This window comes from Bradyrhizobium sp. USDA 3315 (genome assembly GCF_054056795.1).
This window is the reverse complement of the sequence record NZ_JBSRYP010000001.1, coordinates 7,074,803-7,188,735: the sequence shown is the minus strand read 5'-3', so window position 1 is coordinate 7,188,735 and position 113,933 is coordinate 7,074,803. Positions and strand designations below refer to the sequence as shown.

Annotated in this window: 101 protein-coding genes, 2 tRNA genes and 2 pseudogenes (2 of these 105 running past the window's edge); 63 read left to right on the top strand and 42 right to left on the bottom strand. The window is 64.7% G+C overall.

The annotated features are described in order from the left end of the window. The 4 genes from ACVIYL_RS33740 to ACVIYL_RS33725 form a co-directional block, all read left to right on the top strand. Positions 1–2,118: the 3' portion of a penicillin-binding protein 1A gene (locus tag ACVIYL_RS33740; RefSeq protein ID WP_253608809.1), read on the top strand. Its footprint begins 384 nt before the window's first position; 2,118 of the gene's 2,502 nt are visible here — the last part of the coding sequence; its start codon lies beyond the left edge, outside the window; its stop codon occupies positions 2,116–2,118. A 106-nt stretch (positions 2,119–2,224) separates the two neighbouring features. Beyond that, positions 2,225–3,356, top strand: a protein-coding gene (prfB, locus tag ACVIYL_RS33735) for a peptide chain release factor 2 (protein WP_141342568.1) whose coding sequence is annotated in 2 segments (ribosomal slippage) — positions 2,225–2,293 and positions 2,295–3,356 — 1,131 coding nt in all. Because the reading frame shifts where the segments join, the coding sequence is not laid out codon by codon here. 3 nt (positions 3,357–3,359) lie between these two features. Beyond that, the gene (locus ACVIYL_RS33730; RefSeq protein ID WP_253608807.1) at positions 3,360–4,229 is read left to right on the top strand and encodes an NAD(P)-dependent oxidoreductase; all 870 of its coding nucleotides are present in this window, start codon (positions 3,360–3,362) and stop codon (positions 4,227–4,229) included. 83 nt (positions 4,230–4,312) lie between these two features. After that, complete coding sequence (locus ACVIYL_RS33725; protein ID WP_253608806.1) at positions 4,313–5,248, top strand: DMT family transporter; 936 nt, start codon at positions 4,313–4,315, stop codon at positions 5,246–5,248. Here ACVIYL_RS33725 and ACVIYL_RS33720 read toward each other — a convergent pair. Then, complete coding sequence (locus ACVIYL_RS33720; protein WP_456780631.1) at positions 5,208–7,361, bottom strand: carbamoyltransferase C-terminal domain-containing protein; 2,154 nt, start codon at positions 7,359–7,361, stop codon at positions 5,208–5,210. The genes ACVIYL_RS33725 and ACVIYL_RS33720 overlap by 41 nt on opposite strands. Positions 7,362–7,521: 160 nt before the next feature. Here ACVIYL_RS33720 and ACVIYL_RS33715 point away from each other — a divergent pair, with 160 nt between their 5' ends. Then, a complete protein-coding gene (locus ACVIYL_RS33715; RefSeq protein ID WP_456780630.1) occupies positions 7,522–8,757 on the top strand; it encodes an ABC transporter substrate-binding protein in 1,236 nt (411 codons plus the stop codon). A 199-nt stretch (positions 8,758–8,956) separates the two neighbouring features. On the opposite strand, the gene ACVIYL_RS33710 is transcribed toward ACVIYL_RS33715, so the two are convergent. From ACVIYL_RS33710 to ACVIYL_RS33685, 6 genes are all read right to left on the bottom strand, one after another. Next, a complete protein-coding gene (locus tag ACVIYL_RS33710) occupies positions 8,957–10,243 on the bottom strand; it encodes an O-antigen ligase family protein (protein WP_456780629.1) in 1,287 nt (428 codons plus the stop codon). A gap of 6 nt (positions 10,244–10,249) precedes the next feature. Continuing rightward, on the bottom strand, positions 10,250–11,677 hold the full coding sequence (locus ACVIYL_RS33705) for a glycosyltransferase family 4 protein (RefSeq protein ID WP_456780628.1): 1,428 nt from the start codon (positions 11,675–11,677) through the stop codon (positions 10,250–10,252). Continuing rightward, positions 11,674–12,414, bottom strand: coding sequence for an ABC transporter ATP-binding protein (locus ACVIYL_RS33700; protein WP_253608796.1), 741 nt, complete (start codon positions 12,412–12,414; stop codon positions 11,674–11,676). The genes ACVIYL_RS33705 and ACVIYL_RS33700 overlap by 4 nt, the downstream gene beginning before the upstream one ends. 3 nt (positions 12,415–12,417) lie before the next feature. Next, the gene (locus ACVIYL_RS33695) at positions 12,418–14,358 is read right to left on the bottom strand and encodes a glycosyltransferase (RefSeq protein ID WP_456780627.1); all 1,941 of its coding nucleotides are present in this window, start codon (positions 14,356–14,358) and stop codon (positions 12,418–12,420) included. Positions 14,359–14,375: 17 nt separating this feature from the next. Further along, complete coding sequence (locus ACVIYL_RS33690; protein WP_253608793.1) at positions 14,376–14,588, bottom strand: hypothetical protein; 213 nt, start codon at positions 14,586–14,588, stop codon at positions 14,376–14,378. 294 nt (positions 14,589–14,882) lie between these two features. Then, positions 14,883–15,314, bottom strand: a complete 432-nt coding sequence (locus tag ACVIYL_RS33685; RefSeq protein WP_456780626.1) for a hypothetical protein — start codon at positions 15,312–15,314, stop codon at positions 14,883–14,885. Positions 15,315–15,476: 162 nt separating this feature from the next. Here ACVIYL_RS33685 and ACVIYL_RS33680 point away from each other — a divergent pair, with 162 nt between their 5' ends. Both ACVIYL_RS33680 and ACVIYL_RS33675 read left to right on the top strand, forming a co-directional pair. Continuing rightward, a complete protein-coding gene (locus tag ACVIYL_RS33680) occupies positions 15,477–16,352 on the top strand; it encodes a DUF6502 family protein (RefSeq protein WP_253608790.1) in 876 nt (291 codons plus the stop codon). Next, on the top strand, positions 16,349–17,578 hold the full coding sequence (locus ACVIYL_RS33675; protein ID WP_456780625.1) for a DUF5666 domain-containing protein: 1,230 nt from the start codon (positions 16,349–16,351) through the stop codon (positions 17,576–17,578). The genes ACVIYL_RS33680 and ACVIYL_RS33675 overlap by 4 nt, the downstream gene beginning before the upstream one ends. A 70-nt stretch (positions 17,579–17,648) precedes the next feature. Here the strand turns inward: ACVIYL_RS33675 and ACVIYL_RS33670 are convergent, their stop codons facing one another. Together ACVIYL_RS33670 and ACVIYL_RS33665 are read right to left on the bottom strand one after the other, a co-directional pair. Further along, positions 17,649–19,004: a peptidoglycan DD-metalloendopeptidase family protein gene (locus ACVIYL_RS33670; RefSeq protein WP_456780624.1), complete on the bottom strand. Its 1,356-nt coding sequence runs from the start codon at positions 19,002–19,004 to the stop codon at positions 17,649–17,651. 100 nt (positions 19,005–19,104) lie between these two features. Further along, positions 19,105–19,830 (bottom strand): peroxiredoxin, encoded by a 726-nt coding sequence (locus ACVIYL_RS33665; protein WP_456780623.1) that lies wholly within the window; start codon positions 19,828–19,830, stop codon positions 19,105–19,107. A gap of 227 nt (positions 19,831–20,057) precedes the next feature. On the opposite strand from ACVIYL_RS33665, the gene ACVIYL_RS33660 reads away from it, so the two are divergent. Next, entirely contained in the window at positions 20,058–23,759 is a 3,702-nt protein-coding gene (locus ACVIYL_RS33660; protein ID WP_456780622.1) for a hypothetical protein, read from the top strand. 677 nt (positions 23,760–24,436) lie between these two features. On the opposite strand, the gene ACVIYL_RS33655 is transcribed toward ACVIYL_RS33660, so the two are convergent. Beyond that, complete coding sequence (locus tag ACVIYL_RS33655) at positions 24,437–25,684, bottom strand: MFS transporter (protein ID WP_253608781.1); 1,248 nt, start codon at positions 25,682–25,684, stop codon at positions 24,437–24,439. A 56-nt stretch (positions 25,685–25,740) separates the two neighbouring features. Then, a pseudogene (gene tyrS / locus ACVIYL_RS33650) lies at positions 25,741–26,995 on the bottom strand (tyrosine--tRNA ligase). A 152-nt stretch (positions 26,996–27,147) separates the two neighbouring features. Between tyrS and ACVIYL_RS33645 the strand changes: the two are divergent. The 3 genes from ACVIYL_RS33645 (at position 27,148) to ACVIYL_RS33635 (ending at position 29,344) form a co-directional block, all read left to right on the top strand. After that, positions 27,148–28,251, top strand: coding sequence for an anhydro-N-acetylmuramic acid kinase (locus ACVIYL_RS33645; protein WP_253608777.1), 1,104 nt, complete (start codon positions 27,148–27,150; stop codon positions 28,249–28,251). Between the two features lie 82 nt (positions 28,252–28,333). Further along, a complete protein-coding gene (locus tag ACVIYL_RS33640) occupies positions 28,334–29,011 on the top strand; it encodes a glutathione S-transferase family protein (protein WP_253608775.1) in 678 nt (225 codons plus the stop codon). 3 nt (positions 29,012–29,014) lie between these two features. Continuing rightward, positions 29,015–29,344 carry a DMT family transporter gene (locus ACVIYL_RS33635; protein ID WP_028332217.1) on the top strand — a complete coding sequence of 110 codons (330 nt, stop codon included), beginning with the start codon at positions 29,015–29,017 and terminating at the stop codon, positions 29,342–29,344. Positions 29,345–29,537: 193 nt separating this feature from the next. Here the strand turns inward: ACVIYL_RS33635 and ACVIYL_RS33630 are convergent, their stop codons facing one another. Continuing rightward, positions 29,538–30,185 (bottom strand): alpha/beta hydrolase, encoded by a 648-nt coding sequence (locus tag ACVIYL_RS33630; RefSeq protein WP_016843213.1) that lies wholly within the window; start codon positions 30,183–30,185, stop codon positions 29,538–29,540. A gap of 459 nt (positions 30,186–30,644) precedes the next feature. Here ACVIYL_RS33630 and ACVIYL_RS33625 point away from each other — a divergent pair, with 459 nt between their 5' ends. From ACVIYL_RS33625 to ACVIYL_RS33590, 8 genes are all read left to right on the top strand, one after another. Then, a complete protein-coding gene (locus ACVIYL_RS33625) occupies positions 30,645–31,802 on the top strand; it encodes a cysteine desulfurase family protein (protein WP_253610020.1) in 1,158 nt (385 codons plus the stop codon). A 94-nt stretch (positions 31,803–31,896) separates the two neighbouring features. Then, positions 31,897–33,393, top strand: a complete 1,497-nt coding sequence (gene sufB, locus ACVIYL_RS33620) for a Fe-S cluster assembly protein SufB (RefSeq protein WP_038380064.1) — start codon at positions 31,897–31,899, stop codon at positions 33,391–33,393. A 57-nt stretch (positions 33,394–33,450) separates the two neighbouring features. Beyond that, positions 33,451–34,203 (top strand): Fe-S cluster assembly ATPase SufC, encoded by a 753-nt coding sequence (sufC, locus tag ACVIYL_RS33615; RefSeq protein WP_028342146.1) that lies wholly within the window; start codon positions 33,451–33,453, stop codon positions 34,201–34,203. 17 nt (positions 34,204–34,220) lie between these two features. Beyond that, on the top strand, positions 34,221–35,543 hold the full coding sequence (sufD, locus tag ACVIYL_RS33610; protein ID WP_253608771.1) for a Fe-S cluster assembly protein SufD: 1,323 nt from the start codon (positions 34,221–34,223) through the stop codon (positions 35,541–35,543). Next, on the top strand, positions 35,540–36,787 hold the full coding sequence (locus tag ACVIYL_RS33605; protein WP_253608770.1) for a cysteine desulfurase: 1,248 nt from the start codon (positions 35,540–35,542) through the stop codon (positions 36,785–36,787). The genes sufD and ACVIYL_RS33605 overlap by 4 nt, the downstream gene beginning before the upstream one ends. Continuing rightward, positions 36,784–37,155: an SUF system Fe-S cluster assembly protein gene (locus tag ACVIYL_RS33600; RefSeq protein WP_016845787.1), complete on the top strand. Its 372-nt coding sequence runs from the start codon at positions 36,784–36,786 to the stop codon at positions 37,153–37,155. The genes ACVIYL_RS33605 and ACVIYL_RS33600 overlap by 4 nt, the downstream gene beginning before the upstream one ends. Positions 37,156–37,313: 158 nt before the next feature. After that, complete coding sequence (locus ACVIYL_RS33595) at positions 37,314–37,703, top strand: HesB/IscA family protein (RefSeq protein ID WP_146984699.1); 390 nt, start codon at positions 37,314–37,316, stop codon at positions 37,701–37,703. 176 nt (positions 37,704–37,879) lie between these two features. Then, a complete protein-coding gene (locus tag ACVIYL_RS33590) occupies positions 37,880–38,347 on the top strand; it encodes a TfoX/Sxy family protein (RefSeq protein ID WP_253608769.1) in 468 nt (155 codons plus the stop codon). 115 nt (positions 38,348–38,462) lie between these two features. Here the strand turns inward: ACVIYL_RS33590 and ACVIYL_RS33585 are convergent, their stop codons facing one another. The 4 genes from ACVIYL_RS33585 to ACVIYL_RS33570 form a co-directional block, all read right to left on the bottom strand. Further along, positions 38,463–39,530 (bottom strand): GGDEF domain-containing protein, encoded by a 1,068-nt coding sequence (locus ACVIYL_RS33585; RefSeq protein WP_253608768.1) that lies wholly within the window; start codon positions 39,528–39,530, stop codon positions 38,463–38,465. Between the two features lie 417 nt (positions 39,531–39,947). Continuing rightward, positions 39,948–41,441, bottom strand: coding sequence for a DEAD/DEAH box helicase (locus tag ACVIYL_RS33580; protein ID WP_057018600.1), 1,494 nt, complete (start codon positions 41,439–41,441; stop codon positions 39,948–39,950). 251 nt (positions 41,442–41,692) lie between these two features. Beyond that, positions 41,693–42,385 (bottom strand): helix-turn-helix transcriptional regulator, encoded by a 693-nt coding sequence (locus ACVIYL_RS33575; RefSeq protein ID WP_456780621.1) that lies wholly within the window; start codon positions 42,383–42,385, stop codon positions 41,693–41,695. A gap of 252 nt (positions 42,386–42,637) precedes the next feature. Beyond that, positions 42,638–43,591, bottom strand: a complete 954-nt coding sequence (locus tag ACVIYL_RS33570) for a helix-turn-helix transcriptional regulator (protein WP_253608765.1) — start codon at positions 43,589–43,591, stop codon at positions 42,638–42,640. A gap of 230 nt (positions 43,592–43,821) precedes the next feature. On the opposite strand from ACVIYL_RS33570, the gene ACVIYL_RS33565 reads away from it, so the two are divergent. Continuing rightward, the gene (locus ACVIYL_RS33565) at positions 43,822–45,318 is read left to right on the top strand and encodes a caspase family protein (RefSeq protein WP_253608764.1); all 1,497 of its coding nucleotides are present in this window, start codon (positions 43,822–43,824) and stop codon (positions 45,316–45,318) included. 72 nt (positions 45,319–45,390) lie between these two features. Continuing rightward, positions 45,391–46,635, top strand: coding sequence for an FAD-dependent oxidoreductase (locus ACVIYL_RS33560; RefSeq protein WP_253608763.1), 1,245 nt, complete (start codon positions 45,391–45,393; stop codon positions 46,633–46,635). A gap of 36 nt (positions 46,636–46,671) precedes the next feature. Here ACVIYL_RS33560 and ACVIYL_RS33555 read toward each other — a convergent pair whose 3' ends face one another. From ACVIYL_RS33555 to ACVIYL_RS33540, 4 genes are all read right to left on the bottom strand, one after another. Continuing rightward, entirely contained in the window at positions 46,672–47,442 is a 771-nt protein-coding gene (locus ACVIYL_RS33555) for an SDR family NAD(P)-dependent oxidoreductase (RefSeq protein WP_253608761.1), read from the bottom strand. A gap of 197 nt (positions 47,443–47,639) precedes the next feature. Beyond that, a complete protein-coding gene (locus ACVIYL_RS33550; protein ID WP_076828706.1) occupies positions 47,640–48,431 on the bottom strand; it encodes an outer membrane protein in 792 nt (263 codons plus the stop codon). 226 nt (positions 48,432–48,657) lie between these two features. Beyond that, positions 48,658–50,718 carry a DNA topoisomerase IV subunit B gene (parE, locus tag ACVIYL_RS33545; RefSeq protein WP_253608760.1) on the bottom strand — a complete coding sequence of 687 codons (2,061 nt, stop codon included), beginning with the start codon at positions 50,716–50,718 and terminating at the stop codon, positions 48,658–48,660. 126 nt (positions 50,719–50,844) lie between these two features. Further along, on the bottom strand, positions 50,845–51,213 hold the full coding sequence (locus ACVIYL_RS33540; RefSeq protein ID WP_253608758.1) for a hypothetical protein: 369 nt from the start codon (positions 51,211–51,213) through the stop codon (positions 50,845–50,847). Positions 51,214–51,398: 185 nt separating this feature from the next. Here ACVIYL_RS33540 and ACVIYL_RS33535 point away from each other — a divergent pair, with 185 nt between their 5' ends. From ACVIYL_RS33535 to ACVIYL_RS33505, 7 genes are all read left to right on the top strand, one after another. Then, positions 51,399–51,929, top strand: a complete 531-nt coding sequence (locus ACVIYL_RS33535; RefSeq protein ID WP_028332199.1) for a DedA family protein — start codon at positions 51,399–51,401, stop codon at positions 51,927–51,929. A gap of 141 nt (positions 51,930–52,070) precedes the next feature. Beyond that, on the top strand, positions 52,071–54,722 hold the full coding sequence (locus tag ACVIYL_RS33530) for a DUF3857 domain-containing protein (protein WP_456780620.1): 2,652 nt from the start codon (positions 52,071–52,073) through the stop codon (positions 54,720–54,722). Positions 54,723–54,939: 217 nt separating this feature from the next. Next, positions 54,940–55,929, top strand: coding sequence for an MBL fold metallo-hydrolase (locus ACVIYL_RS33525; protein ID WP_456780619.1), 990 nt, complete (start codon positions 54,940–54,942; stop codon positions 55,927–55,929). Positions 55,930–56,266: 337 nt separating this feature from the next. Continuing rightward, positions 56,267–56,941, top strand: coding sequence for an FMN-binding negative transcriptional regulator (locus tag ACVIYL_RS33520; protein WP_253608754.1), 675 nt, complete (start codon positions 56,267–56,269; stop codon positions 56,939–56,941). Further along, positions 56,938–57,984 (top strand): N-acetyl-gamma-glutamyl-phosphate reductase, encoded by a 1,047-nt coding sequence (gene argC / locus ACVIYL_RS33515; RefSeq protein ID WP_456780618.1) that lies wholly within the window; start codon positions 56,938–56,940, stop codon positions 57,982–57,984. Before ACVIYL_RS33520 ends, argC (ACVIYL_RS33515) begins: the two co-directional genes overlap by 4 nt. Positions 57,985–58,104: 120 nt before the next feature. Then, the gene (gene argC, locus ACVIYL_RS33510) at positions 58,105–59,085 is read left to right on the top strand and encodes an N-acetyl-gamma-glutamyl-phosphate reductase (protein ID WP_253608752.1); all 981 of its coding nucleotides are present in this window, start codon (positions 58,105–58,107) and stop codon (positions 59,083–59,085) included. 14 nt (positions 59,086–59,099) lie between these two features. Next, a complete protein-coding gene (locus ACVIYL_RS33505; protein ID WP_456780617.1) occupies positions 59,100–59,690 on the top strand; it encodes a class I SAM-dependent methyltransferase in 591 nt (196 codons plus the stop codon). 50 nt (positions 59,691–59,740) lie between these two features. Here the strand turns inward: ACVIYL_RS33505 and ACVIYL_RS33500 are convergent, their stop codons facing one another. After that, positions 59,741–60,139: an MAPEG family protein gene (locus ACVIYL_RS33500; protein WP_253608747.1), complete on the bottom strand. Its 399-nt coding sequence runs from the start codon at positions 60,137–60,139 to the stop codon at positions 59,741–59,743. Positions 60,140–60,212: 73 nt separating this feature from the next. Continuing rightward, complete coding sequence (locus tag ACVIYL_RS33495) at positions 60,213–62,021, bottom strand: PHA/PHB synthase family protein (RefSeq protein ID WP_253608746.1); 1,809 nt, start codon at positions 62,019–62,021, stop codon at positions 60,213–60,215. A 291-nt stretch (positions 62,022–62,312) separates the two neighbouring features. Between ACVIYL_RS33495 and ACVIYL_RS33490 the strand changes: the two genes are divergently transcribed. The 7 genes from ACVIYL_RS33490 to ACVIYL_RS33460 all read left to right on the top strand — a co-directional run bounded on the left by ACVIYL_RS33490 (position 62,313) and on the right by ACVIYL_RS33460 (position 70,034). Then, positions 62,313–62,588 (top strand): hypothetical protein, encoded by a 276-nt coding sequence (locus ACVIYL_RS33490; RefSeq protein ID WP_456780616.1) that lies wholly within the window; start codon positions 62,313–62,315, stop codon positions 62,586–62,588. Between the two features lie 218 nt (positions 62,589–62,806). Next, positions 62,807–64,027, top strand: coding sequence for an LL-diaminopimelate aminotransferase (locus ACVIYL_RS33485; protein ID WP_016842955.1), 1,221 nt, complete (start codon positions 62,807–62,809; stop codon positions 64,025–64,027). Positions 64,028–64,065: 38 nt separating this feature from the next. After that, the gene (locus tag ACVIYL_RS33480) at positions 64,066–65,385 is read left to right on the top strand and encodes a homoserine dehydrogenase (protein ID WP_028342125.1); all 1,320 of its coding nucleotides are present in this window, start codon (positions 64,066–64,068) and stop codon (positions 65,383–65,385) included. Between the two features lie 79 nt (positions 65,386–65,464). Then, positions 65,465–66,463, top strand: a complete 999-nt coding sequence (gene glpX / locus ACVIYL_RS33475; protein WP_050420275.1) for a class II fructose-bisphosphatase — start codon at positions 65,465–65,467, stop codon at positions 66,461–66,463. Between the two features lie 120 nt (positions 66,464–66,583). After that, positions 66,584–67,303, top strand: coding sequence for a haloacid dehalogenase type II (locus tag ACVIYL_RS33470; protein WP_253608742.1), 720 nt, complete (start codon positions 66,584–66,586; stop codon positions 67,301–67,303). A 55-nt stretch (positions 67,304–67,358) separates the two neighbouring features. Continuing rightward, positions 67,359–69,200, top strand: a complete 1,842-nt coding sequence (recJ, locus tag ACVIYL_RS33465; protein ID WP_253608741.1) for a single-stranded-DNA-specific exonuclease RecJ — start codon at positions 67,359–67,361, stop codon at positions 69,198–69,200. Between the two features lie 18 nt (positions 69,201–69,218). Then, positions 69,219–70,034 carry an SDR family NAD(P)-dependent oxidoreductase gene (locus ACVIYL_RS33460; protein WP_253608740.1) on the top strand — a complete coding sequence of 272 codons (816 nt, stop codon included), beginning with the start codon at positions 69,219–69,221 and terminating at the stop codon, positions 70,032–70,034. Between the two features lie 223 nt (positions 70,035–70,257). On the opposite strand, the gene ACVIYL_RS33455 is transcribed toward ACVIYL_RS33460, so the two are convergent. Together ACVIYL_RS33455 and ACVIYL_RS33450 are read right to left on the bottom strand one after the other, a co-directional pair. Beyond that, the gene (locus ACVIYL_RS33455) at positions 70,258–71,493 is read right to left on the bottom strand and encodes a lytic murein transglycosylase (protein WP_253608739.1); all 1,236 of its coding nucleotides are present in this window, start codon (positions 71,491–71,493) and stop codon (positions 70,258–70,260) included. Positions 71,494–71,606: 113 nt separating this feature from the next. After that, the gene (locus tag ACVIYL_RS33450; RefSeq protein WP_456780615.1) at positions 71,607–72,182 is read right to left on the bottom strand and encodes a MarR family winged helix-turn-helix transcriptional regulator; all 576 of its coding nucleotides are present in this window, start codon (positions 72,180–72,182) and stop codon (positions 71,607–71,609) included. A 95-nt stretch (positions 72,183–72,277) separates the two neighbouring features. On the opposite strand from ACVIYL_RS33450, the gene ACVIYL_RS33445 reads away from it, so the two are divergent. From ACVIYL_RS33445 to ACVIYL_RS33435, 3 genes and pseudogenes are all read left to right on the top strand, one after another. Further along, on the top strand, positions 72,278–72,757 hold the full coding sequence (locus tag ACVIYL_RS33445) for a carboxymuconolactone decarboxylase family protein (protein WP_253608737.1): 480 nt from the start codon (positions 72,278–72,280) through the stop codon (positions 72,755–72,757). A gap of 41 nt (positions 72,758–72,798) precedes the next feature. Then, positions 72,799–73,307: pseudogene (locus tag ACVIYL_RS33440) on the top strand (cupin domain-containing protein). 146 nt (positions 73,308–73,453) lie between these two features. Continuing rightward, complete coding sequence (locus ACVIYL_RS33435) at positions 73,454–74,347, top strand: dihydrodipicolinate synthase family protein (protein WP_253608735.1); 894 nt, start codon at positions 73,454–73,456, stop codon at positions 74,345–74,347. A gap of 21 nt (positions 74,348–74,368) precedes the next feature. On the opposite strand, the gene ACVIYL_RS33430 is transcribed toward ACVIYL_RS33435, so the two are convergent. The 3 genes from ACVIYL_RS33430 to efp form a co-directional block, all read right to left on the bottom strand. Beyond that, positions 74,369–74,791, bottom strand: a complete 423-nt coding sequence (locus ACVIYL_RS33430) for a DUF805 domain-containing protein (RefSeq protein WP_253608734.1) — start codon at positions 74,789–74,791, stop codon at positions 74,369–74,371. Between the two features lie 329 nt (positions 74,792–75,120). After that, positions 75,121–76,725, bottom strand: coding sequence for a M23 family metallopeptidase (locus ACVIYL_RS33425; protein ID WP_253608733.1), 1,605 nt, complete (start codon positions 76,723–76,725; stop codon positions 75,121–75,123). A gap of 128 nt (positions 76,726–76,853) precedes the next feature. After that, a complete protein-coding gene (gene efp / locus ACVIYL_RS33420) occupies positions 76,854–77,420 on the bottom strand; it encodes an elongation factor P (protein ID WP_016844580.1) in 567 nt (188 codons plus the stop codon). A 416-nt stretch (positions 77,421–77,836) separates the two neighbouring features. Here efp and epmA point away from each other — a divergent pair, with 416 nt between their 5' ends. From epmA to ACVIYL_RS33400, 4 genes are read left to right on the top strand one after another with little or no spacing between them, the layout of a single operon-like run. After that, positions 77,837–78,889 (top strand): EF-P lysine aminoacylase EpmA, encoded by a 1,053-nt coding sequence (epmA, locus tag ACVIYL_RS33415; RefSeq protein WP_253608732.1) that lies wholly within the window; start codon positions 77,837–77,839, stop codon positions 78,887–78,889. Then, a complete protein-coding gene (locus tag ACVIYL_RS33410; protein WP_456780614.1) occupies positions 78,886–79,977 on the top strand; it encodes a lysine-2,3-aminomutase-like protein in 1,092 nt (363 codons plus the stop codon). The genes epmA and ACVIYL_RS33410 overlap by 4 nt, the downstream gene beginning before the upstream one ends. Next, entirely contained in the window at positions 79,946–80,197 is a 252-nt protein-coding gene (locus ACVIYL_RS33405) for a hypothetical protein (protein WP_225644190.1), read from the top strand. Before ACVIYL_RS33410 ends, ACVIYL_RS33405 begins: the two co-directional genes overlap by 32 nt. Positions 80,198–80,240: 43 nt before the next feature. Further along, entirely contained in the window at positions 80,241–80,486 is a 246-nt protein-coding gene (locus ACVIYL_RS33400) for a hypothetical protein (protein WP_225644401.1), read from the top strand. Between the two features lie 66 nt (positions 80,487–80,552). Here ACVIYL_RS33400 and ACVIYL_RS33395 read toward each other — a convergent pair whose 3' ends face one another. From ACVIYL_RS33395 to ACVIYL_RS33380, 4 genes are all read right to left on the bottom strand, one after another. After that, positions 80,553–81,638 carry a 3-deoxy-7-phosphoheptulonate synthase gene (locus ACVIYL_RS33395; protein WP_057018573.1) on the bottom strand — a complete coding sequence of 362 codons (1,086 nt, stop codon included), beginning with the start codon at positions 81,636–81,638 and terminating at the stop codon, positions 80,553–80,555. Between the two features lie 236 nt (positions 81,639–81,874). Then, positions 81,875–82,447: an HdeD family acid-resistance protein gene (locus ACVIYL_RS33390; RefSeq protein WP_253608730.1), complete on the bottom strand. Its 573-nt coding sequence runs from the start codon at positions 82,445–82,447 to the stop codon at positions 81,875–81,877. An 88-nt stretch (positions 82,448–82,535) separates the two neighbouring features. Beyond that, positions 82,536–84,395: an acyltransferase family protein gene (locus ACVIYL_RS33385; protein ID WP_456780613.1), complete on the bottom strand. Its 1,860-nt coding sequence runs from the start codon at positions 84,393–84,395 to the stop codon at positions 82,536–82,538. Positions 84,396–84,474: 79 nt separating this feature from the next. Next, positions 84,475–85,512, bottom strand: coding sequence for a PrsW family glutamic-type intramembrane protease (locus tag ACVIYL_RS33380; protein ID WP_028342108.1), 1,038 nt, complete (start codon positions 85,510–85,512; stop codon positions 84,475–84,477). Between the two features lie 345 nt (positions 85,513–85,857). On the opposite strand from ACVIYL_RS33380, the gene ACVIYL_RS33375 reads away from it, so the two are divergent. Beyond that, positions 85,858–86,763, top strand: coding sequence for a sulfite exporter TauE/SafE family protein (locus ACVIYL_RS33375; protein WP_092083434.1), 906 nt, complete (start codon positions 85,858–85,860; stop codon positions 86,761–86,763). Between the two features lie 7 nt (positions 86,764–86,770). Here ACVIYL_RS33375 and ACVIYL_RS33370 read toward each other — a convergent pair whose 3' ends face one another. Then, a complete protein-coding gene (locus tag ACVIYL_RS33370) occupies positions 86,771–88,003 on the bottom strand; it encodes a Zn-dependent hydrolase (RefSeq protein WP_253608727.1) in 1,233 nt (410 codons plus the stop codon). A gap of 166 nt (positions 88,004–88,169) precedes the next feature. Between ACVIYL_RS33370 and ACVIYL_RS33365 the strand changes: the two genes are divergently transcribed. From ACVIYL_RS33365 to ACVIYL_RS33345, 5 genes are all read left to right on the top strand, one after another. Next, a complete protein-coding gene (locus tag ACVIYL_RS33365) occupies positions 88,170–88,514 on the top strand; it encodes a hypothetical protein (protein WP_253608726.1) in 345 nt (114 codons plus the stop codon). 84 nt (positions 88,515–88,598) lie between these two features. Next, complete coding sequence (locus ACVIYL_RS33360) at positions 88,599–88,748, top strand: hypothetical protein (RefSeq protein WP_016844593.1); 150 nt, start codon at positions 88,599–88,601, stop codon at positions 88,746–88,748. Positions 88,749–88,902: 154 nt separating this feature from the next. Beyond that, positions 88,903–88,977, top strand: a tRNA-Glu gene (locus ACVIYL_RS33355). 168 nt (positions 88,978–89,145) lie between these two features. Continuing rightward, the gene (locus tag ACVIYL_RS33350; RefSeq protein ID WP_092083431.1) at positions 89,146–89,403 is read left to right on the top strand and encodes a PilZ domain-containing protein; all 258 of its coding nucleotides are present in this window, start codon (positions 89,146–89,148) and stop codon (positions 89,401–89,403) included. Positions 89,404–89,533: 130 nt separating this feature from the next. Then, positions 89,534–89,782, top strand: a complete 249-nt coding sequence (locus ACVIYL_RS33345; RefSeq protein ID WP_456780612.1) for a hypothetical protein — start codon at positions 89,534–89,536, stop codon at positions 89,780–89,782. Between the two features lie 18 nt (positions 89,783–89,800). Here the strand turns inward: ACVIYL_RS33345 and ACVIYL_RS33340 are convergent, their stop codons facing one another. From ACVIYL_RS33340 to ACVIYL_RS33320, 5 genes are all read right to left on the bottom strand, one after another. After that, positions 89,801–90,442, bottom strand: coding sequence for a glutathione S-transferase family protein (locus ACVIYL_RS33340; protein ID WP_253610018.1), 642 nt, complete (start codon positions 90,440–90,442; stop codon positions 89,801–89,803). Positions 90,443–90,788: 346 nt separating this feature from the next. Beyond that, positions 90,789–91,241, bottom strand: a complete 453-nt coding sequence (locus ACVIYL_RS33335) for a VOC family protein (protein WP_016844600.1) — start codon at positions 91,239–91,241, stop codon at positions 90,789–90,791. A gap of 831 nt (positions 91,242–92,072) precedes the next feature. Further along, positions 92,073–92,279, bottom strand: a complete 207-nt coding sequence (locus ACVIYL_RS33330) for a hypothetical protein (RefSeq protein ID WP_253608725.1) — start codon at positions 92,277–92,279, stop codon at positions 92,073–92,075. Positions 92,280–92,493: 214 nt separating this feature from the next. Beyond that, entirely contained in the window at positions 92,494–92,718 is a 225-nt protein-coding gene (locus tag ACVIYL_RS33325) for a hypothetical protein (protein ID WP_456780611.1), read from the bottom strand. A gap of 68 nt (positions 92,719–92,786) precedes the next feature. Then, the gene (locus tag ACVIYL_RS33320) at positions 92,787–92,960 is read right to left on the bottom strand and encodes a hypothetical protein (protein ID WP_018271496.1); all 174 of its coding nucleotides are present in this window, start codon (positions 92,958–92,960) and stop codon (positions 92,787–92,789) included. 75 nt (positions 92,961–93,035) lie between these two features. Between ACVIYL_RS33320 and ACVIYL_RS33315 the strand changes: the two genes are divergently transcribed. Beyond that, on the top strand, positions 93,036–93,479 hold the full coding sequence (locus tag ACVIYL_RS33315; protein WP_253608724.1) for a GrlR family regulatory protein: 444 nt from the start codon (positions 93,036–93,038) through the stop codon (positions 93,477–93,479). Between the two features lie 254 nt (positions 93,480–93,733). Then, the gene (locus ACVIYL_RS33310; RefSeq protein WP_057018561.1) at positions 93,734–93,919 is read left to right on the top strand and encodes a hypothetical protein; all 186 of its coding nucleotides are present in this window, start codon (positions 93,734–93,736) and stop codon (positions 93,917–93,919) included. 434 nt (positions 93,920–94,353) lie between these two features. On the opposite strand, the gene ACVIYL_RS33305 is transcribed toward ACVIYL_RS33310, so the two are convergent. Beyond that, a complete protein-coding gene (locus tag ACVIYL_RS33305; protein ID WP_229189477.1) occupies positions 94,354–94,515 on the bottom strand; it encodes a hypothetical protein in 162 nt (53 codons plus the stop codon). Between the two features lie 252 nt (positions 94,516–94,767). Between ACVIYL_RS33305 and ACVIYL_RS33300 the strand changes: the two genes are divergently transcribed. From ACVIYL_RS33300 to ACVIYL_RS33270, 7 genes are all read left to right on the top strand, one after another. Continuing rightward, a complete protein-coding gene (locus ACVIYL_RS33300; protein WP_225160997.1) occupies positions 94,768–95,529 on the top strand; it encodes an SIR2 family NAD-dependent protein deacylase in 762 nt (253 codons plus the stop codon). Positions 95,530–95,738: 209 nt separating this feature from the next. Continuing rightward, positions 95,739–96,401 carry a cold-shock protein gene (locus ACVIYL_RS33295; protein ID WP_057018559.1) on the top strand — a complete coding sequence of 221 codons (663 nt, stop codon included), beginning with the start codon at positions 95,739–95,741 and terminating at the stop codon, positions 96,399–96,401. 122 nt (positions 96,402–96,523) lie between these two features. After that, on the top strand, positions 96,524–97,003 hold the full coding sequence (locus ACVIYL_RS33290) for a DUF192 domain-containing protein (protein WP_057018558.1): 480 nt from the start codon (positions 96,524–96,526) through the stop codon (positions 97,001–97,003). A 120-nt stretch (positions 97,004–97,123) separates the two neighbouring features. Then, positions 97,124–97,200, top strand: a tRNA-Pro gene (locus ACVIYL_RS33285). An 800-nt stretch (positions 97,201–98,000) separates the two neighbouring features. Then, positions 98,001–98,777 carry a cyclase family protein gene (locus tag ACVIYL_RS33280; RefSeq protein ID WP_253608721.1) on the top strand — a complete coding sequence of 259 codons (777 nt, stop codon included), beginning with the start codon at positions 98,001–98,003 and terminating at the stop codon, positions 98,775–98,777. A gap of 994 nt (positions 98,778–99,771) precedes the next feature. Beyond that, positions 99,772–101,589, top strand: coding sequence for a carbamoyltransferase family protein (locus ACVIYL_RS33275; protein ID WP_253608719.1), 1,818 nt, complete (start codon positions 99,772–99,774; stop codon positions 101,587–101,589). 180 nt (positions 101,590–101,769) lie between these two features. Further along, positions 101,770–102,852 carry an IS630 family transposase gene (locus ACVIYL_RS33270; protein ID WP_253604297.1) on the top strand — a complete coding sequence of 361 codons (1,083 nt, stop codon included), beginning with the start codon at positions 101,770–101,772 and terminating at the stop codon, positions 102,850–102,852. 113 nt (positions 102,853–102,965) lie between these two features. Here ACVIYL_RS33270 and ACVIYL_RS33265 read toward each other — a convergent pair whose 3' ends face one another. After that, the gene (locus ACVIYL_RS33265; RefSeq protein WP_050384313.1) at positions 102,966–104,129 is read right to left on the bottom strand and encodes an OpgC domain-containing protein; all 1,164 of its coding nucleotides are present in this window, start codon (positions 104,127–104,129) and stop codon (positions 102,966–102,968) included. Between the two features lie 243 nt (positions 104,130–104,372). Here ACVIYL_RS33265 and ACVIYL_RS33260 point away from each other — a divergent pair, with 243 nt between their 5' ends. Then, positions 104,373–104,678 carry an ETC complex I subunit gene (locus ACVIYL_RS33260; RefSeq protein ID WP_016846428.1) on the top strand — a complete coding sequence of 102 codons (306 nt, stop codon included), beginning with the start codon at positions 104,373–104,375 and terminating at the stop codon, positions 104,676–104,678. Positions 104,679–104,712: 34 nt separating this feature from the next. On the opposite strand, the gene ACVIYL_RS33255 is transcribed toward ACVIYL_RS33260, so the two are convergent. Together ACVIYL_RS33255 and ACVIYL_RS33250 are read right to left on the bottom strand one after the other, a co-directional pair. Then, positions 104,713–105,207, bottom strand: a complete 495-nt coding sequence (locus ACVIYL_RS33255; protein ID WP_028332152.1) for an Lrp/AsnC family transcriptional regulator — start codon at positions 105,205–105,207, stop codon at positions 104,713–104,715. 2 nt (positions 105,208–105,209) lie between these two features. Further along, positions 105,210–105,863, bottom strand: coding sequence for a TetR/AcrR family transcriptional regulator (locus ACVIYL_RS33250; RefSeq protein WP_253608716.1), 654 nt, complete (start codon positions 105,861–105,863; stop codon positions 105,210–105,212). A gap of 192 nt (positions 105,864–106,055) precedes the next feature. Between ACVIYL_RS33250 and ACVIYL_RS33245 the strand changes: the two genes are divergently transcribed. From ACVIYL_RS33245 to ACVIYL_RS33230, 4 genes are all read left to right on the top strand, one after another. After that, a complete protein-coding gene (locus ACVIYL_RS33245) occupies positions 106,056–107,228 on the top strand; it encodes an isovaleryl-CoA dehydrogenase (RefSeq protein ID WP_456780610.1) in 1,173 nt (390 codons plus the stop codon). Positions 107,229–107,357: 129 nt separating this feature from the next. Next, positions 107,358–108,962, top strand: coding sequence for a carboxyl transferase domain-containing protein (locus tag ACVIYL_RS33240; RefSeq protein ID WP_253608714.1), 1,605 nt, complete (start codon positions 107,358–107,360; stop codon positions 108,960–108,962). A gap of 14 nt (positions 108,963–108,976) precedes the next feature. After that, positions 108,977–110,986 carry an acetyl/propionyl/methylcrotonyl-CoA carboxylase subunit alpha gene (locus tag ACVIYL_RS33235; protein WP_253608713.1) on the top strand — a complete coding sequence of 670 codons (2,010 nt, stop codon included), beginning with the start codon at positions 108,977–108,979 and terminating at the stop codon, positions 110,984–110,986. Beyond that, a complete protein-coding gene (locus tag ACVIYL_RS33230; protein WP_456780609.1) occupies positions 110,983–111,897 on the top strand; it encodes a hydroxymethylglutaryl-CoA lyase in 915 nt (304 codons plus the stop codon). Before ACVIYL_RS33235 ends, ACVIYL_RS33230 begins: the two co-directional genes overlap by 4 nt. Positions 111,898–112,149: 252 nt before the next feature. On the opposite strand, the gene ACVIYL_RS33225 is transcribed toward ACVIYL_RS33230, so the two are convergent. Then, positions 112,150–112,332 (bottom strand): hypothetical protein, encoded by a 183-nt coding sequence (locus tag ACVIYL_RS33225; protein WP_092083416.1) that lies wholly within the window; start codon positions 112,330–112,332, stop codon positions 112,150–112,152. Between the two features lie 488 nt (positions 112,333–112,820). Here ACVIYL_RS33225 and ACVIYL_RS33220 point away from each other — a divergent pair, with 488 nt between their 5' ends. Then, positions 112,821–113,933 carry the 5' portion of a diguanylate cyclase gene (locus ACVIYL_RS33220; RefSeq protein ID WP_456780608.1) on the top strand. The gene runs 504 nt beyond the window's last position, so 1,113 of the gene's 1,617 nt are visible here — the first part of the coding sequence; its start codon is at positions 112,821–112,823; its stop codon lies off the right edge, out of view.

Sequence of the window (113,933 nt, the reverse complement as noted above, 5' to 3'; positions counted from 1 at the left end):
ACCCAGCAGGTCGCGAAGAACTTCCTGCTCACCAACGAGGTCTCGTTCAGCCGTAAGATCAAGGAAGCCTTGCTGGCGATGCGCATCGAGCGCGCCTATTCCAAGGACCGCATCCTCGAGCTCTATCTGAACGAGATCTATCTCGGCCTCGGTGCCTACGGCATCGCGGCGGCGTCGCTGGTCTATTTCGACAAGTCGGTCAACGAGCTGACGATCGCGGAGGCATCCTATCTCGCTGCGCTGCCGAAAGCGCCGGCGGCGCTGCATCCGGTGCGCAACCGTGACCGCGCGATCGAGCGCCGCAACTATGTGATCGATCGTCTGCTGGAGAACGGCTGGATCAAGCAGGCCGACGCCGACAAGGCGCGCAAGGACCCGCTCAACGTCACCAGCCGCTCGAACGGCGCGCACATCTTCGCCGGCGAATATTTCGCCGAGGAAGTCCGCCGCGACATCTTCGAGCGCTACGGCGAAAAGAAGCTCTACGAGGGCGGCCTGTCGGTGCGCACCACGCTCGATCCCAAGATCCAGGTGATGGCGCGCAAGACCATGGTGGCGGGGCTCGTCAATTACGACGAGGCGCAGGGTTGGCGCGGGGCGCTGCACAAGCTCGACATTTCCGGTGACTGGGGCGTCAAGCTCGCCGACGTGAAGTCGCTGTCCGACATCTCGCCGTGGCGGATGGCTGTCGTGCTCGAGACCAGCGATCAGTCGGCGCGGATCGGCTTCCAGCCGGGTCGCGAGCTCGGCGGCGCGGTCAGCAAGGAGCGGCAGACCGGCATCATCACGATGGACGGCGTGCGCTGGGCCAAGACCAAGGGCAAGGCGCCGACCGCCGTTTCGCAGGTGCTGCAGCCCGGCGACGTGATCTACGCCGATCCGCTGGTGACCAAGGACGGCAACGCGGTCGAAGGCCAGTATCGCCTGCGGCAATTGCCTGAAGTGTCCGGCGCCATGGTGGCGATGGATCCGTGGACCGGCCGCGTGCTCGCGATGGTCGGCGGCTTCTCGTTCGACCAGAGCCAGTTCAACCGCGCGACGCAAGCCTACCGGCAGCCGGGTTCGTCGTTCAAGCCGATCGTGTACTCGTCGGCGCTGGACAATGGCTATACGCCGTCGACCACCGTGATCGACGCGCCGATCGAGATCGATCAGGGGCAGGGCGCCGGCGTGTGGCGTCCGGAAAACTATTCGACCGGCAAATATTACGGCCCGACCACGCTGCGCAACGCGTTGCAGCGCTCGCTCAACACCGTGACGGTGCGGCTCGCGCAGGACATCGGCATGCCGCTGGTCGGCGAATACGCCAAGCGCTTTGGCGTCTATGACGAATTGCCGAACTATCTGTCGTATGCGCTGGGTGCCGGCGAAACGACCGTGATGCGCATGGTCACGGCCTATTCGATGTTCGCCAATGGCGGCCGCCGGGTGAAGCCGACGCTGATCGATCGCATCCAGGATCGCTACGGGCATACCATTTTCAAGCACGACACCCGCGAATGCCGCGGCTGCGACGCGCCCGGGGGCTGGAAGAGCCAGCCGGAGCCGCAGCTCGTCGACCGCCGCGAACAGGTGCTCGATCCGATGACCGCCTACCAGATCACCGAGATGATGGAAGGCGTGGTCCAGCGTGGCACCGCGACCGTCGTGAAGGAGGTCGGCAAGCCGATCGCCGGCAAGACCGGCACCACCAACGACGAGAAGGACGTCTGGTTCGTCGGCTTCTCGCCCGATCTCGCAGTCGGCGTCTACATGGGCTACGACAAGCCGCGCAATCTCGGCCGCGCCGCCACCGGTGGCCACGTCGCCGCGCCGATCGCCCGCGATTTCCTCAAGCTTGCGCTCGCCGACAAGCCGCCGACGCCGTTCAAGGTTCCGGCCGGCATCAAGCTGATCCGCGTCGACGCCAAGACCGGCATGCGCGCCGGTCCCGGCGACGGCGGCAACACCATCCTCGAAGCCTTCAAGCCGGGCACCGCGCCGCCGGAGAACTATTCGGTCATCGGCGTCGCCGATGCCGATGGGCGCGGCCCTGCGCCTGGCCCGCAGCCGTCGCAGAATGGGGCGCAGCCGGATGGCGGCTTCTTCATGCGTCCGGGAACCGGGGGGCTTTACTAGCGGTCGATCCGGCCAAATCGCCGGGATAGTGCGGCCAAGTCGATTGCGCTTTGCCGCGCCGGTCGCTACATCCCCCGGAACCTTTTTAGCCAACACCTGAAAGACCATGCGCGCGGAAATCGAACGCCTTGTTGAAGAGATCAAGCAGTCAGTCGGGCTGCTGAGGAGGCATCTTTGACGTCGAACAATCGACGGCACGCCTCGCTGAGCTGAACAAGCTCGCAGAAGACCCCAATCTCTGGAACGATCCCCAGAAGGCCCAGCGGCTGATGCAGGAGCGTACCTCACTGGAGGACGCGCTCTCAGGCATCGGCAAGGTCGAGCGCGAGCTCGAGGACAATATCGGCATGATCGAGCTCGGCGAGGCCGAGAACGATGAGGGCGTGGTCGCCGAGGCCGAGAAGGCGCTCAAGGATCTCAAGAAGGAGGTCGCCCGGCGCGAGCTGGAGGCGCTGCTGTCGGGCGAGGCCGACAAGTTCGATTCCTATCTCGAAGTCCATGCCGGCGCCGGCGGCACCGAGAGCCAGGACTGGGCGCAGATGCTGCTGCGCATGTACACGCGCTGGGCGGAGAAGCACGGCTTCAAGATCGAGTTCCTCGAAGAGTCCCAGGGCGAAGAGGCCGGCATCAAGTCAGCCACCATCCAGATCAGTGGCCACAACGCCTATGGCTGGTTGAAGACCGAGGCCGGCGTGCATCGCCTGGTGCGCATCTCGCCGTTCGATTCCAACGCGCGGCGGCACACCTCGTTCTCGTCGGTGCAGATCTTCCCCGTGATCGACGACTCCATCAAGATCGAGATCAAGGAGTCCGATGTCCGCACCGACACCATGCGGTCGGGCGGCGCCGGCGGTCAGCACGTCAACAAGACCGAATCCGCGGTGCGCCTCACCCATATTCCGACCGGCATCGCCGTGGTCTGCCAGGCCGGCCGCTCCCAGCACAAGAACCGGGCGCAGGCCTGGGACATGCTGCGCGCGCGGCTCTATGAGATCGAGCTGAAGAAGCGCGAGGAGCAGGCTGCTGCCGATCAGGCCGCCAAGACCGACATCGGCTGGGGTCACCAGATCCGCTCCTACGTGTTGCAGCCGTATCAGATGGTGAAGGACCTGCGCACCGGTGTGCAGACCTCCGACACGTCGGGGGTGCTCGATGGCGACCTCGATGAATTCATGGCGGCGACCTTGGCGCAGCGTGCCTTCGGCACCGGGCCAGGATCCGTCGAAGATGTGGATTAGCCCATGCCGCGCGTCGCTTTCATCGGATTGGGACGCATGGGCCATGGCATGGCCGGCCGTTACCTCGATGCCGGCTTCACGGTCGCCGTGTGGAACCGGAGTAGGGCCAAGGCCGCGGACCTGATTGCCCGCGGCGCGCTGTGGGCGACCTCGCCGGAGGATGCCGCGATCGACGCCGATGCGGTGGTGACCATGGTCGCCGACGACGAGGCCTCGCGCGCGGTCTGGCTGACCAAGGACGGCGCTGCCGCCAACATGAAGGCCGGTACGCTCGCGATCGAATGCTCCACGGTCTCATACCAGCACACGCTGGAGATGGCGCGCGAGCTCAACAGCCGCAGCCTGATCTACATCGATTGTCCGGTCACCGGCCTGCCGGAGGCGGCGGCCGCCGGCAAGCTGACGCTGCTAGTGGGCGCTGATCCGGCCGATCTCGAACGCGCGCAGCCCTATCTCGCGCCGATCGGCAGCACGATCCGGCATTTCGGCCCCGTCGGCACCGGCACCGTGTTCAAGCTGATCAACAACCTGATCGGCGCGGTGCAGATCGCAAGCCTCGCCGAGGGCGTGGCGATTGCCGAGCAGGCGGGCCTCGACATGCAATTGGTCGCCGAGGCGCTGGCGACCGGCGCGGTGGCAAGCCCGCAGGTGATCCGCCACAGCAAACGGATGATCGACCGCAACTTCTCCGGCGCCTCCTTCACCGCGGCGCTGCGCCACAAGGATGCCGACTACGCCGTGCGGCTCGCCGAGACCTTGCTGCCCGGAGTACCCGTCAGCCGCGCCGCGCTCGCCGCCTACGAAAAGGCGAAGGCCCATGCGCCCGACGCCGACGAGGGCCAGATGATCGAGATCGTGTCGCGGCCGAAATAGGCGGGCCGCCATTGTCGGAAATCGGGTGGGAATATTCGCGGCGCTGCCCTAGTCACCTGTCCGACTGCAGGTGAGTGCCCGACATGCCTTCCGCCGACAACTGGATCGATCGCCGCGACTGGGGGCTGCTTGTCCTGCTGTCGGTACTCTGGGGCGGCTCGTTCTTCTTCAACGGCGTGATCCTGCGCGAATTGCCGCCGCTGACCCTGGTGCTGTTGCGCGTCGTGCTCGGCACGATCATCCTGCTGCCGCTGCTGCGGGCCGCCGGAATCGAATTCCCGCGCAGCCTGTCCGGCTGGGCGCCGTTCGTTGCGATGGGGCTGTTCAACAATGTGCTGCCGTTCGCGCTGATCGTGTTCGGGCAGACTTATATTCCGAGTGGGCTGGCCTCGATCCTCAACGCGACGACGCCGCTGTTCGCGGTGATCGTGATGGCGGCGGTCGGCGAGGAACGGTTGCAAGCGCGCCGCGTGGCGGGCGTTCTGGTCGGGCTGATCGGGGTTGCGATCCTGCATGGCGATGCGCTCGGCTTCGAGAGCCGGCAGGGCATCGGCATCCTGCTGTGCCTCGCGGGCGCCTTCAGCTACGGCATCGCGGCGCTAGTCGGGCGGCGGCTGCCGCAGCGCGTGCCGCCGCTGGGGACCGCGACGTTCCAGATGATGGCCTCGGCGGTGCTGATGGCGCCCATCGCCGCCGTCGTCGATCGGCCGTGGCTGTTGCCGATGCCGCATCCCGCGACATGGCTCGCCGTGCTCGGGCTCGCGGCGCTGTCGACGGCGCTGGCCTATATAGTGTTCTTTCAGATCCTGCAGCGCTCCGGCGCGACCAATGTGATGCTGGTGACGCTGCTGATTCCGGTCACCGCGATGCTGCTCGGGTATCTCGTGCTCGGCGAGCCGATCGCACTGCGCGAGGTGATCGGCGCGCTGGTGATCGCGAGCGCGCTGCTCTTGATCGACGGCCGCGTGCTGGCCTGGTTCAGCCGCGCGCCTGCTTCCACGCCGCATACCATCCGCTGAAGCGGCCGCTGTCACGCTCGCCGCCGTGCCAGGCGGCGTAGGCGGTGCCGTCGTCGGCGACCAACACCACGGCATCTAGCCCCTTGGAGCGGCGCAGCGTGTCCATCGCCTGCGCCGGCGTCTGCGCGATCGGACCTGCGACGTTGAACGAGGTGTTGACCGACATCTCGACGCCGATATGGCGGCCGAGCGCCTTCAGATAGGCGTAGGTGAGGGGATCGTCGGCCTCGCGCACGATCTGGATGCGGCCGGTGCCGTCGGCATGCACCACCGCCGGAATTTTCGCGCGCGCCTCGGGCTTCGAATGCGCCGTCAGCACCATGTAGTTATAGGCGTTGTAGTCGGCGTCGGAGGCGCCGTCTGCGAGCTCGAAATAATCGCGCGCAGCTTGCAGTGTCGCCATCGGTGCCAGCGGCCGGATCGCCTCGCGATACTTGACGCGCTCGTTGAGCCGCTCGCGCACCTCGGGGTCGCAGGGATTGGCGAGGATCGAGCGATGGCCGAGCGCGCGCGGGCCGGTTTCGGCGGCGCCCTGATAGATCGCGATCACGCCGCCTCGCGCCACCATGGACGCCATCAGGTCGGCAACCGCGTCGCGCCCTTCTGATGTCGCCACATTGCCGATCTCGGTCGAGGCGACGTCGTCGGCTTGCAGCGCCGTCGCGATGTCGGCGTTCGAGGGCGGCAGGCCGCAATAGAATGCGTGCGACAGCGGCGCGCCGCGCGGCGCGCCCGCCATATGCGCGAACAGCCAGGCGGCGCCGATCGGCACGCCGGGATCGCCGGGCACCGGCGGCACCCACATATGCAGCCGCGTCTTGCGCTGCTGTGCGCCTTCGAACCAGGCCTCGTCGAAATGCTCGAGCAGACGCATGTTGCCGAGCGCGTTCAGCGCGACGCCCCCGGTCAGCACCAGGCGGTCGGTGCCGGTGGTGCGCAGGAGATGGTCGATGACATGGATCATCGCGTCCTCGAACACCAATTGCGTCGCGGCCGCCTTGTCGACGCGGTCCTTGGTGTCGGGGCGGTGATTGATGTTCTCGACGCGCAGCACGGCGTCGGGATTCCAGAGCTGGTCGGGGCGCAGCGGCGGGCCGAGAATGTCGATCAGCGGCTGATGATAGGGATTGTCGGCGGGATCGGCGTACCAATTGGCCATCGCGCGATTGAGCTGAACGCTGCCATTGGGCCCGAGCTGTAGCACCGCCTTCAAGCGCTGATAATACGGATTGGTGGCGCGGTTCATGTCGCCCCAGGCGGCGGCGCCCATGTAGCGGCCCTCGCTGGAGAGCCAGGTCCAGCCGCCCTGGCTGGATGAGATCACGGTGTAGAAAGCACCGAGCGAGTCGAACAGGCTCTCGTTGCAATAGAGCTGCTTCATCTCGCCGTTCTCGGCGACATAGAGCGAGATCGAGCCGACGTCGCCGGTACCGTCGAGCACCGCGATCGCGACACGCTCGCGCGCATCGGCGAACGGCGAGGCCGTGAACGAGTACCAGGCGTGATTGTCGTGATGCGGCATGCAGATCAGCGGCAATTGCTTGTCGAGCCCGTACATCCTGCCGAGCCGGCGCGACAGCCGCCGCACCTGATCCAGCTGGCGCAGATTGATCGCCGGTGCGATCGGGGCGCGCAGCAGTTTGAGGCTGGCCGGCGCTTCCTCGAGCGAGGTGCGGATCAGCATCGCCAGCAGCGCCGGATAGTCCCATGTCGTGACGAAGGCGGCGATATCGCCGATGTCGCGGCCCATCCGCTGCAACACCTTGCGCATGTCGTCGAGCGCGTGTTGCGGGAACTCGTTGGTGTGCTTGTTACCGGAGAAGCGCTCTTCCTCGTTGTTGACGATCAGGCGCGGTCCGTCCTTCTGGGTGATCTCGACCAGCGCGACGCCGGTATTGTGCGTGCCGGGGCAGGCGAGGCCTGCGATATAGACGGTCTCGCCGCGCTGCAGCTTTTCGCGGATCGAGGCGATCGTGCGCTGCGCGAACGCGCCATTTGCCTTGTGCAGGCCACGCTTCGCCAGCGCAGACTCGCTGAGGCGGCGCGTGATCTCATAGCCCGCGGCCGCAAGATGCGGATGCCGCGGACCGGTACGGATGTCCGGTTTACGCAATCAGAACGCCTCGACTCGTGATCCCCAGATCGACCTTCAATCATAAATAGCGCCAGGCAACAATGCCGTTTCGCCCAACGGAAAAACCCAGCGCTTGCCAGCACATGCGTCTCTTGCGAGACTTGCCGCCAAAACCAACGACAAAAATCGGGAGAAAACGATGCCGGCTCGTTTCGGATATATTGGCGCAATCGCGGCGTTCGCAAGTGCGGCACTGATCGCGACCTCGGCCACCGCGCAGAAGAAATACGATCCCGGCGCGAGTGATGGCGAAATCAAGATCGGCAACATCATGCCATACAGCGGCCCGGCGTCGTCCTATGGGGTGATCGGCAAGACCGAGGCCGCGTTCTTCAAGATGACCAACGAGCAGGGTGGCATCAACGGCCGCAAGATCAACTTCATCAGCTACGACGACGCCTATTCGCCTCCGAAGGCGATCGAGCAGGCGCGCAAGCTGGTCGAGAGCGACGAGGTGCTGCTGATCTTCCAGCCGCTCGGCACGCCGTCCAATTCGGCGATCATGAAATACATGAATGCCAAGAAGGTGCCGCAATTGTTCGTCGCCTCCGGCGGCACCAAATTCGGCGACCCCAAGAACTTCCCCTGGACGATGGGCTTTCAGCCCAACTACCAGAGCGAGGGCCGCATCTACGCAAAGTACATTCGCGACAAATTCCCTGACAGCAAGATCGCGGTGTTCTGGCAGAATGACGATGCCGGCAAGGATCAGTTCAAGGGCCTGAAGGACGGGCTCGGCGACAAGGTCGGCATGATCATCGCCGACAAGTCGTACGAGGTCTCCGATCCCTCGATCGATTCGCAGATCGTCGCGCTGCACGATTCCGGCGCCGACATCTTCTTCTCCTGGGCGGCGCCGAAGGGCTCGGCGCAGGCGATCCGGAAGGTGGGCGAGCTCGGCTGGAAGCCGAAATTCTTCCTCGCCAACACCGCGACCTCGGTCGCCTCGGTGCTGAAGCCGGCCGGACTCGAGTTCTCCAAGGGCATCATCTCGACCGCCTATCTGAAGGACCCGACCGATCCGACCTGGGACAAGGATCCGGCGGTGCAAAGCTGGCGCGCCTTCATGGACAAATATTATCCCGACGGCGACAAGGCCAATGCCAACAACCTCTATGGCTATGTCCAGGCCGAGGCGATGATGCAGGTGCTGAAGCAATGCGGCGACAATCTCGCGCGCGAGAACGTGATGAAGCAGGCCGCCAGCCTGAAGAACTTCCACTCCGACCTGATGCTCCCGGGAGTCATGGTCAACACCTCCCCCGACGACTACTTCCCGATCGAGCAGATGCAGCTGATGCGCTTCAACGGCGAGGCCTGGGAGCTGTTCGGTGACGTCATCACCGGCGAGGTCGGGCACGAGGCGTCGCGGTAGGCGAGTGGTCGTTATGAGGGCGGCGCTGGCTCGGTAAACACCGCTGTCGTCCCGGCGAAGGCCGGGACCCATACGCCGCAGCGGATGTTGTTGAAGGGACTCGTCGTTCCAGCATCGCGCAACAATCAGCATTTGTGGTTATGGGTCCCTGCTTTCGCAGGGACGACACCGAATGTGCTGCGCGGCGTGAGTCACAAATCTACGCCATAATTTTCTCCGGCCGGCGGGCGCGAAGCGCCATGCCGCCGGCGACGCCGACGCCGATCACGTACATCCAGCCCTCGTGAAAATCGGACAGATGCGAATTGAGCAGCGAGCTTGTGATGTTCTGCACGACCACGGCGAGTCCGATCCAGCTCACGAGATCGCGGCCGGCGAACAGCCTGACGTGGCTGATCCACATCGCGTAGAGCAGCAGGATGCCGATCAGCCCCCACTGGACCCCGACATTGAGGGTCTGGTTGTGCGGGTTGTTGATCACCTCGGCCTCAAGGCCGGCTTGTCCGACGGCATCCTGCGTGAACATGCGCCTGATCGCGCCGGTGCCGTGCCCGAGCCACGGCGCCTCGCCGATGAACTTCACCGACTTCCGCCAATAGGTCAGGCGCTGCGCCGTGGAAGCGATGCCTGACGTATCGTGGGCCCGATACTCGATGCCGACGTCGGCGATGCGCTGGCGGAGGTAGGGAGACGTGGTCCAGACCACGAGGCTGGTGACCGCGACGCCGGCGAACAGCAGCCGCGTGGCGCGCCGCGACAGATGCAGCGAGGCGAACAGGATCAACAGCACCGGCATGTAGACCAGCGCGGTCCGCGCAGAGACGACATAAAGCATGTTGGCGACGAACAGCAGCATCAGCGCGATGGCGCCGGCAGCGAAGCGCCATTGCCGGGCCCGCAGCGTCGTCAATGCCGGCAGTGCCAGCGCGAACGCACAGAGCGCGAACTCCTGACTCTGGTCGAGGTAGTTCTTGACCGGCACGCCGTCGGATGCGGTGTGCGCGAGCTTGAGCTGCGGCACCGCCAGCGCGATCCAGGACAGGATCATCAGCAGCGTGCACGATACCAGGAAGGCTACGAATACCCAGAGCCCGCGCTGTGAGCGCTGGAAATAGCCGAGCAGGAACGGCAGCAGCAGCAGCTTGCTGAGCGGCTTGATGCCTTGCAGCCGTTCGACCCAGCTCGTCTCCGACCACGCTAGGCCGATCACCGCGAGTGCGACCAGCGCGATCGGCAAGGCAAAGGCCGGTTGCGCGAGGTCGAGAATGAACTGCTCCCAGTCGATGGTCGGGATCACGGCGACAAGCCACAGCAGCATGAAGACGGCGAATGCCGTGGTCGACCAGGGTAGCGACGCCGCGGCCAAGACGATCAGGGTATCGGCGGCGCGGACATAGGGGACTGAGCCGGACCAGGTGCGGACGCGATCGCGCCATCGTGCTGGCGGTTCGATTGCGAGACCAATGGCGTCGGAATCGGTGCTCATGACCGGTTACACGCCGTGCGCGGTTGCACCGTTGAAGGTCGCCATCGCGGCGGTGAGCGCCTCGGCGGCGGCCGCGACGTCCGGGGCAGCCCAATGCGACAGCAGGTCGCGCGCCTGGGTGTGGTGGCCGAACCGCTCTGCAAGTTCGGCCCGCCGCGCGCGGATCCGGTCGCGCCATTGCTCCTGCTGCGCCAGCACGCGCCGCACCGAAGCGCAGATCGAGTCGGTCGAGAACGGATCGAAATAGTCGGCAAGCTCGCCCGCGACCTCGCGGAACACGGCAATATCGGAGCACAGCACAGGAGTGTTGGCCGCGAATGCCTCGATGATCGGGACGCCAAAGCCTTCGGCGAGGCTCGGCATGATCAGGCCATGCGCGTCCGCGATCAGTGCCGCCTTCTCGTGCTCGTCGACATAGCCGGAGAAGCGGACGTTCTTCGGCAGGTTGCGCGCCTGGTTGGCGCCGCCGGCATAGCCGATCACGACGAGATCGGCCTCCGGCAGCTTGCGGAAGGCGCGGATGACGGCCGCGAGGTTCTTGCGGGGCTCGTTCGAAACGATGACGACGAAGCTCGGCCGAGCCGGGACGGCGGTTGGCACCGGCGCAAGCGGCGCTTCCGCGACGTCGAAGCGGGTCCGCGGATAGACCACTCGCGCCGGAATATGCGCATATTGCGGGAGCAGGGCGCGGAAGCGGTTCATGCTGTAGTTCGAGACGAAGGCGAGCTCGTCAGCCTGATTCACGCTGGTGAAAAGGCGCGACAGGAACAGGCGTGTCGCGATGTCGTCCAGCTTGAGATCGGTGATCGGCAACAGGTCGTGCACGACGCAAATCACCTTTGCGCCCGGGCGGCGTTGGATCGCAACCCGGGTCGGGGTGTCGACGAGAATGACGTCATAGTCGCGCGCATCGACCCGCGGTGGCGGCAACCGGGTCAGGGCCGAGGTGTCCTGATAGCTGTAGAAGCCGGGCTCGAGCAGGAAATCGCCGAACAATTCGAGATGGCGCAAATCGGTCGGAATGTATTCGAGGCCCTCGGTCCGGTTCTCGATCAGCTTGACGCTGGTCGGCAGCAGATGAATCGAGCGCAGGAAGGCGATGATGAATTCGAGCGAGGTCGCCGCGTCGAGCTTGTGCTTGAACCAGCTGACGGTGCGGCGCAGGCCGCCGCGCATGATCGGCGAGTTCATGTCGGTTTCATCGAGGTAACGATAGAGCGCGAGCAGCTCGATCAGCCGGGAGTCCTCGGGCAGCAGGCGCGTCCGCTGCTGCCTGCGGTGCAGCTTCCGGTACCGGCGCGTGGTCTCCACGACGAGGGTCAGGGCATGGCCGTCGCCGGCCAGCGAGCGGATCAATTCACGGGTGAAATGGAAGATGCCGCGCTTGTGGTTGGGCTCGCCAAGCGCCTCGCTGACGACCAGGATCTTTGTCATGCGCTGATTTCTCTAAGCTCGAGGTGATGCGGGACGGGCGCATCCAGCCCGACGGTGCTGGCGATGCGGCCGTGATCGAGATTGATGATGCTGTTGCAGGTCCGGCGCAGCAGGGCGTGGTCGTGCGAGGCGATGATCACGATCGCCGCGGTCTCGACCATCTTGCGCAGCCGCTGCTCGGCCTTGGCCGAGAAATTCTCGTCGACCACGCTGAGCCACTCGTCGAGCAGCAGGATATCGGCGGGAAACGCGGTCGCGGTCGCGAACAGCACGCGCATCAGCATGCCCGACGAGAACATGCGCAGCGGCAGCCGCTGCATGCGCTCCTCCAGTTCGGTGAACGCCCAGATCTCGTCCAGGATCGCCGGCGTCGGCTTGCGTCCCGAGATCCGCAGCAGCAGGCTGATATTGTCGGCGGCGACGAAATCGAGATTGACGCCGGCACCGAGGCCGAGCAGCGGCACGATGTTGCCTGATATCTCGACGCGGCCGCTGGTCGCCGGGAACACGCCGGCGATCAGCCGCAGCAGAGTGGACTTGCCGGAGCCGTTCGGGCCGGCGAGGCCGATGCGGGCGCCGGCGTTCGCCTCGATCGAGATGCTGTCGACCGCGCGGATGGTCCGCATCTCGCTGGCCTGGCGGAACAAGCGGCCGAGCAGGCGGCGCTTCAGCGAGAAGTCGTAGGCGCCGTACAGCGGATAATCGAGGCAGACGTCGCGGAGGTGGATGCTTGCCATGCCCTAGATCCAGAATGCCGCTTTGCGCAGATGAGTCGTGGTGACGATCGCGGCGATCGCGAGCGCGGCGAGGCACGCCAGCACGTAGATCACGCTTGCCGTTGCGACATGACCGGTCGCCAGCGGGTCGCGCCAGATCGCGAACAGATGCGTCAGCGGATTGAGCCGCATCACGGTCGAGCCGCGATCGATCATCTCGGATGTCCAGATGATCGGCGAGGCCAGGAAGGCCAGCGTCAGCGAGGACTCGATGATCGGCTTGATGTCGCGGTAACGCGTCGCCAGCGCGCCGAGCACGAGGCTCAGCCCCAGCGTGCAGACCACGAACAGGGCGAGGCCGGGGAGGGCGGCAATGGCGCCGCCAACATCGCGCGGCGTCAGCACGAGCCACAGGAGTAGCGGCACGACCGCGTTATGGGCGGCGAACAGCGCCTGGCGGAAGGTACATTGCAGCAGGAAGATCACCGGCGGCAGCGCGCGATCCTTGATCAGGCTGGCCGAGCCCTGCAGCGCGGTGGTGGCGTCGAGCACCACGCTGTTCAGGAAGGTCCAGGCGGTGAGGCTCGCCGCCAGCATCGGCAGCCGCGCCACCGCGCTGGCGTTGGAGAGATGGCCGATGACCGAGCCGAGCACGGCCACCATGATCGCCATCTGGATCGACATCCAGAAGGGTCCAAGGAGGGAGCGGACGTAGCGATGACGCACGTCGGACCAGGCCAGTGTTGCCGCGATCTGGATCGCGCCGACGAAACCTGCCGTTCGGGGACGCGGGGCTGGGGCTGACGACCCCGCGTCCCTTGCGGCGGCCTCCTCGGTAACGACCTTGCGATACACCGTCTCGACTCCCTCCTTGAAGGCTGCGGTTGAGTATTTCGTCATCGCGCGATGGCGTGCGGCCTGACCCATGCGGCGGCGCCGCTCGGGATCGTTGATCAGCGTCTCGATGGCGTCGGCGAGCGCGGTGGGATCGCCGGGCGGCACCGTGATGGCCTCGAGGCCGTCGCGGGCGACATGCGGAACGCCGGTGTCGAGTGCGGTGTTGACGACGGGCCGGCTTGCGGCCATCGCCTCGAGCTGCGCCAGCCCGAAAGTCTCCGCATTGGTCACCGACGGCATCACGAAGACGTCGGCGATGCGCATCAGCTTGATGCGTTCGCTCTCGGACACCGAGCCGAGCAGGCGGACGCGGTCCTGCAAGCCATAGTCGCGGATCAGCTGCTCGAGGTTGTCGCGCTCGCGGCCCTCGCCGACGATCCAGACCTCGAAATTGCGGGCATGCGCGGCGCGCACCAGCACGTCAAAACCCTTGTAGGGCACCAGCCGTCCGCAGGCGAGCACGAGACGGCCGCGGGCATTGACGTCGTCGGCCTGTGCGGCCGGCCTGTCATATTTGGCGACATCGACGCCGAACTGAACGGCGTGGCACTTGTCGGAAAATTCCTGCAGCAGCGGCGTGGTTTCGATCAGCACCGGATCGGAGACGATGATCGCGGCGGCCCGGCGCAGCGTTCGCCGCATCATCGGCTCGACGAGGAAGCGCAAGGCCGCGTGCGAGACGATGTCGGCGTGCCAGTGCACGACCAGCGGGCGGGTGCGGCCGAGCCCGAATGCGAAGACGAGGTCGGCGAGCGGGAAGGGGGCGTGCAGCGCCAGCAGGTCGTGCTCGGCGATGCGGCGCCACAGCCGCCACGGATAGGTCGGCGCGGCCGGCAGCGACAGCACGTCGCCGAACGAGTGCACGCGCTCGACCGCAACGTCGTTGACCACGATCTTTTGCTCGCCGCCGGAGCGCGAGCAGACCAGTACGGCGGCGTTGAACGTGTCCTTCAGTCCGGCGCAGATATCGCGGATCACCGTCAGCGTGCCGCCGAACAGGTCGGGATAGTAGACCTTGAAGATGTGGAGCACCGACGGACGCCGGGCCGGCTCGTTGACGACGATCATGGGCGGCTCGATCCGGATCATGCGACGAACAGGGCGACGATGAACGGCAGCGCCAGCGCGGCGGCGAACACCAGCGAGCGCAGCAGCGCCGGAAACACCGGCTCGATCGGGCCGCAAGGCGCCTGCGGCGTGAAACAGAATGGCGCCTGCGGCGTGAAACGGAGTGCGGTGGCGGCGAACCGACCGGGTTCCTGAAATGAACAGGATTCGCGGGACGAACGAAGAGACATTGGGTCGGATTCCCTTTTGGATGAATTCTGGATACGTGGGAAAATTTCACACGTCAATGGCGGGCGGACTAAAATGTGGGATTATGTCCCACGTATGGCGGTGGACAACTTTTTGCGGACGGCGGCGGAACGCATGACGGTGCGATCGCGCCGCGACGGCGCGGGCGAGCGAATGCGGGCGTATCTAAAGCGCCATGAGCCTACTTGTGGATCGAGCAACGGCCTCCGCTTCACCTCGCCCCGCGTGCGGGGAGAGGTCGGAACGCATCGTCAGATGCGTGCTCTAGCGGAGCGTCAGGCCGGCTCGGCGGTGCTGCGTTCGATCGGCTGCAACTGGCGCCTGATCGCGGCGATGTCGAAATGAATCCGCTCAGGCAGCATTGCCGCTGCCGGGCGCTGCAGATCCTGCTCGATCACGACGCGCTTGCCGCCGTCGGAGGTCAGCGCAATCGAGATCGATTGCGCGCGTGGCTCGGCGCGGAGGCCGGCATGCGCGCGGCAGGCATATTCGCCGGCGCGCAGACCGCCGAAGCCGAAGGCGAGCAGGCGGCCGTAGATGTAGAGCGCGAGCAGGTCGGTTTCGTCGAAGCGGCGCGGCGATCCGGGCGCAACGCCCGGCAGACAGGGATAGCCGCCCGCCATCACCGTCGACACGAACTCCTCAAAGGGAACCTGGGCGATCCGGCAGGCTTCCGCGATCGCAAGGTCGAATCGGGCAAACGTCATGGAGCGGTCCGTGGCGATGGCGGCAGTGCCGGACTCCGTGACACCCGCTGGCGAGCGCGCGAGCTGTGTCCGGAGGTGATTTTGTTTCCCATAAGTGGGAAAATGTCACACGTCAAGTGAGGTGGGATTGTGTCCCACGGCGCGGACGGCTAAAAGTTAGGCATGAATGCCAAGGGCCCGAAGTCGAAGGTGGGATCGTCTGCGCCGATCGCCGCAGCGAAGCTGCATGCGCCGCTGGCGCGGATGCTGCGTCCGCTGGTGCGGCTCTGCATCCGCGGCGGCATGACGTTTCCGGCGCTGACCCAGCTGCTGCGCGAGCTCTATGTCAACGTCGCCGAGCACGACTTCGCGCTCGAGGGCAAAGAGCAGACCGACAGCCGCGTCAGCCTGCTGACCGGCATCCACCGCAAGGAGGTGGCGCGGCTGCGCGGCGCCGGCGCGCCGGTCAATGCGGTGCCGGCGACGCTGTCGCGCACCAGCGCGATCATCGCGCGCTGGCTGGCCGGGCCCGAGTTCACCGATGCCAAGGGCGATCCGCTGCCGCTGCCGCGCACCGCGGACGGAGGCGCGCCGTCGTTCGAGACGCTGGTCGAATCGATCACCAAGGATGTGCGGCCGCGCGCCGTGCTGGACGAATGGCTCGACCGCAAGCTCGTCACCATCAATGACGACGACGAGATCATGCTGGTCGAGGAGGCCTTCGTGCCGCATGGCGACGACGACCGCAAATGGCACTATCTCGGCCGCAACCTGCATGATCACGTGGCGGCCGCCGAGATGAACGTGTCGTCGGCCGCGCCGCGCTTCCTCGAACGCGCGGTGCATTACGACGGCCTGTCGGCGAAGCTGGCGAAACGGCTCGAGGGCCGCTCGCGCGAGCTGGCGATGGAGGCGCTCAAGGTTGCCAACCGCGAGGCCAACCGCGCGCTCGCAAAAGACAAGGGCGGCGACTATCGCTGGAATTTCGGCATCTACATCTACCGCGAGGGGCCGGATGGTCCGGTCGATGACGATGCCGACGAAGGCGGTGCAGCGTGAAGCGCCCGCCGGTCATTTCGCGCCGCGCGCTGCTGGCAGCGTTCTGGCTTGCCGGAACGTCGCTCGCGGGCGCGCAGGTCAAGAAGCGCGGCAACGACCAAGGCATCGGCGGCACCGGCATCACCGGTTCCGATCAGGGCATCGGTGGCACCGGCATCGTCGGGGTGATCCAGCGGTTCGGCTCGATCTATGTCAATGGCGAGCGCGTCGCCTACGCACCCGAGGTGCCGGTCAGAATCGACGGCGAGGCGGCGAGCGCCAAGGCGCTGCGGATCGGACAGCTCGCGCGCGTGGTGGCGCAGCGCGATGCCGGCGGCACGCTGTCGACCAAACGCATCGATGTGACCAGCGAGGTGACCGGGCCGGTCGAGCAAATGAAGCCGGGCGGGCTGACGGTGCTCGGCCAGACGGTCGCCTGGACCGGACGCGAGAGCTGGCTGAAAGTGGGCGCGCATGTCGCCGTGTTCGGGCTGCGCCGTACCGACGGCATCGTCGTCGCAAGTCTGGTGCAGGAGCGCCATGACGCCGCGGCGCGTGTCGCAGGGCCGCTCGAGCGCGACCGTGCCGGCGTCTTGCGGATCGGCGAGCTCAAGCTCGCCGGCGTCGATGCGGCGCTGGTCGGTCAGCGCGTGCAGGCCGAGGGACACGTCGCGCAGGGCGTGATGCAGGTGTCGCGCAGTCGGGCCGACGACTTCTCCGATCTCGCCGGCGCGAACCGGCTGTTGATCGAGGCCTATGTGCGGCGGGTCGGCAACGACCTGCAGCTCGGCTCCGGCTTTGTCGCGCGCGACCATTCGCGGTTTTCGCCGGCGGCCGATACGCGCGTCGTCGTCAACGCGCAGCTGTCGGGCCCGCGCGAGCTGCGCGTCGAATCGGTGCAGTCGGTCGGCAAGTTCCCGGGCTCGTCGGTGAAGAGCCCGGGCACGCCGGGCCGCGGCCCCGGCGGATCCGGGCCGGGTCATGGATCGGGACCGGGCGGCCCGGGCGGCCGCGGCGCGCCTGGTGGCGGCGGTGGGGCGCCGTCCGGCATGCCGGGCGGCAGCCCGCCAGGCGGCGGGCCTGCGCCTGATCCCCTGAGTGGTGGACCGACCGGCCCCGGTCCCGGTGGCTTCGGCCCGCCCGGCGGACCGTTCGGTCCTGGCGGCGGTGGTGGTCCGTTCGGGCCCGGCGGCGGATTCGGCGGTGGCGGACCGCCCGGTGGCATGGGCGGCGGCGGCCGCCGCTGAAACCACAAACAAGATCGGCGCAAGCGAGACCGCTTGCGCCGATGTTCAGATCGATCGTCGTGAGATTGAGCTAGCCGGCGCTGAGCCGAACGCCGGCGCGGAGGAATTTCTGCGGATCGACCGCTTCGCCGTCGATGCGGGTTTCATAGTGCAGATGCGGACCGGTGGAGCGGCCGGTCGAGCCAACGGCGCCGATCACCTGGCCGATCTTGACGTATTCACCGACCTTGACGCCGATCTCGGAGAGATGGCCGTAGCGGGTGGAGAGCCCGTTGCCGTGATCGACCTCGACCATGCGGCCATAGCCGCCGGCCCAGCCCGCCGACACCACCTTGCCGTTGGCGGTGACACGCACCGGATCGCCTTGCGCGGCGCGAAAGTCGAGGCCGGTGTGCATTGCCGGCCGGCCGAGGAAGGGATCGGAGCGCACGCCGAAGCCGCTGGTGAATTCGACTTCACCGACCACGGGCTTGCGGTAAGGCACCAGCGCCAGCGTCTGGTTCAGTCGCTGCATCTGTGCCCGGTTGATGTTGATGCGATAGAGCTGGCGTTCGAACGCGCCGGCGTCGGCAGAGAGTTTCACAGGGACAAAGGGCCCGCCCATGCCGGAGCGCGGCGTCGCCGCCTCGAGCTGCGCCATGTTGAGGCCGAGATCGGAGATGACGCCGCGCATCCGGCGCACCTTGGAATCGATGCTGTCCTCGACCGAGGCGAGCGCGGCAACCTGGCGCCGCTCGACCTGGTCAAGCGAGGTTTGCAGGCGGACCAGCACGTTGTCGACGCCCTGGGCCTTGGCGAACTGGTTCGGCTGCGTCTTGGCGATCAGCGGCGCGCGCGATTCCAGCCGCGCCTCGCGATCCGGCGGCGCCACGAAGATCACGGTGTCGCTGATCGGGGAGGGTTTCGGCGTGCCTGAGGACGGCGCCGCCTCGGCGCGGCCCTGCGGCTTGATCGATCCGGTGCTCGTGACGTCAGGCATCGCGCCGAGCGCGGTGGCGCGCGATTCCAGCGTCGACTGCCGCTTCATGATCTGGTCGAGCTTCTGGTCGAACTGCTCCTGGTCGAGCAGCTGGCGGCTGGTGGTGCGGTCGACCTTGGCGCGCAGCTCCGAGATGCGGTCCTCATAGGCGTATTGCATCTCGGCCTGGCGCGCGATCAGCCGGGTCAGCACGTCGTCGCGGAACGCGAAATAGGTCGCGGTCGCCGCCGACCACATGCCGAGCAGCACCACGGTGCCGACGATGATCCAGAACACCACCGGCCCGAACCGGACCTGCTTGCCGGCATGGACCAGGGTATAGCCCTCGCCGGAGGCCGCCACCACCGCGGCGGCAGGTGCGGGGTGATGGGCTGCCGGACGGCGTATCGGCGTCCGGCCATGGTCCTGCGGATGATGGTGTTTGTGGTGACCGGACCGGCTCGACATCGGTACTCCCGCGGCCGGTCGGACCAAGCTCCGTACGGCTAATTTGCGGGGCCGATTTGAGCCCGTCATGGTTAATTTTCAGGAAACGGAACCCGCCCGATCAGAGCGCCTGGGCAGCCTCCAATACCGCTTCGGCGTGGCCGTCGACCTTCACATGACGCCAGATCCGGGCAATTTTTCCACCGGAATCGACCAGAACCGTCGTGCGAATAATTCCCATGAAGGTCCTGCCATACATGGATTTTTCGCCCCAGGCGCCATAGGCCTCCAGCATCTGGTGGGCCGGATCGGAGACCAGCGGCACCGACAGCTGGTGTTTGTTTCGAAATGACTCCTGCGCCTTAACCGTGTCGGCGGAAATGCCGACCACTTCGGTCCCTGCCGCTACGAACTCGCTTTTGAGCCGGGTGAAATCGATCGCCTCCCTGGTGCAGCCGGGGGTGTCGGCGCGGGGGTAGAAGAACAGCACCAGCTTCTTGCCGGCAAAATCCTTCAGCGAAACGCTGTCCCCGCCGTCGCGCGGCAGGTTGAAGGCCGGTGCAGTGGCGCCCTCGACAAGTGTGACGGCGGACGAACGGGTCACGGTAGCGGCCGGCTCTCGCTTTAACGGTTTCGATGCCGCCTTGTGCGAGGCTTTGCTTTGAACACCCGCTGCGGTCGCCTTGGTCGTTTTCTTAGTTGTTTTCTTGGCCGCTGCCTTCTTCGCAACCGCTGTGCGGGTTTTCGTCGCGGACTTCCCAGTGCTTGCGCTTGCGGCGCGCGCAACCTTTGTTGCGACCCGCTTCCCGGTTGTGTTGGAGGATTTCTTGCGCGTTTTCTTGGACATACGCCTTCCTTTCGTCGCTTTCCGAAGCTCAACCATTGGGGTATTGCGGTCTTATTGGCGGCGGCCGGATTCGCACCGGCCGCTGGGCAAGTTTGATGGCCACGGAGTAAGGTGACAAGGAATTCGACGCGTGACCCGTCCGCTTGCTGAATTGGCTTTTGATTGGTTGGTTTGGTCCGCTCTGGGGGCCATCGGCGAGTAACATGATTAGGCGAGGATAGGCGGCGATGCCGGCACAGGAGCGCTCGATACGAATCGACGGGCGCCCCGATGGCGGCGATCAGCTTCGCCGTCAGCACCGAGAGGCAATGGCAAGGAACACGTCGCCGCAGGGTCCAAATCCGCGCGCCGGGGCTGACCTCTCGCAATGGGAGGACGACGCTGCGTGGGACGAGCAGGATGAGGCGGCGGGCAACCGTGCGCGGCAGTTGCTGGCGCGTTCCCACACCAACCTGCATCGCTTCACTGATTTCTGCTCCGGCATGCAGCGCTGGCTGAACGGCGAGCGCTGGATCCGTCGCATCGGACTGGTCCTCGTGGTGCTGGTCGCGATGTTCGCGACCTGCTTCGGCGGGCTGTGGTGGCGGCTCGGCGCCGGCCCGATCAATCTCGACATGGCGACGCCGTGGCTCGCCGCGGCGATCGAGGAGAACATCGGCCACGGCAACACGGTCGAGGTCGGCGGAACGCAGATCGAGCGCGCCGGCCGCGTCAGGATCGCGGTGCGCATCCGCGACATCATCGTCCGCGACCGCGACCATGCGGTGGTTGCGAGCGCGCCCAAGGCCGAAGTGCGCCTGTCGGGAACCGCGCTCTTGATGGGCCAGTTGCGGGCGGAGAGCCTCAATCTGGTCGATGCTGAACTGTCGGTGCGCATCACGCCGGACGGCAATGTTACCGTGTCCGCCGGCGACACCGCAAAACCGCTGGCCACCGGCGTTGCCTCCAAGCGGGAGGCGGGGATGCCGCCGACATTCCCGCGTCCGACACCCGCAGCCCCGCCGCCGCCGGTTGCTTCGCCGCCAGCTGCCGCCGAGCCCTCGGCGTCGCCCGATTCGGCCCAGAGCGGGCTGCTCGCCGGTCTCGACTGGCTCGACAGCCTCAGCATGACCGGCCTCGACGGGCAGAACCTCAACGAGATCGGCCTGAAGAACGGCAATCTCGTCGTCGACGATCAGCAGCGCGGCAACAAATGGAGCTTTGAGAACATCAGCCTCAGCCTGCGGCGCCCGAGCGGCGGCGGCGTTGCGCTCAGCTTCGGCGAGGAAGGCGCAAAACCCTGGTCGGTGCGCGTGCTGGTCGGACCGCAGCAGAATGGCGTGCGCTCGGTCGACATCAAGGCCGACAAGGTTTCCACCCGGAACATCCTGCTCGCGCTCCGGACCAAGGATCTGACCTACACCGCCGACCTGCCGCTGTCGGGCGAGATGAAGGGCGAACTCGGCCGCGACGGCCTGCCGACCTACTTCCGCGGCAAGATCAATGTCGGCGCCGGCAACATCATCGACACCGACACGCCCGACTACCCGATGCCGATCGATTCCGCCGAGATGAGCGTGGAATGGGATTCGGGGCGGCGCGTGCTGCTGGCGCCGATCAAGATCATCTCGGGCGCCAACCGCATCACGCTGCTCGGCCATCTCGAGCCGCCGAACGACAACGTCACCGACTGGCAGGCCGGCCTGTCGGGCGGCACCATCGTGCTGGCCGGCGCCGACAAGAACGAACCGCCGTTGATCTTCAATCGCATCAACATCGGCTTCCGGTTCGACACCGACAAGAAGCGCGTGCTGCTGACCCAGGCCGACATCTCCAATGGCGAGATCGGCGTCGCCGGAACCGGCAGCATCGACTATTCCGGCGAGCCGCGGCTGCAGCTCGGATTCGCCGGCACGCCGATGTCGGCCTCGGCCCTGAAACGGATGTGGCCGGTCATCATCGTGCCCGAGGTGCGCGAATGGGTGCTCGAGCGGATCGACCGCGGCACGCTCCAGCGTATCGATGTCGGCGTCAATTCGCCGGTACACAACCTGTCGCGCAAGGGACCGCCGATCCCGGATGACGGCCTCTCGGTCAACATTGTCGCCTCGGGTGTCACGGTGCGTCCGGTGGACCAGATGCCCGCGGTGCATGACGCGGATCTGAAGGCCAGGGTGACCGGCCGCACCGCGACCGTGACCATCAACCAGGGCATTGCCGACACGCCGGCGGGCCGCAAGATCACGCTGTCGGACTTCACCTTCGAGGTGCCGGACATGGCGCCGAAGCCGTCACCGTCGAAGGTCAAGTTCCGGGTCGACTGTCCGGTGCCGGCCGCCGCCGAAATCCTCGCCTCCGACCGGCTCAGCGATCTCTCCGGTCCGCCGATCGATCCCAACGCCAGCAAGGGCAACGTCACCGCGACGATCAATCTCGGCATGCCCGTGAAGGGCGAGCTGACCAAGGCCGATACGCTCTACTCGGTCACCGCCGACATCTCCGGCGTTGCCGTCGACAAGCTGGTGATGAACCAGAAGCTCGAAGCCAACGCGCTGAAGGTGATCGCCAGCAATACCGGCTTCCAGGTCAAGGGCGATGTCAAGATCAACGGGCAGGCGGCCTCGCTCGACTACCGCAAGCCAGCCGAGGGCGATGCCGACGTCAAGTTGCAGGCGACTCTGGACGATGCGAGCCGCGCGCGCCTCGGGCTTGATCTCGGTCCCGCGGTCTCGGGCGCGATCCCGATCAAGCTGAGCGGCAAGATCGGCAGCGGCGACAATCCCACCACCAAGATGGGCGTCGAGGCCGACCTGACCCAGCTCAAGCTCGACAACATCCTGCCGGGTTGGGTCAAGGCGCAGGGCCGGGCCGGCAAGGCGACCTTCAACGTGGTGCCGAAGGGGCAATCGACCAGGTTCGAGGATATCTCGATCGACGGCGCCGGCGTGTCGATCAAGGGGGCGCTCGAGGTCGACCAGAACGGCGATCTCATGAATGCGTACTTCCCGACCTACGCGCCGTCGGAAGGCGACAAGACCTCGCTGCGGGCCGATCGCGGTCCCGACGGCGTGATCAAGGTGACGATGCGCGGCGACGTGTTCGACGGTCGCGGCTTCCTGAAGTCGGCGATCTCCGGCCGCGATAACGATCCCAAGAGCAAGACCAGGACCACCGATTTCGATGTTGATCTGAAACTCGGCGCGGTCGCAGGATTCAACGGCGAAGCGCTGCGCAGCGTCGACGCCAAGGTCTCGCGCCGCAACGGGTTCTTCAAGGCGTTCACGCTGAGCGGCAAGGTCGGCCGCGACACCCCCGTCACGGTCGATATGCGCGGACGCCAGCAGGGCCGCGAGGTGATCTATCTGCAGACCAGCGACGCCGGTGCGTTCCTGCGCTTCATCGACACTTATTCGAAGGTGGTCGGCGGCCAGCTTACGCTCGCGATGGAGCCGCCGATCCCCGAGCCGAGCCCCAGGGAGGGGCTCATCAATATCACCGGATTCTCGGTGAAGGGCGAAACCCAACTCGATCGCGCCGTTGCCGGCGGGCCGGTCAGCACCCAGAACGGCATCGGGTTCGACGCGCTGCGCGCCGAATTCACGCGCCAGAGCGGCCAGCTTTCGATCCGCAATGGTGTGGTCAAAGGACCGACCATCGGCGCGACCATCGAAGGCAGCATCGACTATATCGGAAACCAGGTGCGGATGAACGGCACCTTCATTCCGATGTACGGGTTGAACAACATGTTCGGCCAGATCCCGTTCTTCGGGATTTTCCTCGGCGCCGGCAGCAATGAAGGCCTGATCGGCGTGACCTACGAAGTGGTGGGCACGCCGAGCGCGCCGGTGCTGCGCGTCAATCCGATCTCCGCGCTGGCGCCCGGCCTGACGCGCAAGATCTTCGAGTTCAAGCAGTACGGCCCGAACGATCTGCCGACGACGAACAACTAGAACGCTCGCTCGTCGACGCCTGCTTTCAAGGTCGGTTGAGATCGCGCGCTGACGCGCGGCGGCGGGTTCCTGTCCGCATTCATCCGAGGCTGCGACCAAGTCCGAGCGGCCCGCCGTCCGGATGACGTTCGCGCAGGAACCTTGCCCTGTCTGGGATGTTGGAGAGCAATTCAACAAACTCAGGAGGAACTCTCATGAGAGCCCTGTTATTGGCTGGTGTACTGGCGGTCGCCGGTTTCGCTATGGCCACGCCGATCTCCATTGCACCCGCGTCAGCTCAGGTTGCCGTTGATACTCCGCTCGGCGGCGTGAGAGTGGGCCCGGAGCCCCGTTACTACCGAGACTACGATCGACCCGCTTATCGCGCCTACGGGTATGATCGCGGATATCGCGGATGCCGCACCGTCACGATCGAGCGTGACGACGGATCGGTCCGGAGAGTTCGTCGCTGCGGCTAGCAGTACCGGACCAGAGGATCGACTTCCGGGTCTTAAAAGACCGTTCGAGCCGGTTCTCGCAATCAAGGAATTGGAGCCATCGACTAGGGCCGCTGCTGTTGGCGGCCTGTTTCATTTCGCGAATGCCGCCTATCGGCCCAAGGTGTTGGGTCCAAGGCCGGCATGCGTTCATGTCGGATTCCACATCGCCTCCGCAGGGGCAAGCGGACGCGTCCGAACTCACCGTCGCAGCGCCGGCACCACCAGGAACGGGATCAGGCCGAGCACCACATTGACCAGCGCGAAGGCGATCAACGGATTGTAGCTGTGGGTCCAGTCGTGGATCAGGCCGCCGCCCCATGAGCCAAGGCCGGAGCCGAGGCCGCTGCCGATCATGATCGTCCCGTAGATCGTGCCGACCCGCTCGCCGCGGAAGATCTTCAGCGCGGTCGCGGTGATCAGCGGGCCGCGCGAGCCGATCATGCTTCCGAAGCAGATGATGAAGCCGGTCAGCAGCCAGTAGTTCGGATACCACTGCAACAGCCAGAGCAGAATGATGCCGAGGATCGAGACGCCGTAGCTGAACAAGACCGAGGGCCGGCGGCCGATGATGCCGTCGAGGGTGGACACGCCCAGCATGCCGACGAACAGCGCGACGCCGGAGAAGCCCCAGGCGGTTGCCGCCTGCAGCGGCGGGAAGCCGACATCGATCAGATAGGCGACGATCTGCGCGGTCAGCGCATACATCGCGATCGCGGTGAAGAAGAAGGTGGAGAACAGCGCCCAGAAGGCGTGGTGGCGCATCGCGCTGAGCAGTGTCCAGCCGTCGTCGGCCAAGCTGCTTTCCGCCTTCCGGACGATATGCGGCGATCCGCCGGCGAGCAGCTGCCACGGCAGAAAGACCAGCGGAACAAGCAGGCAAAGCGCGCCGATGCCGAACACCTGATAGGCCTCGCGCCAGCCGATCCGGTCGATCAGAACCTGCGACAGCGGCAACAGCAGCAACAGGCCGGCGCCGGTCGCCGAATACATCACGGCCATCGCGGTCGGCAGGCGTGGTCCGAACCAGCGGCCGAGCAGGATCGAATTCGACACGTTGCCGATCAGCGCGGTGCCGAAACCGACGCAGAGGCCGACGCTGAGCTGGAATTGCCAGAGCGCTTGCGCGCGCGAGGCGACGAGGAAGGCGCAACCGAGCAGCGACAGGCCGAGCGCATAGACCACGCGCGGACCCGAGCGGTCGAACAGGCGTCCGACCAGTGGCGCGGTCAGGCCGCTGGCGAGCCAGGTCAGCGAGTAGACCGACACCACAGAGGCGCGGTCCCAGCCGAAATTTTCCGAGATCGGTTTCAGGAAAACGGTGAAGCTGTCGCTAAGGCCGCGCCCAAGCACCGACAGCACGAAGCAGAGCGCGAGCACGTTCAGCGCGACGCGGGACTGCTTCGCCGGCGTTGCAAGCGTGTCGTTCGGAGGCGTGGTCTGGTCCATCGGAAAGATGGGAGCGCGCTTTCCGCGCTCCCGACAACCGACAAATGCGAATGCGCCTATGCAGGCTTCAGCAGGACGTGGCGCTTCTTGCCGAGCGACAGTTTCACCACGCCTTCCGGCGTGAGATTGGCCGAAGTCAGCAGCATCTTCTCATCGGTCACGGCTGCATCGTTGACGCGCAGGCCGCCGCCCTTGATCTGCCGGCGCGCTTCGCCGTTGGAAGCGACGAGCTCGGCCTTGACGAAGGCGACCAGCACGCCGACGCCGGCTTCAAATTCGCCGCGCGGAATTTCCACCGTCGGCAAGGTTTCGGCCAGCGCACCTTCCTCGAAGGTGCGGCGCGCGGTCTCGGCGGCTTCGTTCGCTGCATCGCGGCCATGGAGCAGGGCGGTCGCCTCGGTCGCCAGCACCTTCTTGGCCTCGTTGATCTCGCCGCCGGCCAGCGCCGCAAGCTTGCTGATCTCGCTCATCGGCAGGATGGTGAACAGCTTGAGGAACTTGACGACGTCGGCGTCCTCGACATTGCGCCAGTACTGCCAGAAATCGTAGGGCGAGAACTGGTCGGCGTTGAGCCACACCGCGCCCTTGGCGGTCTTGCCCATCTTGTCGCCGGAGGCGGTGGTGAGCAGCGGCGTGGTCAGCGCGAACAGTTGCGGCGTGCCCATGCGGCGGCCGAGATCGACGCCGTTGACGATATTGCCCCACTGGTCGGAGCCGCCCATCTGCAGCCGGCAGCCGGCGCGGCGCGACAGCTCGACGAAGTCGTAGGCCTGGCAGACCATGTAGTTGAACTCGATGAAGCTCATCTCCTGCTCGCGCTCGAGCCGGAGCCGCACCGAGTCCATGGTCAGCATGCGGTTGACCGAGAAGTGCCGGCCGATGTCGCGCAGCATCTCGATCCAGTTCAATTTGGTCAGCCACTCGGCATTGTCGAGCATGATGGCGTCGGAAGGCCCGTTGCCATAGCGCAGCACCTTGGCGAACACGCCGCGGATCGAGGCCTTGTTGGCTTCGATCTCCGCAACCGTGCGCATTGCGCGCGTCTCGTCCTTGCCGGAGGGGTCGCCGACCATCGTGGTGCCCGCCGCCCATCAGCGTGATCGGCTTGTTGCCGCTCTGCTGCAGCCAGTACAGCATCATCATGGTGAGGAAGTTGCCGATGTGCAGCGACGGCGCGGTGCAGTCATAGCCGACATAGGCGGTCGCCTGGCCCTTCGCGGCAAGCGCGTCGAGGCCCTCGAAATCGGAGCACTGGTGGACGAAGCCGCGTTCCTGTAAAGTGTTCAGGAAATCCGATTTAAATGCAGTCATTTGTCGGCGAGCCAGATCATTCTTGTTTTACGGTTTTTGCATCTATTTGCGGAACCTTGATGCTTGAGGCTGCCGCAGGCGGACGCGCAGTGGCATTATAGGATGTACTTGTTTGAGACAAGCCGGGGGTTCCCGGCTGGGGCGCTTCCAGCATGATGTTAACGGCACTCGGTCTGATGAGCGGTACCTCGCTCGACGGGGTCGACGTGGCATTGATCGAGACCGACGGCCGCCAGATCAAGGCCTTCGGCCCCTCGGGCTATCGGCCTTATACCGAAGGCGAGCGCAGCCTGCTGCGCCAGGCGCTGACGGAGGCGGTCCATCTGTCGCGGCGCGACGCCCGGCCGGGGATTTTGCGGCAGGCCGAGCAGGCCGTCACCACGGCCCATGCCGAGGCGGTCGCCAGCTTCACGACACAGCACCGGATCTCGGCCCAGGACATCGACATCGTCGGGTTCCATGGCCAGACCGTGCTGCATCGCCCTGAGCGCAGGCTGACGGTGCAGATCGGCGATGCCCTGGCGCTCGCCAAGGTGATCCACATTCCGGTGATGCACGATTTCCGCGCCGCCGACGTCGAGGCCGGCGGGCAGGGCGCGCCGTTCGTGCCGGTCTACCACCGCGCGCTGGTGCAATCGCTGAACCGCGAGGGGCCGATCGTCGTGGTCAATATCGGCGGCGTCTCCAACATCACCTATATCGACGGCACGGACACGCTGATCGCCTGCGACACCGGGCCGGGCAATGCGCTGCTGGATGACTTCATGTTCCGTCAGATGCACCAGCCGTTCGACACCGCCGGCAAGTTCGCCGCGCTGGGCAGGCCCGACGAGGCCTGGATCGCACAGGCTCTGAAGCTGCCGTTCTTTGCGCTGCTGCCGCCGAAATCGCTCGACCGCAACGACTTCGCCAGCCTCAAGCTCGGCGCCGTGGCGCCGGCCGATGGCGCCGCGACGCTGACCGCCTTCACTGCCGCGGCCATCGCCCGCGTCGTGCCGCTGCTGCCGAAACGGCCGAAAAGCTGGATCATCTGCGGCGGCGGCGCCTCCAACCTCACGATGCTGCGGATGCTGCGCGAGCGCCTGGCGCCGGCGACCGTCGAGCCGGCCGAGGCGCTCGGCTGGGCGGCGGACGCGATCGAGGCGCAGGCGTTCGGCTTCCTTGCCGCGCGCGGCATGAAGGGCCTGCCGCTGAGCTACCCCGCCACCACGGGGGTGCCGATCCCGATGACCGGCGGCATTATCGCGCGACCGTGATTTAGATGCAAATGCATCTACCTTGACAGTTCCATGCTGTTGCATTTAATTCGATGCAGTTGCATTGAACCCGAGGTTCGTCATGGCCGCCCTGAAACTGATCAGCCACAAGCTCTGTCCCTATGTGCAACGCGCGGTGATCGCGCTGCGTGAGAAGGGCGTGCCGTTCGAGCGGATCGACATCGATCTCGCCAGCAAGCCGGACTGGTTTTTGAAGATCTCGCCGCTCGGCAAGGTGCCGGTGCTGGTGGTGACGCGCGACGACGGCAAGGAGGTCGCGCTGTTCGAGAGCAACGTGATCTGCGAGTACATCGAGGAGACGCAAGGCGGCGCGAAGCTGCATCCGCAAGATCCGCTCGCGCGTGCCGAGCATCGCGCCTGGATGGAGTTCGGCTCGGCCATTCTCGGCGATCTCTGGGGGCTCGAGACCGCAACCGATGCCGCTGCATTCGAGAGCAAGCGGCAGGCGGTCGCGGCGAAATTCGCGCGCGTCGAGGCTGCGCTCGGCGCCGGTCCGTTCTTCGCCGACCAGAATTTCAGTCTGGTGGATGCGGTGTTCGCGCCGATCTTCCGCTATTTCGATCTGTTCGACCAGCTGACCGATCTCGCTGTGTTCACGCACACGCCAAAACTTCGCGCCTGGCGCAGCGCGCTGGCACAGCGGCCGAGCGTACGCAGTGCGGTGTCGCCTGACTATCCGGCGCTGCTGCATGCGTTCCTGGTCGGCCACCGCGCGCATATGCTGAAGCTTGCCGCGTAAGCCATGTCTCATTCGGTTGCCTGGATCGCGCTCGTCGTCGCCGGCCTGCTGGACGTCGGCTGGGCGATTTCGATGAAATATGCCGAAGGCTATACGCGGCTCGGCTGGACGCTGGTCTCGCTGCTGCTGCTCGCCGCGTTCGTGTTCCTGCTCGGACGCGCGCTACAGGTGCTCGGCGTCGGCGTCGCCTACACGGTGTGGACCGGCATCGGCGCGGCCGGCACGCTGGCCATGGGCGTGCTGCTGTTCAACGAGGCCTTGAACCCGATGAAGGTCGCGGGGATTGCGCTGGTGCTGGTCGGGATTGCGGCGCTGAAGCTGGCGCCGGAATGAAAGTAGGGACCGTAGCCCGGATGAGCGCAGCGATATCCGGGTTCTTGTCGGCCGCGCCCCGCATGTCGCTTCGCTCATGCGGGCTACGTGGAATCCGTAGCCCGGATGGAGCGAAGCGCAATCCGGGGCAGGTCCAACCACGGAGTCCGTGATCCCGGATTTCGCTTCGCTCCATCCGGGCTACAAGATCGCGTCAGCGCACGTTGGCGAGACGCATGTCGAGATAGCCGGTCACCGTCTCCATCAGCGGCTCGAGCTTGCCGTCGAAGAAGTGGTTGGCGCCGGGGATGACCTGCTGGTCGATCACGATGCCCTTTTGCGTCTTCAGCTTCTCGACGAGCGTGTTGACGTCCTTGGGCGGCACCACGGCATCCTTGTCGCCGTGCACGATCAGGCCCGACGACGGGCAGGGCGCGAGGAACGAGAAGTCGTAGAGATTGGCGGGCGGCGCGATCGAGATGAATCCCTCGACCTCCGGCCGGCGCATCAGAAGCTGCATGCCGATCCAAGCGCCGAACGAGAAGCCCGCAACCCAGCAGGCGCGCGCCTCCGGATTGATCGCCTGCGCCCAGTCCAGCGCACTGGCGGCATCGGACAATTCGCCGGTGCCGTGATCGAACGAGCCCTGGCTGCGACCGACGCCACGGAAGTTGAAGCGCAGCACCGAGAAGCCGCGATGCGCGAACGCGTAGTAGCACTGATAGACGATCTGGTGGTTCATCGTGCCGTGGAACTGCGGATGCGGATGCAGGATCATCGCAATCGGCGCGTTCTTCTGCTTGGCCGGGTGGTAGCGGCCCTCGAGGCGGCCAGCAGGGCCGGTGAAAATGACTTCAGGCATTGTGTTCCCTTGATTGCCGCGTTCCCTTGATTGACGTCGATCAATCAACCGGTTGGAGCCATCTTCAGCGACGGTTCGCGAACAGAGCAGCTCGTGATGAAATCGGCGCAGGCACCGCCGCGCGGCACGCTGGAGGCCTTCTAGCATGACGCAAGGGGCAAAAATCAAGGAAATTGTGCCGCTTGGCGGTCGCGAATCCGCGTGCGAACGCGCGCGCAGCCAGTGCGTCGGCGGCGATCCGGATCGACACGCCGGATCGCCTCGAAGGCTACCTGAAGTTTCAGTCTGTCATAATGCTATCGCGCTCAGGGGATCGCGAACGCCGTGTCTCGCGGCAGCAAGGCTCCCGCCGCGCGTGAAAAATCTCCCGTGCCGGTGACATCTGATCTGGTCTCGGTCGTCAACTGTCGTTATCTCGCAGTGAAGGCCGCAACCACGGTGGTTGCCGCGGATAGCTCCATGGCCGATCGCGTCTATCTCGACTGGAATGCCACCACGCCGCTTCGCCAGGAGGCGAAGGCGGCGATGGCTGCGGCGTGGGAATTGATCGGCAACCCGTCCTCGGTGCACAGCGAGGGACGGCGGGCGCGACGGCTGCTTGAGGATGCCCGCAATGCCGTGGCGAAGGCGGTCGGCGGCCGGCCGCAGGACGTGGTGTTTCTCTCCGGCGGGACCGAAGCCAATGCGCTCGCACTGACGCCGGGATTGCGCCGCGCTGCGGGCGCGCCGGTGCAGCGGCTCCTGGTGTCGGCGATCGAGCACGCGTCCGTGCTCGCGGGCGGTCGGTTTGCGACGGAGGCGACCTCCGCAATCCATGTCACGCGGGCCGGTGTGATCGATCTCAACCATCTGCGCGCACTGCTGGCCGATGGTCCGCCGGCTCTGGTCTCGGTGATGCTGGCGAACAACGAGACCGGTGCCATTCAGCCGGTGGCTGACGTCGCCGAAATCGTCCATGCGGCCGGCGGGCTGCTGCATGTCGATGCGATCCAGGCGTTCGGCAAGATCCCGTTCGATCTGGCCTCGACGCAGGCCGACCTGGTGACGCTGTCGGCGCACAAGATCGGCGGACCGAAGGGCGCAGGCGCGCTGGTGCTCGCCGAGGGCGTCGAGGGCCTTGAGGCGTTTCTGCGCGGCGGCGGGCAGGAGCTCGGGCGGCGGGCAGGGACCGAGAATATCGCCGGCATCGCCGGGTTCGGTGCGGCCGCCAAGGCCGCGATGGCGGCGCTGAAGGCCGATGCAGCCCGCGTCAGGGGACTGCGCGACCGGCTCGAGCACGGGCTGCGGCAGACGCCGGACGTGCTGGTGTTCTCCGATGACGTCAAGCGGTTGCCGAATACCGTCTTGTTCACGGCACCCGGAATGAAGGCCGAGACGGCGGTCATCGGGTTCGACCTTGGGGAAATCGCGGTCTCGTCCGGTTCCGCCTGCTCCTCGGGCAAGGTCCAGCCGTCCCACGTGCTGGAGGCAATGGGGTACCGTTCGGAGGTGTCCCAAGGAGCGGTGCGACTTAGTCTTGGCTGGTCTACCACGGAGACAGACGTGGATTTGACCCTCAAGGCTTGGCGAAAGCTCGCCGATACCTTAGTTAAGGGGGGACGACGAAACACAGCTTGAACTGTTCTAAGCGGATTTCGTCATCAAAGCATCGTAAGAGATTTTCGGAACTTGAGATCCACCGCGGTCCTTGAAACCGCGAGCGGAGGATTGAATGCCTGCTGTACAAGAGACGGTCGAGCGCGTCCGGCGCATCGACGTCGACCAGTATCGATATGGGTTTGAGACGCTGATCGAGTCCGACAAGGCCCCGAAGGGGCTGTCGGAAGACACCGTCCGCTTCATCTCCGCAAAGAAGAACGAACCGGCCTGGATGCTGGAATGGCGCCTGGAGGCGTATCGCCGCTGGCTGACCATGACCGAGCCGACCTGGGCGCGCGTCGACTATCCGAAGATCGACTACCAGGACATCTACTACTACGCGGCGCCGAAGCCGAAGAAAACGCTGTCCTCGATCGACGAGATCGATCCGGAAATCCTCAAGACCTACGAGAAGCTCGGTATCCCCTTGCGCGAGGTCGCGATCCTCGAGGGCGTCGAGCCGCCGCCCGGTGGCGAGCAGACGCCGAACCGCAAGATCGCGGTCGACGCCGTGTTCGATTCGGTTTCTGTTGCGACCACCTTCCAGAAGGAGCTGAAGGCGGCCGGCGTGATCTTCATGCCGATCTCGGAGGCGATCCGCGAGCATCCCGAGCTGGTGCAGAAATATCTCGGCACCGTGGTGCCGACCTCGGACAACTACTTCGCGACATTGAATTCGGCTGTGTTCTCCGACGGCTCGTTCGTCTACGTGCCGCCGGGCGTGCGCTGCCCGATGGAGCTGTCGACCTATTTCCGCATCAACGAGCGCAACACCGGCCAGTTCGAGCGCACGCTGATCATCGCCGACAAGGGCTCCTACGTCTCCTATCTCGAGGGCTGCACCGCGCCGCAGCGCGACGAGAACCAGCTGCACGCCGCCGTGGTCGAGCTCGTCACGCTCGACGATGCCGAGATCAAGTATTCGACGGTGCAGAACTGGTATCCGGGCAATTCGGAAGGCAAGGGCGGCATCTACAATTTCGTCACCAAGCGTGGCGACTGCCGTGGTCGCAATTCGAAGATCTCCTGGACCCAGGTCGAGACCGGTTCGGCGATCACCTGGAAATATCCGAGCTGCATCCTGCGCGGCGACAATTCGAGCGGCGAGTTCTACTCGATCGCGATCTCGAACGGCTTCCAGCAGGTCGACAGCGGCACCAAGATGATCCATCTCGGCAAGAACACGTCGAGCCGGATCATCTCCAAGGGCATCGCCGCCGGCAAGTCGCAGAACACCTATCGCGGCCTGGTCAGCGCGCACCGCAAGGCCACCGGCGCGCGCAACTACACCGCCTGCGACTCGCTTCTGATCGGCGACAAATGCGGCGCGCACACCGTGCCCTATGTCGAGGCCAAGAATTCCTCGGCGACGTTCGAGCATGAAGCGACGACGTCGAAGATTTCCGAGGACGTGCTGTTCTACTGCATCCAGCGCGGGCTCTCGCAGGAAGAAGCCGTCGGCCTCGTCGTCAACGGCTTCGTGAAGGACGTGCTGCAGCAACTGCCGATGGAGTTCGCGGTGGAAGCGCAGAAGCTGATCTCGATCAGCCTTGAAGGTTCGGTTGGCTAATCCATCCCGCCAACGGCGCGGCCGACGCGCCTCGGGGTGACGCTCAGGAAAAATCATATGTCTCTGCTTGAAGTGAAAGATCTGCAGGTTCGTGTCGAGGAGCGTGAAATCCTCCACGGGCTATCGCTCACGGTGAACCCGGGCGAGGTGCACGCGATCATGGGGCCGAACGGCTCCGGCAAGTCGACGCTCTCCCACGTCATCGCCGGCAAGCCGGGCTATGAAGTCACCGGCGGGCAGATCCTGTTCAGGGGCGAGGACCTCCTGGAGATGGAGCCGAACGAGCGCGCCGCCAAGGGTGTGTTCCTGGCGTTCCAGTATCCGGTCGAGATTCCCGGCGTCACCACCTGGAATTTCCTGCACGCGGCGCTCAACGCCCAGCGCAAGGCGCGCGGCGAGGACGAGATCTCGTCGCCGGCCTTCCTCAAGAAGGTCCGCGAGGTCGCCAAGTCGCTGAACATTCCGCAGGACATGCTGAAGCGCGGCGTCAATGTCGGCTTCTCCGGCGGCGAAAAGAAACGCAACGAGATCCTGCAGATGGCGCTGTTCGAGCCGGCCGTCTGCATCCTCGACGAAATGGATTCCGGCCTCGACATCGACGCGCTGCGGATCGCGGCCGACGGCGTCAACGCGCTGCGCTCGCCGGAGCGCGCGATGGTCGTGATCACCCACTATCAGCGGCTGCTCAACTACATCGTGCCCGACTTCGTGCACGTGATGTCGAAGGGCCGGGTGGTGAAGAGCGGCGGCAAGGAGCTGGCGCTGGAGCTGGAAGAGTCCGGTTACACGCAGTTCGAAGACGCTGCCTGACAAACGCGGGTTTTGTGATGAACGTTGTTGCAAAGACCGAGACCGGGCGCGCGCTGGGCGACGCATTCGCCGTGGTGCGCGACCGTCTGCCGGGCGAGGGCAAGATCGCCGATCAGCGGCGCCAGGCGTTCGAGGCTTATGAACGATCAGGCCTGCCGCATCGCCGGATCGAGGACTGGAAATACACCGACCTGCGCGCGCTGATGCGCGAGGTGCTGCCGCTCGCGGCGGCCCCGGATGATGCCGCGCTGAGCCGCGCCAGGGCCGTCGTACAGGCCCGCGCGATCGAAGGCGTCCGGCGTCTGGTGCTGGTCGACGGCGCGTTCGCGCCTGATCTCTCCGATTGGCGAGATCTGGAGAAAGGGCTCTCGATCAATCCGCTGCGCCTCGCGCTGGAAGCCGGCGACGAGATCGTCGCGACACAGGCTCTCGCGTCCGATGTCGCCAACCCCATGATCGCGCTGAATGGCGCGATGGCGACCGACGGGGTCGTCATCGACGTCGCCAACGGCACGGTGCTGACCCAGCCGCTGCACATCGTGCATGTCGCATCCGGCACTGTGCCGGCCTCGACGTTCACGCGGTCGCTGCTCCGGCTCGGCCGCGATGCCGGCGTGACGCTGGTGGAGAGCTGTCTCGCCGCCGACGGCGCCAAGGCCTACCAGACCCATGACGGACTGGTTGTTGCGATCGGTGACAATTCACGGCTCGATCACGTGCGCCTGGTCGAAGACAGCGTCGATGCCTTCAATATTTCCTCGGCGACGGTGTCGCTCGGCGCGCATGCCCATTTCAATACCTTCGGCCTGACCTCGGGCGGTCATGTCAGCCGCTATCAGCTGACGGTGACCTGCGCCGGCGAGGGCTCGACGGTCGAGACCAACGGCGTCAATCTGATCAACGGCAAGCAGCACGCCGACACCACGCTGTTCGTGGATCACGCGGTGCCGCACTGCGCGAGCCGCGAGATCTTCCGCGCCGTTGTCGACGACCGCGCCCATTCGGTGTTCCAGGGCCGCATCATCGTCCGCCCCGACGCGCAGAAGACCGACGCCAAGATGATGACCCGTGCGCTGCTGCTGTCCGACGACGCGGAGGCTGACAACAAGCCCGAGCTCGAGATCTTCGCCGACGACGTCACCTGCGGTCACGGTGCGACCACCGGCGCGCTCGACGAGAGCCTGCTGTTCTACATGCGCGCCCGCGGACTGCCCGAGAAGGAAGCGCAGGCGCTCCTGATCCAGGCCTTCGTCGGCGAGGCGATCGAGACCATCGCCAGCGACGCATTGCGCGAGGTCGCAATTGCCACCGCGCAGCGCTGGCTTCAGGCGAGGGCGTGAGCATGCACAAGGCGGTCGCCAACGGCAGTTACGACGTCGCACTGGTGCGGCAGGATTTCCCGGCGCTCGCCATGCAGATCTACGGCAAGCCGCTGGTCTATCTCGACAACGCGGCCTCGGCGCAGAAGCCGAATGCGGTGCTCGACCGCATGACCGAGGCCTACAAGAGCGAATACGCCAACGTGCATCGCGGCCTGCATTACCTCGCCAATGCCGCGACGGAGGCCTATGAGGGCGCCCGCGGCAAGGTCGCGCAGTTCATCAACGCCCGCCGCAATGAAGAGATCGTCTTCACCCGCAACGTCACCGAGGCGATCAACCTGGTGGCGTCGTCCTGGGGCGGGGTGAACATCAAGGAGGGCGACGAGATCGTCCTCTCGATCATGGAGCACCACTCCAACATCGTGCCCTGGCATTTCCTCCGGGAGCGCCATGGTGCCGTGATCAAGTGGGCACCGGTCGACGACGAGGGCAACTTCCTGATCGAGGAGTTCGAGAAGCTCCTGACCCCGCGCACCAAGATCGTCGCGATCACCCAGATGTCGAACGCGCTCGGCACGCTGGTTCCGGTCAAGGACGTGATCCGGCTGGCGCACGACCGCGGCATCCCGGTGCTGGTCGACGGCGCACAAGGTGCGGTGCACCTGCCGATCGACGTCCAGGACCTCGATTGCGATTTCTACGCCTTCACCGGCCACAAGGTGTACGGACCGACCGGCATCGGCGCGCTCTATGCGAAGCACGAGCATCTGGTGGCGATGCGGCCGTTCAACGGCGGCGGCGAGATGATCCGTGAGGTGGCCAAGGACTGGGTCACCTATGGCGATCCGCCGCACAAGTTCGAGGCCGGGACGCCGCCGATCGTCGAGGCCATCGGGCTGGGGGCTGCGATCGACTACGTCAATTCGATCGGCAAGGAGCGCATCGCCGCGCATGAGCATGAACTGCTCACCTATGCGCAGGAGCGCCTGCGCGAGATCAACTCGCTGCGGGTGATCGGAACCGCCCGCAACAAGGGACCGGTGATCTCGTTCGAAATGAAGGGCGCGCATCCCCACGATGTCGCGACCGTGATCGATCGTCAGGGCATTGCGGTGCGCGCCGGCACGCATTGCGTGATGCCGCTTTTAGAGCGGTTCAACGTCACGGCCACCTGCCGTGCATCCTTCGGGATGTATAATACCAGGGAAGAAGTCGACCATCTGGCGCAGGCGCTGATCAAGACGCGGGAATTGTTCGCATGACCGATACAGCCGAAGTCAAGACGGCCACCATGGAAACCACCTCGGCACTGCCGGCGGAAGAGACCGAGCGCATGAGCGGCGAGATCGTCGCGGCGCTGAAGACGGTGTTCGACCCGGAAATCCCGGCCGACATCTACGAACTCGGCCTGATCTACAAGGTCGATCTCAAGGATGATCGCTCGGTCGACATCATGATGACGCTGACCACGCCGAACTGCCCGGCCGCCGGCGAGCTGCCGCAGATGGTGGAGAACGCGGTCGCCAGCGTTCCCGGCGTCGGCGTCGTCAACGTCAATCTGGTGTGGGATCCGGCCTGGACGCCGGACCGGATGTCGGACGAGGCGCGCCTCGTCCTCAATATGTGGTGATGCGTCGCAGCGTTTTCGAGCGAAGTGGATGCCGGTTCGCGTGAAGAAAACGCGTCAGAACAAGAGGTCAAGGTTCTGATCAAGAACCTTTACGGATTGGACTTAGGCTCAAGAAGATCGGCAATTGATTTGCCGCTGGGACTGACCACATGAGTGACATGACGCAAGTTTCACCGACCCCAGCCAAACCGAAGCGGCCGCGCCCGCAGGTCATGAAACTGACCGATGCCGCCGCGGAACGGATCACTGAGCTGACGAAACGCGCCGACTCGGAGATCGTCGGGCTGCGTGTCGGCATCAAGAACGGCGGCTGCGCCGGACAGTCCTATACCGTCGAATACGCTCACGAGATCCGTCCGACCGATGAAGTGGTCGAGGACAAGGGCGTGAAGATCCTGGTCGATCCGAAGGCCGTGCTGTTCCTGCTTGGAACCGAGATGGACTATGTGGCCGACAAGATGCAGGCCCAGTTCGTGTTCAATAACCCGAACCAGGTCTCCGCTTGCGGTTGCGGCGAATCGGTGCAGCTCAAGCCGGCCACGGTCTAGAGACGTCCGCATATCGATTGTTGTGTGATCGGCACCTGTGTTGCCCGTCATTGCGAGCGTAGCGAAGCAATCCATGTTTCCGCTTGTTGCGCGATGGATTGCTTCGCTACGCTCGCAATGACATGGATGGAGACGTGCTCCTTACCATGAGGCGACAGAACGGGGGCGATTGGCACATGGACCGCGAATTCCTCACCGACCTGTTCGCCGATTTCGGCCCGGTCACGCTGCGCCGGATGTTCTCCGGCTATGGTATCTCGGCTGACGGCACCAATTTCGCGCTGGCCCTGCGGGCCGGGCTTTATTTCCGCGCCGACGAGCAGACCATCCCGCAATTTGAGGCGGAGGGCTGCGGGCCATTCCAATATCAGACACGGTCGAAGACCGTCACGGTGAACTCCTACTGGCAGCTGCCGGCACGGCTGTTCGATGATTCGGAAGAACTCGCGGTCTGGGCACGGTCGGCACTCGGCGCCGCCCAGCGCGCCGCGCTGCGCAAGCGGCCAAGGAAACGAGCGGTTGCGCGAAAGTCGAAGGCGCCTGCGAAGAAGACTGCAGGCAAGAAAGCTACGGCAGAAAAGGCGGTTGCGAAGAGGCCATCGGCCAAGAAGAAGCGATCGGCAAAGAAGCGATCCGCATCCTGAGGCAGCCAATCCATCCACGTCATTGCGAGCGAAGCGAAGCAATCCATGGATCCGCATATGCGGCAGGTGGATTGCTTCGCTTCGCTCGCAATGACTGTGGAGGACGTGAGGGAAGTCACGCCACGCGGGTCTGGATCTCGGTGCTGTATTCCGGATCGGCCTCGCAGATCACACGGTTGCGGCCGGCGCGCTTGGCGGCATAGAGGCAGGCGTCGGCGCGCTCTATCAGCGAGTCGGTGTCGTCAGTCGGCTTCAGCATGGAGACGCCGACCGAGATCGTGACGCGGCCGAGGATCTCGCCGGTCGACTTCTTCTTCAGCTCCTTGGCCATCACGGCGCGGCGGATGTGGTCGGCGACCGTCAGCGCCTGCCGCAGCGCCGTGTTGGGAAGCACCACTGCGAATTCCTCGCCGCCATAGCGGGCGGTGATGTCCTGGCCCTTGATGTTCTGCTTCAGCGACTGTGCCACCAGCCGCAGCACCTGGTCGCCGGTGAGATGGCCGTAGGAGTCGTTGAACGATTTGAAGTGGTCGATGTCGAACATCAGGAGCGACAGCGGCTCGCCGCTGGCGAGCGCGGCTTGCACCGCCATGTCGATCGAGCGGTCGAAATATTTCCGGTTGCCGAGGCCGGTGAGCGGATCGGTCAGGCTCTCGGCACGGATCGCCTCGAGGCTATGCTGCAGGTCGCTGATCTCCGACTTCGACAGCGCGAGCCGGTTCTCCAATGCCTGATTGGTCTCGCGCATCTCGCGCGTCGATTTCGCCAGGCTATCGACGATTGCCTTGATGTGATCGCGGGTGGTCGCGCTCGCAAGCTTATCGCTGGCGCCGACGAGGCTGGCGTCATAGGTCGCGGACACGTCGAGCGCATCGGTGATCAGCTTCATGACGGCGTCGATCTCGCCGATGACGCGCGCGCCGACCTTGTCGATGCGGTCCGAGGTCTTGATGTGCGAAAGGTAGGTTTCGTAGATCTGCTCGAGATCGGATTCAGAGAGCTTGCCACTGCGCGCCAGCGTCTCGTTGATGACCTTGTTGAGCGGCGCGTTGTATCCGGTCGCGTAGACGTACCAGATTTCATAGTTGCGGGGGACTGCGGTCTGGCGAAGCGAGCGGATCTGGCCAAGCGCGACTTCGGCAAAGGCCAACGTACGTTCGTGTTCGTCCAGCAGCTTGACCACTGTCACGTCCTCAATGCACGCAATGCCGATTAAACCCGGCAGCAATGACTAAACTATTGGGGCGAGGGTACGGGACGAGAGTGAAGGCAAGGTAAACAGTGGAACTACGGGGAAGCCGGCTGCGGCGACCATGCGGCGCGCCCGATGTTTGTCCGCCTTGAGCGCCACTTTCGGGCGCTTTTCGTTTGTTCGCTAGAGCATGATCCGGAAAAGTGCGCAGCGGTTTTCCGAAAAGATCATGCTCAAACAACGAGCTAAGGCACAATGACGCTTCACGCAAATCTCATCGCGCTTTGTCGCGAGGCGCAAACTGCGCGCATTTGCTTCAAACGCTGAGGATCAGCGCGTGCGCCGGTCGCGGGCGGCAAGAGAATTGTCCGGAATACCGCCGCTAGCGCGGCGGCGTCAGAGCAGGCCTTATGCGCGTGCGCGCACAGGTCGCAGCAGGAAGGCGGGCAGGTGCGAATGATCGGCGGGCTCGTGGTCCACCTCGCGCTGCGGCCGCCGTGGCTCGGCACGCCCGATCGACGGCACGTGCGACGGAGCGGCCTGCGGAGCCGAATTGCGGCCGTGGCGCGGTTCACGCTCCGGCTTCGCTGCGCGCTCCTCGCGGGGCTCCCGCTCGTGACGCGCTTCGCGTTCACCGTGACGCGGCTCGCGTTCACCGTGGCGCGCCTCGCGCTCGCGGCGCGGCTTGCGGCCGCCGCGGGCACCATCGCGCGAACCTTCGCGGCCACGCGAGCGGCGCGGCGCGGCGTCCTCGTCGGAGGCTTCGCTGTGAACGGTGTAGTCGCCCTCAGCGCGCGGGATCGGCTGGCCGATCAGCTTCTCGATCGCGGTCATCGACTTGCTATCGAGCGAGGTGACGATGGAGATCGCAGTACCGGTGCGTCCGGCGCGGCCAGTACGGCCAATGCGGTGGACATAGTCGTCGGGGTGGTGCGGTACGTCGAAATTGAAGACGTGGCTCACCGCGGGAATGTCGAGACCACGGGCGGCGACGTCGGAGGCGACGAGCAGCGGAATCTCGCCCTTCCGGAATTGATCGAGGGCCGCGGTGCGGGCGGATTGATCCATATCGCCGTGCAGGGCACCGACGCTGAAGCCGTGCTTCTGGAGTGACTTGTGAAGGACGGCGACTTCGCGCTTGCGATTGCAGAAGATAATCGCGTTGTTGAGATCCTTGGCATCGCGCAGCAGGCGGCGGAGGATCTCGCGCTTGTCATGCGCTTCGCGACCGGCCGGGACCTGCAATTGCGTCACGGTGACGGCGGTGGTCGCGGGCCTGGAGACTTCGATCCGCGCAGGATTGTGCAGGAAGGCCTCGGTGATGCGGCTGATCTCCGGAGGCATCGTCGCGGTGAAGAACAGGGTCTGCCGCGTGAACGGGACGAGCTTGCAGATGCGTTCGATGTCGGGGATGAAACCCATGTCGAGCATGCGATCGGCTTCGTCGATCACCAGCAGTTCGACGCCGGTGAGCAGCAATCCGCCGCGTTCGGTGTGGTCGAGCAGGCGGCCGGGCGTTGCGATCAGGACGTCGACGCCGCGCATCAGCTTGGAGTCCTGGTCGCCGAACGAGACGCCGCCGATCAGGAGCGCCACGTTCAATTTCTGACCGGCGCCGTATTTGTCGAACTGCTCCTTCACCTGCGCGGCAAGCTCGCGGGTCGGCTCGAGGATCAGGGTGCGCGGCATCCGTGCCCGGGCGCGGCCCTTCTCGAGCAGGGTAAGCATCGGGAGAACGAAGGCAGCGGTCTTGCCGGTGCCGGTCTGGGCAATGCCGAGGACGTCGCGCCGGGCGAGAACGTGCGGGATTGCCTGTTCCTGGATGGGAGTGGGGTTGGTGTAACCGGTGGCCGCAACTGCGGCGAGGACCTTATCGGACAGGCCTAGATTGGAAAAAGACATTGAGCCTCTGGTCGAAACCGCCGTTCGGCATCGCAGGTAAAAGGCTGTCGCGTTCGGCCCCGAAACGGCTCGCTTTTCTATAAAGCTCGGGGGCTCTGACTAACGCCGACGGACGGCAAACCTGACGAATCGCGTTTCGATCCGAGGGCCGCGTTGCCCGCAACATAGGGGCGAAAGCGGTAAAGTCAATCTTGGAACCGGCCGGATAGCCGAAAAAGCTTAACGTTTTGACTGAAATACGCGCCTTTTCGTCATTTGGCGGTCAAATGAATCACAACCCCCGTCCCGGACGGCGGGGCCACAGCGGGGGCCTCCGCGCTGTTTTTCATCCTGAATCCGCCAGGCGTCAGGCCTTCGGAATCGCCGAATATCCGGTAGAAGGTGGCGAGGCTGCCGAACCCGCAGGTGAGGGCGATGTCGGCGATCGGCCGCGGCGGCTTCTCGCAAAGCAGCCTTCGGCTCTCGCTCAGGCGCTGGGCGGTGACGGTCTGCGAAAAGCTCGTCCCGGTCGCTTCGAACAAGACGTGCAGGTAGCGGACCGAGACGCCGAGGATGCCAGCGACCATCCCTGGCGACAGGCTTGGCCTGGCAAGATGGCGCGTGATCAGGCGGCGCGCGAGGCTGAGCCGGCCGACGCGCAGCGCCTGCTGCGCCCGGCGGCTGCCCGGCCTGATCACACCGCGCTCGATCAGCGCAAGGTCCGCCACGATCTTGACCAGCGCAGGAATGCAAGCGGTATCACCGGCCTCCGTGGCCTCCTTGAAGTCGGCGAGGCAAGCTTCGAGCAACGGCGCCCAGCCGCGATTGCTGGTCGCCGGTGAGCCCTCACGGGCAGGCTCAGACGCCTGGATTTGATCCGCCCGCGGGTCCGCGGCATCGAGATAAATGCGCGTCGCGCCTGTAGCTAGCGTTTCCTGGCTGTGATCCCCGTGCTTACCGCGCATCGTGACTGATCCCTCGCTCTGCATGAGCGCGCGCGTCGCCGGTAAGGAAATTTGCGGTGCCGAACCCGGGCGAAGCGCCGCAGTGGTTCTGGCGAAATGGCCGGAAAATATCTTCTCAATGCGCGCAGGCTGATCACTTCGGTTCAGCGAAAGTCGGATCGCGCGGCGATGTGAAGTTCAAGGAGCTGAAGGGGGCGCGGCCAAGCTTCGGCGAATTGCGAGCGTGGTGTCCCGGCCGGTCCGGACGGGCGCTCAGGCCGTTTGTGCGCGATAGTCGCCCGGCGTCATGGATTCGGATGCATTGAAGAGGCGGTAGAACGTCGCAAGGCTCTCGAAGCCGCAGGCAAAGGCGACCTCGGCGATCGTTTGCCTGGGCTGCTCGCGGAGCAGGCGGCGGCTCTGCTCGAGCCGGAGCGCGGTGACGGTCTCCGAGAAGCTCATCTCGGTTTCCTCGAACAGGATGTGCAGGTGACGGACCGAGATGCCGAGCAGGCCGGCAATCAGGGTTGGCGACAGCGCCGCACGCGCCAGGTGGCGCCGGATCAGGCGCCGGGCCAGCGACAAATGGGCGGTTCGCAAGGCCTGCTGCGCAAGCCGGCTCTTCGGCCGCATGATGCCGCGCTCGATCAGCGCGATATGGGCCAGCGCCTGCACCGTCGGCGCCGTGCCCGCCGCCGCGGCATCGTTGCTCTCGATGAGGTCGCGGAAGCATGCTTCCAGCAGGGCCCGCAGCGCGGTCTCATCCTGCACCGGCCTGGGGACGAGTTCGCCGAGCTCGGCGCCCGGCGGGACGATGTTCGCGACCGGGACCTTGATGATGCGCAGGTGGAAGCCGTCGTCGTGCAGGGGGACAGTGCGATAGGGCAGGTCCGAGTAGCTGGTCGCGAACATGCCGTCGCGAACGGCAAATTCATCGAGCCGCGCGCCGCCGAACCAGCCGCCGCCGCCAAGCTGCTGATAGATGCACAGGCTGTCGCTGGCCGCGTCGGCGATGTCGCCGGTGCGCCGTTCGACACGGTACGGCGAGGCGCGCAGCTCGACCAGCCCGGCATCGCCGAGCTTGCGCAGCGAGAACTCGCCGAAGAAGTCGCGGCGCCGGTCGGCTTCCAGCTCGGCGGTGACGCCGAACAGCCCCTTGGCGCGGACCTCGCGCCAATAGTCGAAGCGATCCTTGGGATCGACTTGATCAGTAGACCATGTGTGCACGGAAAAGCCGTTGCGACGTGCGGAGAGCTCGAACCGGATGGAGGTTCGAATCTATCACGCGGGCCGTAAAAAGAAACTTGACCTAAGACAAATCGGATCCCTCATTTCGGCCTGGCGTGGCCGGCCGGAACGGCCGTCCGCGGCCGGCCTTGAACCGGCGAAACGGCTGGTCCGACTATTAGGCGGCGGTCGCACGGGCGGCGCATTTGTCGTGCAGGCGGGAAAACGGGATGAAGAGCTGGCTTTCGAGACTTTCGGCGATCCTTTGGGCGGTTGCATTTGTCGCATCGGCCGCACCCGCCCAGGCCGAAAAGCGCGTCGCGCTGGTGATCGGCAACAATGACTACAGGAACGTGCCCAGGCTGCAGAAGGCGGTCAACGACGCCCGCACCATGGGCGACACGCTGAAGCAGCTCGGCTTCAGCGTCATGGTAGCCGAGAACCTCAACCGGCAGGCGTTCTCCGAGACGCTGCTCGCGTTCGACCGCTCCGTGGAACCCGGCGATACCGCGTTCTTCTTCTATGCCGGCCACGGCTTCGAGATCGCCGGCCAGAATTTCCTGCTGCCGACCGACGTGCCGGCCGCCACCGAAGGGCAGGAGGAATTGGTGCGCGACGCCTCTGTTCTCGCCGACCGCATCGTCGAGCGCTTGCAGAACAAGAAGGCGCGCACCTCGATCCTGGTGTTCGACGCCTGCCGCAACAATCCGTTCGAGCGCGCCGGCACGCGCGCGGTCGCCGGCGGCGGTGGCCTCGCGCCGATGACGCAACTGCCGGAGGGCGTGTTCTCGGTGTTCTCGGCGGGGCCGCGCCAGACCGCGCTCGACCGTCTTTCGAACGATGATGCCAATCCCAATTCGGTGTTCACGCGGACCTTCGCCAAGGAGCTGCTGCAGCCCGGCGAGAATCTCGTGCAGGTCGCGCAGCGCACGCGGCGCCTGGTCAGCGAGATGGCCGAGACCGTGAAGCACAAGCAGATCCCGGTCTATTTCGACCAGATGGTCGACGATGTCTTCCTGAACGGGATCGCGAAGGGGCAGGCCGAGGCGGCCAAGCCGTCCGCGCCGCCGCAGCAGGTGGCCGCGCTGCCGCCGGTCGCGGTGCCGAAGCTGCCGAAGGAGGATTCGATCAACGCGCCGATCGCGAGCTTCTCGCGGCACAATGGCGGCTGGACCGTGGTGTTCTCGATCGCCGATCCAACGCTCGGGATTTCCTGGCGGATCGGCGACAGCGGCGATTTCCGCGAAACCGGCTTCATCGACACGCTCGATCCGCGCACGCGCAAGCGGATGCCCAATCCGTCGGTCGAGCTGCCGGCCGATGCGCCGGCCGCAACGATCGAGATTCGCTATGTCGATACGCAAGGCATGATGCAGGGGCCGTTCCCGATCAAGTTCGATCCCGACGCCGCGCTGATCCGCGACCAGCGCAAGATCCTCGACATGACCGCGACCAGCTGGCTGTCATTCCGCGAGTTCAACGGACTGCTGGTCTACTATACGCACCTGATGTCGTATCGCTGCGCGATCCGCGAGGTGCGCATCGGCATCGACACCGCGGTGCCGGACAAGGTCCTGAAGATGCCATCCTGCAATTCGCGCGATCCCAGCGCGATCCCGTCTGACGCGCAGCCTTATCTGAAGCTTGCGCCGCAGACCAAGGCGGTCTCGGTCGAGCTGACCTATCGCGACGGCAGCGTGTCGGAAATCAAGACCTTCAGGCGATAGCCTTGCATCCTTGCCGCCCGATCCGCGTTACAATCGGATTCTGAGGGGCGAGGCAGCGGTGAGGACGGCATCATGGATGCAGGCAATCCGGCAGGGCCGAACACGCGTCAGATCAGGGCGCGCTGCTGCGTGGTCGGCGGCGGGCCGGCCGGCATGATGCTTGGCTATCTGCTCGGACGCGCCGGAGTCGATGTCGTGGTGCTGGAGAAGCACGCCGACTTCTTCCGCGACTTCCGTGGCGACACCGTGCATCCGTCGACCCTGCAGGTGATGGACGAACTCGGCCTGATAGACGGCTTCCTGAAGCTGCCGCATCAGGACATCCAGACGCTCGACGGCATGTTCGGCGGCACCTCGGTGCGGATCGCCGATCTCCGCCGCCTCAGCGTCAAATACCCCTTCATCGCGATGATGCCACAGTGGGACTTCCTCAATTACCTGCGCGAGAGCGGCAAGCGCTTCCCCTCGCTGAAGGTGCTGATGAAGGCCGAGGCGACCGATCTGATCCGGCGCGGCGATGCTGTCGCAGGCGTGCACGCGAACACGCCCGACGGCCCGGTCGAGATCGAGGCGGATCTGACCATCGGCTGCGACGGACGTCATTCGATCGTGCGCGAGCGCGCCGGCCTCGACGTCGAGGAGATCGGCGCGCCGATGGACGTTTTGTGGTTTCGCGTCGGGCGGCGTCCGGATGAGACCGAGAATTTGTTCGCCCGCGTCGAGCACGGCAAGATGATGGTGACGTTCGATCGCGGCGACTACTGGCAATGCGCCTATGTGATCGCCAAGGGCCAATACGAGGCGGTGAAGGCGAGGGGATTGCCGGCGCTGCTCGACGACGTGCTGCGGCTGGCGCCGATCCTCAAGGCCGGCATTGCCGACGTGAAGAGCTTTGACGACGTCAAGCTGCTCACGGTCGCGATCAATCGCCTGACGCGCTGGACCCGTTCCGGCCTGCTCTGCATCGGCGACGCCGCGCATGCGATGTCGCCGATCGGCGGCGTCGGCGTCAACCTCGCGGTGCAGGATGCGGTCGCGACCGCCAACATCCTGGCGGCGAAGCTCGTTCACGGCGTGCCGTCGGAAGACGAACTCGATGCGGTGCGGCGTCGCCGCGAATTCCCGGTGCGCGTGACGCAGCGCATGCAGGTGATTGCGCAGAACAACATCATCAGCGCGGCGCTGAAGGCCGGCGATCAGCCGGTGCCGTTGGCGCTGCGGTTGATCACGGCAATGCCCTGGCTGCAGGGCCTCACCGCACGTCTGGTCGCCGTCGGGGTGCGGCCGGAGCACGTGCATTCGCCGGCCGCGGGCTGAACTGCGCGCCGCGCGACCGGAAGAGCGCTTGTGCTTTCAGGCCATCACCGAATAGCCGCCGTCGACGGGGATCGCGGTGCCGGTGACGAAGTCCGACGCCGGCGATGCCAGGAACACAGCGATGCCTGCGAAGTCATCGATCGCACCCCAGCGTGCCGCCGGCGTGCGCGCAAGCACGCGCTCGTGCAGCCCGGTCACCTGCTGGCGCGCGCCTTTGGTCAGGTCGGTATCGATCCAGCCGGGCAGGATGGCATTGACCTGGATGTTGTCGGGAGCCCAGGCGTTGGCGCAGGCGCGGGTGTACTGCACGATACCGCCCTTGCTCGCGGCATAGGCCGCGGCGAAGCTCGCACCGAAGATCGACATCATCGAGCCGATATTGATGATCTTGCCGTGGCCCGACGCCTTGAGCGCCGGATAGGCCGCCTTCGAGCACATGAACGCGCTGGTCAGGTTGGTGTCGATCACCTTGCTCCACTCCTCCAGCTCGAGCTCGTGCGGAGGCTTGCGGATGCTCATGCCGGCGTTGTTGACGAGAATGTCGATCCGGCCGAACTCGCGAACGACCCGTTCGACCATGGCCGCGACGGCGGCCTTGTCGGTCACGTCGGTTGCCACCGCGATCGCCTTGGCGCCGCGCTTGCCGAGATCCTCGACGGCGGCCTTCGACTTCGCCTCGTTGCGGCCGACCACGGCAACCGCCGCGCCGGCGTCCGCCAGGCCGCGCGCCATGCCAAGCCCGATGCCGCCATTGCCACCGGTGACGATGGCGACCCGGCCCGAGAGATCAAACTGTCCGTTTTTCATTGTTGTTGTCCGCTGAGGTTTGAACCGGGCGCGAGAGTGCCCGATCGTCCCGGCGCTGACCAGATCGGCCACCGCCGGTCCGCCCTGCGCCGGCGGGCCTGCGCGTGGGGAGATTTCGATGACGTTCGGGCAACAAAAAAGCCCCGGACAATGCCGGGGCTTTTGGTCTGCTATCTCAGCAGGGATCAGTACGCAGCTCAGTACTTGGCAACAACCGGACCGGTCCAGTTGAAGCGGTAGACCAGCGAGGTGCTGATGGTCTGGACAAGCGGCTTGAAGGTGATGTCGCGGCCGTTCGAGAGGTTGGTGCCGTCGACCAGCTCCGAGATGTTCTTGTTGTCGTAGTAAGCGGCGCGATACTCGGTCTTCATGAACCAGCCCGGCGCGGTGATGCCGAAGATGTTCAGGTTGTTCTCGACGCCGCCGCCGACGAACCAGCCGCCGCGATCGAAGTCGTTGGTGTGCAGACCCGAGGGAAGCGCGCTCGCGGTGTTGAACAGCGTGGTGCCCTTCCAGTGCGAGCTGGAGTAACCGGCGTTGACGTAAGACAGGACGTTCGGCGCGATCAGGTAGCCGAGGCGCGCACCAGCCGCCCAGCTGTAGTCGTTCTTGATGTTGCCGGCGACGAACGGACCCTGATCCTGGATGGTGCCCTTCAGGCTGCCGAACTGACCGTCGGCGAACACGCCGATGACCCAGCTGTTGGCGGTCTGCCAGTCGTAACCGGCGCCGACGGTGCCGTACCAGCCATCGCCGCCCTGGCGCTGGTTGAAGCCGAGGATCGGCGCACCCGTGACGGTCGACTGGACGCCCGTGTCAGCATCCCAGACGCCGCCGCCGCCACCGCCGAAGATGTAGAAGCCGGTCCAGCTCGGAGCGACCGGAACCGGAGCAGGAGCCTTGGTGTAGGGGCGGGCGGCCAGATCGGCCGCCGACGCCGATGCCGTCATCGCAGCAACCGCGGTCAGAGCGAGCAAAATCTTCTTCATATCCAAATCCTCGACTAGCGTTCGATCAGGTCGCTCAGGGGAGTGCGCTGGCACCGATTCCCGAAACTCATGATCGAACTATACGTGGTTCCGTTGGAAATGCTGTTGCTGGTGAGACACATCCGGCTGAAAACGAAGCCACTGGGGCTCTCCGAACGGGCAAAATGGCAACGGCCGCCCCAATCTGGGAGCGGCCGGAAACTCATTTCAGATCAATCGGTTGGGCCTAGACGTCGAGCAGGTCGTCGCTGGCGAATTCGGCCTTGTCGGAAATGAAGGCAAAGCGGGCTTCGGCCTTGGTACCCATCAGCCGCTCGACCGAATCGGCGGTGCCCTCGCGATCGTCGGCCAGCAGCACCACGCGCAGCAGCGTGCGCTTGGCCGGATCCATCGTGGTTTCCTTCAGCTGCGCCGGCATCATCTCGCCGAGGCCTTTGAAGCGATTCACCTCGACCTTGGCGTTGGCGTTGAACTCGCTCTTCAGCAGCTCGTCCTTGTGCGCGTCGTCGCGGGCGTAGATCGACTTGGTGCCGTGCTTCAGCTTGTAGAGTGGCGGAACCGCCAGATAGAGGTGCCCTTCGTCGATCAGCCGCGGCATCTGCCGGTAGAAGAAGGTGATCAGGAGCGATGCGATGTGTGCGCCGTCGACGTCGGCGTCGGTCATGATGATGATGCGCTGGTAGCGCAGATCCTCTTCGCGGTAATGCGCGAGCGTTCCGCAGCCGATCGCCTGCACGAGATCGGAGAGCTGCGCGTTGGCGGTCAGCTTGTCCTTGCCGGCGGAGGCGACGTTGAGGATCTTGCCGCGCAGCGGCAGCACGGCCTGCGTCTTGCGGTCGCGCGCCTGCTTGGCGCTGCCGCCGGCCGAGTCACCTTCGACGATGAAGAGCTCTGAGCCTTCGGTACCGGCGTCGGAGCAATCGGCGAGCTTGCCGGGCAGACGCAGTTTCTTGCCGGCGGTCTTGCGCGCGGTTTCCTTTTCCTGACGGCGGCGCAGCCGTTCCTCGGCGCGATCGATCACGAAATCGAGCAGCCGGTTGGCCTGGTTCGGATTGCCTGACAGCCAGTGGTCGAACGGATCCTTCATCGCCTGTTCGACGATGCGCTGCGCTTCGGCGGTGGCGAGGCGGTCCTTCGTTTGGCCCTGGAATTCAGGCTCGCGCACGAACACCGAGAGCATCACGGCCGCGCCCACCATCACGTCTTCCGAGGTAATGGACGCCGCGCGCTTGCCCTGGCCCGCGCGTTCGGCGTGGTCCTTGAGACCGCGCAACAATGCGCTGCGCAGGCCGGATTCATGCGTACCGCCATCGGGCGTCGGCACCGTGTTGGTGTAGGACGACAGGAAGCCGTCGGCATCGGCCGTCCAGGCCACGGCCCATTCGCAGGCGCCATGCGCGCCGCTGCGGCCGGATTTGCCGGAGAAGATATCCTGATGCACCAGCGTATCGGCGTGGATCGCCGCGGCCAGATAATCCTTCAGTCCGCCGGGGAAGTGGAACTTGGCTTCCGACGGGACGTCTTCGATGCCCTTCAAGAGCTCCTGGTCGCAGTGCCAGCGAATCTCGACGCCGCCGAACAGATAGGCCTTCGAGCGCGTCATCTTGAACAGACGCTGCGGCTTGAAAGCCGCCTTGGCGCCGAAAATGTCGGTGTCCGGCTTGAAGCGGATGCGCGTGCCGCGGCGGTTGCTGACCTTGCCGAGGTCTTCGAGCTTGCCCTTGGGGTGGCCGCGCTCGAAGGTCATGCGATGCAACTGCCCGCTGCGCGCAACCTCGACCTCGAGCAGCGAGGAGAGGGCGTTGACCACGGAGACACCGACACCGTGCAGGCCGCCCGAGGTCTCATAGACCTTGGAGTCAAACTTGCCGCCCGAGTGCAGCGTGCACATGATGACTTCGAGCGCCGACTTCTTCGGGAATTTCGGATGCGGGTCGACCGGAATGCCCCGACCATTGTCGGTCACGGTCAGGAAGCCGTCGGCGGTCAACTCCACGTCGATGAAGGTGGCGTGGCCCGCCAGCGCCTCATCCATGCAGTTGTCGATCACCTCGGCGAACAGGTGGTGCAGGGCCTTTTCGTCGGTGCCACCGATATACATGCCGGGGCGCCGGCGGACCGGTTCCAGCCCTTCCAGCACCTCGATGTCAGCCGCCGTATAGCCGGCTTCGGCGCTTCCAGCGGATCGCGATGCAGCCTTCGCCGGGGCGCGTCCCTTCGCTTCCGGGGCTCCGAACAGATCGTCGGCAGATTTACTTTTGGCGTTCGACTTCAATGATTTGGCCATGGTTCTTCAAGTGGCGCGCCGGTCACGGCGCGGCGAATCGGTTGCTCTGACTATGCCACGGATGGGCTGCCAATGGGGACGGCCGCGCCCTGGAGCCTGGCCATCCCCATAGATAGGAAACCGCGATTACGCCCGCGAGGTGCGGATTACAATGACCGTGAACAGGGCCATGGCGGCGACCACCAGCAGTGACCCGACGATCGGCGCCGCCTCGAACGACGGTCCCTTCAGCAGCACGGCGGCCACGCCGGCCGGGAACAGGACGCCGCCGACGATATGCAGCCAGCCCTGGATTCTGGCGAGCAGCATGCTGCCCGCTTCCGGCACCAGCCGGTAGTAGAGGCCGAACAGGAACAGCAGCACGCCGCCGACCAGATTGAGATGCGCATGCGCCGGTCCCAACGTGAAGTCGTGCTGGATACCCATGGCGATGCCCGCGAGCATTCCGAACAGCAGGACGAGAACGCTCACGCACATCATCAGCGATCCGATCATCCAGTCATTCCTTTTTCTTGTGAGGGAGATGCCAACCTGGACCTCAGGGGCCTTACGGGAAATCACGGTCGATCCCCGCCTTTGTGACTTGATGTCACGCAATCGGCTGGCTTACCTGTTCTTAGGCTGCGTGCCGCTAGAAAGGTTCATTCGAGGTTCAACGGAGCGGGAAGGCACACGACGAGATGGAAGACCTTGCGCGGGCCCTGGCCGAATTCGTGCGGCACCACCAGGCCTGGGCCGCTCCGATCGTCATGCTGCTGGCGTTCGCTGAATCGCTCGCCTTCATTTCATTGCTGGTTCCGGCCTGGGGTGCGCTGGTCGCGATCGGCGCCCTGATCGGCGTCAGCGGGATCAGCTTCTGGCCGATCTGGATCGCGGGCGGCGTCGGCGCTGCACTCGGCGACTGGGTCTCCTACTGGTTCGGCTATCGCTACAAGGAGCAGGTCGCGCAGATGTGGCCGCTGTCGCGCTACCCGGAGATCCTGCCGCGGGGCGAGGCCTTCGTGAAGAGCTGGGGCGTGCCCAGCATCTTCATCGGCCGCTTCTTCGGTCCACTGCGCGCCTCGGTGCCGCTTGCGGCCGGCATTTTCGAGATGTCGTACTGGCAATTCCAGATCGCCAATTTCGTCTCCGCGCTGGTCTGGTCGGCGGCACTGCTGCTGTTCGGCGACGTCATTGCCCATGCCATCGAGTGGGTGTGGCGGGTGGTGTAGCGCCGTCAGTCCGCGACATCGGACGGGTGCCCACACGCGAAAAGAGAAACCTAAAAGTTTTTCTATCCCGGCGAGGCGACGGTAATCTCGCGGTGCTAGCTCAACAGCCGACGTTTCGGTCGTCGTCGGGCTTGCATCACCATGATCGCGCGCATCTGTCTCCTTTTCGCTTTACTGCTACTGACGCCGTTGAGCTTTGCCGCAGCCGATACATCGACTTCAACGACTGCGGACCCGCACCGGGTCTGGATCGATCCGGGTTGGCGGCGGACGATCAGCCGCTATGCGATTACTTTCGACGAGCAAGGCCTGAGCACGACTATCTTCGATTTCGAAGCCCAGGCGCTCGATGAGAAGGGGGCCGAGGCGCTCGCTCGACGAACCTTCCGCTACAACAGCTATTTCTACGACTTGTCATCCAGCGAGCTCGCTACGTTGAAAGCCGACGGCCGGGTCATTGCGGTCGACGAACGCGCAATCCGAGACCAGCCGGCCTCGACGGATGGCTCCTCTCCCTATTTTGACGAGCAGCGGCAGCGGTTGGTTGCTTATCCGGACGTCGCTCCCGGCGACAAGGTCAAGGGGCGGTTGATCTACAAGGCGAAGCGAGCCGTGTTTCCCGGCGAATTTGCGGGCTACTGGCGTCAAATGGCGGATCAACCTCGCGAGGTGATGGAGCTCACGCTCGATGCGCCCGCGTCGAAGCCGTTGTATGTCGGGTTGCGCAATGTCGAACATGAAGAGGAGAGGCGAGGCGACCGGATCGTCCATCATGTTCTCTTCAGGCAAGAAACGCCGAGGCCGCGCGAGATGGACGCAGGGACATTCGGCGATGCCCGGCGGTTCGAGGTCAGCACCTTCGCGGACTATGCAACTCTTGCGGCGGTATTGAACGCCCGTAACGCGCCGATGGCGCAGCCTGACGAGAGTTTGGAAAAGCTCTCTGCCGAGATCGTCGGCGACGCCGCGGACGCCCGAAGCAAAGTTGAACGAATTCACAACTGGGTCGCGCGGAATATCCGGTACGTTGGGATCGGGCTCGAGGATGGTGGCTTGACGTCGCAACCCGCATCCGCAGTCCTCGCGGCGCGCTACGGTGACTGCAAGGCGCATGCGACGATCCTCAAGGCGTTGCTCGCGGTTCAGGGGATCGAAGCCAACCTTGTCGTGGTGAATGCCGGCCTGCAGTACACGCTGACGGAGGTCGCGACGCAGAACTTCGACCACGCGATTGTCTATGTTCCGGCAATCGACCGCTATCTCGACCCGACCTCGTCGCTGGTGGCGTTCGATTCCCTGCCGCCGAACCTCGGCGGCAAACCCGCGCTCAACATCGACAAGGGGACGATGGGCCGTATCCCGGTGACGGCACCGCAGCGCTTCGTGTTGGCAGCGGATACGGAATACACGCTGCACAGCGATGGTACACGTCAGGCGCGCTCGGTGTTGTCCGGCAATGGACTGGGAGCAAGTGTTGGACGATCCGTCGCACTAGGCCTTGACGCGGGGGACCGGCAGAACGGCGCCAGGAAGCTGATCGAGCAGGCGGGGCTGAGCGGCACGGGCGACTACAGCTTCCCGAATCCGCGCGACCTGTCCGACAGCTATGCGATCACCACGAACTTCCAGATCACCAAGCCCGTCGGCCTCAATCATCTCGAGCGGATCAGGATGCTGCCGCTGACTGACCCGCGCCCCTCGCTGCTGCTGCTCGCCACCAGCGGGCCAACCGACCGGGCCTTTCCGTGCCGCTCGCTGGAATATCGGGAGACCAGTTCGCTCACCGTGCCTGAGGGAACCAACTTCTACGAAAAGCCAGCGCCGGTCATCTATAGCAAGAGTTTCAGCGGCAGCACGGCATACGGCGCTGCGACGGGGCGGATCGAGGTCAACGCGACCGCCACGCTCAGCAGCCGCACGATTCGCTCCAGCGCGTTGGTGCGATTCAGCGTCGACGCTGCGGTCTGTCCGGCGGAATTTGCTGCGGCGATCAAGGCTGGCTTGGACAAGTTCGCGGAGTTCAAATACGGGCCGATCGGATTGACGCCGAAACCGGTACCGCTCGTTACGGAAATCAGCGCCGAGTTTACCGATGGCGTGAACGCGTATCAGGCGCAAAACTACGTGCGCGCGATGGCTCTGCTCCGACCGTATGCCGAGCATGGCAACGCCAAGGCTCAATCCTATGTGGGGTACATGTACGAAAGCGGCTACAGCGTCGAGCGCAACTACGCCGAGGCGATCCGTTGGTTTCTGATGGCCGCCGAGCAGGGCGATTCCTACAGCCAGGGGAAGCTGGGCTACGCATATGAATACGGGCTTGGCACGGCGCGCGACGAGAAGGTCGCAGCCCAATGGTACGCCAAGGCAGCCGAGCAGGGCGATGTCTTCGGTCAGACCCACCTCGCGCGCCTCTATCGGGATGGCGCCGGTCTCGCCCAGGACTATCAGCAAGCTGCGACCTGGTTTTCGAAGGCTGCCGATCAGGGCTCGGCTTGGGCGCAGGGGAATCTCGCATTGCTCTACATTAAGGGCCGTGGCTTGCCGCTCGATCTATCACGGGGCATCGCGCTGCTTCGGGTTGCCGCCGATCAGAACGACAGTGAGGCCCAGTACAATCTGGGATATGCCTACGAGAGCGGCACGGGTGTTCCGAAGGACATCCGGGAAGCCGCCAAGTGGTACAGCAGGGCGTCCGATCGCGGTAATGCGCTCGCCCGCACGCGTCTCGAGGGATTGCTGGGAGGCGGCGGAATTTTGGGTCACCTGCGCCAACTCTTCGGTCGTCTTTGAGCTCCTGATCTGCCTACGCCGACGACCGTGCGCCAGCGCATCCGACCCACGAGAGCCGTTTGCCGACCGTCGGCCTCGGAATAAGGCCGCGGCGCAGGGGTTAGCCCGGACGATGGCCAAGTCGCGCAACCGTCATCGCGCGGGCATCGAAAGGCTGATACAACCTCGCCTGCCAACTGCGAATTCACCGGGCGCCGCTTCACTGGGAGGACACCACATGGAATTGACACGACGTCACGCTCTCGCGGGTGCTGCCGGCATTGCCGCTGCACCGTTGCTATCAGCCGTTCCTGCGGCCGCTGTGGCGGCGGTCGCCGACAAGCAGGCGCCGAGCTTCTATCGCTACAAGGTCGGCGACATCCTCGTCACCGTGGTGTCCGATGGCAAGAACGTCTTCAAGCTGGAAGACTCCTTCATCCCCAATGCGAAGCGGGACGACGTCAACGCGGCGCTGGAGAAGGCGTTCATGCCGCGCGACATGATGACGATCTGGTTCGCGCCACTGGTGCTCAACACCGGCGGCAAGCTGGTGGTGATCGACACCGGCAATGGCGCGCTGGCGAAGGCCAGCACGAAGGGCGCCAATGGCCTGTTCGCCGACAATTTCGTCGCCGCCGGCTTCGATCCCAAGAATGTCGACATGGTCGTGATCTCGCATTTCCACGGCGACCACGTGAACGGCCTCTTGACCGCCGAAGGCACGCCGGCATTCCCGAATGCCGAGGTGCTGGTGCCGGCGACCGAGTGGAAGTTCTGGATGGACGACGGCGAGATGAGCCGGGCGCCGGCCGGCCGCATGCAGGGCCTGTTCAAGAACAACCGCAATATCTTCGAAGCCGGCCTGAAGAAGAAGGTCACGCCCTACGAGTGGGGCAAGGAGATCGCGCCGGGCCTGACCTCGGTCGAGACCGTCGGCCACACGCCGGGCCACACCTCCTACGTGCTGGCCTCGGACCCGGACAAGGTCTTCATCCAGTCCGACGTCACCAACAATCCGAACCTGTTCGCGACCAACCCCGGCTGGCATGCGTTCTTCGACCAGGACGGCGACGTGGCGGAGAAGACCCGCCGCCGCATCTACGACATGGTGGTTGCCGAGCGGCTCCAGGTGCAGGGCTTCCACTATCCGTTCCCGGGCCTCGGCAATGTGGTGAAGGACGGCGGCGGCTATCGCGTCGTGCCGGCACCGTGGAATCCGGCGATCTAGCCAGTCATTCCCCGGTGCGCCATTGCGCACCTGAGGGCGCGCGGAGCGCGAACCCCGGGATTTGGAGGTCCTAGCGCGAGATTCCGGGTTCGATGCTGTGCATCGCCCCGGAATGACAAGCAACAACTTGACGTCAAGGGGGCGCGGCCTTATAGCCGCGCCCATGATCAACGCCGCGACCATCATCATTGCCCGCCGCCGCCGCATTATCGCGGTATGGGCGGTCGCTCGCGTTTAAGACCATCGCCTCTGCCGCCGGACCCGATCCCGCGGCGCTCTCCTGAAAAAGACACGCGGTTCGATCTGGCGGCTCCTTCGTCATGCAGGAGCTTTGACCATGTATACGCCACCGCCCTTCAAGCCTGACCGTGCCGCGAGCCTTGCCTTCGCGGAAGCGCGCGGTTTCGGCATGGCCTGCGCGTGGGACGGCGGCAAGCCGATCGCCTCCGCGCTCCCGTTCTACTTGACTTACGCCGCCGACGGGACGCCGCGGGCGCTGTTTCATGTTGCCCGTCACAATCCGCTGGTAAAGCTGGCGGGCGGGTCACCTTGGCTGCTGGCCGTTACCGGCGCCGACGCCTATGTTTCGCCGGACTGGTACGTGTCACCCGATCAGGTGCCGACCTGGCTCTATCAGGCGGTGCATCTGACCGGGGCGGTGCGGACGTTGTCGGATGACGAGCTTGCCGTTCAGATCGACGCGCTGAGCGCCAAGTTCGAGGACGGGCTGCTGCCGAAAAAGCCGTGGGTGTCGGGCAAGATGACCGCCGCGAGGCTGGAAACCATGAAGAAGGCCATCGTGGGTCTCGAGATGATGGTGGAAGAGGTGGAGGGCAGCTTCAAGCTGAACCAGCACAAGTCTGAAACCGATTTCGCGGCGGTCGGCAACACGCTCGCTTTGCAGGCCGAAGCCGGTGCCCAAGACATCGCGGCCTTGATGCGCGAGGTGCGCCCGCAGGCTTTCGCGCTGATACAGACCGAGATGACTACGCTTCCGAGGAGCGAGCAATGACGAAGAAGAAAATCGGAATTTTGGGCGCGTCCGGCTACACCGGCGCCGACGCGGTGCGCCTGTTGGCGCGGCACCCGAATGCCGAAATCACCGCGCTTACCGCTAACACCCATGCCAGCAAGACGATGAGCGAGGTGTTTCCTCACTTCTTCATGCTCGACCTGCCAAAACTCGTGGAATGGGAAAAGGTCGACTGGACGCGGCTCGATGCCCTGTTCTGCGGACTGCCGCACGGGACGACGCAAGAGATCATCGCCGCGGTGCTGAAAGCCAATCCCAGAATCAAGATCCTCGATATGTCCGCGGACTTCCGGCTGCGCAACAAAGACAGCTATGCGCAATGGTACGGCCATGAGCACCGGGCGCTCGAATTGCAGGACGAGGCGGTCTATGGGCTGACCGAACTCTACCGGGAGGAGGTCACGGCCGCGCGGCTGGTAGCCTGTCCCGGCTGCTATCCGACGGCGGTGCTGCTGGCGCTTGTTCCGCTGGCGAAGGCAAAGCTGATTGACGTCGACGACATCATCATCGACGCAAAGTCGGGCGTCACCGGCGCCGGACGCGGACTGAAGCAGAACACGCTGTTCAGCGAGGCCGGCGAAGGGTTGTCGCCCTATTCGATCGGAAGCCATCGACACTCGGCGGAGATTGAGCAGGAGATTGGCGCGGCCGCTGGCTCGGCTGTGACGGTGAACTTCACCCCGCATCTCATTCCGATGGCGCGGGGTGAGTTCTGCACATCCTATGTCAAGCTCAACGGGGCTACGCCGGACGATTTGCGCGCCGAGCTGGAAAGGGCCTACGCCAACGAGCCGTTCGTATATGTGACGAAGAAGGGTGTGCTGCCACAGACGCAGAACGTGCGTGGTTCGAATTATGTTCAGATCGGCGTCGTCGCCGACCGGATCAAGAACCGCGCCATCGTGCTCTCGACGCTCGATAATCTTGTGAAGGGTTCGGCCGGACAGGCGATCCAGAACATGAACCTGATGTTCGGCTTGCCCGAAACCACTGGACTGGAGCAGATCGCGCTGTTTCCATGAGCGGGGGTTGTTGTCGCTGGCGAGGGGCGCTCAATCTAAGGATAACTGCCCATCCCCGTTGGCGGCGCAGGCGCGGCCAGATGTGTTAAACGAAACGAACGAGCTCGAAAGGAACGTGCCATGACCCTCACCGACACCAACCAACCGAAAACCAGGAGCGGTGCGACCAAGGCCACCGTGTTCGTCGATGGCGCGTCCGGCACGACCGGCCTCGGCATCCAGGAGCGGCTGCTCTCGATCGGCGACGTTGCGGTGAAGCACATCGCCGAGGACAAGCGGAAGGATGCAGGCGCCAAGCGCGCGCTGATGGAGGAGGTGGATCTCGTGATCCTCTGCCTGCCTGACGAGGCCGCCAAGGAGACTGTGGCGCTGATCGACACGATGGGCAATGCCGCGCCGAAAGTGCTCGACGCCTCGACGGCCTATCGCGTTGCGCCCGACTGGGCCTACGGTTTCCCCGAGCTCGCGCCCGACCAGGCCGACAAGATCCGTAACGCGAAGAAGGTCTCCAATCCGGGTTGCTATCCGACCGGCGCGATCGCGCTGCTGCGGCCGATCGTCGACGCCGGCCTGCTGCCGGCGGATTATCCCGTCACTGTCAACGCGGTGAGCGGCTATTCGGGCGGCGGCAAGTCGATGATCGCCAGCTTCGAGGACGGCTCGGCGCCGGCCTTCGAACTCTACGGCCTCGGCTTCGAGCACAAGCACGTGCCGGAGATGCAGCTCTACTCGCATCTGACGCGAAGGCCGATCTTCATCCCGTCGGTCGGCAACTACCGGCAGGGCATGCTGGTCTCGGTGCCGCTGCAACTCGACGCGCTGCCGGGCAAGGTGACCGGTGCCGACCTGCAGGCTGTTCTCGCGAAGTGGTACGCGGGCAGCAAATATGTCTCGGTGATGCCGCTGCAGAACGAGGCCGCCAAGGGCGGGCGGCTCGAGCCGGAGGCGCTCAACGAGACCAACCAGCTCGAGCTCTACGTCTTCGCCAGCGACAAGCACCACCAGGCGGTGCTGGTCGCGCGGCTCGACAATCTGGGCAAGGGCGCCTCGGGTGCCGCGGTCCAGAACATGCGGCTGATGCTCGGGCTGGCCGACAGCTGACGGCGAAGCGGATCGTGGACGACGCCACGCTGCAATTCTATCGGCGCAATGCCGAGACCTATGCCGGGTGGGCGAAAGCCCCGTCCACCCGGCTGATCGGCTTTCTGAAGCTGCTGCCGCCGGGCGGCGCGATCCTCGAACTCGGTTGCGGCGCCGGCAATCATGCCGCTGTCATGCTCGCCGAAGGCTTTGTGCTGCGTGCGACCGACGGGTCGCCCGAGATGGCCGAGGTCGCGGCGCGCCGCATCAATCATCCCGTCGAGGCGATGCTGTTCGACGAGCTCGAGGACCGCGAAGCCTATGACGGCGTCTGGGCCAGCGCCTGCCTGCTGCACGTGCCGCGCGACGAATTGGTCGGCATCATCGGCCGCATCCTTCGGGCGCTGAAACCCGGTGGCTTGTTCTACGCAAGCTACAAGATCGGCCATGGCGATGGCCGCGACAGCATCGGCCGCTACTACAATTATCCCGCGGCGGACTGGCTCGCTGCGACCTACGCCGCCTCAGGGGCGTGGACGCAAGTCTCGTCCGACACCAGCGAGATCAAGAGCTTTGACGAGGCTCCCGCGACGATGCTGCATATCGTGGTGCGCAAGAGCCGGTAGTTGATGCCGCGCCGGCGCGGCTGTCGCCGCAACCGGCGGGAATATTTGGATCAGACGATCTTGAAGATCGCGAGCGCCAGCACCGCCTGGGCGAGGAAGCCGACCGTGAAGGCCACGCTGCGGAACACCGGCAGGCCCAGCGTGTACACGATCAGATGGGCGACGCGGGCCCAGAAATAGACGGCGCAGGCGAGCACGGTCCATTTCGTGGAATAGTCGGCCGCGTTGAGGATCAGGACCAGCGGCGCGAAGATCACGAGGTTCTCGACCGCGTTGTCATGGGCGAACATCAGCCGGTTGGCCCATTCCGCGTGCGGCTTGTCGCCACGCGAGGGATTGCCGATGACGCCGGAGAGGCCGCGCACCTGCCAGCGGTTGATGAGGTAAGGAATCCACAGCAGCCCGGTCAGGATCACCGTCAGCGACAGCCAGAACAGTTCGCGCGTCATCGTCTCCCCCTCACGTGAATTCGATTCCCGACCGTCGGGACCGTCTGTTTATAGCTGAGCGGAAGAGTTGGCGCTACGCGCGGACGCGGACATAGCTGCCCGGGGCGTCCTCGAGCACCTGCGTGCCGTTGGAGCCGACCATGCGCGCCGGGACCGTCTCCGGGTCATGGCTTTCCAGCCAGCCGCGCCAGTCGGGCCACCACGAGCCCTTGTGCTCCTCGGCTCCCTTCAGCCAGTCGGCGAGCTTCATGTCCTTGATGTTGTCGTTGGTCCAGTACTGGTACTTCTTCGACGCGGGTGGATTGACCACGCCGGCGATATGGCCGGAGCCGGACAGCACATATCTCACCGGGCCGCCGAAGAACTGCGAACCGTAGAGCACCGATTCCGCCGGCGCGATGTGATCCTCGCGGGCGGCGAGGTTGTAGACCGGCACCTTCACCTTCGACAGATCGAGCAGCGTGTTGTCCAGCACCATGGTGCCGGTCGACAGCCGGTTCTCCAGATAGCAGTTGCGCAGGTAGTAGGAGTGGTTCGACGACGGCATCCGCGTCGCATCCGAATTCCAGTGCAGCAGGTCGAATGAGGAGGGCGTCTGGCCCTTCAGATAATTGTTCACGACATACGACCAGATCAGGTCGTTCGAGCGCAGCATGTTGAAGGCCATCGCCATCTTGCTGCCCTCGAGCACGCCGGATTCCTGCATGTCGCGTTCGAGCGCCGAGATCTGGTCTTCGTCGACGAACACCAGGAGATCGCCGGCATGGGTGAAGTCGACCTGCGCGGCAAAGAACGTCGCCGACGTCACACGCTGGCGGCGCTTCTCGGCGAGATAGGCGAGCGTCGAGGCGAGCAGGGTGCCGCCGACGCAATAGCCGGCGGTGTGCACCTTCATCTCGCCGGTGACCTTCTCGATGACGTCCATCGCCGTGAGCGGGCCTTCGGTCATGTAGTCGGCCCAGGTCTTCTTGCCGAGCTCCCTGTCCGGATTGACCCAGGAGATCACGAACACCGTGATGCCCTGGTCGACGCACCATTTGATGTAGGATTTCTCGGGGCGCAGATCGAGGATGTAGAACTTGTTGATCCAGGGCGGCACGATCAGGAGCGGCGTGCGCAGCACGTTCTCGGTCGCCGGTGAATACTGGATCAGCTGCATCAGCTCGTTCTGGAAGATCACCTTGCCCGGCGTCGTCGCCATGTTGACGCCGACCTCGAGATTGCTCGAGTCGGACTGGCGGATCCGCAGCGTGCCGTGGCCGGCCTCGATATCCTCGGCCAGCATCTTCATGCCGCGCACCAGATTGTCGCCGTTGGTCTCGACGGTGGCGCGCAGCACCTCCGGATTGGTCAGCACGAAATTCGACGGCGCCAGCGCGTTGGTGATCTGCTGGACGTAGAATTCGGCCTTCTTGCGCGTGTGGGGATCGATCCCGTCGGCGTCATGGACCAGCTGCTGCGCCCATTTCGAGGTCAGCAAATAGAGCTGCAGGATGAAGTCGAAGAACTGGTTCGACTTCCATTCCGGATCCTGGAAGCGCTTGTCGCGCGGGGCCGGGGCGATCGCCGGCTTGGCGTCTGCCTCGCCGGCCATGCGGCGCACCGCCGAGCCCCAGAGATCGAGATAGTCCTTGCCGAGCTGCATCTGCAGCGACGAGGCGCGCTCCTTGTCGGACAGCCAATATTCGGCGATCACGCTGAAGGTCTTGATGACCTCACCGAGCTCATTCGGCGGCTTGTCGCGGACTTCTCCCGTCTGGCGCGGCTTGAGATAGGCTGCCAGCGCCTGGCCGCTGCTCTCCATCGCCCGCGCGATGTTCATGGCGAAGGCTTCGGCGTTGAATTTCGGGGTGGCCTGGGTGTCGGTACTAACGTTGCTCATCTGAGGTACAATATCGCGTCGTTTGGAGGGCGTCATCGCGCGGTGCGGCAACGCAAATCAGTCAAAATCCAGCATTTCGCTCTGTTGCGGTGCGAGAAAAAATCTTTGTTCCGTCATATTGAAGCCTCAGGGTTCGCTTTTGGTGTTCCCGCTTTAAGCGTTTCGGGCGACAATGGTTTGAAACGCTGAAGTCGAAATTAACGCAGCGGGGACGCTGCAAGGCTCGTACCAGTGCGACCCGTGTCGGCAACGTGCGACGTGCGCGCTAGCTTGTTGGGGACAATTCGGCGCATGCCGATCGATCGAATGAACAGGGGGCTCGCGGCCGCAGTGCTGCTCGCGTCGTTGGTGGCGCTGAGCGGGTGCTCGAGCACGATCGCCGATATGACGATGCCGGCCGATGCGCCGGCGCGCGAGAAGGACGCCACCGGCTACCTGCCGGTCCATGATCTTCCGCCCGACCGCGCCGACCCGACGATCAAGCCGGCGGACCAGGTCAAGATCGAGCAGGAGCTGATTGCCGCGCGCGCGCGCCAGGCCTCGACGGCTGCCCAAAGCGGGAAGTAGCACCCGACAAACGGCCGATCAGCGCTGGCGCCGCCCGGTGTCCGTGCTAAAAGAAACCCAGTTCAACCGCAGATCCGGCCGCAGCCCCCAGATCGTGCGCCTGAATTCGCTCTAAGTCATTGATTCAGTGCGATTTCTGTCAGAGGCCGAGCCGGCTTCCGCAAGCTAGGACCAAGGGGGGTCGATTCTGGCATCGCGGTTGTCGGAGCAAGGGTCCCATGGAAGATTTTTACCGCATTCGCCGTCTGCCGCCTTACGTCTTTGAGAAGGTCAACCAGGCCAAGGCGGCCGCGCGCAACGCCGGGGCCGACATCATCGACATGGGCATGGGGAACCCGGACCTGCCGACCCCGCCGCATGTGATCGAGAAGCTCAAGGAGACGCTGGGCAAGCCGCGGACCGACCGCTACTCGGCCTCGCGCGGCATCAACGGCCTGCGCAAGGCCCAGGCCGCCTATTATGCGCGCCGCTTCGGCGTCAAGCTCAACCCCGACACCCAGGTGGTTGCGACGCTCGGCTCGAAGGAGGGGTTTGCCAACGTCGCGCAAGCGATCACGGCGCCCGGCGACGTCGTGCTGTGCCCCAATCCGAGCTACCCGATCCATGCCTTCGGCTTCCTGATGGCGGGCGGCGTGATCCGCTCGGTGCCCTCGGAGCCGACGCCGCAGTTCTTCGAGGCGGTCGAGCGGGCGATCATCCATTCGATCCCGAAGCCGATTGCGCTGATCGTCTGCTATCCGTCGAACCCGACCGCCTATGTCGCGGACCTCGACTTCTACAAGGACCTCGTCGCGTTCGCGAAGAAGCACGACATCTTCATCCTGTCCGATCTCGCCTACGCCGAGGTATATTTCGACGAGAACAATCCGCCGCCGTCGGTGCTGCAGGTGCCCGGCGCGATCGACGTCACCGTCGAGTTCACCTCGATGTCGAAGACGTTCTCGATGGCCGGCTGGCGCATGGGTTTTGCGGTCGGCAACGAGCGGATCATCGCGGCGCTGGCGCGGGTCAAATCCTATCTCGATTACGGTGCGTTCACGCCGGTCCAGGTGGCGGCGACCGCGGCGCTGAACGGTCCCGACGACTGCATCCGCGAGATGCGCGACACCTACCGCAAGCGCCGCGATGCGCTGGTCGAGTCATTCGGCCGCGCCGGCTGGGACATTCCGCCGCCGCAGGCCTCGATGTTCGCCTGGGCGCCGCTGCCCAAGGCGTTCGAGGCGGTCGGCAGCATGCAGTTCGCGACCCTGATGGTGGAGAAATCCGGCGTCGTGGTGTCGCCGGGCGTTGCGTTCGGCGAGCATGGCGAGGGCTATGTCCGCATCGCGATGGTGGAGAACGAGCAGCGCATCCGGCAGGCCGCGCGCGGCGTGCGCCGCTTCCTTGAAAGCGGCATCGAAACGTTGCACAACGTCGTTCCTCTCGCCAACCGACGCTAATCCTTCCAGGTTGCTTAATCTCCAGGTCCCTTAAATCCATGGTCGCACCCCTGAACGTGGGCATAGCGGGGCTCGGCACCGTCGGTGCCGATGTCGTCCGCCTCATCGAAACGCAAGGACGGGCGCTGGCCGAGCGCAGCGGCCGCGGCGTTCGCGTCGTCGCGGTCACGGCGCGCTCGAAAGCCAAGAAGCGCGGCCTCGACCTGCGCGGCATCGCCTGGGCGAAGAGCCCCGAGGCGCTCGCCGAAGATCCCAATATCGACTGCTTCGTCGAATTGATGGGCGGCGCCGGAGATCCCGCGCTGTCCGCGATCGAGACCGCGCTGAAGGCCGGCAAGTCGGTCGTCACCGCCAACAAGGCGTTGATCGCCAAGCATGGACTGCGTCTCGCCGCGGCTGCCGAAAAGCACGGCGGCGCCCTGAATTTCGAGGCGGCGGTCGGTGCGGCGATCCCGGTCATCAAGACGCTGCGCGAGGGCCTCGCGGGCACCAGCGTCAACCGCGTCTACGGCATCCTCAACGGCACCTGCAATTACATCCTGACCCGGATGGAGCAGGAGGGCCTGTCGTTCGAGGAGTGTCTGAAGGACGCCCAGCGGCTCGGCTATGCCGAAGCCAACCCGTCATTCGACGTCGATGGTCATGACACCGCGCAGAAGCTCGCGATCCTGGCCAGCCTCGCCTTCGGAACCAAGGTCGCGGAAAGCGCGGTTTACGTCGAAGGCATCTCCTCGATCACGCCGGAAGACCTCAAGGCCGCCGCGGAACTCGGTTACCGGGTCAAGCTGCTCGGCGTCGCGGTCCGCACGGCAAAGGGCATTGAGCAGCGCGTGCACCCGACCATGGTGCCGAAATCATCCTCGATCGCGCAGGTGATGGGCGTCACCAATGCGGTGGCGATCGACGGCGAGGGGATTCCGCCGATCACGCTGGTGGGACCCGGCGCCGGCGGCGGCGCGACGGCCTCCGCCGTGGTCGCCGACATCGCCGACGTCGCCCGCGGCATCCGCGCTAAGCCGTTCGGCCGTCCGGTGGAGCGGTTGCGCGACACCACCAAGGCGCCGATGGAACGCCATGAAGGTGGCTATTATATCCGCCTGATGGCGCGCGATCTTGCAGGCACTGCCGCAACAATCGCCACCCGGCTGGCGGAACAGAAGATATCTCTGGAATCCATCGTGCAACGGCACCCGGATGGCGTCGATGTGAACGGCGCGGCCAAAAAACCTTCACCGGTCCCGGTCATTCTGATTACCTATGCGACCAGCGAGGATGCCGTGCATCGTGCGCTGGCCGCAGTGCAGCGCGATAAGGTCATCAGCGGGCGGCCGCAGGTGATCCGGATCGAGAAAAACTAGCGCATGGCCTGAACGGGTCGGGCGTGAGACGATTGATGCGGGCAGGCTGCCCTGTCCCAGAGGCTTAAGGAGTACGCCGATGTCGACCCATATTTCCGTTCCGCCGCAGATGCTGCTCGAGCGCATCCTGACGCTCGAAATCGTGCGCGTGACGGAGCGCGCTGCGGTGTCGGCCGCGCGGCTGCGTGGCCACGGCCAGGAGAAGGCCGCCGACAAGGCCGCGGTCGACGCGATGCGGCGCGAGCTCAACAAGCTGCCGATCGAGGGGACGGTCGTAATCGGCGAGGGTGAGCGCGACGAGGCACCGATGCTGTTCATCGGCGAGAAGGTCGGCCTCAATGCTGGCCCGAAGGTCGACATCGCGGTCGACCCGCTCGAAGGCACCACGCTGTGCGCCAAGAACATGCCGGGCTCGATCGCCACGATGGCGATGGCCGACGGCGGCACGCTGCTGCACGCGCCCGACGTCTACATGCAGAAGATCGCGATCGGCCCGGGCTACGCCAAGAACGTGATCGAGCTCGACGCGCCGCCGGCCGACAATGTCCGCCGGCTCGCCAAGGCCAAGGGCGTCGACCCGACCGCCATCAACGTGCTGGTGCTCGATCGTCCGCGCCATGCCGACATCATCAACAGCGTGCGTTCGACCGGCGCTGCCGTGCAGCTGATCACCGACGGCGACGTCGCTGGCGTCATTCACTGTGCGAAACCCGATGAGACCGGCGTCGACATGTATATCGGTACCGGCGGCGCGCCAGAGGGCGTGCTCGCGGCGGTCGCGCTGCGCTGCATCGGCGGCCAGATGCAGTGCCGCCTGATCCTCGACACCGAGGAGAAGCGCGAGCGCGCGCACAAGATGGGCGTCACCGATCCGAAGATGATCTACGGCATCGAGGACATGGCCAAGGGCGACTGCCTGTTCGCCGCTACCGGCGTCACCACCGGCTCGCTGCTGACCGGCGTGAAGTTCAAGAAGGACGTGATCGAGACCGAGACGGTCGTGATGCGCTCGGTCACCGGCACCGTGCGCTACATCAAGGCCGAGCATCGGCAGCTCGAGAAATTCCACCTGGACTAATATCCGCTGTCATTCCGGGGCGTCCGAAGGACGAACCCGGAATCTCGAGGTTCCGGGTTCGATGCTCCGCATCGCCCCGGAACGACAGCGTAAACAACAACAAGAAAAAGGGAGGCACCCATGTCCGATCTGTCCGGGGTCAAGGCGCTGGTATTCGACGTGTTCGGGACCGTGGTCGACTGGCGCACCAGCCTGATCAACGACTTCACCAGATGGGGCGAGACATCAGGTATCAAGGCCGATTGGACCGCGCTGGTCGACGGCTGGCGCGCGGTCTATGCGGCCTCGATGGACGAGGTGCGCAAGAACCCGCAGAACGGCTACGTCATCCTCGACGTCTTGCACCGCCGCTCGCTGGAAAAACTCGTCGCGCAATTCGACATCAAGGGGCTGACCGAGGCCGATTTGCAGCATCTGACGCTGGGCTGGCATCGCCTGCACGCCTGGCCCGACAGCGTCGCCGGCCTGACCCGGCTGAAGACCAAATACATCATCTCACCGCTCTCCAACGGCAACGTCGCGCTGCTCACCAACATGGCGAAGTTCGCAGGGCTCCCGTGGGATCTCGTGATGTCGGCCGAACTGTTCGAGCACTACAAGCCCGATCCGGAAACCTACCTCGGCGCCGCGAAGCTGCTCTGCCTGCCGCCGGAGCAGGTGATGATGGTCGCCGCGCACAATTACGACCTGAAGCACGCGCAGAAGCTCGGCCTGAAGACCGCCTTCGTGGCGCGTCCGACCGAATACGGTCCGCTGCAGAAGTACGATTTCGAGGCCACCGGCGAGTGGGACATCGTGGCCAAGGATTTCGGGGAAATCGCCAGCCGAATGGGCTGCTAGAACTGGTCCACAAATCATCGAAGCGTTACGATTCCTGCCTGATTGGGAAGGGCTCATGACGCTGCACGCATCCGCACTGCCCGTCGAGGCGCCACAGGCGTTCCTCGGCGTGACGCGGTCGCTGACCGGAAAACTCTGGCGCGACCGGCTGGATCCGCGCGGGGCGGCGCGGGCGCTCGCGATCGTGCAGCGCTATCAATTGCCGGAAATGCTGGCGCGCGTGCTGGCGGGGCGCGACGTCGGGATCGACGAGGTTCCCGACTTCCTCGACCCGACCATCCGCAAGCTGATGCCGGATCCTCACACGGTCACCGAGATGGAGCACGCCGCCAAGCGCATCGCGGATGCCGCGGTGCGCGGCGAGAAGGTCGCGATCTTCGGCGACTACGACGTCGACGGCGCGACCTCGGCCGCGCTGCTGACCTGGCATCTGCGCCATTGCGGGCTGGACCCGCTGATCCACATTCCCGACCGTATTTTCGAAGGCTACGGGCCGAACGTCGACGCCGTGCGTGCGCTGGCGGCGAAGGGCGCGACGCTGCTGGTCACGGTCGATTGCGGCACCACCAGCATCGAGCCGCTGGCGGAAGCCAGGAAGCTCGGCATGTCGGTCGTCGTGATCGATCATCACCAGACCGGCGATGTGTTGCCCGAGGTCGACGCGCTGGTGAATCCGAACCGGCCCGACGATCTCTCGGGGCTCGGCCATCTCGCGGCGGTCGGCCTCGTGCTGGTGACCTTGGTCGCGGTCAATCGCGAACTGCGCCAGCGCGGCTTCTGGACCGGCGAGATGCCGGAGCCGGACCTGCTCAGCGTGCTGCATCACGTCGCGCTCGGCACCGTGGCAGACGTCGCGCCGCTGATCGGGCTCAACCGGGCCTTCGTCGCCAAGGGCCTGATCGCGATGCGCCGCCGCGACCATGTCGGCCACACTGCGTTGATGGACGTCGCGCGGCTGAACGGGCCGCCGGAGGCCTGGCATCTCGGCTTCATGCTGGGACCGCGCATCAATGCCGGCGGCCGCATCGGGCGCGCCGATCTCGGCGTGCGGTTGTTGCTCGAAGGCGATATATCCGAAGCCGCGCGGATCGCGGCCGAGCTCGATCGTCTCAACGCCGAGCGGCGCTTGATCGAGCAGGCGGCCGAGGCGCAGGCCGAGGCCGAGGCGCTGGCTTCGCTCGGGCTCGAGGACAAGGGTGCTGTCATCGTCACCGCGGCGGAAGGCTGGCATCCCGGCGTGGTCGGGCTGGTTGCGGCGCGGCTGAAGGAGAAGTTCGCGCGTCCCGCGTTTGCGATCGCGCTGGAGCCCGGCGGCATCGGCACCGGATCGGGCCGTTCGATCGGCGGCGTCGATCTCGGCAAGGCGGTGCGGCAGGCGGTGCACGACGGCCTTTTGATGAAGGGCGGCGGGCACGCGATGGCGGCCGGCGTCACGCTGCGCAAGGAGAAGCTCGCCGAATTCCGCGCCTACATGGAAGGCGCGCTGGCGGCCGACGTCGCCAATTCGCGGCACGAGAACGAGCTGTTCATCGACGGCGCCGTGACCGCGCGCGCGGTGACGCCGGAGTTCGCCGCGACACTCAATCGTGCTGGCCCGTTCGGCAGCGCCAATCCGGAACCGGTGATCGCGCTGCCGTCGCATCAGCTGGTCTATGCCGACGAAGTCGGGCAGGCGCATCTGCGGCTGCGCTTCAAGTCAGGCGACGGCTCCATCGTCAACGGTATCGCGTTCCGTTCCGTCGGACAGAAGCTCGGCAGCGCCTTGACGCAAAATCGCGGCCAGCAATTGCACGTGGCGGGCTCTCTTGCGGTCGACCGTTGGCAAGGCACCGAACGTGTGCAATTCCGTGTCCTCGACGTCGCGGTGCCGGATCAGGGCCCGACGGTGATCCGATAAGAAACGTTGGGAGAGGACATGTCAGGACAGGTAGAAGGCAAGGTCGCGCTGGTGACCGGCGGCGCATCGGGCATTGGCGAGGCCATCGTTGAATTGTTCGCGCAGGAAGGCGCGACCGTTATTGCGACCGATATCGATGAGTTGAGGGGACCCGAGCTCGCCGCGCGGCTCACCAAGGCCGGGCGGAACGTGACCTTCTTGCCGCAGGACGTCACCAGCGAGGAGCGCTGGATCGAAATCATCAGTGAGATCGGCAAGCGCCATGGCCGCCTAGATATCATGGTCTCGAATGCCGGCATCGGCATCGGAGCGCCCTCGATTGTCGAGATGTCGCTCGCGGACTGGCGTCGCCAGACCGCCATCAATATCGACGGCGTATTCCTGTCGGTGAAGCACTCGCTGCCGCTGATGCGCAAGCACGGCGGCGGCTCCATCATCATGATGTCGTCGCTGGCTGGCCTGCGTGGTGCGGCGACCCTTTCCGGCTACAGCGCCACCAAAGGCGCGGTCCGCTTGTTCGCCAAGTCGATCGCGATGGAGTGCGCGCAGGTCAACGACGGTATCCGCGTCAACTCGGTGCATCCCGGCATCATCGACACGCCGATCTGGGGCAAGATCCCGACCGGCGCGACCGGTGCCGGCCAGAACGCGCCGATCGATCCGGAGGAGCGGGCAAGGTTCGCCACGCCACTCGGACGCGCCGGCCAGGCCATCGAGATCGCCCAGGGCGTGCTCTATCTCGCTTCCGACGCGTCGCGCTACGTCACGGGCAGCGAGCTCGTGATCGACGGCGGCATGAATGCCGGCGGCGTGGTGCGGCAGCCTGCGAAATAGTCTCCGTCATTGCGAGGAGCGAAGCGACGAAGCAATCCATAGTCCCGCATATGCGGAGGGATGGATTGCTTCGCTGCGCTCGCAATGACGGTGAGCGGTCAATGTGGCAGCCTGCGAGCCGATAGGAGCGAACTGTCGTAGCCCGCATGAGCGGAGCGATATGCGGGAAATGCGTGCCCGGGTATCGCTTTCGCTCACCCGGGCTACGCAGATCGCATGATGCCTACCCGCCTTGCCGTAGCCGCGCCAGCACCTTGAGCCCGCCGTAACCGTCGGCGGGCAACAGGCCCATCTTGATCTGAAAATCCTTGATCGCCTTCATGGTGTCGTTGCCGACGCGGCCGTCGGTGCCGCCGGTGTCGAAGCCGGCCTTGGTCAGCCGCGTCTGCATCTCCTGCACCTCGGCCAGTGTCAGCGCGCGTTCCGAGCCCGGGAAGGGCTGGATGAAGGGCGGCCCGCCGAGGCAGCGATCGCCGAGATGGCAGATCGCCAGCGCGTAGTTCATCGACGGGTTGTAGCTCTTCACCGAATTGAAGTTCGGACCGAGCAGAAAGGCCGGACCACCCGCGACCGGGATCCACAGTTGCGCTGACGCATTTGGCTGCGGAAACGGCTGGCCGTCGGCGCGGGTCACACCGGCGCTGGCCCAGGCCGCGTAGGTGCGGCTGCCGCTGGCGCCGCCGCCGGGCGCGCGGACCTCGTAGCCCCAATGCTCGCCGCGGTGCCACTTGCCGCGGTTGACGAGATATTTCGCGGTCGAGCCCAGCGCGTCGTCGGGCCGGCCGAACGGCGAGACCTTGCCGTCGCCGTCATAGTCGAAGCCGACATTGAGCCAGACTTCCGGCATCCACTGCGAATGACCCATCGCGCCGGCCCAGGAGCCATTCATCTCCTGAGGCGTGCTCCAGCCGCGCTGCACGATCTTCATCGCGTTGATCAGTTCGGTCTCCCAATAGGCCTTGCGGCGCGGCTCGTTCCAGGCGAGCGCCGCCAGCGACGGAAACACCGGCGTCATGTGGTTCTGCTGCACCAGCGGATCGCCATAGGCGGATTCGACGCCCCACAGCGCGAGCAGCGTGCCGCGCTCGACGCCGAAATCGCGTTCGATCCGGCCGAACAGCGCCTCGTTCTTCTTCAGCGCCTCCTTGCCGTGAATGACCCGCCAGTCGGAGACGCGGCGGTTGATGTACTGCCAGATCTGCTCGTGGAATTCAGGCTGGTTGCGCATCTGCCTGAACACGCTCATGTCGGGCTCGATCCGCCCCATGCAGCGATTCCAGGTCGCCTCCGAGATGCCCTTGGCGAGCGCGCGAGCGCGAAAATTGTCGCGCCACTGGTCGAAGCCCGGAGGGGCGGCGGCGAGCGCGCCGAGCGGATTGACGAGTACCACGCCGGCCGCGAGCCCGGCCTTCAGGACGGCGCGGCGGGCAGGGGATTTCGGAGAATCAGGCTGTTTCATCGGGCCAGTCTAGCGGCGCCGATCGGGTGAGCCAAAAGCCACGCCGCCGCAGGAGCTATAGTTTTGAGCATGACCTCATCGGAAAACCGGTTCCCACTTTTCCGGGTCATGCTCTAGCTATCCTGCAAATCTGTGGCGATTTTTGACAGCCACCGGCGCACCACGTGTTCCGACCTGGCATCGAGGCCGGCGGCGAGCCGGCGTTCCTGGGCCTGGGCGATCTGCCGGCATTTCTCCAGCAGTCTGGTTCCATGGCTGGTCAGGGTCCATTGCAACACGCGGCCGTGGACCGGGTGCGCCGTCTTGCCGATCGCGCCGTCGCGCTCGAGGTTGCGGATGATCACGCTCACGGTCTGCGGCGTCAGCAGCGCGACGCGAGCCAGATCGGCGCCGGAGAGCCCCGGATAGGCCTTCAGCATCGTCAGCACGACGAATTGCGGCGAGGTGACGCCGAGCCGTCCCAGTTGGCGCTCCATCGACAGCCGCGAGGCCGCGTGGGCCTGACGCAGCAGATAGGCGAGATAGCCCTGCTCGCCGCGCTTGCCTTCGCCCGGCGCCGGAACGGAAGGGGCGAACACGACGTCGCCAGCGCTCGATCCCGCATTCACTGCGGCCCTTCGGCCGGCGGCTTTTCCGACTGGACGCCGTTCGGCGGTGCCGAATTTGCCTCGTTTCTGCATTGCCGCCATGTCGCCTGCTGTCGCCTCGGCCGATGCCCGCATCTTGCCGATGATATCAGAGCTCTGATAATATCTCAGTACACTGATAACATGAGGCCGGACCAATGTCACATGCCCGCAAGGAATACACCGACTTCGAGAAGCTCGCGCCCGACGTCTTCGCCGCGGTGCGCGCACTCGGCCAGTTCGCGGCCAAGGCCGGCCTCGACAAGCAGCTGCTCGAACTCGTCAAGCTGCGCGCCTCGCAGATCAACGGCTGTGCGTTCTGCGTGCAGTATCACATCCTGCAGGGCGAGAGCCTCGGCGTGCCCGCCGACAAGCTGAACCTCGTCGTGGTGTGGCGCGAGGCGCCGCAGTTCACGCCGCGCGAGCGCGCCGCGCTGGCCTGGACCGAAGCGTTAACGACCCTGCCGAACGGCGTCAGCGACGAGGTCTATGCCGAGGCCACCGCTGAATTCTCCGAGCAGGAGCTGACTTACCTGACCTCGGCGATCGCATCGATCAATGTCTGGAACCGGTTCGGCGCGGCCTATCGCTGGACGCCGCCGCCGCGCCGGCAGCGCGCGGACGCGGCGGCTTCGTAACGTCGAGACGGATCAAACGGCAACCGACAGGGAGAAAAACAATGACCTCGATGGCGATGACACCATCCCTTCCATTCGCGCGGCCGCCGCGGCCGGTCATGCTGGCCGTGATCGCGGGACTGGTCTCCGCCTTCGTGATCGGGAAGGCACTGCCGACCCCGATGGACGCGATCTCCTCCGTCATCGCGCCGCTGTGCGCCAGCGCCAATGCGGCGTCGCCGCTCGACAAGGTCGAGGTCATCAGCTCGCACGCGCTGCCCAATGTGGCGGGCAAGCGTGTCACGGTGGTGCGCGTGTTCTATGGTCCCGGTGGCTTCACGCCGCCGCACCGCCATTCCGGTTCGGTGACGGCCTACATCACCAAGGGTGAAATCCGCTCACAGCTCGGTGGCGGGCCGGTCGAGACCTTCAAGGTCGGCCAGTCCTTCTTCGAGCCGCCGGGCTCGACCCACATGGTCTCGGCCAATGCGAGCACCACGGAGCCGGCGGAGCTGATCGCGGTGTTCGTGTGGCGGATGAGGGCGCGCAGCTGACCACGATGCTCGATTAGCGATCGGTTGGCGCTCGTTCTGCTAGACATGCGCACTGGACCAGTTTGGTGCCCAGTTCGCGTGAAACTGGACCTTGCGCGCAACGGGGCGTGTCGATTGATTGCAGGACACGTTGCGGCGACGATTGCCGACGAGGGACAAACCGATGATCAGCCTGAAGGGGCTCTCTGCCTTCCCGATCACGCCTTCGAACCGGGATGGACGGGTCGATGTGGGTGCGCTCCGCGCCTTGCTCGACCCCCTGATTGCGGCGAAGGTGGATTCGGTCGGGCTGCTCGGAAGTACCGGCTCATATCCGTATTTCAGCCGCGATGAGCGGCGGCGCGCCGTGCAGGCGGCCACCGCCTTGGCGGACGGCAACACACCAATACTGGTTGGCATCGGCGCACTGCGCACCGACGATGCGGTGCGGCTGGCGAAGGATGCGCGTGATGCCGGCGCGACGGCGGGCCTGTTGGCAGCGGTTTCCTATACGCCGCTGACCGATGACGAGGTCTTTGAGCACTTCCAAACCGTGGCCCGCGAGAGCGGGTTGGCGATCTGCATCTATGACAATCCCGGAACGACTCATTTTCAATTCACGCCGGCTCTCATCGGCCGTCTGAGCCGGGTCGAGGGAATCGTCGCGGTGAAAAGTCCGGCGCTGGATGCTTCGACCGTGGCGGGCCATCTCGGGGAATTGCGGGCTGTGGTTCCGGACGGCGTTGCGTTGGGATACAGCGCCGACTGGAATTGCACCGAGGCGCTGCTGGCGGGCGGAGACACCTGGTACAGCGTTCTCGCAGGAATCTTCCCGAAGGTCTGCGTGGACATCGTGCGCGCCGCGACGAGCGGCGATGCGGCCCGCGCGCGACAGCTCAACGGGCGACTGCAGCCGATTTGGGATCTGTTCAGGACATATTCCAGTCTGCGTGTCGTCTACGCACTTGCCGATCTCAGAGGGGTCTGCACGGCCGAGCCTCCACGTCCGATATTGCCGCTGCCCGCGGACGCTCAGAGGCGGGTCAAGGAGACGTTGGCGGCGATGGAGATCGACTGATCGCAACCACGGCGGAGGGCGCTAGATGCCGGCGCGCGCCATCGGGTCGCGGCCGAACCGGTTGTCACCCTTCGATCCCGGCAGCACGCTCAGCGTTGCGACGAGCGCCAGATAGGGGATCCAGTATTTGACGTGCAGCGCGGCGGCGAGGTGGGGAATGGCGAGGATCGTCAGCGCCCACCAACCCGAGACGTTGAGGTCGTGCAGCCGCTTCACCAGGATCGCCGCGAATGGCCACAATGACAGCATGAGCAGCAAGCGCAGGACGGACAGGTCGTCGGCGGGCGGGCTGCTGTCGTAATAGCGTGGACCGGGGTCGAGCCTTACGCCGACGCGAATGACGAGCATGTCGACCAGCATAAGGCCGAAAAATCCCAGGCTGAATTCCTGCCGGCTGATGCGGCCTTTCACCGAAAGAAAGAACCAGCTGAAGGTCGAGAGCATGCTCGGTTGTGGTCCAGCCTGAATGGGCATCTGATAGAGACTTGCGTCCGATGGTCAAAGCGGGACGGGTTCCCGCCGTTTGCTGCTTCCATCATGATCATTGAAGCTGGCAATTGTCGCCGCGACATGGCGCGCACCGACGCGATTCCGAATGGAACCTGCGGTGGGGCGTTTGCACAATTTCGGAATAATGGAATAATGCCGCTGATTTGCCCGACGTGTCAAGTCGTCGTGTCGAACGACGGCAGCCGCCGGCTCCTTTGCATGGGGTTGTTTTCGATATTTTGGCAGTGCGCCCCGAACCGGTGTCCCCTTCGGTCGACAACACTCTAATTGCCGCCGCCTTCCTGGGTGTCGATGCGATGCACGACGTCGTCGGGCAGGGCATGGGCCACGGCGGCTGCAAGCCCGGGCTCCGGTCCGATCTCGCGGCCGCGGCCGCGGATCAGCCGCTCATAGGCCGACACCAGCGTGGTGTAGGGATTGACCCACAGCCAGCCGTCGCGCGTGAACAGCTGGACGTCGAAATGCAGATGCCGCGATGTGCCGTTGGGGTGGTCGAGATAATTCGAGACCACGCCGATCTTCTCGCCCTCGCTGACGCGGCGCCCGTTGAGCAGGCCGTCGGCATCCATCACTGACGGGTTCATGTGCATGTAGCGGAAACGGACATGCTCGGTGCGGGTGTTGACCTGCAATGTCGCGGCCTGCTGTTGCGCCGAGCGGATCACGATACTGTCGCGCACCGCAACGACCGCCTGCTGCTTGGGGTCGCAGCCATCCTTGCTGTCGACAGGACACGCGCCGGGGCGGATGTCCTGGCCCTGATGGCCGTAGCCGCTGGCGCATTGGCCGACCTCGAAGCTGCGCGCCTCGCAGAAATTGTCTTGCCAGGGATACGTGTCGATGGCCGCGCCGGGCTTGCGCTTGGCGAAAGATTGCGAGTGGGCGAAGGCCGGCGCCTTCTCGAGCGGAAAGCGGATCTGCGAATAGACGGTGAAGTCGGCGTGGCCGCCTTGTTGCCTGCGGCCGCCGCTGCCCGCGACGATGTCGCCGCTCGGGTGGTAGGTGAAGTCGGCGGATTGCACGGCCGGCCGCTCGGCGATATCGGAGGCGACGTCGCTGCGCGGCCGTGACGGCTGGCCGCCGGCGATGCGCAGGGCCTTCAGAAAGCGCTCGGCGACCGGATAGGCCTCGCGGCAGGCCAGCCGCTTCGGCCGCGGCGCGCTGTCGAGGCACTGGATCGAGACCACATAGGGGATTCCGAAGCGGGTGAAGGCGTAGCGGACATAGCCCTCGCGAACGAAGCGGCGCAGGTCCGGAAACTGCGCGGCCAGCGTCCTGACCGGCTCGCCCTTGCCGCCGAGCCGGTCGGCGAGGTCGTAGACGAGGATCGAGCCGGAAATCTGCACCTCGACCGGCTTGGCAAATGTCCGCGGCGGCAGGCCGTCGCCGGCGCCGGGGTCGAGCGAGAACACGGCATCGTAGCCCGACGCACCGGCATGGAAGAAATCGACCGCGCGGAAGTCGGCCTGGTAGCGCGCGATCGACAGGCTGTCCGGCGCACCGTTTTGTCGCGCGTCGAGATAGCTTGCGGGGTCGAACGGCAGCAGCACCGGGATCGGGCTCTGCGCAATGCCGGGAAACAGCGGCGCTGTCACCGCGTTCAACTGCACCAGCGCAGGCGTCGCCCGCGGATCGGTGGCGGGGACGCGGCGCTGGCCTGCGAAAGTGAAGCCGGCGGCGATGGCCGGGCGGCTACCGATCTCCTGCCGCAGCTGGTCGAGCACGGCGCGCCATTCGACCCGCATGGCCGAGATCGATGGCGTTCGGAATTCGTCGGCATGGGCGCCGGGAAGAGGCGAGAGCAGGGCTGCCAGCCAGCAACTGACGAAGCTGACCACCTTCCTGTTCACTGCACACCCCGGGCTCATGTCTGATCGCCCGAGAGACTAAAGCAAGTTCCGGAAAAGTGTGTAGCGGTTTTCGGTAAAGTTGACGCTTAACCAACAAGTTGAGGCGCGGTGACGATTCATTTCAAATCCCACCGCGCCTCAAGCGCTCAGTCCTTGGCGCGTTCGACGTAGGAACCGTCTTCGGTCATGACCACGATGCGCGTGCCCGTGGTGATGTGCGGCGGCACGCCGGTGCGCAGGCCGTTGGACAGCATGGCCGGCTTGTAGGACGAGGAGGCTGTCTGGCCCTTGGTCACGGGCTCGGTCTCGACCACTTCCAGCGTCACGCGCTGCGGCAGCTGGATCGCGACCGGGTTGCCCTCGTGCATCGAGAGCTTCACGGTCATGTTCTCCTGCAGATACGGCGCGGACGAGCCGACGATCTCCTTGGAGACCTGGACCTGGTCGTAGTTGTCGTTGTTCATGAAGTGGAAGCCGTCGCCATCTTCATAGAGGTAGTTGTAGTTGTGGTCCTCGACGGTGGCCTTCTCGACCTGGTCGGTGGTCTTGTAGCGCTCCGAGACCTTCACGCCGTCGCCGATGCGGCGCATTTCGATCTGGCTGACCGGGGTGCCCTTGCCGGGATGAATGTTCTCGGCGGAAAGGACCACATAGAGCTTGCCGTCCTGCTCGATGACGTTGCCCTTGCGGATGGAACTGGCGATGACTTTCAAAGGTGTTTTCCTGAATTTGAGAGCCTAAGGGCGCCAACCGGATCGGCAGCCCCTCGGTCATGGCGGCGATTTCGGGCTGCAACATACTGATTTGTCCCTGAGATGCCAGTCTTTTGCGGCCGAATTCGCAAGGTTGCCAACCGTCCCGGCCGTCCCGATCGGCCCTATTTTTCGGCCATGGGCTCATCCGTTTCAGCGAATCTGCCGATGGGACGCGCGAGCCGTCGTTCAAGTTCAGCCACGTGCGCGCATGGACAAGGTGCGCGTCTTTCGACAAGAAGGGATCAGCCTCGCGGCGTTCCGCGGAGGCTCGGGCTGTGTAGGCTTATGAACTTGCGTAGAATCAATCGGTTGCGCAGTACTCTTGAGTGCGGATGGCGGCTCGTTGATGTTGAATCCATGAGGATGCTCTGGCGATGACAGCTCATGACCGGCCGTCGCCCTGGTGGATGCCGCAGCGCTATGCCGACCGCAGGCCGTTTCTGCAGGCGCGGACGGCGATCACGCGAGCGCTGCGCGCCTGGTTCGAGGAGCAGGGATTTGCCGAGGTCGAGACCGCGATCCTGCAGATCTCGCCGGGCAACGAGACCCATCTGCACGCTCCTCGCACCGAGCTCAGGCAGGCCGATGGCTCACATGCGCCCCGCTATCTGCGCACCTCGCCGGAGTTCGCCTGCAAGAAGCTGCTCGCGGCCGGCGAGCCGAAGATTTACGAGTTCGCGCGGGTGTTCCGCGACCGCGAGCGCGGCGACCTGCATCTGCCCGAATTTACCATGCTGGAATGGTACCGCGCCAATGCCGGCTATGACGCCATCATGGCCGACACGATCGTCGTGATCGCCCATGCGGCGCAGGCGACCGGGATCGGGCGGTTTTCCTTCCGCGGCATGACGGCCGATCCGTTTGCGGAGCCGGAGCTGCTGACGGTCGCGGCGGGTTTCGAGCGCTTCGCCGGCATCGATCTCCTGGCGACGATCTCAGGCGGCGAAGGCGACCGCGAGGCGCTTGCGGCGGCTGCAGCAGCGCGGGTGCGGGTTGCAGATGACGACACCTGGACCGATATCTTCAGCAAGGTGCTGGTCGAGCATATCGAGCCTCATCTGGGACAGGGCCGTCTGACGGTGCTGTTCGAATATCCGTCGCCAGAGGCCGCGCTGGCGCGCACCAAGGCCGGCGATCAGCGCGTCGCCGAGCGTTTCGAGGTCTATGCCTGCGGCGTCGAGCTCGCCAACGGCTTCGGCGAACTGACCGACGCGGCCGAGCAGCGCCATCGTTTCACCGCAGCGATGGACGAGAAGGCCCGCCGTTATGGCGAGCGCTATCCGCTCGATGACGATTTCCTTGCCGCGGTCGGCCAGATGCCGGAGGCCAGCGGCGTCGCGCTCGGCTTCGACCGGCTGGTGATGTTGGCGAGCGGCGCGCCACGAATTGATCAGGTGGTCTGGACGCCGCCTGCGGGAGAGACATGAACAGGATCGATCCAAAACTGGCGGCGACGCTGCGACAGCCGCGCGAGCTGGTCGATGCCGGGCTCGCGCCGGTCGCAGCACTGGCCGGGCTCGAGCGGGTTGCTGCGCGCTACGCGGTCGCGGTGACGCCGGAGCTCGCCGCGCTGATTGATCCGGCCGATCCCGCCGACCCGATCGCGCGGCAGTTCATCCCGAGCGCCGACGAACTCGTCGAGCAGCCGGGCGAGAACGCCGATCCGATCGGCGACGATGCGCATTCGCCGGTCGCCGGAATCGTGCATCGCTATCCCGATCGGGTGTTGTTCAAGCTCGTCCATGTCTGCGCGGTGTATTGCCGGTTCTGTTTCCGGCGCGAAATGGTCGGGCCGGGAAAGGCCTCGGCCTTGTCCGATGACCCCTACCGTGCGGCGCTGGATTACATCCGCAGCCATCCGGAGATCTGGGAAGTCATCCTGACCGGCGGCGATCCCTTGATGCTGTCGCCGCGCAGGCTGACCGAGATCATGGCCGATCTCGCCGACATCAATCATGTGAAGATCGTTCGCCTCCACACCCGTGTTCCGATCGCCGATCCGGGCCGTATCAATCCCGAGATGATCGCGGCACTGCGGGTCGAAGGCGCGACGACCTGGATTGCGATCCATGCCAACCATCCGCGTGAGCTGAGCAACAATGCCCGCGCAGCGTGCGCGCGCCTTGCAGACGCCGGCATTCCCTTGGTAAGCCAGTCCGTCCTGCTGCGCGGCGTCAATGACGATGCCGCGACGCTCGAGGCGCTGATGCGCGGCTTCGTCGAGTGCCGAATCAAGCCCTATTATCTGCATCACGGCGACCTTGCGCCCGGCACAGCGCATTTGCGCACCACGATCGAAACCGGGCAGGAACTGATGCGGGCGTTGCGCGGGCGTGTGTCCGGACTTTGTCAGCCGGATTATGTGCTCGACATCCCCGGCGGCCACGGCAAGGCGCCGATCGGCCCGAGCTATTTGTCGCAGCCGGCTTCCCGCGAACGTGAAGATCCGGTGGAACGGCGCTACCGTATCGTCGATTATTGTGGTGACGTTCATCTTTACCCGCCGCAATCCTGAGGCGGCGATGAGCGGGGCCGGGGACGGACGGCAGGAGCCGCCCGAGGATGAGGGCAACCGCAGCATCGAAAATGCTGTGATGTTCGGCTTCTTTGTGGTGCTGGTCGCCGCGGGAATCTGGCTCCTTGGCACGATGGCCGATATACGGAAGGTACAGGATTGCGCAGCGCAGGGGCGACGCAACTGTGCTACCGTCGAGGTGCCGGAACGGGCGCGATAGGGTTGAGAAGCGGAGACGCGAGATGCGGAAGACAGTTTTGTTGATGGCTCTGATGATGGTTGCGGCCGGAGCGCCCCAGCTTGGCATCTCCCAAGCCTGGGCGCAGCAACAGGGCGGATCGTCCTCCATGCAGAAGGGCGGGACGGTCCCGGAGGCGCCGATCGGACATCGTCAGCCGCGCCGCGGCGACGTTGGCAGCGAGAAGAATATCAGCGATCCGAACAGTCAGGCCAACAAGGAAGACGCGGCGCTCGACAGGAAGATCAAGAGCATCTGCCGCGGTTGCTAACCCACGCAGCTGACCGGCGAGGCGCGATATTCGCCCCGCCGGCAACGCTCAATCCGTTCGGCCGCGTCAGGCCGAACGCTCCTGCAGGCCGTCACGCCGCACGCTGCGCCTTGCGTCGACGGCATCGGCCAGCTGCTTCAACACGTCAGCCGTCGTCCCGAGGTCGATGCAGCCATCCGTGATGCTCTGGCCGTAGGTCAGCGCCTTGCCTGGCACGACGTCCTGGCGTCCCGCGACAAGATTGCTCTCGATCATCACGCCGATGATGCGCTGTTCGCCGCCTGCGACCTGGCGCGCGATGTCGGAGGCAACCGCTGGCTGGTTCTCCGGCTTCTTGCTGCTGTTGGCGTGGCTGGTGTCGATCATCAGCCGCGCCGCGACACCGGCGCGGCCGAGCTCGGCGGCGGCAGCATCGACGCTCGCGGCATCATAGTTCGGCGCCCGGCCGCCACGCAGGATGACGTGGCAGTCTTCGTTGCCGCTGGTCGCGGCGATCGCTGAACGGCCGCCCTTGGTGACCGCCATGAAGTGATGCGGGTGCGAGGCCGACTTCACCGCGTCCGCCGCGATCCGCACGCCGCCGTCGGTGCTGTTCTTGAAGCCGACGGGGCAGGACAGGCCGGAAGCCAGCTCGCGATGGATCTGGCTCTCGGTGGTGCGCGCGCCGATCGCGGCCCAGGAAACCAGATCGGCGATGTATTGCGGCGTCGTCATGTCGAGGAATTCGGTGCCGGCCGGCAGGCCGAGATTGTTCACCGCCGACAGCACGTTGCGGGCGAGCCGCAGGCCCTTGTTGATGTCGAAGCTGCCGTCGAGATCGGGATCGTTGATCAGCCCCTTCCAGCCGACGGTGGTGCGCGGCTTCTCGAAATAGACCCGCATCACGATCTCGAGGCGGTCGGCGAGCTGTTCGCGCAGGCTGGCGAGGCGCTCGGCGTAATCGACGGCCGCCGCGGGATCGTGGATGGAGCAGGGGCCGACGACGACCAGCAGGCGGTCATCGGTGCCGTTCAGGATCGCGTGGACGGCGTTGCGGGCGCCCATCACCACCCGGGTCGCCGTCAGGGTGCGCGGGACCTCCCGCATCACCTCCTCGGGCGTACTGAGCTCTTTCAATTCCTTGATGCGAAGATCGTCTGTCGTACTCAACACGGCTGGCTCCTTTGGATTTCGGGACCTGCCGGCACACAAAAAAGCCGCCAGGTCTGGCGGCTTGTTTTGGACGTTTGCTGCAATTCTTCAGATTGAGCGCGATCCTCCTGCCGCCAGCGAGCTGTCGTAGCTAAAGTACCAAAAATAGCTGGTGGCGACGGTGATCATGGGGCGGCTCTATAGCGCAGGGATTTGGGGCTGTCACCCCCCAAATGCAAGCCCCCCGCGGTTCGGCGTCAGGTGTTGCGCGCCGCCAACGCCATGCCGATCAGGGTCGCCCCGCCAAACATCAGATTGAGGCCGACGAGGAGGCCGATCGCCCATCCCGCGGATTCCGGCAAGCCCGCGATGATGAAGAAGGCGATCACGATGTCCATCAGGCCGGCGATCAGCAGCCAGGACCAGCGTCCCGACAATTCGCGGCGGTGCTCCAGCGCGTACATGACGGTGGCGACGCCCTCGGCGACGAAATAGGCGCCGACCACGATGGTCAGCGTCAGCACACCCTGCATCGGACGGGCGAGCAGCACCATGCCGGCCAGCACGGCGAGCGCGGCCGAAATCAGCGACCACCAGAAGCCCGGCATGTTGCGCGCCCAGAACGTCACGATCAGCCCGCCGATCCCTGAGATCAGGAACATCCAGCCGAGGAAGATGGTGACGGCGAGGCTCGCGAAGGTCGGCACGATCATCGCGGCGATGCCGAGGATCACCAGCAGGATGCCTTCGAACAGGAACGCCTTCCAGTGCGCCTTCACCGCGGCCTGCATTTTCGATCGCAGCTTGTCGAGGTCGTTGGACAGGGGCATCGCGGCTCTCCGGATCTGCGCGTGTGCAGTCTATCCTAACCGGTTATAAATGGTCAGCCCGTCAGTTGCGGCGGCAATAGCTGTGCGCTCATCTTTCTGCATGGCGGTTTTCGACAGCCAGAATCCTTGGCACAAGCCTGGCCGCCAGATATCGCGAGGCGCGTGGCGACAGATGCAGGAAGTCGGCCGATACCAGGTCGTTTGCGCTGGTCCCGACCCTCGTCAGACATCCGTCCGCGTTGCAGAGCTCGTCATAGGGCGACAGATATTCGATCCCGAGATCGGCGGCGATCTGCCCAATCCCGTCGTCAGTCTGCTTGGTCGATCGCACATCGTGGCTGCGTTCCGGGATCAATGTATGATGGCGCAGGAAATATTGCACCGTCAGATGGGGCACAGTGTCGGTCCAGACCGGGACAGGGCCGACCAGGATGACACGGGCGGCGCCGGCCTGTCTGAGGGCGACAATCGTCGGGCGGAGATCGTCGGCGGTGGGTTCTTTGCTCCACGCCAGGTGCAGAAGCACGACATCGGGGTGCGAGCGGGCAACCGCAGCAACGATGTGGCGATTGGTTTGAACACAAAACGGAATGGTCTCGGCCTGCGCGGTGAAGAGTGGCGGGCAGGAATTGACGGTGAACTGGGCTAACCCGAATTGATCGCCCTGGACTTGCCGCAGCCCGGCGGCAAGCATGCCGGCGGTCGAATCGCCCCATACGAAAACAAGCGGGCGCTTGCTGGCGTCAACGCAGCTCGGATCAAATGCGGGATCGGCGGAAGCCGAGATATGACATTCGCCGTATCTCAGGAAGTCCCTGGATACGGTCATGGCGCCGGCTTCGCGAACGATCGCCGGAAGCCGAAAGGCAAAGCCGTCGACGATCGCCAATGCTCCCACCGATGCAACGGCCACCATCGATGCCGCAAGGACCGGCGCCACCCGCCACTGCCCGAACCTGATTGGGCGCTCGACGTAGCGATAGGTTGCCCAGGCCAGAATGAAGCTGGCCCCAACGGCCAGCCCGTTCTCGGCCAAAGTCAGGGGACGACCTTTGAAGCTCGCCGCAAAAACCAGGATCGGCCAATGCCAGAGGTAGAGCGGATAGCTGATCAGCCCGATCGCGACCGCGGTACGCGTCGAGAGAAATCGATTGCGACCTGACATGATGAGGGCGGCGGCAGCGGCGACCGGCGCCACCGCTGCGATCCCGGGGTAGGTCATGGAGGGCGAATAGAACGCGGTTACCGCCGCGATCACCGCGAGCGCGGACCATCCGAGAAGGTCGCGCGCCGCGGAGAATCCGCTGGGCAGGCAGACGGCCACCAATGCTCCGGCCGCGAGCTCCCACGCCCGCGTGAACGGCTGGTAGAATGCGGCTTCAGGGTTGGTTCGAACGACCAGGATATTTGCGACAAGCGATGCGATGAAGATCAGGGCAAGGGGAGCGGCGGCGGCGATCCGCCATCGCACCAGCGCCCACAGCAGCAAGGGCCAGACAAGGTAGAACTGTTCCTCGATGCCGAGCGACCAGAGATGGAGCAGCGGCTTCGTTTGCGCGGCCGCATCGAAATAGCCACCCTCCGAATAGAACAGCAGGTTTGCCGAGAAACCCGCGCCTGCCGCAATCTCCTTTCCAAGGGCCACCAACTCGCTCGGCATCAGAAGTTGCCATCCGGCAACGAAGGCGGCGATCAAGACGACGATCAGGGCAGGAAAAATCCTGCGAATGCGACGCGCATAGAACGTCGCAAGGCTGAAGCTCCCGTTCTGAATGTCGCCATAGATGATCCCGGTGATCAGGTAGCCGGAAATGACGAAGAAGATGTCGACCCCGACGAAACCCCCGGGAACATATTGCGGGAACGCGTGGCCGAGCACGACCAACGAGACGGCAACGGCCCGCAAGCCGTCGATATCCGGCCGATAATTCTTGTAGTTGTGCCCCATCGTCCTCTCGCGCCTGGTCTGTGTCTCTCCCTGAACCCGCCGAGGTTGTTTTGCAAGGGGAGCGGTGCCGGCCGGGGCGCTAGCTTTGACCGGGAGCGGACGGAAAGCCCTCCGAGGCGGTCCGCATCCGGTTGCGGCCGAGGAAGTAGACGGCGGTGGTCGCGATGAGCAGCGCCAGTCCGATCAGGATCGAGGTGAAGCCGATCGGGACCAGGATGAACGACGCATTGCGCTCGGGATTGACGTACCAATGATGCAGCGAGGTGAGCAGGAAGGAGACGCCGGCAAAGCCGGCGCCGCCGCCGATCAGCAGCAGCGCCCACATCCGCCGCAGCTGGCTGAGCCGCTCGCGCGCAACGTCGGTGCGCGGCGCATGATGCTTGCCGAGGCGTCGCACGAGGCGGATTGCAAAGCCGATCGAGGAGAAGCCGATCAGCACGCTGGCCGAGCCGAGCAGCAGCCGCGTGGTCGAGCCGAGATCGGGGATGCGCTGGAGCGCGAGCAGCGGAAAATCGAACGCCGCGTGCAGCGCGACCGGCGCGACCAGCACCAGCGCCCAATTCGTCATGCGCGCCCAGTCGCGGTGACCCCGGTAGGCGCCGAGCGCGCCGCCGGAGCGCGCGATCGCAAGATAGGCGCCGGCGATGATGCCGAGCGCGCCGTGGAACGGCACCGTGAGCACGCTGCGCAATGCCGCGAGCGCGCGCCACATGTCCTTGTGCTGGACCAGATAGGCGAGGTTCTCATAGGCGGCAAACCCAAGTCCGGCGGCCGCGCCATAGACCACCGTATCCATCGGATCGGCGAAGGCGCGGCGCCGCGTCGAGATGACGACGATGACGAGCACCTTGACGATCTCCTCCGGTGCCGCGACTCCGAAAGCTGCACGCACCGCCTGCGTCGCCCAGGGATTGTCGGGAATCGCAAGCAGCGCATTGAACGGAATTCGCGCCAGGCCGAGCAGGGAGATGCTGGCCGCGCCGAGCACGAAGGCGAGCCACACCTGAACCGGCGGTCCGGGCCGCTCGTCGGCGGCGATGACCAGCCACAACACCAGCAATGCGGGGGCAATGGCGGCGGCGCCGATGACGGTTGGAAGCGACTCAAGCAACAACATGAGCCGGACGGGCCCCTTTGATGGCACCAAAGCGATGCGTGCCGAAGAAATGGCAGCAAGTTCAGCGGATTGCAAATCGGTCTGATGCCGTTCTCGTGACCAATATGCCACGGTGCCTTACGAAAGCAGGCTGGAAAGGTGCCGTTGCGGGCCTTGATCAGCTAAGGGCCGAGCGCGGCTCCCGGACAGGTTCCTGACGGCGGCAGGTCCATGGCGTTCCAGGCGCTTTGGTAGCCCGACGATTCCGGGATCGCGACCTGTGGGTCCGATCAGCTTTCGGCACCGCGTCCCCGTCGTTGGGCTATAATGCCGTGGGCAAGGCGACTGATCCGGTAAAAGCCAGAGATGCTTTCGATTGATTCTGCTGTGATCGTTCTTGCCGTGATCGCGCTGTTTGCGGCGTTTGTAAATGGCGCGCTTGGTTACGGGTTTTCCTCGCTCACGGTGCCGGTCGCACTCGTCTTCTACACCAACCGCGTCCTCAATCCCGCGGTGGTCATCGTCGAAGTCTTCGTCAATCTGTATGTCCTGTGCATCAACCTGAGCGGCGTTCCGGCCGTGTGGCGGCGCGTGCTGCCTATTCTCATCGGCATGCTGCCCGGTATCGCGGTCGGAGCCTTTGCGCTGACGTCGCTTCAGCCCGGCTGGACCAAGTTCGCCACCTACTCGATTATTCTGCCGCTCATTCTGTTGCAGGCGGCCGGTTGGCGGAGGCCGATCCAGTCGAAATGGCTGGTCGGTTTGCCCTTCGGAACGATGCTCGGGATCTTGTACTCGGTCACGACCATTTCGGGCCCGCCGCTGGCGATCCTCTTCAACAATCAGGGCCTCGTCAAAGATGAGTTTAGGGCCGGTCTCGCGCTGGTTCGGGTGACGGAGTCCAGCCTGACTGCAATCGCATATTACAAGCTCGGTCTGTTCATCGACGAGAGCCGGAGCATCCTGCTCGTGCTGGTTCCCTGCGTTGTCGTCGGCATACCGCTCGGTGCCTGGCTGATCCGGCGGTTGGACGCCGAGACGTTTCGCCGGATCTGCATGAGCTTTGATGCGTGGGTCGTGGGATTCGGCCTGTCGCGCGTATTGATCGAAGTGAAGCTGATGGAAAGCCCGTGGGCCTACAGCGTCATGGCCGGCACGATCCTGATCGACATCTGCTTGCTGTACGTTTTCTTCACCGCGAGGAGAAGCACCGTGCAGAACTCGCACGCGTTGGCTTCGCTGAAGTCGGGCAACCGGGGCGGTCCGACCTGAAGGTGCTCTAACCTGCGAGCAGGCGCCGGCAGGTTTCGACAAATACCTCGGCACCCGTGACGATATCGGCATCGTCGGTGTTCTCGCTCCAGTGATGGCTGATGCCGCCGATCGACGGAACGAACAGCATCGCCGCCGGCATGATGGTGGCGAGGACCTGGGCGTCATGGCCGGCGCCGCTCGGCATGCGGATCGATCTGCCGCCGGCGCAGGCTGCGCTCGCGGCTTCGATCGCATCCTGGAATGCGCGCGTCATCATCGCGGGCACTCCGGTGCGGATGCGCTCAACCTTCACGCCGCAACGGCCCTGAGCGGTGGCCTCGGCCGCCAGGCGATGCAGCTGCTCCTCGAGACGTGCGATCACCTCGGGATTGTCGTCGCGAATCTGGAATAGCATCTCGGCGCCGCCTGCAATGATGCTCGGTGCGCCTGGGTCCAGCGTGATGCGGCCGGTGGTCCACACCGTGCGCGGTCCCGACAGGGCAGGGAAGCTGTCGTCGATCGCGACGCAGAACCGCGCCAGCGCGAGGCCGGCGTCCTTGCGCACCGCCATCCGCGTGGTGCCGGCGTGGTTCTGCTCGCCGGTGAACGTGATGCGATACTGCCAGATGCCGACGATCGAGGTGACGACGCCGATCCTGAGCCCGCTGCTTTCCAGCGTGTCGCCTTGCTCGATATGCGCTTCGAGATAGCCGATATGACGGCCGGCCTCGGCATTGAGGCGCGGGCGGCCGGCGAAGCCTGCGTCGCGCAATGCATCGCGCATGGTGCGATCGCTGGAGCGGTCGCGGGCTGCATCGATGTCGGCTTCGGTCACCGCACCGACAAACGACCGGCTGCCGAGGAAACTGCCGAAATGTCCTTCCTCGTCGCACCACGCGGCGACCTCGACCGCGCCGTTCGCGTCCGGGTCGGTGTTGATGACGCGCGCCGCCTCGAGCGCGTAGATCACGCCGAGCGGCCCATCGAGCCAGCCCGCGTGGTTCTGGCTCTCCAGATGCGAGCCGGCGAGCAGCTTTGGTCCCGCCTTCGCGCTGGAGCCGAGCACATTGCCGATGCCGTCGATTGTTGCGGTGAGATTGGCGTCGGGCAAACGCGTCGCGAGCCAGTCGAGCGAGCGCAGATGCGGTTCCGAGAATGTCGGCTTGTGCACGCCGGTCTTGTAGGCGCCGATCGCGCGCAGCGCGTTGAGATCGGCGAGCACGCGCTTGCCGTCGAAGCGACCGTTGATGCCTGGCATGATTGGACTCCGGATTGCCGTCTTGATTTTACGTCTTGATGTGCGCCTTGGCGCCTCAATCCCGTCTTGATGCCGACGCGGTTGGATGCGACGGAACAATCAGGGCAAACGATTTCTTAGCGGTTCTGCTCTTAGGTCGCAGTACGAATAGCGTGAGAGTGTGATCATGTCTGCATTCCGGAACTGGGCTCGCAAGGCCGCTGTGCTGTTTCTTCCGATCGCTGTCGGCGCCTGCGCGCAGGTCTCGCAGCAATACAGCATGACCACGCCGCCGCCGGGGACAGGTCCGCTGGCCTGGGACGGTGCCGGACAGGACCCCAATCTCCCGCAGCCGCGGCGCCATGCGCGGAATGCGTCGCCCGCGGTGGCGGAGGCGTCGCCTGAGCAACTGTCGGAAGCGGATGCCGACGACCGGCTGGCGCGCAAGCTCGTGATCTGCAGCACCTGCATCAAGCGGACGCCCGTGGCGGCGCAGCCGAATAATCGTCAGAACGTCGCCAGCAATCACTAGCGGCTGGCGCTGAGCGCTGTTGCCGGACATCGAGCCGGCCCGCAGGCCTTAGTTAGGCCACGATGTCGGTCGATGCGCAGGCCCATGTCGATCCGAAGATTCATTGTTCCCGTCGTCGTCGTCGCCCTTGCCGCCGCAATCCTGATTCACGTCGGCGGTTCGCGGGCGCATGCGCATGTGCCGACGCATTGCGGCTTCTGGACCTCGATCGAGGCCGGATTGTCCTGCAGGTGATGTCCTTCCGGTGATCCCAGCGGCAACCCGGGAAAAGCGTTCTGAACGCTTGCCCGCCCGGCCAATCGCCACTATACGTTCGCCGGTCGCGGCTTGAGGGCTGTGGCCGGTCCGGCGCATCTCACGTCTAACGTATTGATTTGCCGGGAGTTTTGCTCCCTTCGTCTATCGGTTAGGACGCCACCCTTTCACGGTGGAGAGAGCGGTTCGATTCCGCTAGGGAGCGCCATCACGGCCAGACTGGAAATCCAGCCAACTCAACGCATTGTGCTCGGACGGACGCTCTCGCCGCGCCGTCTCGGCCGTTGTGCACGGGTCGGCGGATCGCTGCAATCCGCAGCTGTTTCGCAACCCTTTGGTAAGTTAGCGGCGATACGGCTGGGCTCGGGATGATGTGATGGCTCCAGGGACCAAGAAGCGCGAAACGCGCAAATCGCTGCGGCAATCCGGCTGGATCACGCTCGACGGCGGATTCGCCGCGCGGCCCTGCGTGGTCGAGGACATGTCCTCGTCGGGCGCCAAGATCACGGTCCAGGACAACAACACACTGCCGGCCAAGCTGCGGCTGGCGTTCTCGCGCGACGCCCGCACCGGGCGCGCCTGCGAAGTGGTGTGGCGCGAGGGCAGGACGTTCGGCGTCAAGTTCGTGCGATAGAGCATGATCCGGAAAAGTGGATCCGGTTTTCCGAACAGATCATGCTCAAGAAAAGAGCTAGCTCATGCTGCGACCCTTCCCGATCGCATCATGAGCTAGCCTCATCCGGTGGCGTGGGATAAAAGGCCGGATGCGCAAGACCTGCATTGCCATCATGGCCGTCCTGCTTCCAGCCGCCGCGTTCGCCCAGCAGGGCGACCGCCGCAATTTCCAGACGCCCACTGATGCCGGCAAAACCTTGCCGTCGAAATCCGCGACGCGGAGCAATCCATGCGCGTCGTACGGACCCGGCTTCGTCAAGGTGGAGGGCTCCGACACCTGCGTGAAACTCGGTGGCGCCGTCAGCGTCGGTGGCGGGATGTCCAGCGGCGGGCGTTGAGCGGCTTGCCGCCCGCGCTCACGACATCGGCGGCGCGATGAACCGCACGAAGGCCGGCCGCCCCGCGATCTCACCGAACCAGCGTTCGAGATGGGGCAGCTTCGGCTTGGTGACGCCCTGGACGCCGAGCCAGCGCCGCGCAAAGGCGCCGAGCGCGATGTCGGCGATCGTGAACTGATCGCCCTCGATGAAGCGGCGCCTTGCAAGCTGCGCCTCGACGACGCGCCACACCACGCCCTCGGCATCGGCGTCCTTCTGGATCTGGACCATATCGCGCTTCTCCGGCGGCGTGCGCACCAGCCCCCAGAACACCGGCCGGTCGACCGGCTGCAGCGTCGACAGCGTCCAGTCGAGCCAGCGGTCGACGGCGGAGCGCGCCTTGGGCGCTTGCGGATAGAGCGGCGCGCCATGACCATAGGCCATGCAGAGATAGCGCATCACCGAATTGGATTCCCACAGCACATAGTCGCCGTCGACCAGCGTCGGGACACGGCCATTCGGATTCATCGCGAGATAGTCGGGCTGATCGTTCTTGCCGAACTGCATGCCGGCATCGATGCGCTGATAGGGGAGGTCGAGCTCGGCGAGACACCAGAGCACCTTCTGCACGTTGACCGAGTTCGCCCGACCCCAGATCGTCACTTGCGGCTTACTGTCCATCACGCGTTTCTTCCCGCTGTTGTGCTTTGCGCGCGTTCATAGCTGAAGCGTCGGGGAAAAGCGCGGGGTGAATTGTACCGAGAGCAAAAAAAGGCTCCGCCGCATAGCGGCAGAGCCTCGCTGATCGCTATGCATCAAGACGCCGTCAGTGACCGAACAACAACCACAACACGATGATCACCGGGATCGGCACACCCAACAGCCAAAGCAAAATTCCTCTTCCCATCGTTGCCTCCTCGCATGCTTGTGAGGGAGCAACGTCAACGATCGTGTCGCGTTCCTCGCGATCGCTCGGCGCTTCAGCAAGGGCGAAACGCCGACAGGAACGTAGGAGCGGGCGCGGTGTTTACCAATGGCCGGTGTTCGGCATCGATGCCCACGGCTCGGCCGGGGCTTTCGGCTCGCCCTTTTGCAGGATCTCGATCGAGTGCAGGTCGGGCGAACGCACGAACGCCATGTTGCCGTCGCGCGGCGGACGATTGATGGTGACGCCCATCTTCATCAGCTTCTCGCAGGTCGCGTAGATGTCGTCGACCTCGTAGGCGAGATGGCCGAAATGGCGGTCCTCGCCGTATTTCTCCTCATCCCAATTGTAGGTCAGCTCGACCAGCGGCGCGCCGCGGGTCTGCGGCAGGGACTTGAGCAGATGGAGGTCTTCCTCCGCGCAGAGAAACACCAGCGTGAAGCGGCCCTTCTCATTGTCGATGCGGCGCACTTCCTTCAGCCCCAGCGCGTCCTGATAGAATTTCATCGCGACATCAAGATTGCGGACGCGCAGCATGGTGTGCAGATAGCGCATTTTTTTATCCTCCTGCAGATTCAGAGATTTTGTTTGGGCTCGGGCGAGACGGGGCAAGGAATAGCAGCAAAACGCGACGCGGGGCAGGGGTTAGCGCGAGTTTTGCCGATCGCATTTCGCCTTCGCATGCTCACGCCTTCGCGAGCGTTGGCTCCGGTTGCGCCGCGCGATCACGCGGCCGGATATGGACGGGACGTGCCGCGACACGCTTGCGCAGCAGCGGATGCAAGAAAGCCCCGCCCAGCGAAATTTCTGGGACGGGGCTTGTGGTCGAGCCTTGGAGGCGCGGCCTCTATCGCACCGATTGCCGATCACGGCCAATCAAGGACGCGCGAGGTTGGACGGCCTCTAAAGCGCAAAACCCCGCGAGTGGGCTCGCGAGGTCTATGCCGACCGGCCTTGGGGAGATCGTGCCGGCAACCGGGCAGACAATGTCGCTGCGCGCGGAAGGTTCCTGGGTCCGGAAAATAGAAAGCCCCGCAGGCTGGATGCGGGGCTTTCCCAGCTGACGGACTGGGGATCTCTCAGGGCGTGAGCCGTCAACTGTTGGAGACCAAACTTAAGGTTGAATTTGTAAAATGCAACAGCGCCGCGTAGACGGAGTATGTTCGTCCCACAGCGCTGCGCCGGATGCTGGGCCCTGAAATCCCCCAGCGCCCTTTATGTCTTCGCGCCGCGCGAAAGGTTCAAAAGAAAGACCCCGCGAGGGGGGGGGGCGCGGGGTCTTCCAAAGCCGACAGGGCGGTGAGCTGTCGGCACCACGCGTGATGTGCCGTTGCGCTGTTCAACGCGGTTCCGGCCGGCTGGGGTCCGCCGGCTGGCCGATCGGCGTCAGGAACGTCCGGCTTTCCAATCGGGCTGCGCCTCGTATTCATCGACCCGCTCGACGCGATAGCCGGCGGGCAGGATCTGGCCACCGAGTTCGTCTGCGACCGGAACATCCTCGACAAGACCGTCGATCAGCGCCGTCTCCCAAACTTCCTTCTCCGTCGCGAACGATCTTCCGAGCTGAGTCTTGCCGCGGAACAGGGCGTACATGGGCGCCTCCACAAAACAAAAACCCCGCCAGTTACCGAAGTAAGCTGACGGGGCTTGTTGAGCTGATATTTCCGGTGGATTTCTCCCTCGTTGTACCGCTCGCCAAACTAACGGCGGAACGAGAGACTCGTTCCTTCCTTTTTTTGATGGTCGCGTCTTTTTTTTAAGGTCGTTTTTTAAGGTCGCAGCTTCCCGGACGTTCCGTCGTGGGAACCTACTTTTTTGCGTCGTCCCTTTTTGCCGCGCCCTTTGCCGTGTTCATCTCGGATTTGTTGGCCCGCTTCACATCCATCCCCGTGGTGTCCATCGCGCCGCTCTGAGTGGCTCCGTTGGTGTTTTCAGGCCGTTCCATGCCGCTCTGCGGCGCTGGACCAATATCCTGGGCAAAGGCCGCGCCGCATATCAGGGTGAAGACGGTGACCGCGATCAGCTTGCACATGGGTGCCTCCTGGCGTCACCAGGATGACCCGTGCGCAGTCGAGAGGTTCCTGTCGGCTACTGCTGCTCTCACACCTTGATGTCGAGGATGGTCTCGACCGCTTCACGGTCGGCCTGGTTCTTCGCGGCGAAGACATCCAGCACATCCTCATTGATGATGCGCGGCTGCTCCTTCGCCGTCTGGTCGACGACGAGCTGCACTCTGGCTTGCGTCACTTCGACAGGTACGGGGTATACGAGCATGGCTCTCTCCCTCCGGAGGATCGAACCTTGTCAGTGCTTTCTTAACGATTTGTAAGCGCCCGGGGAGCTGCCTTTTTGCGCCGATTCGGAGGGCCGGGCGGTATCGGCCTGCTCGCACGCCGGCCGGATTGGAGCCATACTGCGGGCCGCCAGGACCGGGCGGCGCGATCGATGAAGAACGGGCTCTATTCGATCCACATCCACATGACCGACGGCGTGAGGGGCCGCGACAGCGGCATCCTGATCCTGCGCGACGGTCTCTTGATCGGCGGCGGGCCATATTTCTGGTCAATCGGGGCCTATACGGCCGGCGAGGGCACCTGGAAGGGACATCTCAGCACCAACCAGCATTCGCCCTTCGCGGACCCGTTCACCCGTCCGCTGTTCGCCGGACAGGAAGTGACGAGCGGGTTCTCCGGCACATTCAGCGGCGACGAGGCTGAGGTGTTCGGAACCGTGCTGGTTGGAACCCGCAGCCTGGGTTTCCGGGCCACCCTGAAATGGCTCGCCCATGCCTGAATGCGCGCACGCGGCGCGAGGCTGTGGACAAGCGCGCAGCAAGATGCGTATTTCGTTGGATAATTGGACCCGCTGGCGTTGTGGATTTGCTGCGGACAAGCAGGGGATATCGCTGTGAATCCCGCTGCGGCCGCCGATCGGGAGATCCGGACGAGGCGTTACCCGGCCACCGCTAACCCTACCTGGTTAGGTTAAGAGCAGCATCGTGTTGTCTCCACCTGCGATTGCGATTGGGATGGCTGCGGGTGACAGCCATGATGCCATCGTTCCACAGTGCTGATCGACCGACCCACCGGCGCGTGATGGTGGTGGGACTGCTGTTCTGCTCGGCTTTTGTCGTGATCAGCTTCTGGCTGCGGCCGCAGCCGGAGAGCGGCAAAGTGCTAGTGAAGTCGGACCGGCTGGTCCGGACCGCGGGAGAGGCCCGGAAGGCAAACTGAAGACGGCAAGCCGGGGGAGCGGCAAGCCGAGACGCGCCGCCGGCGCTCAGTCGGGCAGCTTCCCATTCGGATGCTTGTGATACATCGCGATGCCGATGAAGCCGGCAAAGCCCATCACGTTAAGCAGCAGTTCCATCCATGCCGGCATTGATGCCAACCTCGTTCACCGCCAAGCTAATCTCTGAGGTTGTATTTTTGTTCCAGCGCTAACCGATGGTAGCTTTGCGCTATCGCATGGCTGGCGCGTTTTCGAGCGATCCGATCGGAACGGAAAACGCTCGAGGGAACCGGAACTGCGTTTGCGGCAACCATCGCACGGCGGCACCGGCAATAGACATAAGCCCGGAGCAAACCGCCCGGGGCTTTCTCACTTGCGCCTCATGGCGCCCGGACCATGAACGCGGTCGCCTGGCAGGGCATCAAGCGGTCTTGCGTTAAGCGGTCTTGCGTTGAAATCCACTCCAGGCATTGCCGAGCGTGTTGTCGTAATATTCCTGGCGATCGCGCTCGAACTTCTGCTGCGTCGCCCTGAAGCTGGCAATGCGTGCGACGATCTCCTCGCGCTCGCGCGCGACGCGGTCTTCCTGATCGGTCATGCCCATCCTCCTGGCCGTGGTCCTGTCCCGGGCGCATTGGCGTCGGCGAATTGGGCGTCAATGCGGAGCAGCCGGTGCAGGAATGTGATGATGCTGAGGCGCTGGAAGAGCGACCAAGCGGAGGCGCCGACGCAGCTGATCGCAAGCCGATCGATCAAGACACGCCGCTCGCAGCCGATCGCTCGCGCAACGGTTGAGCTCGCAATCGGTCTGGCCGTGCTATAGTCGCTGCGGCCAACCGGATTGTTTTCAGTGATCGCAAAAGACTTGCGCAGCGGCGTCGAGCAGCTCGGCAACATGATTGCGGAGGCGTCGTCCATCGTGCCCTTCACCGGGGCGGGCATCTCCACCGAGTGCGGCATTCCCGATTTCCGCTCGCCCGGCGGGCTGTGGACCCGCAACCGACCGATTCCGTTCGACGAGTTCGTCGCCAGCCAGGACGCGCGCGACGAGTCCTGGCGGCGCCGCTTTGCGATGGAACAGACGTTTGCGGCGGCCAAACCCGGTCGCGGGCATCGCGCGCTTGCGTCGCTTTACCGGGCCGGCAAGGTTCCCGGCATCATCACGCAAAACATCGACAACCTGCATCAGGCGTCGGGCTTCAAGGCCGACGACGTGATCGAGCTGCACGGCAACACGACCTATGGCCGCTGCATCGGCTGCGGCAAGGACTACGAGCTGTCGTGGGTGAAGCAGCAGTTCGACAAGGCGGGCAGCGCGCCCGATTGCGCGGACTGCGGCGATCCGGTGAAGACCGCGACGATCTCGTTCGGGCAATCGATGCCTGAGGATGCGATGCGCCGCGCGGCGGAACTCTCCAGGCACTGCGACCTGTTTCTGGCAATCGGCTCATCGCTTGTGGTGTGGCCCGCCGCAGGCTTTCCGATGATGGCGAAGGAGAGCGGCGCGCGGCTCGTGATCATCAACAACGAGCCGACCGATCAGGACGACATCGCCGATCTGGTGATCCGCCACGACATCGGCGACACGCTTGGTCCTTTCGTAGGCAATTGATGCCTGATTGATTCGCGGCTGTGCAAGTCTGTTCATAGTTCCCGCAAGAATCGTTTTTTAGCTATGCCCCGCAAGCGGGAGTGTTATCTTTTAGTTGAGAGATTCGCGCCGCGTCCAAATCAGTCCGAGTGAGTTGGTCATGGAGAGCAGCGTGTACAGGGTGCGCCGCAACGACGGCGATCTGCATTTGATGTGTGGGGTCCGGGGTCATGGGGTCGGACGGATTTGAGTCCAAGAAGCTCGGCGGACCGCCGATGGGCGGAGTTGGGCAAAGCAGGATTGGTCAAGGCGAGTATGGAAGCGCGCCACGCGATCCGGCGATGGATGCTTTCTCAGGCCTCGGCGACGCAGCGGCCAACCTCGTCGAAGTTTCCGGCGTCATCAAATGGTTCGACGCCTCGAAGGGATACGGCTTCATCGTCCCCGACAATGGCTGGCCCGACATCCTGCTGCACGTGACCGTGCTGCGGCGCGACGGTTATCAGACCGCCTATGAAGGCGCGCGGCTGGTCGTCGAATGCGTGCAGCGCGCGAAGGGCTACCAGGCTTTCCGCATCGTCTCGATGGACGAATCGACGGCAATCCATCCGGCGCAGATGCTGCCGCCACGCACCCATGTCACGGTGACCGCGACCAGCGGGCTCGAGCGCGCGCAGGTCAAGTGGTTCAACCGGCTGCGCGGCTTCGGCTTCGTGACCTGCGGCGAGGGCACGCCCGACATCTTCGTGCATATGGAGACGCTGCGCCGCTTCGGCATGACCGAACTGCGCCCCGGCCAGTACGTGCTGGTGCGGTTCGGGCCCGGCTCCAAGGGCATGATGGCCGCCGAGATCCACCCGGAGACCGGTCCGTCGGCGCTGTCGTCGCACTGATCCAGGTCTGATCCTCCCTGACGGAAACGTGAGCCGCCGGCGAGCCGTCTCGGCTCTGGCATTTGCCGCAATCGTCGGGTTAGGGTCCGCCGGAAAATCTTCCCCGGTGTGAGTATTTGTCGATGAATTTCGTTCGCATTGTTGGACGCCATCGTTCGTGGCTGATGGCCTGCCTCGTGATCATGTTCGGTGCGCTGCTGGCTCCGGCCGCGCAGGCCGCCAGCGTCCAGCCGCTCGAGATCGTCACCAAATCGGGCGTGCACGTCTTCTCGGTCGAAATGGCAACAACAGAGCAGGAGAAGGAGACCGGCCTGATGTACCGGAAGGAGCTCGCGGACGGCAAAGGCATGCTGTTCGACTTCTCGCCGGAGCAGGAAGTGTCGATGTGGATGAAGAACACCTACATCTCGCTCGACATGATCTTCATCCGCGCCGACGGGCGCATCCTGCGGATCGCGGAAAACACCGAGCCGCTCTCGACCCGGATCATTCCGTCGCGCGGGCTCGCCAAGGGCGTGCTCGAGGTGATTGCCGGGACCGCGCAGAAATACGGCATCCAGCCCGGCGACCGGGTTGCCCATCCGCTGTTCGGCGGCCGTTAGCAGCCAGTTTCGACGCGATTTCCGGGCGGAAACCGATGCCGGATTCGCCGCACGAAGCCCCGCACCGGTGCCTTGCTGGCGCTGGCTGAAGCGTGTATCCACGGGGCTTCTCGGAAATGTCGGGGTATAGCGCAGCCTGGTAGCGCGGCAGTTTTGGGTACTGCAGGTCGTTGGTTCGAATCCAGCTGCCCCGACCATCCAAATCAAAGACTTAACAGAGACGCTCCGTTGGTAGACGCGATGTTTATGATTGGCGCATGCTCGGCATTCGCGCCTGACCTGGTCCACAAATCGCGGTCAGTTGGCACCCTGAAATAGCAAGCGCGGGACCGAAGCCCCCCGCGCTCCACTGCTCGCAACTTCAGCCGCCCGGGCGCTGACCAGATCAACGAGCCGGCGGGTTGTAGCGATCGAGGATCACGGTTCTTGAGCCACCCTCCGGCGGTCGCGAGATGGGGTCGTCGAATCTGTGATAGCGGTCGAACTGCTGCTGCTCATCGCGCAGATGTGGCGCTTCGGCGGACGAGTAGGCTCTATTTGCACCGTTCCAGTGATCAAATCCCGACACGACGCAACCCCGTCTTGGTTCAGATGCAGGTTGGTTAGCATCGTTGCGGGGGTATCTCTGTATCGGCGTGGCAACACCACCAGCAATCCGCGCGAAATGAGCACACGTATTGTTTCTGTGGCTCTCTGTGCGTGAACAGCGTTCCGGTACGGGTAACCAAGCTTCGGCCGAGATTGTCTCGCCTGAGGCAACAACGCCGCCTGGACGGAATATGCTCGTCCAGACGGCGCCGTCGAAATACTGGGCCCTGAAATCCCCAGTGCCAATGGGTCGTGCCGGCGGGGGATAGGTTCAACGTTGCGCCGCCTTGCCGCAGTCCAAGCCACGACATCGTGAGCTGCGCGATCTCGAGCGGATGTGGCTTGCCGATAACGCGCGCGCGCTGGCAGGGTAGTTCGGCCCGACAAGACCAATCCGCGAGAAAGCACCATGGCGCGCAGACTGATCGATATCTCCGTTCCTCTGCAGAACGACGTTCCGGCCGATCCGCCCGGCAACCATCCGACCATCCAGTATATCGATCACCAGCAGGGGCTGCCGCGCATGCTGCAGTTCTTCGATGGACTGAAGGCGGAGGACCTGCCCGACGGACAGGGCTGGGCCGTCGAACAGGTCTCGCTCTCCACCCACAACGGCACGCATCTCGATGCGCCCTGGCATTTCCATCCGACCATGAACCGCGGCGAGCGATCCTGGACCATCGACGAGGTGCCGCTGGAATGGTGCTTCCAGCCGGGCGTGAAGCTCGACTTCCGCCATCTGCCTGACGGTTATGTCGCGACCGCCAACGATGTCGAAGCCGAGCTGAAGCGCATCGGCCACACGCTGTCGCCGCTCGAGATCGTCGTCGTCAACACCAGCGCGGGCGCGAAATATGGCCAGCCCGACTACGTCAATTCGGGCTGCGGCATGGGCTACGAGGCGACGATGTATCTGCTCGAGCGCGGCGTGCGGCTGACCGGCATCGACGGCTGGAGCTGGGACGCGCCGTTCGTCTTCACCGCGAAGAGATACGCTGAGACCAGGGACGCCAGCCTGATCTGGGAAGGCCACAAGGCCGGGCGGCACATCGGTTACTGCCACATCGAGAAGCTGCACAATCTCGAGCTCTTGCCGTCGACCGGGTTCATGGTGTCGTGCTTCCCGGTGAAGATCGAGCGCGCGTCGGCGGGCTGGACGAGGGCGGTCGCCATCCTCGACGGCTAGGCGCGCCGGGGTTCTGATCGGCCAGCTTCGGGAACCGGTGGACAGGCTGTGCATTACGGCGGGTTGTTGCGGCACCGCTACAGCTTGAGGCAGCCGAATCTGCTTTCATGCACGCAGTAGATGCATTGGGTGATCGGGCCGCCGGCTCGTCCTCGCGTCCCGATTTCGGAAGCGTTCTCTCCCGTGACTAGAGCCCCGGCGTCTCCGGGGCTCTTTCTTGCGTGCCGCAGCTGAGCCAAGCCCGGCAGGTGAACCAACCCCCAAAAAGCAAATCAGGTGCGTCGGGACCGACGCACCTGATTTCATGTCTTTAATATCGCTTGTGTCGACCGGGCGGTTGTTACCACCGGCAAACGCGAACACCACGCGGGGTCCACCAACAACGGGGACCGGCGTAACCGCCGTAGTAGCCATAGCCACGGCCATATCCATATCCGCGGCCATAGCCCCACCCGCGACCGCGACCCCAGCCGCCACCGCGATAGCCCCAGCCACCGCCGCGTCCGCGCCAGGCTTGCGCAGGCGCTGTGGTGACGCCGACCAGGATGGCAGAGGTGCTTGCGACATAGACGAACAACAAAGCGACTGCTGCTAGGCAACGAGTCAGGATATTGTAGCGTTTAGTCATTCTGAAGATCTCCAGTCCACTTCCAAACATCTGAACTGATGCTGGCTGTCTCGCTTAGACGCGCGACACCGGCATTCGGTTCGTGCATGCTAAGACAATATTTTCACTAAGGTTCTTGCGAGCTTTAACGACTCTATTGAGACCAACAGGTAAGGTCAAGTTACAGTCCCGCCTGCAAAGGATACTGTCGTTGCTGCGCTCATCTTGTCGTTCATCCGCCGTTCATTCTGTTCATCTTGCGTTGCGCCGATTTGATTTGTGCATCGCAGAAGCAGAGATTTGAGAACCTCGGAAAATGCCGGCGAGAACTTGAAGTCGACACGATCCTGTTCTCTCAGCGTTGCTGTATCCTTCCAAAGAGTGCCCATGCCGAAACAACACACTTACGTCCTTGGTCTCAACGTCTACGACCATGACGTCAGCGCCTGCCTGCTGCGTGACGGCGCGATCGCCTACGCGATCTCCAAGGAGCGCATCACCCGCGAGAAGCACGCCTCCGGCTTCTACAAGGAAGTCGTCGACTACTGCCTGTCGGCCGAGGGCATCACCCTCGACGACGTCGATCTCGTGGTGCGCAACAGCTACATCCTGCCGGTGCCCGAGATGGAGGAGCGGATGCTCCACCAGGATATGCCGGGCTTCCTGCCGATCGCCGAACGCAACGAGGCAATCAAGCACCCGCTGTTTCGTTCCAAATCCGACAAGGTGGTGTCGATCTCGCACCACCTCGCGCATGCCTACAGCGCGTTCGCGGTGTCCCCATTCAAGGACGGCGTCGTGATGATCGTCGACGGCGTCGGCAATTATCGGGCCGACGCGATGGAGTCCTGCTCCGAAGATGAGGCGTCGCCGCTGGCCCGCGAGTCCGAGAGCTACTACAGGTTCGACGACACCAGGCTCGAATGCCTGAAGAAGGTCTTCATGGAGCCGGCACGGGGGCTGTTGTCGGACGAGTTCTACAACATGCCGGGACTGGGGGCGCTGTACAGCCGGGTCTCGACCTATGTGTTCGGCGACTGGAACAAGTGCGGCGAGTTGATGGGGCTGGCGCCCTATGGCCGCCATGAGCAGGTCGGCCATCTGCTCGAGATGAAGGACGGCAAGCTGCACGTGCCGTTCTGGGGCGCCGAGAACCAGCAGCCCTTCGTGCTCGACAGCGGCAGCTGGGACAAAAGCCCGACGATGCGGCACTGGGAGGACATCGCCTGGCGGGTGCAGGACGACACCGAGAACGTGCTGCTGGCGCGGGCGCGCTGGCTGCGCGAGACCACGGGTGCGAAAAATCTCTGCATCGCCGGCGGCGTCGCGCTGAACTGCGTGGCCAACGGCCGCATCGCGCGCGAGTCGGGTTTCGAAAACATCTGGATCCAGCCCGCCGCCGGCGACGACGGGATCGCCATCGGTTGCGCCTATTACGGCTGGCTCGAGGTGCTCAAGCAGCGCCGCTCGTTCGTGATGGACCACGCCTATGTCGGGCGGCGCTACAGCGAGGCCGAGGTGGCCGCCGCGCTGCAAAGCTTCCTGGTGCGCATCCAGATCGACGCGAAGCGCAGCGACAATATCTGCCGCGACACCGCAAAGCTGCTCGCCGACCAGCGCGTGATCGGCTGGTTTCAGGACCGTTCCGAGTTCGGTCCGCGCGCGCTCGGCAACCGCAGCCTGATCGCCGATCCGCGCAAGGCCGAGATGAAGGACATCCTCAACAGCCGGGTCAAGCACCGCCAGGCATTCCGGCCGTTCGCGCCGATCGTGCTGGCCGAGCGCATGAAGGAGATCTTCGAAGGCGAGGAGGACTCGCCCTACATGCTGATCGCAAAGCCGGTGCGGCCGGAATGGCGCGACAAGATCCCGGCGATCGTGCATGTCGACGGTTCGGCGCGGGTGCAGAGCGTGCGGGAAGAGACCAACCCGATGCTCTATCGCCTGCTGAAGGAGTTCGAGGCGCTGACCGGCGTGCCGGTCCTGATCAACACCTCGTTCAACGTCAAGGGCGAGCCGATCATCGAGACGCCGCAGGACGCGGTGAGCTGCTTCCTCACCACCGGGATCGACAACCTCGTGATGCATGACACGCTGGTGTCGAAGACCGCCATGCACAAGGTGGTCACGCCTGTGATGACGACGTTCGGCGACGTCGCCACCATCGTCTCCTCGACGACGCAGGACACCAGTCGCGGCGGCTAGAGCGTTTTCGAGCGAAGTGGGCACCGGTTCGCGTGAAGAAAACGCGTCAAAACAAGAATCTAGAGCTTCGGTTCTGATTCAATCAGAACCGAAAATGCTCTAGTGTCCTGAATCAAAAGTTCGGCGGACTCCAAATCGACTCGATGATAGCGGACTCTCCTGATTTGGGGAGGATTGGCGATGGGTCGGCGCTTTGCTCCGCTGGAGCTTGATGAGGTGGAACGTGCTGAGTTGACATCGTTGGCGTCGCGTCGAAGCACTGCTCAGGCGTTGGCGCTGCGGGCTCGGATCGTCCTGGCCTGTGCTGAGGGCGAGCAGAGCAAGGTCGTGGCGGCCCGTTTGGCTGTCGATCCCGACACGGTCGGCAAATGGCGGCGGCGGTTCTCCGAGCATCGGCTTGAAGGTCTTTGGGACGAGCCGCGATCGGGGACGCCACGCACGATTGAGGATGCCCGGATCGAGGCGGTGATCGTTCGCACCCTTGAGACCCAGCCTCCCGGGGCCACCCACTGGAGTTCGCGCAGCATGGCGCGGGCCAGCGGGCTGTCAGTCTCAACAGTACAGCGTATATGGCGCGCTTTCGGCTTGCAGCCGCATCGGTTGGAGACCTTCAAGCTCTCAACCGACCCCGACTTTGTCGCCAAGGTTCGCGACATCGTCGGCCTTTACGTAGCTCCGCCCGAGCGCGCCATCGTACTGTGTGTCGATGAGAAGTCGCAAATCCAGGCGCTGGATCGCAGCCAGCCCATGCTGCCCATGCGACCAGGCCAGCCGGCGCGCCGTAGTCACGACTACAAACGCCATGGCGTCACCTCGCTGTTTGCCGCCCTCGACGTCGCAACCGGCCGGGTCATTGGCAAATGCTATGGACGCCATCGTGCCAAAGAGTTCCGCAAGTTTCTCGATGAGATCGAAGCTGCGGTTCCAGACGATCTGGACGTCCACCTCGTCATGGACAATTACGCAACCCACAAGACGCCGTTGATCCGCAACTGGCTGGCAAAGAGGCCGCGCTGGCACGTCCACCTGACGCCAACCAGTTCATCCTGGCTCAATCAGGTCGAACGCTTCTTTGCACTCATCACCGAGCGTAAGATTAGGCGCGGCATCTATCGCAGTGTGGCGGCGCTACGGGCCGAGATTGCCTCCTTCATCGACCATCACAACGCTGACCCAATGCCGTTCCGATGGACCAAATCAGCTGACGACATTCTCGGCTCAATCGAACGCTTCTGCGCTTACAATCTGCCCGCCAAGGCATAAAATGCCATGAACTTTTGGTTCAGGACACTAGAGCATGGCCCGGAAAAGTGCGAAGCGGTTTTCCCCGCGACAAACGCGAAGCGTTTGCGCGGCCTTGCTCAAAAATAAGGGACTTACGCCGCCTTCGCCGGCGCCGTGGGTTTTGCCGCCGGCGGCTTGACCGGCTTGTCCTGCCGCTTCGACCACGAGATGTAATAGGCCACGATCGTCATGATCGCGATGCCGGAGATGCTGACGAAGATCTGCGCGAACAGCGAGCCCGAGCTCATCGAGAGCTCGAAATGTCCGACAAAGGACAGGAACACGCCGACGCAGAACACCGCCAGCGACTGCTGGCCGCAGACGATCAGGGGATCGAACACCTTCCACTCCAGCGCCGCCCAGTCCTTCGGGATGAAGCGGATCACCAGCACCGTGATCACCACGAAGTGCAGGAAGCGATACGGCGCGAGGTTGGTCTTGTCGTTCGGGTTGAAGGCCGAATAGAGCCAGTCCGGGAACATGGCGCCGAAGTCCGGGAAGCGGCCGGCCATCGTCATGATCAGCGCGAAGATCATATAGGCGATGCAAAACCACAGCGTGTAGCGCGAGTTGATGATGCGCATGTTGTTGCGGGCGCCGCCCATCGCGCACCACGAGCCGAACACGAACAGCACCTGCCAGGCGAACGGATTGAAATACCAGCTGCCGGCCGGGTAGGCCGGCAGGTTCCAGCCCTGGTGGCGCGACACCAGCCACAGCACGAGCGAGGCCGCCATGGTCCAGTTCGGCCGCCGCAGCATGAACCACAGCACCGGGGGGAACAGGCCCATCAGCACGATATAGAGCGGCAGCACGTCGAGATTGACCGGCTTGAATTTCAGGAACAGGCCCTGGCGCAGCGTCTCGGTGGCGTTGTCGACGAGGCCGGCGACGTTGAACTCGTTGATGATCTCGGAATCGCCGAAGCGCAGCGCCAGATAGCTGATCGAGGCGATGTAGATCACGAACAGGATGATATGGGCGACATAGAGCTGCCAGACCCGCTTGGTCAGCCGGGTGGCGCCGACGATGAAGCCGCGTTCCAGCATCATGCGGGCATAGACGAAGGAGGCGGTGTAGCCGGAGATGAAGACGAACAGGTCCGCGGCGTCGCTGAAGCCGTAATTCCGCGTCGTGATCCAGTTCACGACGTTGTCGGGGATGTGATCGAGATAGATCGCCCAGTTGGCGACCCCGCGGAACAGGTCGAGCCGGAGGTCGCGTCCTTTTTCGGGCAGGGTAGCGTGGATTTCCATGGCGCGCCGTTTCCTCGAGGTGATGCTTGTCGAGAAGATCGCGCCGCGGGCCCGGGGGACTGCTAAGGGAAGCCTCCCGAGGCCAGATTGTCACAGCGCGGTAGAATGACTATACCGGTCCGGCGAAGGCTGCCTCCGAGATCGAGGAATCACCGATCAGATCGTTGATAGGTGTCTCTATACTATCCCGGTGGTTTCCTTCAAATCGCTTCCATGTCGCACATCCCACGGGGCCGACCATCCATGACCGCACGCATTTTTAAGCCCGCCAAAAACGCGATGCAATCGGGACGTGCCAAGACCAAAGAGTGGCAACTGGACTACGAGCCGGAGCAGCCGCGCTCCGTGGAGCCCTTGATGGGCTGGACCTCGTCCACCGACATGAAGCAGCAGCTGACGCTGCAGTTCGAGACCAAGGAAGAGGCGGTCGCCTATTGCGAGCGCAAGGGCATCGCCTACCAGGTGATCGAGCCGAAGGATTCGGCGCACCGCCAGATCGCCTATGCCGACAATTTCGCGTTCCGCCGTTGGGAGCCTTGGACCCACTAAGGTTGGACCCACTAAGTCCTGACTGGCGCCCGGATCAGCTCGCCGCGGGCGCGGCGAGGGCGCCCGGGATCGGCAGCGGCGCGTCCTTGGAGACGCCGAGCACCGGAAAGCTTCTGATCTTACGCACATTGGGCAGGCCGGCGAATTGCAGCAGCTGCTGGCGCATGTCGTCGACGCTGGGCGCGACGCATCGGAGCATGAAGTCGGCATCGCCCGAGATCCGCCAGCATTGCAGGAAGCGCGGCACGGCCGCCACATCAGCCTCGAACGCCTCGATCGCGCTCAGGGTCTGGCTGTCGAGCTGGATCAGCACGAAGGTCGTCACCTCATAGCCGAGCAGCCGCTCGTCCAGCGTGGCGCGGATCGCCTGGATCACGCCGCGGCTGCGCAGGGCGCGAACCCGGCGCAGGCAGGGCGGGGCGGTGATGCCGACCCGTTCGGCGAGCTCGTTGATCCTGATCCGGCCGTCCCGCTGCAACTCGGACAGGATCCGCAGATCGATGTCATCGAGCTGTGGGCGCTCGGTCACGGTCACGAGCCCGCCACGGCGGCGCGCCGGCTGTCGCTGCCGTGGCTCGCCTGGCCGATCGCAGCCCGCGGCGCGACGCCCGACAGCACCAGCTTCTCATGCGCCGCGATGATGGCGTCGCGGGTCAGCCGGCCGCCGGGGCGGTACCAGGTGCACAGCCCGGTGAGCAGCGCCAGGATCGCGAAGGTCGCGACCTGGATGTCGACCACCTCGAACGCGCCGTCCGCCGCCCCGTCGGTGAGGATCTGCGCCAGCCGCTGCTCATAGGCGCCGCGCAGCGCCACCACCGCGTCGTAGTTCTTCGCATCGAGGCTGCGCAGCTCGGAATTGGCGATGAAGACCTCGCGCTTGCGGGTCATGTGGTAGGTGACGTGGAACGCGACAAAGGCGCGCAGCTTCTCGACCGGATCGGCCTTGCCCTCGAGCGCAAGATCAAGCTCGCGCAGCAAATCGTTGATATGGTCCTGGACCAGATCGAACAGCAGGTCCTGCTTGGTTGAGATATGGTTGTAGAGTGAGCCTGCCTGGATGCCGACCTCGGCGGCGAGCTGGCGCAGGCTCATGGCCTCGTAACCGTGCTCGAAGATCAGGCGCACGCCGGCCTTGCGGATCGCCTCCAGCGTGGTGGGGCCGTGTGAGCCGATCGTGCGTGCCATCGGGGCCTCGGAGGGTGTTGGCTTGCCAGGGAGGACCAGGAAACAAGCGAACGACCGTATGTATATCGCATGAAATCCCAGTGAATTCAATGAACTGCGGATTTCGCCCGCAAACCATAGCACGATTGCTTGCGAAGCCAAGAAAAAAACGTATGATCGTTTAATTGCAAGATGAATCTCACGGGAGGGATCATGGCCTCGAACCAGGCGGCAATCTTCAATTTCGACCTTGGCGAGACCGCGGATGCGATCCGCGAGACGGTGCATGATTTCTCGACCAACGAGATCGCGCCGCGCGCCGCCGAGATCGACCGCAGCAACCAGTTTCCGCGCGACCTCTGGCCCCGGATCGGCGCGCTCGGCCTGCACGGCATCACCGTCGAGGAGGAGTATGGCGGCTCGGGCCTCGGCTATCTCGAGCACTGCATCGCGGTCGAGGAGATCTCGCGGGCGTCGGCCTCGGTCGGCCTGTCCTACGGCGCCCATTCCAACCTTTGCGTCAACCAGATCCGCCGCAACGGCAATGAGGCGCAGAAGCGCAAATACCTGCCGAAGCTGATCTCCGGCGAGCATGTCGGCTCGCTCGCGATGTCGGAGCCGTCGGCGGGCTCGGACGTGGTCTCGATGAAGACGCGCGCCGACAAGAAGGCCGACCGCTTCGTCCTCAACGGCAACAAGATGTGGATCACCAATGGCCCGGTCGCCGATACGCTGGTGGTCTACGCCAAGACCGATCCGAACGCCGGCCCGCGCGGCATCACCGCCTTCATCATCGAAAAGGGCATGAAGGGATTTTCCACCGCGCAGAAGCTCGACAAGCTCGGCATGCGCGGCTCCGACACCTGCGAACTGGTGTTCGAGGATTGCGAGGTGCCGGAGGAGAACGTGCTCTCCGAGGTCGGCCGCGGCGTCAACGTGCTGATGAGTGGTCTCGACTACGAGCGCGCGGTGCTGGCGGCGGGGCCGATCGGCATCATGCAGGCCTGTATGGACGTGGTGCTGCCCTACGTGCACGAGCGCAAGCAGTTCGGCGAGCCGATCGGCTCGTTCCAGCTGGTGCAGGGCAAGGTCGCCGACATGTACACCACGATGAACGCCTCGCGCGCCTATGTTTACGCGGTGGCGAAGGCCTGCGATCGCGGCGAGACCACGCGCGAGGACGCCGCCGGCGCCATCCTCTACGCCGCGGAGAAAGCCACCCAGTGCGCGCTGGATGCGATCCAGCTGCTGGGCGGCAACGGCTACATCAACGACTATCCGACCGGCCGCTTGCTGCGCGACGCAAAACTCTACGAGATCGGCGCTGGCACCAGCGAGATCCGCCGCATGCTGATCGGCCGCGAGCTGTTCGCCAAGACAGCCTGATGTCTTCTCCCTCGCCCCGCGCTTGCGGGGAGAGGGGCTGTCACCGCACCAGTGGTGGCAGTTGTGCTCGCCCCGGCACGATAATTGACCTTGAACCCTACCGATACTCCAACGAAACGTGCAACACCGATGCCGCTTCATTCGACGATCGATCCCACATCTTCTGAATTTGCCCGCAACGCCGAGGTGATGCGCGGCCTGGTCGCGGAGCTCCGCGGCAAGCTCAACCAGGTGGCCGGCGGCGGCGGCGAGACCTCGCGCAAGCGGCACACCTCGCGCGGCAAGATGCTGGCGCGCGATCGTGTCGATCTCCTGGTCGATCCCGGCACCGCGTTCCTCGAGTTGTCGCCGCTCGCCGCCAACGGGCTCTATGGCAGTGACGTGCATTCCGCCAGCGTCATCACCGGCGTCGGGCGCATCGCGGGGCGCGAGTGCATCATCGTCGCCAACGACGCCACCATCAAGGGCGGCACCTATTACCCGATGACGGTGAAGAAGCATCTGCGCGCCCAGGACATCGCGCGGCAGAACAATCTGCCCTGCGTCTACATGGTGGATTCCGGCGGCGCCTTCCTGCCGCTGCAGGACGAGATCTTTCCCGACGAGCGGCATTTCGGCCGCATCTTCTACAACCAGGCCCAGATGTCGTCGCAGGGCATCCCGCAGATCGCGATCGTGATGGGCTCCTGCACCGCTGGCGGCGCCTATGTGCCGGCGATGTCCGACGAGAGCATCATCGTGCGGAATCAAGGCACGATCTTCCTCGGTGGTCCGCCGCTGGTGAAGGCGGCGACCGGCGAGGTCGTCACCGCCGAAGAGCTCGGCGGCGCCGATGTGCACTCGCGCCAGTCGGGCGTGACCGATCATTATGCGCAGAACGACGCCCACGCGATCGGGATCGCGCGCCGCATCGTGGCGACTCTGAAGCAGCCGGTGAAGGCACAGCTCAACATGCGTTCCCCGCAGGATCCGCTGTTTCCGGCCGAGGAGATCTACGGCGTGGTCTCCGCCGACGGCAGAAAACCGTTCGACGTGCACGACATCATCGCGCGGATCGTCGACGGCTCCGAATTCGACGAGTTCAAGAAGCTCTACGGCACCACGCTGATCTGCGGCTTCGCCCATATCTTTGGCTATCCGGTCGGCATCATCGCCAACAACGGCATCCTGTTCAGCGAGAGCTCGCTGAAGGGCGCGCATTTCATCGAGCTGTGCTGCCAGCGCGGCATTCCGCTGGTGTTCCTGCAGAACATCACCGGCTTCATGGTCGGCAAGAAATACGAGGCGGGCGGCATCGCGCGCGATGGCGCCAAGCTGGTGACGGCGGTCGCCACCGCCGGCGTGCCGAAATTCACCGTCGTGATCGGCGGCTCCTACGGCGCCGGCAATTACGGCATGTGCGGCCGCGCCTACAGCCCGCGCTTCCTCTGGCTGTGGCCGAATGCGCGCATCTCGGTGATGGGCGGCGAGCAGGCCTCGATGGTGCTGAGCCAGGTGCGGCGCGACGGCATCGAGGCCAAGGGCGAGAGCTGGTCGGCGGAAGAGGAAGACAAGTTCCGCGAGCCGATCCGCGCGCAATACGAGAAGCAGGGCAATCCCTATTACGCCACGGCGCGGCTGTGGGATGACGGCGTGATCGATCCGGCCGATACGCGCCTCGTGCTCGGGCTTGGGCTGTCGGCGGCGGCGAACGCGCCGATCGAGCCAACGAAATTCGGCCTGTTCAGGATGTGACCCAGGATCTGATCATGGACCGCTCAAAACTCACCCGGCGTTTCCGCACGCTTCTGATCGCCAACCGCGGCGAGATCGCCTGCCGCGTCATCCGCTCGGCGCGCGCCATGGGGCTGCGCACCGTCGCGGTTTATTCCGAGGCCGACCGCGGCGCGATGCATGTCGCGCTCGCCGACGAGGCGGTGCTGCTCGGTCCGGCCCGGGCGCGCGACAGCTATCTCAGCATCGAGCGCGTCATCGCCGCCGCCAAGGAGACCGGCGCCGAGGCGGTGCATCCCGGCTACGGCTTCCTGTCTGAAAATGCCGAGTTCGCGCAGGCCTGCCTCGAGGCCGGTCTGGTGTTCGTCGGCCCGACCGCCGAGATGATGACGGCGATGGGCTCGAAGTCCGGCTCGAAGGCGCTGATGGAGAAGGCCGGCGTGCCGCTGGTGCCGGGCTATCACGGCGAGGCGCAGGACGAGGCGACGCTGGCAGAAGCCGCCAACCGGATCGGCTTCCCGGTGCTGGTGAAGGCGTCGGCCGGCGGCGGCGGCCGCGGCATGCGTGTGGTCAATTCGGCGGCTGAGCTCACGGCCGCGATCACCAGCGCCAAGCGCGAGGCCAAGGCGGCGTTCGGCGACGACCGCATGCTGATCGAGAAATACGTGCAGAACCCGCGCCACATCGAGGTGCAGATCATCGGCGACAGCCACGGCAATCTGCTCTCGCTGTGGGAGCGCGAATGCACGCTGCAGCGCCGCCACCAGAAGGTGATCGAGGAGGCGCCGTCGCCGACGCTGAACGCCGCGCAACGCGAGACGGTTTGCGAGGCCGCCCGCAAGGCCGCCGGCGCGGTCAACTATATCGGCGCCGGCACCATCGAGTTCGTCTCCGACGGCAAGGACGTGTTCTTCATCGAGATGAACACCCGCCTGCAGGTCGAGCATCCCATCACCGAGCTGATCACCGGCGTCGATCTCGTTGAATGGCAGCTGCGCGTCGCTTTCGGCGAGGCGCTGCCGCTGAAGCAGGACGAGATCAAACTGAACGGGCATGCCATCGAGGCGCGCGTTTACGCCGAAAATCCGCAGAAGAACTTCATGCCCTCGGTCGGCCGCATCAAGACCTGGCGGACGCCGCCGGAAGGCGACGGCCTGCGCATCGATGCCGGCTATCGCAGTGGCGATAACGTCTCGCCTTACTATGACGCGATGCTCGCCAAGGTGATCGCCTGGGCGCCAACGCGCGAGGGCGCGATCGACAAGCTCAATCGCGGGCTGCAGGAAACCGATGTCCGCGGCATCGTCACCAATATCCCGTTCCTGTCGGCGCTGGTGACGCATCCGGACACACAAGCCAATGCGATCGACACCGGCTTCATCGAGCGCGAGCTAAAGAACCTGACATCGGGTACCGGCACGGCCGGCGAGTTCGAGCTCTGCGCGGCAGTCGCCGCAATCGTCAACGACGAGCAAAAGGCGGCGCAGCGCGAGGCCAACTCGCCCTGGCAGGCGTTCGGCTGGATGCCGGTCGGCCGCCGGCAGCGGGTGTTTTCGTTCCGGCAGGGCCATGGGCCCGCGCAGACGATCACGCTGCACTATGGCAACGGACCGTCGACGCTCACGGTCGGCGGGCGCGAACTCGTCTTCGCCATCTCGTCAGCCGGCGATGACGGCTTTGACCTGACGCTCAAGGGCCTCAAGTCGCGTATTGCCTCGGTCATCGAGGGCCACGAGCTTTACTTGCGCACCCGCAACGGCCGCTTCGACCTGCACTGGGTCGATCCGTTCGGCGGCGAGAGCGAGGAGCAGGTCGGCGAGGACAAGATCGTGGCGCCCTTGCCGGGCACCGTGGTCGCGCTGCTGGCCGAGGAGGGCGCGAGCTTGGAGAAGGGCGCCCCGATCCTGACGCTCGAAGTGATGAAGATGGAGCAGACCCTGCGCGCGCCCTATGCCGGGGTGCTGAAGAAGCTCAAATGCAAGGTCGGCGACATCGTCGGCGAGGGCGTCGAGCTTGCCGAAGTCGAACCTGCGGCCGCGTCATGAGCGATCAGATCCAACTCATCGAGATGGGGCCGCGCGACGGCCTGCAGAACGAGAAGACGCCGGTCAGCGTCGAGGCGCGCATCGCCTTCGTCGAGGCGCTGGTGGCGGCCGGGCTCAATACCGTCGAGGTCGGCGCCTTCGTGTCGCCGAAGGCGATCCCGCAGATGGCGAGCTCCGATCAGGTGCTGCGCGGCGTCAGCCACATCAAGGGCGCCGAATTCCACGTGCTGGTGCCGAACGAGAAGGGCTATGACGCCGCGCGCGCGGCCGGCGCCGAGGTGGTCTCGGTGTTCGCGGCGGCCTCCGAAGGCTTCTCGCGCGCCAATATCAATTGCTCGGTCGCGGAATCGATCGAGCGCTTCAAGCCGGTGCTGGCGCGCGCCAAGGCCGACGGCGTCAAGGTGCGTGGCTATATCTCCTGTGTGCTCGGCTGTCCGTTCGACGGCGAGATCAAGCCGAAGGCGGTCGCCGACCTCGCGGTGACGCTGTGGGATCTCGGCTGCTACGAGATCTCGCTTGGCGACACCATCGGGGTCGGCACGCCGCTGAAGGCCAAACGGATGCTGCGTGCGGTCGGTTCTGAGTTGCCGATCGGCAACCTCGCGATGCACTTCCACGACACCTACGGCCAGGCGCTCGCCAATCTCTACGCCGGCATGGAGGAGGGCGTCCGCGTCATCGATGCCGCCGCCGGCGGTCTCGGCGGCTGCCCCTACGCCCCCGGCGCCACCGGCAACGTCGCGACCGAGGACGTCGCCTACATGCTCGAGGGCATGGGCGTGAAGACCGGGATCGATATGGACAGACTGCTGGCCGCGACCAACGAGATGGCCGGCTTGCTCGGCCGTCCGCCGGTCAGCCGTGTTGCGTCCGCGCTCAACGCGAAGCGTACGCGGCTCGCCAAATCGTAAATTGTGGGATGCTTGGAGCGATTTGGGATTGCAGCCGCCTCAATCTTCGGCGGTCGCGCCCGGAGTTATGCGCTGCGAAGCGCAGATTCAAGGCACATAGTCGCGCCCCTGGCTTGCGCAATCTGGGCTCCCGAAGCTGGACTCTCGACCCATATGCGCATGGTGCGACAGCGCTTCGCGCTATCGCCGCCCTCCTTGAGGGCGTTTCCTCCCTAGACTTGGGCCGCTTGTTGTTTCGAGCGGCCCTTTTTCTTACGCCGCCGGAGCATTGACCGTCGCGATCACGGCCCTCATATCGGTCGCCAGCTCGCGATAGTGCCCGCCCAGCCGCTGGTATAGCTCGCGGTTGCTCCCATCCAGCGTCCTGCTAGCGATCAGCTCGCATTCGTCGGCGAGGATCTCAAATCGTTCCAGTTTTGCTTGGAGAGCAGACATGGCGGGCGTTTCCCTGACACCGTTACTGAGGGAGTTGCGACGCTACTACTCGGACTGCGTCTAACACAGCATAATTATAGGGTAGAATTAAATTCTTCCCGGCAGCGACTTTGACCGATTGATGGGAGCGGACTTGTCCGCCGTAGCTCTAACAGCGAAGGCGGAAGCGCATGAGCGTTTCGAGGAATTCCGGAGGCAAATCGCAGCGCTCGGTATGAGGTGAGCAACTGACGATGCGGCGGAGCCGTAATCGGATCGGTAGTGCGCAGCGAAGCCCATCAATTCAGTATCCGCGGCGCAAATGATGGGTATCGCTTCGCTCTACCCTATGAGCGAGTCCTTCCGCCGGATGGAACCCGTTTTGCGGCGCACACAGCCGCCGTCATCGGCTCGGCTCCCGATTAAACCCTCCCGAAAGCGTTCATGGCTTGGTGACTCAAACGTGCTGAGGTGAGAGGGCTCGCAATTGCTCCAGGTGGATTCTCGCCATGTCCGGACAGGTGTCAGCTTCCCGCGGCCGAACGTTTCTGGCCGGAAAGATCGTCTTCAATTTCGGCCGGTCGGCCTTCGACTGCACGGTCCGCCAGCTCACGGAGACGGGCGCCACCGTGGAATTCGAAAGTGTCGTAGGCATTCCCGATCACATTCAACTGTTGCTCGTCGGCAGCAATCAGGTGAAGCCATGCAAACGGCTGTGGCAATCGGACCGCCAGCTCGGCCTGGCTTTTGAAGAGCAGCAGGCCAACGCTGCGGCGCCCACGCCTGCCGCTCCTGCGCCGGCCGCCATTCCGGAGCGGCGCAGCGGCGATATTCTGCGCGGGCACATGCTGGCGCTGCGCGCGGCGCTCGATCAGATACCCGTCGGCATCCTGCTGTTGGACGTGGAGCTGAAGGCCCAGTTCATCAACCGCGCGTTTCGGAACATGTGGCGGCTTCCGGACGAGGTGGCCGACCGCAACCCCAGCTTAACCGACCTGATGCATCACGGCTGCAAGACGATGGCCTACGAGCTGCCGGCCGCGCAGCTCGAAGCCTATGTTGCCGAGCGCGTCCGCCTCGTGAACGTCGGGGACCCGAGCCCGATCGATCTCAGGCGCAGCAATGGCGACGTGGTTCGATGTCAGTGCACGCCGCTGCCCGACGGCGGCCGGATGGTGAGCTACACGCCCGTGACCGACATCGTGCGCGCGTCCGACAAGCTGAAGGTGCTGACCGGCGCGCTCGAGACTGTGGAGGACGGCGTCGTCCTGCTCGACCGCGATCTCAATGCGATCTTCCTCAATCGGCGAATGCGGGAATTCTGGGAGGTGAGCGAGGAGGAGGTCGCGCGGCATCCGGCATACATCACACTGCTCACGCGCAACCGCCGCGCCGTTCCGACGGGCGCGACCCCGGAGCAGATCAGGGCCTTTCCTGCGAAGCGGATTGCGGAGATCAAGGCAGGCGATCACAAGCGCGACGTGCAGACGCCGGACGGCCGCCATATCAGGATCCATTGCTCGACGATGGCAAACGGCGGTCGCATGCTGACCTTCGTCGACGTGACCGATCTCGTACGCAACGCACGGCAGCTGGAGGTGCTCGCGACCACCGATCCGCTC

Excerpts from the sequence above, each read along its gene's own strand:
- ACVIYL_RS33730 (WP_253608807.1), top strand. The coding sequence starts at position 3,360 with ATGCCGCGCGTCGCTTTCATCGGATTGGGACGCATGGGCCATGGCATG.
- ACVIYL_RS33725 (WP_253608806.1), top strand. The coding sequence starts at position 4,313 with ATGCCTTCCGCCGACAACTGGATCGATCGCCGCGACTGGGGGCTGCTT.
- ACVIYL_RS33715 (WP_456780630.1), top strand. The coding sequence starts at position 7,522 with ATGCCGGCTCGTTTCGGATATATTGGCGCAATCGCGGCGTTCGCAAGT.
- ACVIYL_RS33710 (WP_456780629.1), bottom strand. The coding sequence starts at position 10,243 with ATGAGCACCGATTCCGACGCCATTGGTCTCGCAATCGAACCGCCAGCA.
- ACVIYL_RS33705 (WP_456780628.1), bottom strand. The coding sequence starts at position 11,677 with ATGACAAAGATCCTGGTCGTCAGCGAGGCGCTTGGCGAGCCCAACCAC.
- ACVIYL_RS33700 (WP_253608796.1), bottom strand. The coding sequence starts at position 12,414 with ATGGCAAGCATCCACCTCCGCGACGTCTGCCTCGATTATCCGCTGTAC.
- ACVIYL_RS33695 (WP_456780627.1), bottom strand. The coding sequence starts at position 14,358 with ATGATCGTCGTCAACGAGCCGGCCCGGCGTCCGTCGGTGCTCCACATC.
- ACVIYL_RS33690 (WP_253608793.1), bottom strand. The coding sequence starts at position 14,588 with ATGTCTCTTCGTTCGTCCCGCGAATCCTGTTCATTTCAGGAACCCGGT.
- ACVIYL_RS33685 (WP_456780626.1), bottom strand. The coding sequence starts at position 15,314 with ATGACGTTTGCCCGATTCGACCTTGCGATCGCGGAAGCCTGCCGGATC.
- ACVIYL_RS33680 (WP_253608790.1), top strand. The coding sequence starts at position 15,477 with ATGAATGCCAAGGGCCCGAAGTCGAAGGTGGGATCGTCTGCGCCGATC.
- ACVIYL_RS33670 (WP_456780624.1), bottom strand. The coding sequence starts at position 19,004 with ATGTCGAGCCGGTCCGGTCACCACAAACACCATCATCCGCAGGACCAT.
- ACVIYL_RS33665 (WP_456780623.1), bottom strand. The coding sequence starts at position 19,830 with ATGTCCAAGAAAACGCGCAAGAAATCCTCCAACACAACCGGGAAGCGG.
- ACVIYL_RS33660 (WP_456780622.1), top strand. The coding sequence starts at position 20,058 with ATGCCGGCACAGGAGCGCTCGATACGAATCGACGGGCGCCCCGATGGC.
- ACVIYL_RS33655 (WP_253608781.1), bottom strand. The coding sequence starts at position 25,684 with ATGGACCAGACCACGCCTCCGAACGACACGCTTGCAACGCCGGCGAAG.
- ACVIYL_RS33645 (WP_253608777.1), top strand. The coding sequence starts at position 27,148 with ATGATGTTAACGGCACTCGGTCTGATGAGCGGTACCTCGCTCGACGGG.
- ACVIYL_RS33640 (WP_253608775.1), top strand. The coding sequence starts at position 28,334 with ATGGCCGCCCTGAAACTGATCAGCCACAAGCTCTGTCCCTATGTGCAA.
- ACVIYL_RS33635 (WP_028332217.1), top strand. The coding sequence starts at position 29,015 with ATGTCTCATTCGGTTGCCTGGATCGCGCTCGTCGTCGCCGGCCTGCTG.
- ACVIYL_RS33630 (WP_016843213.1), bottom strand. The coding sequence starts at position 30,185 with ATGCCTGAAGTCATTTTCACCGGCCCTGCTGGCCGCCTCGAGGGCCGC.
- ACVIYL_RS33625 (WP_253610020.1), top strand. The coding sequence starts at position 30,645 with ATGGCCGATCGCGTCTATCTCGACTGGAATGCCACCACGCCGCTTCGC.
- sufB (WP_038380064.1), top strand. The coding sequence starts at position 31,897 with ATGCCTGCTGTACAAGAGACGGTCGAGCGCGTCCGGCGCATCGACGTC.
- sufC (WP_028342146.1), top strand. The coding sequence starts at position 33,451 with ATGTCTCTGCTTGAAGTGAAAGATCTGCAGGTTCGTGTCGAGGAGCGT.
- sufD (WP_253608771.1), top strand. The coding sequence starts at position 34,221 with ATGAACGTTGTTGCAAAGACCGAGACCGGGCGCGCGCTGGGCGACGCA.
- ACVIYL_RS33600 (WP_016845787.1), top strand. The coding sequence starts at position 36,784 with ATGACCGATACAGCCGAAGTCAAGACGGCCACCATGGAAACCACCTCG.
- ACVIYL_RS33595 (WP_146984699.1), top strand. The coding sequence starts at position 37,314 with ATGACGCAAGTTTCACCGACCCCAGCCAAACCGAAGCGGCCGCGCCCG.
- ACVIYL_RS33590 (WP_253608769.1), top strand. The coding sequence starts at position 37,880 with ATGGACCGCGAATTCCTCACCGACCTGTTCGCCGATTTCGGCCCGGTC.
- ACVIYL_RS33580 (WP_057018600.1), bottom strand. The coding sequence starts at position 41,441 with ATGTCTTTTTCCAATCTAGGCCTGTCCGATAAGGTCCTCGCCGCAGTT.
- ACVIYL_RS33575 (WP_456780621.1), bottom strand. The coding sequence starts at position 42,385 with ATGCGCGGTAAGCACGGGGATCACAGCCAGGAAACGCTAGCTACAGGC.
- ACVIYL_RS33565 (WP_253608764.1), top strand. The coding sequence starts at position 43,822 with ATGAAGAGCTGGCTTTCGAGACTTTCGGCGATCCTTTGGGCGGTTGCA.
- ACVIYL_RS33560 (WP_253608763.1), top strand. The coding sequence starts at position 45,391 with ATGGATGCAGGCAATCCGGCAGGGCCGAACACGCGTCAGATCAGGGCG.
- ACVIYL_RS33555 (WP_253608761.1), bottom strand. The coding sequence starts at position 47,442 with ATGAAAAACGGACAGTTTGATCTCTCGGGCCGGGTCGCCATCGTCACC.
- ACVIYL_RS33550 (WP_076828706.1), bottom strand. The coding sequence starts at position 48,431 with ATGAAGAAGATTTTGCTCGCTCTGACCGCGGTTGCTGCGATGACGGCA.
- parE (WP_253608760.1), bottom strand. The coding sequence starts at position 50,718 with ATGGCCAAATCATTGAAGTCGAACGCCAAAAGTAAATCTGCCGACGAT.
- ACVIYL_RS33540 (WP_253608758.1), bottom strand. The coding sequence starts at position 51,213 with ATGATCGGATCGCTGATGATGTGCGTGAGCGTTCTCGTCCTGCTGTTC.
- ACVIYL_RS33535 (WP_028332199.1), top strand. The coding sequence starts at position 51,399 with ATGGAAGACCTTGCGCGGGCCCTGGCCGAATTCGTGCGGCACCACCAG.
- ACVIYL_RS33530 (WP_456780620.1), top strand. The coding sequence starts at position 52,071 with ATGATCGCGCGCATCTGTCTCCTTTTCGCTTTACTGCTACTGACGCCG.
- ACVIYL_RS33525 (WP_456780619.1), top strand. The coding sequence starts at position 54,940 with ATGGAATTGACACGACGTCACGCTCTCGCGGGTGCTGCCGGCATTGCC.
- ACVIYL_RS33520 (WP_253608754.1), top strand. The coding sequence starts at position 56,267 with ATGTATACGCCACCGCCCTTCAAGCCTGACCGTGCCGCGAGCCTTGCC.
- argC (WP_456780618.1), top strand. The coding sequence starts at position 56,938 with ATGACGAAGAAGAAAATCGGAATTTTGGGCGCGTCCGGCTACACCGGC.
- argC (WP_253608752.1), top strand. The coding sequence starts at position 58,105 with ATGACCCTCACCGACACCAACCAACCGAAAACCAGGAGCGGTGCGACC.
- ACVIYL_RS33500 (WP_253608747.1), bottom strand. The coding sequence starts at position 60,139 with ATGACGCGCGAACTGTTCTGGCTGTCGCTGACGGTGATCCTGACCGGG.
- ACVIYL_RS33495 (WP_253608746.1), bottom strand. The coding sequence starts at position 62,021 with ATGAGCAACGTTAGTACCGACACCCAGGCCACCCCGAAATTCAACGCC.
- ACVIYL_RS33490 (WP_456780616.1), top strand. The coding sequence starts at position 62,313 with ATGCCGATCGATCGAATGAACAGGGGGCTCGCGGCCGCAGTGCTGCTC.
- ACVIYL_RS33485 (WP_016842955.1), top strand. The coding sequence starts at position 62,807 with ATGGAAGATTTTTACCGCATTCGCCGTCTGCCGCCTTACGTCTTTGAG.
- ACVIYL_RS33480 (WP_028342125.1), top strand. The coding sequence starts at position 64,066 with ATGGTCGCACCCCTGAACGTGGGCATAGCGGGGCTCGGCACCGTCGGT.
- glpX (WP_050420275.1), top strand. The coding sequence starts at position 65,465 with ATGTCGACCCATATTTCCGTTCCGCCGCAGATGCTGCTCGAGCGCATC.
- ACVIYL_RS33470 (WP_253608742.1), top strand. The coding sequence starts at position 66,584 with ATGTCCGATCTGTCCGGGGTCAAGGCGCTGGTATTCGACGTGTTCGGG.
- recJ (WP_253608741.1), top strand. The coding sequence starts at position 67,359 with ATGACGCTGCACGCATCCGCACTGCCCGTCGAGGCGCCACAGGCGTTC.
- ACVIYL_RS33460 (WP_253608740.1), top strand. The coding sequence starts at position 69,219 with ATGTCAGGACAGGTAGAAGGCAAGGTCGCGCTGGTGACCGGCGGCGCA.
- ACVIYL_RS33455 (WP_253608739.1), bottom strand. The coding sequence starts at position 71,493 with ATGAAACAGCCTGATTCTCCGAAATCCCCTGCCCGCCGCGCCGTCCTG.
- ACVIYL_RS33450 (WP_456780615.1), bottom strand. The coding sequence starts at position 72,182 with ATGGCGGCAATGCAGAAACGAGGCAAATTCGGCACCGCCGAACGGCGT.
- ACVIYL_RS33445 (WP_253608737.1), top strand. The coding sequence starts at position 72,278 with ATGTCACATGCCCGCAAGGAATACACCGACTTCGAGAAGCTCGCGCCC.
- ACVIYL_RS33435 (WP_253608735.1), top strand. The coding sequence starts at position 73,454 with ATGATCAGCCTGAAGGGGCTCTCTGCCTTCCCGATCACGCCTTCGAAC.
- ACVIYL_RS33430 (WP_253608734.1), bottom strand. The coding sequence starts at position 74,791 with ATGCTCTCGACCTTCAGCTGGTTCTTTCTTTCGGTGAAAGGCCGCATC.
- ACVIYL_RS33425 (WP_253608733.1), bottom strand. The coding sequence starts at position 76,725 with ATGAGCCCGGGGTGTGCAGTGAACAGGAAGGTGGTCAGCTTCGTCAGT.
- epmA (WP_253608732.1), top strand. The coding sequence starts at position 77,837 with ATGACAGCTCATGACCGGCCGTCGCCCTGGTGGATGCCGCAGCGCTAT.
- ACVIYL_RS33410 (WP_456780614.1), top strand. The coding sequence starts at position 78,886 with ATGAACAGGATCGATCCAAAACTGGCGGCGACGCTGCGACAGCCGCGC.
- ACVIYL_RS33400 (WP_225644401.1), top strand. The coding sequence starts at position 80,241 with ATGGCTCTGATGATGGTTGCGGCCGGAGCGCCCCAGCTTGGCATCTCC.
- ACVIYL_RS33390 (WP_253608730.1), bottom strand. The coding sequence starts at position 82,447 with ATGCCCCTGTCCAACGACCTCGACAAGCTGCGATCGAAAATGCAGGCC.
- ACVIYL_RS33385 (WP_456780613.1), bottom strand. The coding sequence starts at position 84,395 with ATGGGGCACAACTACAAGAATTATCGGCCGGATATCGACGGCTTGCGG.
- ACVIYL_RS33380 (WP_028342108.1), bottom strand. The coding sequence starts at position 85,512 with ATGTTGTTGCTTGAGTCGCTTCCAACCGTCATCGGCGCCGCCGCCATT.
- ACVIYL_RS33375 (WP_092083434.1), top strand. The coding sequence starts at position 85,858 with ATGCTTTCGATTGATTCTGCTGTGATCGTTCTTGCCGTGATCGCGCTG.
- ACVIYL_RS33370 (WP_253608727.1), bottom strand. The coding sequence starts at position 88,003 with ATGCCAGGCATCAACGGTCGCTTCGACGGCAAGCGCGTGCTCGCCGAT.
- ACVIYL_RS33365 (WP_253608726.1), top strand. The coding sequence starts at position 88,170 with ATGTCTGCATTCCGGAACTGGGCTCGCAAGGCCGCTGTGCTGTTTCTT.
- ACVIYL_RS33360 (WP_016844593.1), top strand. The coding sequence starts at position 88,599 with ATGTCGATCCGAAGATTCATTGTTCCCGTCGTCGTCGTCGCCCTTGCC.
- ACVIYL_RS33350 (WP_092083431.1), top strand. The coding sequence starts at position 89,146 with ATGGCTCCAGGGACCAAGAAGCGCGAAACGCGCAAATCGCTGCGGCAA.
- ACVIYL_RS33345 (WP_456780612.1), top strand. The coding sequence starts at position 89,534 with ATGCGCAAGACCTGCATTGCCATCATGGCCGTCCTGCTTCCAGCCGCC.
- ACVIYL_RS33340 (WP_253610018.1), bottom strand. The coding sequence starts at position 90,442 with ATGGACAGTAAGCCGCAAGTGACGATCTGGGGTCGGGCGAACTCGGTC.
- ACVIYL_RS33335 (WP_016844600.1), bottom strand. The coding sequence starts at position 91,241 with ATGCGCTATCTGCACACCATGCTGCGCGTCCGCAATCTTGATGTCGCG.
- ACVIYL_RS33330 (WP_253608725.1), bottom strand. The coding sequence starts at position 92,279 with ATGTACGCCCTGTTCCGCGGCAAGACTCAGCTCGGAAGATCGTTCGCG.
- ACVIYL_RS33325 (WP_456780611.1), bottom strand. The coding sequence starts at position 92,718 with ATGTGCAAGCTGATCGCGGTCACCGTCTTCACCCTGATATGCGGCGCG.
- ACVIYL_RS33320 (WP_018271496.1), bottom strand. The coding sequence starts at position 92,960 with ATGCTCGTATACCCCGTACCTGTCGAAGTGACGCAAGCCAGAGTGCAG.
- ACVIYL_RS33310 (WP_057018561.1), top strand. The coding sequence starts at position 93,734 with ATGATGCCATCGTTCCACAGTGCTGATCGACCGACCCACCGGCGCGTG.
- ACVIYL_RS33305 (WP_229189477.1), bottom strand. The coding sequence starts at position 94,515 with ATGACCGATCAGGAAGACCGCGTCGCGCGCGAGCGCGAGGAGATCGTC.
- ACVIYL_RS33295 (WP_057018559.1), top strand. The coding sequence starts at position 95,739 with ATGGGGTCGGACGGATTTGAGTCCAAGAAGCTCGGCGGACCGCCGATG.
- ACVIYL_RS33290 (WP_057018558.1), top strand. The coding sequence starts at position 96,524 with ATGAATTTCGTTCGCATTGTTGGACGCCATCGTTCGTGGCTGATGGCC.
- ACVIYL_RS33280 (WP_253608721.1), top strand. The coding sequence starts at position 98,001 with ATGGCGCGCAGACTGATCGATATCTCCGTTCCTCTGCAGAACGACGTT.
- ACVIYL_RS33275 (WP_253608719.1), top strand. The coding sequence starts at position 99,772 with ATGCCGAAACAACACACTTACGTCCTTGGTCTCAACGTCTACGACCAT.
- ACVIYL_RS33270 (WP_253604297.1), top strand. The coding sequence starts at position 101,770 with ATGGGTCGGCGCTTTGCTCCGCTGGAGCTTGATGAGGTGGAACGTGCT.
- ACVIYL_RS33265 (WP_050384313.1), bottom strand. The coding sequence starts at position 104,129 with ATGGAAATCCACGCTACCCTGCCCGAAAAAGGACGCGACCTCCGGCTC.
- ACVIYL_RS33260 (WP_016846428.1), top strand. The coding sequence starts at position 104,373 with ATGACCGCACGCATTTTTAAGCCCGCCAAAAACGCGATGCAATCGGGA.
- ACVIYL_RS33250 (WP_253608716.1), bottom strand. The coding sequence starts at position 105,863 with ATGGCACGCACGATCGGCTCACACGGCCCCACCACGCTGGAGGCGATC.
- ACVIYL_RS33245 (WP_456780610.1), top strand. The coding sequence starts at position 106,056 with ATGGCCTCGAACCAGGCGGCAATCTTCAATTTCGACCTTGGCGAGACC.
- ACVIYL_RS33240 (WP_253608714.1), top strand. The coding sequence starts at position 107,358 with ATGCCGCTTCATTCGACGATCGATCCCACATCTTCTGAATTTGCCCGC.
- ACVIYL_RS33235 (WP_253608713.1), top strand. The coding sequence starts at position 108,977 with ATGGACCGCTCAAAACTCACCCGGCGTTTCCGCACGCTTCTGATCGCC.
- ACVIYL_RS33230 (WP_456780609.1), top strand. The coding sequence starts at position 110,983 with ATGAGCGATCAGATCCAACTCATCGAGATGGGGCCGCGCGACGGCCTG.
- ACVIYL_RS33225 (WP_092083416.1), bottom strand. The coding sequence starts at position 112,332 with ATGTCTGCTCTCCAAGCAAAACTGGAACGATTTGAGATCCTCGCCGAC.